Origin of the sequence: Geothrix fuzhouensis (genome assembly GCF_024609325.1) — a bacterium.
Lineage (GTDB): Bacteria > Acidobacteriota > Holophagae > Holophagales > Holophagaceae > Geothrix > Geothrix fuzhouensis.
Genome location: NZ_JANHMQ010000003.1, coordinates 270938 through 386280 on the forward strand (window position 1 = coordinate 270938; position 115343 = coordinate 386280).

At 65.6% G+C, this 115343-nt stretch carries 94 protein-coding genes and 2 tRNA genes (1 of these 96 cut by a window edge); 55 read left to right on the forward strand and 41 right to left on the reverse strand.

The window, feature by feature from the left end; translation table 11 throughout:
- Nucleotides 1-517: 517 nt before the first annotated feature.
- Complete coding sequence (locus NOV74_RS12675) at nucleotides 518-1090, reverse strand: acyltransferase (RefSeq protein ID WP_257313083.1); 573 nt, start codon at nucleotides 1088-1090, stop codon at nucleotides 518-520.
- Nucleotides 1091-1339: 249 nt separating this feature from the next.
- Here NOV74_RS12675 and NOV74_RS12680 point away from each other — a divergent pair, with 249 nt between their 5' ends.
- The 7 genes from NOV74_RS12680 (at nucleotide 1340) to NOV74_RS12710 (ending at nucleotide 8497) form a co-directional block, all read left to right on the forward strand.
- Complete coding sequence (locus tag NOV74_RS12680; protein WP_257313085.1) at nucleotides 1340-1609, forward strand: acyl carrier protein; 270 nt, start codon at nucleotides 1340-1342, stop codon at nucleotides 1607-1609.
- A 10-nt stretch (nucleotides 1610-1619) separates the two neighbouring features.
- Complete coding sequence (locus tag NOV74_RS12685) at nucleotides 1620-3137, forward strand: class I adenylate-forming enzyme family protein (protein ID WP_257313089.1); 1518 nt, start codon at nucleotides 1620-1622, stop codon at nucleotides 3135-3137.
- 8 nt (nucleotides 3138-3145) lie between these two features.
- Nucleotides 3146-5134, forward strand: a complete 1989-nt coding sequence (gene asnB, locus NOV74_RS12690) for an asparagine synthase (glutamine-hydrolyzing) (RefSeq protein WP_257313091.1) — start codon at nucleotides 3146-3148, stop codon at nucleotides 5132-5134.
- Nucleotides 5135-5143: 9 nt separating this feature from the next.
- Nucleotides 5144-6142, forward strand: coding sequence for an NAD(+) synthase (gene nadE, locus NOV74_RS12695; RefSeq protein ID WP_371748445.1), 999 nt, complete (start codon nucleotides 5144-5146; stop codon nucleotides 6140-6142).
- Between the two features lie 177 nt (nucleotides 6143-6319).
- Entirely contained in the window at nucleotides 6320-7102 is a 783-nt protein-coding gene (locus NOV74_RS12700; RefSeq protein ID WP_257313098.1) for a hypothetical protein, read from the forward strand.
- Between the two features lie 54 nt (nucleotides 7103-7156).
- On the forward strand, nucleotides 7157-7891 hold the full coding sequence (locus NOV74_RS12705; RefSeq protein ID WP_257313101.1) for a N5-glutamine methyltransferase family protein: 735 nt from the start codon (nucleotides 7157-7159) through the stop codon (nucleotides 7889-7891).
- A 150-nt stretch (nucleotides 7892-8041) separates the two neighbouring features.
- Nucleotides 8042-8497: a bacteriohemerythrin gene (locus tag NOV74_RS12710; RefSeq protein ID WP_257313103.1), complete on the forward strand. Its 456-nt coding sequence runs from the start codon at nucleotides 8042-8044 to the stop codon at nucleotides 8495-8497.
- A gap of 293 nt (nucleotides 8498-8790) precedes the next feature.
- Here the strand turns inward: NOV74_RS12710 and NOV74_RS12715 are convergent.
- Nucleotides 8791-8867: transfer RNA gene (locus NOV74_RS12715), tRNA-Arg, on the reverse strand.
- A 90-nt stretch (nucleotides 8868-8957) separates the two neighbouring features.
- Between NOV74_RS12715 and NOV74_RS12720 the strand changes: the two genes are divergently transcribed.
- Nucleotides 8958-9560: a DUF4337 domain-containing protein gene (locus tag NOV74_RS12720; protein WP_257313106.1), complete on the forward strand. Its 603-nt coding sequence runs from the start codon at nucleotides 8958-8960 to the stop codon at nucleotides 9558-9560.
- A gap of 63 nt (nucleotides 9561-9623) precedes the next feature.
- Here the strand turns inward: NOV74_RS12720 and NOV74_RS12725 are convergent, their stop codons facing one another.
- The 4 genes from NOV74_RS12725 to NOV74_RS12740 all read right to left on the reverse strand — a co-directional run bounded on the left by NOV74_RS12725 (nucleotide 9624) and on the right by NOV74_RS12740 (nucleotide 14899).
- Entirely contained in the window at nucleotides 9624-10457 is an 834-nt protein-coding gene (locus NOV74_RS12725; protein ID WP_257313108.1) for a hypothetical protein, read from the reverse strand.
- Nucleotides 10458-10482: 25 nt separating this feature from the next.
- Entirely contained in the window at nucleotides 10483-11901 is a 1419-nt protein-coding gene (locus tag NOV74_RS12730) for an NCS2 family permease (RefSeq protein ID WP_257313110.1), read from the reverse strand.
- 16 nt (nucleotides 11902-11917) lie between these two features.
- Nucleotides 11918-13192 carry a uracil permease gene (gene uraA / locus NOV74_RS12735; protein WP_257313112.1) on the reverse strand — a complete coding sequence of 425 codons (1275 nt, stop codon included), beginning with the start codon at nucleotides 13190-13192 and terminating at the stop codon, nucleotides 11918-11920.
- A gap of 195 nt (nucleotides 13193-13387) precedes the next feature.
- Nucleotides 13388-14899: a putative bifunctional diguanylate cyclase/phosphodiesterase gene (locus tag NOV74_RS12740; RefSeq protein ID WP_257313114.1), complete on the reverse strand. Its 1512-nt coding sequence runs from the start codon at nucleotides 14897-14899 to the stop codon at nucleotides 13388-13390.
- 629 nt (nucleotides 14900-15528) lie between these two features.
- Here NOV74_RS12740 and NOV74_RS12745 point away from each other — a divergent pair.
- From NOV74_RS12745 to NOV74_RS12755, 3 genes are read left to right on the forward strand one after another with little or no spacing between them, the layout of a single operon-like run.
- Nucleotides 15529-16647, forward strand: coding sequence for a polysaccharide biosynthesis/export family protein (locus tag NOV74_RS12745; RefSeq protein ID WP_257313116.1), 1119 nt, complete (start codon nucleotides 15529-15531; stop codon nucleotides 16645-16647).
- Nucleotides 16644-17123 (forward strand): low molecular weight protein-tyrosine-phosphatase, encoded by a 480-nt coding sequence (locus tag NOV74_RS12750; RefSeq protein ID WP_257313118.1) that lies wholly within the window; start codon nucleotides 16644-16646, stop codon nucleotides 17121-17123. Before NOV74_RS12745 ends, NOV74_RS12750 begins: the two co-directional genes overlap by 4 nt.
- Nucleotides 17120-19336 carry a polysaccharide biosynthesis tyrosine autokinase gene (locus tag NOV74_RS12755; RefSeq protein WP_257313120.1) on the forward strand — a complete coding sequence of 739 codons (2217 nt, stop codon included), beginning with the start codon at nucleotides 17120-17122 and terminating at the stop codon, nucleotides 19334-19336. The genes NOV74_RS12750 and NOV74_RS12755 overlap by 4 nt, the downstream gene beginning before the upstream one ends.
- Here the strand turns inward: NOV74_RS12755 and NOV74_RS15500 are convergent.
- From NOV74_RS15500 to NOV74_RS12765, 3 genes are read right to left on the reverse strand one after another with little or no spacing between them, the layout of a single operon-like run.
- Nucleotides 19321-19866: a glycosyltransferase gene (locus NOV74_RS15500; RefSeq protein ID WP_371748446.1), complete on the reverse strand. Its 546-nt coding sequence runs from the start codon at nucleotides 19864-19866 to the stop codon at nucleotides 19321-19323. The two genes, NOV74_RS12755 and NOV74_RS15500, sit on opposite strands and share 16 nt — an antisense overlap.
- Nucleotides 19867-19912: 46 nt before the next feature.
- Nucleotides 19913-21775 carry a non-ribosomal peptide synthetase gene (locus tag NOV74_RS12760; RefSeq protein ID WP_257313122.1) on the reverse strand — a complete coding sequence of 621 codons (1863 nt, stop codon included), beginning with the start codon at nucleotides 21773-21775 and terminating at the stop codon, nucleotides 19913-19915.
- The gene (locus NOV74_RS12765; RefSeq protein WP_257313125.1) at nucleotides 21772-22893 is read right to left on the reverse strand and encodes an acyl-CoA dehydrogenase family protein; all 1122 of its coding nucleotides are present in this window, start codon (nucleotides 22891-22893) and stop codon (nucleotides 21772-21774) included. Before NOV74_RS12765 ends, NOV74_RS12760 begins: the two co-directional genes overlap by 4 nt.
- 238 nt (nucleotides 22894-23131) lie before the next feature.
- On the opposite strand from NOV74_RS12765, the gene NOV74_RS12770 reads away from it, so the two are divergent.
- Entirely contained in the window at nucleotides 23132-24262 is a 1131-nt protein-coding gene (locus NOV74_RS12770) for a hypothetical protein (RefSeq protein WP_257313126.1), read from the forward strand.
- Between the two features lie 99 nt (nucleotides 24263-24361).
- Here NOV74_RS12770 and NOV74_RS12775 read toward each other — a convergent pair whose 3' ends face one another.
- The 7 genes from NOV74_RS12775 to NOV74_RS12805 form a co-directional block, all read right to left on the reverse strand.
- Complete coding sequence (locus NOV74_RS12775) at nucleotides 24362-25495, reverse strand: glycosyltransferase family 4 protein (RefSeq protein WP_257313127.1); 1134 nt, start codon at nucleotides 25493-25495, stop codon at nucleotides 24362-24364.
- Nucleotides 25495-26526: an SDR family oxidoreductase gene (locus NOV74_RS12780; RefSeq protein WP_257313130.1), complete on the reverse strand. Its 1032-nt coding sequence runs from the start codon at nucleotides 26524-26526 to the stop codon at nucleotides 25495-25497. Before NOV74_RS12780 ends, NOV74_RS12775 begins: the two co-directional genes overlap by 1 nt.
- On the reverse strand, nucleotides 26526-27800 hold the full coding sequence (locus tag NOV74_RS12785) for a nucleotide sugar dehydrogenase (RefSeq protein WP_257313132.1): 1275 nt from the start codon (nucleotides 27798-27800) through the stop codon (nucleotides 26526-26528). Before NOV74_RS12785 ends, NOV74_RS12780 begins: the two co-directional genes overlap by 1 nt.
- A gap of 444 nt (nucleotides 27801-28244) precedes the next feature.
- Nucleotides 28245-30404 carry a glycosyltransferase gene (locus tag NOV74_RS12790; RefSeq protein ID WP_257313134.1) on the reverse strand — a complete coding sequence of 720 codons (2160 nt, stop codon included), beginning with the start codon at nucleotides 30402-30404 and terminating at the stop codon, nucleotides 28245-28247.
- Entirely contained in the window at nucleotides 30405-31586 is a 1182-nt protein-coding gene (locus tag NOV74_RS12795) for a glycosyltransferase (RefSeq protein ID WP_257313137.1), read from the reverse strand.
- A complete protein-coding gene (locus NOV74_RS12800; protein WP_257313139.1) occupies nucleotides 31583-33127 on the reverse strand; it encodes a DUF2334 domain-containing protein in 1545 nt (514 codons plus the stop codon). Before NOV74_RS12800 ends, NOV74_RS12795 begins: the two co-directional genes overlap by 4 nt.
- Nucleotides 33124-33912 (reverse strand): DUF2334 domain-containing protein, encoded by a 789-nt coding sequence (locus tag NOV74_RS12805; protein WP_257313142.1) that lies wholly within the window; start codon nucleotides 33910-33912, stop codon nucleotides 33124-33126. The genes NOV74_RS12800 and NOV74_RS12805 overlap by 4 nt, the downstream gene beginning before the upstream one ends.
- Before the next feature lie 259 nt (nucleotides 33913-34171).
- Here NOV74_RS12805 and NOV74_RS12810 point away from each other — a divergent pair, with 259 nt between their 5' ends.
- From NOV74_RS12810 to NOV74_RS12835, 6 genes are all read left to right on the forward strand, one after another.
- On the forward strand, nucleotides 34172-35254 hold the full coding sequence (locus tag NOV74_RS12810) for a glycosyltransferase family 4 protein (RefSeq protein ID WP_257313321.1): 1083 nt from the start codon (nucleotides 34172-34174) through the stop codon (nucleotides 35252-35254).
- Nucleotides 35242-36957, forward strand: coding sequence for an asparagine synthetase B family protein (locus tag NOV74_RS12815; RefSeq protein ID WP_257313143.1), 1716 nt, complete (start codon nucleotides 35242-35244; stop codon nucleotides 36955-36957). The genes NOV74_RS12810 and NOV74_RS12815 overlap by 13 nt, the downstream gene beginning before the upstream one ends.
- 220 nt (nucleotides 36958-37177) lie before the next feature.
- Nucleotides 37178-38554 (forward strand): murein biosynthesis integral membrane protein MurJ, encoded by a 1377-nt coding sequence (gene murJ, locus NOV74_RS12820; RefSeq protein ID WP_257313146.1) that lies wholly within the window; start codon nucleotides 37178-37180, stop codon nucleotides 38552-38554.
- Nucleotides 38547-39719 (forward strand): CapA family protein, encoded by a 1173-nt coding sequence (locus NOV74_RS12825; RefSeq protein WP_257313148.1) that lies wholly within the window; start codon nucleotides 38547-38549, stop codon nucleotides 39717-39719. Before murJ ends, NOV74_RS12825 begins: the two co-directional genes overlap by 8 nt.
- 128 nt (nucleotides 39720-39847) lie before the next feature.
- The gene (locus NOV74_RS12830; protein ID WP_257313151.1) at nucleotides 39848-41044 is read left to right on the forward strand and encodes an O-antigen ligase family protein; all 1197 of its coding nucleotides are present in this window, start codon (nucleotides 39848-39850) and stop codon (nucleotides 41042-41044) included.
- A 20-nt stretch (nucleotides 41045-41064) separates the two neighbouring features.
- Entirely contained in the window at nucleotides 41065-42063 is a 999-nt protein-coding gene (locus NOV74_RS12835) for an ATP-grasp domain-containing protein (protein ID WP_257313153.1), read from the forward strand.
- A 45-nt stretch (nucleotides 42064-42108) separates the two neighbouring features.
- On the opposite strand, the gene NOV74_RS12840 is transcribed toward NOV74_RS12835, so the two are convergent.
- Entirely contained in the window at nucleotides 42109-42705 is a 597-nt protein-coding gene (locus NOV74_RS12840) for a sugar transferase (RefSeq protein ID WP_257313155.1), read from the reverse strand.
- A gap of 2 nt (nucleotides 42706-42707) precedes the next feature.
- On the reverse strand, nucleotides 42708-43865 hold the full coding sequence (locus NOV74_RS12845; protein ID WP_257313158.1) for a DegT/DnrJ/EryC1/StrS family aminotransferase: 1158 nt from the start codon (nucleotides 43863-43865) through the stop codon (nucleotides 42708-42710).
- 293 nt (nucleotides 43866-44158) lie between these two features.
- Here NOV74_RS12845 and NOV74_RS12850 point away from each other — a divergent pair, with 293 nt between their 5' ends.
- Complete coding sequence (locus NOV74_RS12850) at nucleotides 44159-45196, forward strand: right-handed parallel beta-helix repeat-containing protein (RefSeq protein WP_257313160.1); 1038 nt, start codon at nucleotides 44159-44161, stop codon at nucleotides 45194-45196.
- A 178-nt stretch (nucleotides 45197-45374) separates the two neighbouring features.
- On the opposite strand, the gene NOV74_RS12855 is transcribed toward NOV74_RS12850, so the two are convergent.
- The 3 genes from NOV74_RS12855 to NOV74_RS12865 all read right to left on the reverse strand — a co-directional run bounded on the left by NOV74_RS12855 (nucleotide 45375) and on the right by NOV74_RS12865 (nucleotide 50006).
- Nucleotides 45375-47327, reverse strand: coding sequence for a hypothetical protein (locus NOV74_RS12855; protein WP_257313162.1), 1953 nt, complete (start codon nucleotides 47325-47327; stop codon nucleotides 45375-45377).
- A gap of 155 nt (nucleotides 47328-47482) precedes the next feature.
- The gene (locus tag NOV74_RS12860; RefSeq protein ID WP_257313166.1) at nucleotides 47483-48838 is read right to left on the reverse strand and encodes a sigma-54-dependent transcriptional regulator; all 1356 of its coding nucleotides are present in this window, start codon (nucleotides 48836-48838) and stop codon (nucleotides 47483-47485) included.
- Between the two features lie 7 nt (nucleotides 48839-48845).
- The gene (locus NOV74_RS12865; protein ID WP_257313167.1) at nucleotides 48846-50006 is read right to left on the reverse strand and encodes a sensor histidine kinase; all 1161 of its coding nucleotides are present in this window, start codon (nucleotides 50004-50006) and stop codon (nucleotides 48846-48848) included.
- Nucleotides 50007-50935: 929 nt separating this feature from the next.
- Here NOV74_RS12865 and NOV74_RS12870 point away from each other — a divergent pair.
- Nucleotides 50936-51070 carry a hypothetical protein gene (locus tag NOV74_RS12870; RefSeq protein WP_257313169.1) on the forward strand — a complete coding sequence of 45 codons (135 nt, stop codon included), beginning with the start codon at nucleotides 50936-50938 and terminating at the stop codon, nucleotides 51068-51070.
- 33 nt (nucleotides 51071-51103) lie between these two features.
- Here NOV74_RS12870 and NOV74_RS12875 read toward each other — a convergent pair whose 3' ends face one another.
- Both NOV74_RS12875 and NOV74_RS12880 read right to left on the reverse strand, forming a co-directional pair.
- Nucleotides 51104-53107, reverse strand: coding sequence for a polysaccharide biosynthesis protein (locus NOV74_RS12875; protein ID WP_257313171.1), 2004 nt, complete (start codon nucleotides 53105-53107; stop codon nucleotides 51104-51106).
- Nucleotides 53108-53654: 547 nt separating this feature from the next.
- Nucleotides 53655-53731: transfer RNA gene (locus tag NOV74_RS12880), tRNA-His, on the reverse strand.
- A gap of 109 nt (nucleotides 53732-53840) precedes the next feature.
- Between NOV74_RS12880 and NOV74_RS12885 the strand changes: the two genes are divergently transcribed.
- The 14 genes from NOV74_RS12885 to NOV74_RS12950 all read left to right on the forward strand — a co-directional run bounded on the left by NOV74_RS12885 (nucleotide 53841) and on the right by NOV74_RS12950 (nucleotide 69948).
- A complete protein-coding gene (locus NOV74_RS12885; RefSeq protein ID WP_257313173.1) occupies nucleotides 53841-55343 on the forward strand; it encodes a trypsin-like peptidase domain-containing protein in 1503 nt (500 codons plus the stop codon).
- 90 nt (nucleotides 55344-55433) lie between these two features.
- Nucleotides 55434-56672: a response regulator gene (locus NOV74_RS12890; protein ID WP_257313175.1), complete on the forward strand. Its 1239-nt coding sequence runs from the start codon at nucleotides 55434-55436 to the stop codon at nucleotides 56670-56672.
- Nucleotides 56673-56677: 5 nt separating this feature from the next.
- Entirely contained in the window at nucleotides 56678-58000 is a 1323-nt protein-coding gene (locus NOV74_RS12895; RefSeq protein WP_257313177.1) for a hemolysin family protein, read from the forward strand.
- Nucleotides 57993-58838 carry an NTP transferase domain-containing protein gene (locus NOV74_RS12900; protein WP_257313179.1) on the forward strand — a complete coding sequence of 282 codons (846 nt, stop codon included), beginning with the start codon at nucleotides 57993-57995 and terminating at the stop codon, nucleotides 58836-58838. The genes NOV74_RS12895 and NOV74_RS12900 overlap by 8 nt, the downstream gene beginning before the upstream one ends.
- Before the next feature lie 4 nt (nucleotides 58839-58842).
- Nucleotides 58843-59826 (forward strand): phosphotransferase, encoded by a 984-nt coding sequence (locus NOV74_RS12905; protein ID WP_257313181.1) that lies wholly within the window; start codon nucleotides 58843-58845, stop codon nucleotides 59824-59826.
- A gap of 45 nt (nucleotides 59827-59871) precedes the next feature.
- Nucleotides 59872-61857: a hypothetical protein gene (locus NOV74_RS12910; protein WP_257313182.1), complete on the forward strand. Its 1986-nt coding sequence runs from the start codon at nucleotides 59872-59874 to the stop codon at nucleotides 61855-61857.
- Between the two features lie 258 nt (nucleotides 61858-62115).
- Nucleotides 62116-62490: a response regulator gene (locus NOV74_RS12915; protein WP_257313184.1), complete on the forward strand. Its 375-nt coding sequence runs from the start codon at nucleotides 62116-62118 to the stop codon at nucleotides 62488-62490.
- 51 nt (nucleotides 62491-62541) lie between these two features.
- Entirely contained in the window at nucleotides 62542-63300 is a 759-nt protein-coding gene (locus NOV74_RS12920) for a hypothetical protein (RefSeq protein ID WP_257313186.1), read from the forward strand.
- A gap of 32 nt (nucleotides 63301-63332) precedes the next feature.
- A complete protein-coding gene (locus tag NOV74_RS12925) occupies nucleotides 63333-63833 on the forward strand; it encodes a chemotaxis protein CheD (RefSeq protein ID WP_257313188.1) in 501 nt (166 codons plus the stop codon).
- 8 nt (nucleotides 63834-63841) lie between these two features.
- Nucleotides 63842-65470 (forward strand): chemotaxis protein CheA, encoded by a 1629-nt coding sequence (locus tag NOV74_RS12930; RefSeq protein WP_257313191.1) that lies wholly within the window; start codon nucleotides 63842-63844, stop codon nucleotides 65468-65470.
- Nucleotides 65471-65593: 123 nt separating this feature from the next.
- The gene (locus NOV74_RS12935) at nucleotides 65594-67234 is read left to right on the forward strand and encodes a methyl-accepting chemotaxis protein (protein ID WP_257313192.1); all 1641 of its coding nucleotides are present in this window, start codon (nucleotides 65594-65596) and stop codon (nucleotides 67232-67234) included.
- 11 nt (nucleotides 67235-67245) lie between these two features.
- Nucleotides 67246-67800, forward strand: a complete 555-nt coding sequence (locus NOV74_RS12940) for a chemotaxis protein CheW (protein WP_257313195.1) — start codon at nucleotides 67246-67248, stop codon at nucleotides 67798-67800.
- A 16-nt stretch (nucleotides 67801-67816) separates the two neighbouring features.
- Entirely contained in the window at nucleotides 67817-68734 is a 918-nt protein-coding gene (locus tag NOV74_RS12945; protein WP_257313197.1) for a CheR family methyltransferase, read from the forward strand.
- Nucleotides 68735-68865: 131 nt separating this feature from the next.
- Nucleotides 68866-69948, forward strand: a complete 1083-nt coding sequence (locus NOV74_RS12950) for a protein-glutamate methylesterase/protein-glutamine glutaminase (protein ID WP_257313199.1) — start codon at nucleotides 68866-68868, stop codon at nucleotides 69946-69948.
- A gap of 14 nt (nucleotides 69949-69962) precedes the next feature.
- Here the strand turns inward: NOV74_RS12950 and NOV74_RS12955 are convergent, their stop codons facing one another.
- The 3 genes from NOV74_RS12955 to NOV74_RS12965 form a co-directional block, all read right to left on the reverse strand.
- Entirely contained in the window at nucleotides 69963-71576 is a 1614-nt protein-coding gene (locus tag NOV74_RS12955) for a response regulator (RefSeq protein ID WP_306672477.1), read from the reverse strand.
- Between the two features lie 124 nt (nucleotides 71577-71700).
- Nucleotides 71701-73047, reverse strand: coding sequence for a sigma-54-dependent transcriptional regulator (locus tag NOV74_RS12960; RefSeq protein WP_257313201.1), 1347 nt, complete (start codon nucleotides 73045-73047; stop codon nucleotides 71701-71703).
- Nucleotides 73019-74119, reverse strand: a complete 1101-nt coding sequence (locus tag NOV74_RS12965) for a sensor histidine kinase (protein WP_257313202.1) — start codon at nucleotides 74117-74119, stop codon at nucleotides 73019-73021. The genes NOV74_RS12960 and NOV74_RS12965 overlap by 29 nt, the downstream gene beginning before the upstream one ends.
- Before the next feature lie 589 nt (nucleotides 74120-74708).
- Between NOV74_RS12965 and NOV74_RS12970 the strand changes: the two genes are divergently transcribed.
- From NOV74_RS12970 to NOV74_RS12985, 4 genes are all read left to right on the forward strand, one after another.
- Nucleotides 74709-75107, forward strand: coding sequence for a hypothetical protein (locus tag NOV74_RS12970; RefSeq protein ID WP_257313204.1), 399 nt, complete (start codon nucleotides 74709-74711; stop codon nucleotides 75105-75107).
- A 189-nt stretch (nucleotides 75108-75296) separates the two neighbouring features.
- The gene (locus NOV74_RS12975; RefSeq protein ID WP_257313207.1) at nucleotides 75297-75737 is read left to right on the forward strand and encodes a hypothetical protein; all 441 of its coding nucleotides are present in this window, start codon (nucleotides 75297-75299) and stop codon (nucleotides 75735-75737) included.
- Nucleotides 75738-75824: 87 nt separating this feature from the next.
- Nucleotides 75825-77129: a hypothetical protein gene (locus tag NOV74_RS12980; RefSeq protein WP_257313209.1), complete on the forward strand. Its 1305-nt coding sequence runs from the start codon at nucleotides 75825-75827 to the stop codon at nucleotides 77127-77129.
- Nucleotides 77130-77252: 123 nt separating this feature from the next.
- Nucleotides 77253-79178: a CocE/NonD family hydrolase gene (locus NOV74_RS12985; RefSeq protein WP_257313210.1), complete on the forward strand. Its 1926-nt coding sequence runs from the start codon at nucleotides 77253-77255 to the stop codon at nucleotides 79176-79178.
- A 185-nt stretch (nucleotides 79179-79363) separates the two neighbouring features.
- Here NOV74_RS12985 and cobB read toward each other — a convergent pair whose 3' ends face one another.
- The 5 genes from cobB to NOV74_RS13010 all read right to left on the reverse strand — a co-directional run bounded on the left by cobB (nucleotide 79364) and on the right by NOV74_RS13010 (nucleotide 83599).
- Nucleotides 79364-80068: a Sir2 family NAD+-dependent deacetylase gene (gene cobB, locus NOV74_RS12990; RefSeq protein WP_257313213.1), complete on the reverse strand. Its 705-nt coding sequence runs from the start codon at nucleotides 80066-80068 to the stop codon at nucleotides 79364-79366.
- A gap of 133 nt (nucleotides 80069-80201) precedes the next feature.
- Nucleotides 80202-81845 (reverse strand): alkaline phosphatase family protein, encoded by a 1644-nt coding sequence (locus tag NOV74_RS12995; RefSeq protein WP_257313215.1) that lies wholly within the window; start codon nucleotides 81843-81845, stop codon nucleotides 80202-80204.
- Nucleotides 81845-82507: an autotransporter outer membrane beta-barrel domain-containing protein gene (locus tag NOV74_RS13000; RefSeq protein ID WP_257313217.1), complete on the reverse strand. Its 663-nt coding sequence runs from the start codon at nucleotides 82505-82507 to the stop codon at nucleotides 81845-81847. The genes NOV74_RS12995 and NOV74_RS13000 overlap by 1 nt, the downstream gene beginning before the upstream one ends.
- Nucleotides 82508-82529: 22 nt before the next feature.
- Nucleotides 82530-83078, reverse strand: coding sequence for an RNA 2',3'-cyclic phosphodiesterase (gene thpR / locus NOV74_RS13005; protein WP_257313220.1), 549 nt, complete (start codon nucleotides 83076-83078; stop codon nucleotides 82530-82532).
- On the reverse strand, nucleotides 83048-83599 hold the full coding sequence (locus tag NOV74_RS13010) for a thioredoxin family protein (RefSeq protein WP_257313223.1): 552 nt from the start codon (nucleotides 83597-83599) through the stop codon (nucleotides 83048-83050). Before NOV74_RS13010 ends, thpR begins: the two co-directional genes overlap by 31 nt.
- A 118-nt stretch (nucleotides 83600-83717) precedes the next feature.
- Here NOV74_RS13010 and NOV74_RS13015 point away from each other — a divergent pair, with 118 nt between their 5' ends.
- The 4 genes from NOV74_RS13015 to NOV74_RS13030 all read left to right on the forward strand — a co-directional run bounded on the left by NOV74_RS13015 (nucleotide 83718) and on the right by NOV74_RS13030 (nucleotide 87582).
- Nucleotides 83718-85193, forward strand: a complete 1476-nt coding sequence (locus NOV74_RS13015; protein ID WP_257313225.1) for a sigma-54 interaction domain-containing protein — start codon at nucleotides 83718-83720, stop codon at nucleotides 85191-85193.
- Between the two features lie 23 nt (nucleotides 85194-85216).
- A complete protein-coding gene (locus tag NOV74_RS13020) occupies nucleotides 85217-86089 on the forward strand; it encodes a 50S ribosomal protein L11 methyltransferase (RefSeq protein ID WP_257313228.1) in 873 nt (290 codons plus the stop codon).
- 152 nt (nucleotides 86090-86241) lie between these two features.
- Nucleotides 86242-87033 (forward strand): glutamate racemase, encoded by a 792-nt coding sequence (gene murI, locus NOV74_RS13025; protein ID WP_257313231.1) that lies wholly within the window; start codon nucleotides 86242-86244, stop codon nucleotides 87031-87033.
- A 24-nt stretch (nucleotides 87034-87057) separates the two neighbouring features.
- Nucleotides 87058-87582 (forward strand): GNAT family N-acetyltransferase, encoded by a 525-nt coding sequence (locus NOV74_RS13030; RefSeq protein WP_257313234.1) that lies wholly within the window; start codon nucleotides 87058-87060, stop codon nucleotides 87580-87582.
- Between the two features lie 77 nt (nucleotides 87583-87659).
- On the opposite strand, the gene NOV74_RS13035 is transcribed toward NOV74_RS13030, so the two are convergent.
- On the reverse strand, nucleotides 87660-89285 hold the full coding sequence (locus tag NOV74_RS13035) for a sensor histidine kinase (protein ID WP_257313236.1): 1626 nt from the start codon (nucleotides 89283-89285) through the stop codon (nucleotides 87660-87662).
- Entirely contained in the window at nucleotides 89282-90193 is a 912-nt protein-coding gene (locus NOV74_RS13040; RefSeq protein WP_257313238.1) for a CHAD domain-containing protein, read from the reverse strand. Before NOV74_RS13040 ends, NOV74_RS13035 begins: the two co-directional genes overlap by 4 nt.
- Nucleotides 90194-90250: 57 nt before the next feature.
- Between NOV74_RS13040 and uvrA the strand changes: the two genes are divergently transcribed.
- Nucleotides 90251-93082: an excinuclease ABC subunit UvrA gene (gene uvrA, locus NOV74_RS13045; protein WP_257313241.1), complete on the forward strand. Its 2832-nt coding sequence runs from the start codon at nucleotides 90251-90253 to the stop codon at nucleotides 93080-93082.
- A gap of 9 nt (nucleotides 93083-93091) precedes the next feature.
- Here uvrA and NOV74_RS13050 read toward each other — a convergent pair whose 3' ends face one another.
- Nucleotides 93092-94066 carry a ribonuclease D gene (locus NOV74_RS13050; RefSeq protein WP_257313244.1) on the reverse strand — a complete coding sequence of 325 codons (975 nt, stop codon included), beginning with the start codon at nucleotides 94064-94066 and terminating at the stop codon, nucleotides 93092-93094.
- A 28-nt stretch (nucleotides 94067-94094) separates the two neighbouring features.
- Between NOV74_RS13050 and NOV74_RS13055 the strand changes: the two genes are divergently transcribed.
- Both NOV74_RS13055 and NOV74_RS13060 read left to right on the forward strand, forming a co-directional pair.
- Nucleotides 94095-94364, forward strand: a complete 270-nt coding sequence (locus NOV74_RS13055) for a TMEM165/GDT1 family protein (RefSeq protein ID WP_243302608.1) — start codon at nucleotides 94095-94097, stop codon at nucleotides 94362-94364.
- Complete coding sequence (locus tag NOV74_RS13060) at nucleotides 94343-94756, forward strand: thiol-disulfide oxidoreductase DCC family protein (protein ID WP_257313247.1); 414 nt, start codon at nucleotides 94343-94345, stop codon at nucleotides 94754-94756. The genes NOV74_RS13055 and NOV74_RS13060 overlap by 22 nt, the downstream gene beginning before the upstream one ends.
- Here NOV74_RS13060 and NOV74_RS13065 read toward each other — a convergent pair.
- Both NOV74_RS13065 and NOV74_RS13070 read right to left on the reverse strand, forming a co-directional pair.
- Nucleotides 94753-95931 carry a metallophosphoesterase gene (locus NOV74_RS13065; RefSeq protein WP_257313250.1) on the reverse strand — a complete coding sequence of 393 codons (1179 nt, stop codon included), beginning with the start codon at nucleotides 95929-95931 and terminating at the stop codon, nucleotides 94753-94755. The two genes, NOV74_RS13060 and NOV74_RS13065, sit on opposite strands and share 4 nt — an antisense overlap.
- 19 nt (nucleotides 95932-95950) lie before the next feature.
- Nucleotides 95951-98506, reverse strand: a complete 2556-nt coding sequence (locus NOV74_RS13070; protein ID WP_257313253.1) for a TolB-like translocation protein — start codon at nucleotides 98504-98506, stop codon at nucleotides 95951-95953.
- Nucleotides 98507-98605: 99 nt separating this feature from the next.
- Here NOV74_RS13070 and NOV74_RS13075 point away from each other — a divergent pair, with 99 nt between their 5' ends.
- From NOV74_RS13075 to mutL, 5 genes are read left to right on the forward strand one after another with little or no spacing between them, the layout of a single operon-like run.
- Entirely contained in the window at nucleotides 98606-99583 is a 978-nt protein-coding gene (locus NOV74_RS13075; RefSeq protein WP_257313257.1) for an FAD:protein FMN transferase, read from the forward strand.
- On the forward strand, nucleotides 99580-100863 hold the full coding sequence (locus NOV74_RS13080; RefSeq protein WP_257313259.1) for a TonB-dependent receptor: 1284 nt from the start codon (nucleotides 99580-99582) through the stop codon (nucleotides 100861-100863). Before NOV74_RS13075 ends, NOV74_RS13080 begins: the two co-directional genes overlap by 4 nt.
- An 8-nt stretch (nucleotides 100864-100871) precedes the next feature.
- On the forward strand, nucleotides 100872-101390 hold the full coding sequence (locus NOV74_RS13085) for an FMN-binding protein (protein ID WP_257313262.1): 519 nt from the start codon (nucleotides 100872-100874) through the stop codon (nucleotides 101388-101390).
- Complete coding sequence (locus NOV74_RS13090; protein ID WP_257313265.1) at nucleotides 101387-101839, forward strand: hypothetical protein; 453 nt, start codon at nucleotides 101387-101389, stop codon at nucleotides 101837-101839. Before NOV74_RS13085 ends, NOV74_RS13090 begins: the two co-directional genes overlap by 4 nt.
- Before the next feature lie 35 nt (nucleotides 101840-101874).
- Complete coding sequence (mutL, locus tag NOV74_RS13095; RefSeq protein ID WP_257313269.1) at nucleotides 101875-103659, forward strand: DNA mismatch repair endonuclease MutL; 1785 nt, start codon at nucleotides 101875-101877, stop codon at nucleotides 103657-103659.
- Nucleotides 103660-103787: 128 nt separating this feature from the next.
- Here mutL and NOV74_RS13100 read toward each other — a convergent pair whose 3' ends face one another.
- The 5 genes from NOV74_RS13100 to bamD are packed head-to-tail and all read right to left on the reverse strand — an operon-like array spanning nucleotide 103788 to nucleotide 112137.
- Nucleotides 103788-106826 carry a sigma 54-interacting transcriptional regulator gene (locus NOV74_RS13100; protein WP_257313272.1) on the reverse strand — a complete coding sequence of 1013 codons (3039 nt, stop codon included), beginning with the start codon at nucleotides 106824-106826 and terminating at the stop codon, nucleotides 103788-103790.
- Nucleotides 106820-108091 carry a 3-phosphoshikimate 1-carboxyvinyltransferase gene (locus tag NOV74_RS13105; protein ID WP_257313274.1) on the reverse strand — a complete coding sequence of 424 codons (1272 nt, stop codon included), beginning with the start codon at nucleotides 108089-108091 and terminating at the stop codon, nucleotides 106820-106822. The genes NOV74_RS13100 and NOV74_RS13105 overlap by 7 nt, the downstream gene beginning before the upstream one ends.
- 52 nt (nucleotides 108092-108143) lie before the next feature.
- Nucleotides 108144-108533, reverse strand: a complete 390-nt coding sequence (locus NOV74_RS13110; protein ID WP_257313276.1) for a hypothetical protein — start codon at nucleotides 108531-108533, stop codon at nucleotides 108144-108146.
- 12 nt (nucleotides 108534-108545) lie between these two features.
- Nucleotides 108546-110579 (reverse strand): S1C family serine protease, encoded by a 2034-nt coding sequence (locus NOV74_RS13115; protein WP_257313279.1) that lies wholly within the window; start codon nucleotides 110577-110579, stop codon nucleotides 108546-108548.
- A 1-nt stretch (nucleotide 110580) separates the two neighbouring features.
- The gene (gene bamD, locus NOV74_RS13120; protein ID WP_257313281.1) at nucleotides 110581-112137 is read right to left on the reverse strand and encodes an outer membrane protein assembly factor BamD; all 1557 of its coding nucleotides are present in this window, start codon (nucleotides 112135-112137) and stop codon (nucleotides 110581-110583) included.
- A gap of 35 nt (nucleotides 112138-112172) precedes the next feature.
- On the opposite strand from bamD, the gene NOV74_RS13125 reads away from it, so the two are divergent.
- The 5 genes from NOV74_RS13125 to NOV74_RS13145 all read left to right on the forward strand — a co-directional run.
- Complete coding sequence (locus NOV74_RS13125) at nucleotides 112173-112865, forward strand: hypothetical protein (protein WP_257313284.1); 693 nt, start codon at nucleotides 112173-112175, stop codon at nucleotides 112863-112865.
- Entirely contained in the window at nucleotides 112865-113560 is a 696-nt protein-coding gene (locus NOV74_RS13130) for a hypothetical protein (RefSeq protein WP_257313287.1), read from the forward strand. Before NOV74_RS13125 ends, NOV74_RS13130 begins: the two co-directional genes overlap by 1 nt.
- Complete coding sequence (locus NOV74_RS13135; protein WP_257313290.1) at nucleotides 113557-113931, forward strand: DUF2752 domain-containing protein; 375 nt, start codon at nucleotides 113557-113559, stop codon at nucleotides 113929-113931. The genes NOV74_RS13130 and NOV74_RS13135 overlap by 4 nt, the downstream gene beginning before the upstream one ends.
- A 78-nt stretch (nucleotides 113932-114009) precedes the next feature.
- Nucleotides 114010-114366: a roadblock/LC7 domain-containing protein gene (locus tag NOV74_RS13140; protein WP_257313293.1), complete on the forward strand. Its 357-nt coding sequence runs from the start codon at nucleotides 114010-114012 to the stop codon at nucleotides 114364-114366.
- 101 nt (nucleotides 114367-114467) lie between these two features.
- Nucleotides 114468-115343, forward strand: the 5' portion of a protein-coding gene (locus NOV74_RS13145) for a NupC/NupG family nucleoside CNT transporter (protein ID WP_257313295.1). The gene runs 498 nt beyond the window's last position; only the first 876 of its 1374 coding nucleotides appear in the window; its start codon is at nucleotides 114468-114470; its stop codon lies beyond the right edge, outside the window.

A 115343-nucleotide genomic window follows, 5' to 3' on the forward strand; every position in this document is an offset into this window, starting at 1 on the left:
CCCGGGGGGGCGAGCTTCCCCCTCCCCGCGCCCACGCCGGGGGGGGGGGGGGGGGGCCCCCCCCCCCCCCACCCCCACTATCTTTGATAGAACTGAGATTCGAACTCTCCCTGGCCACGCATGCGTGGCCAGGATCCAGCGTCGAGTGGGCTTGTGGAGGCGCGACTAGATGTCGCGCCGGAGCAAGACCGGCGGCTGGCGAAGCCAGACGCAGTTCGAATCCTGCCCTGATGAGTCGGCGCGAAATACGGAGAACGGCCAGAAAGTCCTGGTGGTGAAGGCGTATCAGAGGAGCGCCGGAGCAAGACCGGCGGCTGGCGAAGCCAGACGCAGTTCGAATCCTGTCCTGATGAGTCGGCGCGAAACATGGAGAACGGCCAGAAAGTCCTGATGCTGAATGTGTCTCGGATGAGCGCCGGAGCAAGACCGGCGGCTGGCGAAGCCAGACGCAGTTCGAATCCGCCTAGGCGGATCGGCGCGGACGTCGGAGAACGGCCTGTGACGGGGTGCCAACCCTTCAGGTTGGGTCGGATTCTCCGGGAAACGCCTTCGATCCGGCCGTGGTCGGGCGCCGTGATCCCCGCATGGGGAGCCTTAACAGGACGGCCCGCTTGTCCCGGCGATACTCCTCCTCGTCGTAGTCGGGGGTGCCTGCCAGACACCATTCGGCGTACTGGTGGATGGACATGACGGGCTTGGCGGGGTTGCCGCAAGCCAGGACATCCGGAGGGATGTTCCGTGACACGACGGACCCCGCGGCGATCACAGAGTTGGGACCAATGGTCACTCCCGGGAGGATGATGGCCCGTTGGCCTATCACGCAGTTGTCCAGTACCGTGATCCGACCGAACTTGATGACCTTCTTGTAGGGTTCCTGGTCGCGGAAGATGTGGGTGCCTCCGTCATGCGTGAGAAAGCAGACTTCCGCCGCCATGGCCACATGGTGCCCGATGGTGATCAGGTACGGTTCTGACCCGAAGTTCGGAAGCCCCCCCAGCTTGCAATCGTCGGGAAGGGTCAGGCCGGCCCGTCGGAGCTGCCAGAGCCGGAGGCGATTGTAAAATTTACGCACAGAACTGACGATGAGCATTGATCCCCCTGGGGGCCCCTGGATCGCGGAGAAGGCCCGATCGGCGCGAGGCTTGCGGTATAACTGCCCTTCCGGTTTTGGAGGAGATGGAAGTGGCACATTCACGGGTCTGAGAATGATCAGAATCGCTTTTTCAATAGTCCTATCCATTGAATGGATGTAAAACAAGCATACATTGTGTCGATGCTGATGCCAGGAATGAATTGCCTCAAGCACCGGATTCATGACACCGAAGGAAGGAGAAGGACCATGGCCGCGGACCTCCATTCCGTCGCTCCCGAGCTCCGCGAGTTCATCTCGCGGAATTTCCTGTTCAGTGACCAGGGCTTCAAGTACGGAGATGACGCCTCTTTCCTCCGGGAAGGCATCATCGATTCGCTGGGAGTCATGGAATTGGTGAGCTTCGTGGAGAAGCAGTACGGCATCGCGGTGGCTGACCACGAACTCCTGCCCAGCAATTTCGATTCCGTGAACCGGCTGAGCTCGTTCATCACCAGCAAGCTGGAAGGGCATTCATGAGGGGTTCCGGGTGCTTGTCCACGAATTCCTGACCCGCTCGGCCGCCCGCTTCCCGCAGAAGGTCGCCCTGGTGTGCGACGGCCGCCGGCTGACCTACGCCGAGCTGGACGACATGGCGGACCGGCTCGGGAACGCCCTCGTCCGGGGAGGCGTGGGCCGTGGCGATCGGGTCGCCCTGCACCTGCCGAACTCCGTGGAGGCAGTGGTCGGAATCTTCGCCGCGCTGAAGGCGGGCGGCACCTTTGTGTGCATCAACGCCTCCACCAAGGCAGAGAAGCTGGGCTACATCCTGAACGACTGTCGCGCCAAGGCGCTGTTGATGCAGGAGCGGACCGGGGGTGCGGAGCGCCTGTGGGATAGTGTCCCGTCCCTCTCCCTCGGCATCCTCTGCGGGTCTCAGGAGACGCCCGCGGATCCGCACCTGCGGCGCTTCGAGGACCTCCTGGCCGAAGCTCCGGCGACCCCCCTGTCCCACCGCAACATCGACCTGGACTTGGCCTGCCTGGTCTACACCTCGGGCAGCACGGGCGAACCCAAGGGCGTGATGTGCGACCACAGCAACGTGGATTTCGCCAGCACCGCCATCATGACCTACCTGGAGAACCGGGCGGAGGACGTCATCCTCAGCGCCCTGCCCCTGTCCTTCGACTACGGCCTGTACCAGCTCCTGATGGCGTTCAAGATGGGCGGGACGCTGGTGCTGGAGCGGTCCTTCATGTATCCGACGGTGATCCTCCAGCAGATCCAGGAGGAACGTCCCACGGGATTCCCCGGGGTTCCGACCATCTTCGCCATGCTGCTCCAGAAGGACCTCGGCGCCTACGACACCTCCAGCCTCCGCTACCTCACCAACACCGCGGCCTCCCTGCCGCCCAGCCGCATCCTCGAGCTGCAGGCCGCCTTCCCGGGCGTGGCGCTCTATTCGATGTACGGGCTCACCGAGACCAAGCGCACCCTCTACCTGCCCCCGGACCAGCTCACCTCCCGGCCCGGCTCCGTCGGCATCCCCATTCCCGGCACCGAGGCCTGGATCGAGGACGAGTCCGGGCGGCGCCTGGGCCCCGGGGAGACGGGCGAGCTGGTGGTGCGTGGCCGGCATGTGATGCGCGGCTACTGGGAGGCCCCGGAGGCGACGGCCCACCGGTTCCGCCCTGGCCCCATCCCGGGGGAGCGGCTCTGCTACTCCGGGGACCTGTTCCGCCAGGACGCCGAAGGGTACTTCTACTTCCTCAGCCGTAAGGACGACATCATCAAGAGTCGCGGGGAGAAGGTGGCACCCAAGGAGGTGGAGAACGTCCTCCACATGCTCCCTGGCGTCACGGCCGTGGTGGTGGGCGTTCCCGACCCCACGGCGGGAGAGGTCGTGAAGGCCTTCGTCGTGGCCAGCGGTGCCTCCCTGACGGAAGCCCAGGTGATCGCCCATTGCCGGGCGCACCTGGAGGAATTCATGGTTCCGAAATACGTCGAATTCAGGACCGATCTGCCCATGACCTCCTCCGGGAAGATCAGCCGGCTCGGACTGCAATAGGAGCGTCAATGTGCGGCATCGTGGGCATCTGCGGGCTCAACGGGGGACCCCCGACTGAAGTCTCGACCCTTCGCCGCATGCTGGGGATGATCCGCCACCGGGGCCCCGACCAGTTCGGGATCTACGTGGATGACCACGCGGCCCTGGGCAGCGCCCGGCTCAGCATCATCGACCTGAGCACCGGCCAGCAGCCCATCACCAACGAGGACGGCACCCTCTGGATCGTGTTCAACGGGGAGATCTTCAACCACCCGGAGCTCCGCCAGGAGCTGGAGCGGAGAGGACACCGGTTCACCACCGCCTGCGATACGGAAACGGTCCTCCATGCCTACGAGGAGTACGGCTCAGGCTGCCTGGCGATGTTCAACGGCCAGTTCGCCATCGCCATCTGGGATACGCGGAATCGCACCCTGTTCCTGGCCCGGGACCGGCTGGGCGTGCGGCCCCTGTTCTACACCTTCTCCGATGGCCGCCTGGTGTTCGGCTCCGAGATCAAGGCGATCCTGGCCTGCCCCGGCGTGCGGGCCGCGATGGACCCCCTGGCCCTGGACCAGATCTTCACGTTCTGGAGTCCCCTTTCGCCACGCTCCTTCTTTCAGGGGATCGAAGAAGTTCCGCCGGGCCACTTCCTGCGGCTGCAGGAAGGGCGCGCCGCTCTGGAGCCGTACTGGCAGCTGACCTTTCCGGAGGGGCGACCGGAGTCGGCCCGCTCCCAGGATGAGTACGCCGCGGAGCTGCGGGAACTGCTCATTGATGCCACGCAGATCCGACTCCGGGCGGACGTGCCCGTGGGCGCCTACCTGAGCGGAGGGCTGGATTCTTCCACCATCACGGCGATCATCCGTCACCACACGGCGAGCCCGCTGGAGACCTTCTCGATCTCCTTCTCGGACGCGGGCTACGACGAAAGCCGTTTCCAGACGCAAATGGCCCGGCACCTAGGCACCGATCACCACGTGATCCAGGCCTCCTACGCTGACATCGGAAGGGTGTTCCCGGAGGTGGTCTGGCACGCCGAGACCCCGCTCCTGAGGACCTCTCCGGCGCCGATGTTTCTCCTGTCCGGGCTGGTCCGGGAGAAGGGGTTCAAGGTGGTCCTCACGGGCGAGGGAGCCGATGAGTTCCTGGCCGGCTACGACCTGTTCAAGGAAGCCAAGATCCGCCGATTCTGGGCGGTCCAGCCCCATTCCAAGCTCCGTCCGGCCCTGTTCAGCCGGATCTACCCCTGGATCTCCGGCCTGACTCAGGGCGGATCGGCCTATGCGACGGCCTTTTTCGGCCTGGGCCTGGAGGAGACCGCCTCCTCCAGCTATTCCCACAGCCTCCGCTGGCGCACCACCAGCCGGGCCAAGCGTTTCTTCAGCGAAGACATGGCGGACCGGATCCGGGCCGTGGGCTCGGGAACCCACCTCGATCCCGCCTTCCCCGAGGGCTTCGATGGCTGGGATCCCCTCCACCGGGCCCAGTACCTGGAGATCTCGATCTTCCTGTCCCAGTACCTGCTGTCGTCCCAGAGCGACCGGGTGGCCATGGGGCACTCGGTGGAGGGGCGGTTCCCCTTCCTGGATCATCGCGTGGTCGATTTCTGCAACCGGCTGCCCCCGAACCTGAAACTCCGTGGGCTCAAGGAGAAATACCTGCTGAAGAAGATCAGCCGCGAATGGCTTCCCGCGGAGATTACCGACCGGCCCAAGCAGCCCTATCGCGCGCCCATCCACCGCGCCTTCTTCAACGATTCACCTCCGGACTACCTCGAGGCATTGCTCTCGCCCCACGCCATCCGCGCTTCGGGCGTCTTCAACCCCGTGGCCGTGGACCATCTGGTCGCCAAGGCCCGGCGGGGCCAAGACTTGGGCGAAACCGACGACATGGCCCTGGCCGGCATCATCTCCACCCAGCTCGTGGACGCACAGTTCCTGTCCGGATTCGCACTCTCCCCTCCCCTGGACGATGGCGACGATGTGAAGGTCGTGATCGGTCGGGGCGTCTGCCCCTGAGGAATGCCCATGCCCATGAGCCCGCGAGTCCTGGATATCGATGCTGCCGCCGAAACAGACCGGATCGTGCAGTGGCTGAAGGAGAACATGCGGGGCCTCCACCGCATGGGCGCTGTGCTCGGCATCAGTGGGGGGATCGATTCCTCGGTCTGCCTGGCGCTCTGCGTCAAGGCGTTCGGACCCGAGCGGGTGGTGCCCCTTCTTCTGCCGGAGAAGGATTCGGATCCCGCGTCCGAGGAGCTGGCCCGGATGCTGGCGGCCCACTACGGCGTCACCCCGGTGCTGGAAGTCATCACGCCGGCCCTGGACGGCTACGCCTGCTACCAGCGGCGGGACGAGGCCATCGCGCGGGTGTTCCCCGAGTACAACGCCGGCGCTGGGTACAAGGCGAAGATCGTCCTGCCCCCGGGACTGCTGGACCAGGGCACGCTGAACGTCTTCTCCCTGACGATCATCACCCCCCAGGGCGAGGAGAAGAGCGCGCGCCTGCGGCCGGCCGACCTGGCCCAGATCGTGGCTGCGTCCAATTTCAAGCAGCGCACCCGTACGGCGATGCTCTACTACCATGCCGAGCTCAGGAACTACGCGGTCATCGGGACGCCCAACAAGAACGAGCACGACCAGGGCTTTTTCGTGAAATACGGCGATGGCGGCGTGGACCTGATGCCCATCGTCCACCTCTACAAGACGCAGGTGTATCAGCTGGCCCGCCACCTGGATGTCCCCGAGATCATCCAGAAGCGGCCGCCGACCTCGGACACGTACAGTGCGCCTACGACCCAGGAGGAGTTCTTCTTCCGCATCCCCTTCCGGACCATGGACCTGCTCTGGTACGCCCAGGAGAACCAGATCTCCGCGGAGGAGACGGCCACAACCCTGGACATGACGGCCGACCAGGTTCGGCGCGCCTTCGAGGACTTCAACCAGAAGAAGCGCTCGACGTATTACCTGCGGACCCCTCCCCTGACCATGGCCTCCCTCGGAACTCCGGTCTTGACGGGCCGCTGATTCCCTTCTCGCCTCTTGGAAGGCCCCACCATGATGTTGAAACTCGAACCTCCGCTCCCGAAGCCCGCCCCTGGGTGGGTTGGGAGGAGCTTCCTTCCTGCGGTGGCGGCCCTCCTCCTCCTGACCTGTGCCCCGGGGGCAGAGACCGCCGGAGCCGCCAAGCCCAAGGAGCGCGCCGTGTCTGAGTCTGCCTCAAGGATCCTCTTCCTGCACCACAGCACTGGCGAGGCCATCTGGGAGGCTGGTCTGCCTCAGTTCTTCCAGGCCTGGAACGCGGACCATGGCACCCATTACGCCATCACGGAGATGACGTATCCCATGGCCAACGGGGGACACACCTGGCTGGACCGGATGCTTCCCACCCGGGTGTTCCGGCGTCTGGTGCACGACCGCTATCCCTGGGACAACTACCCCTATGACTACTGGAACCTGTGGGTGGCCCACACCGGGACCGCGAGAGACCGGCAGGAGCCCAACCTGGATGACCTCGTCGCGTCCCACGACGTCATCGTCTTCAAGCATTGCTTCCCTGTTAGCCGGGTGCTGCCTGAGGACGGAACCCCCAATGTGGCCTCCTCGAAGCGGACCCTCGCCAATTACCGCCTGCAGTACGAAGCCCTGAAGACCCGCCTGCACCAGTTCCCCCACACCACCTTCATCGTATGGACCGGCCCGGCGCTGACGGAGGCCTCCACCACCCCCGAGGAGGCCGAGCGCGCCCGGCAGTTCGCCACTTGGGTGAAGGAGACCTGGGACGAGAAGGGCGACAACATCTTCGTCTGGGACTTCCGCGACCTGGAAACGGAGGGAGGCCTATTCCTGAAGCCGGCCAACGCTGACGGGCCCACCAATGCCCATCCCTCCCGGGCCTTTGCCGGGAAGGCTGCTCCGCTCCTGGGACGGCGCATCGTGGACGTCATCGAGGGGCGGGGAGACCAGTCCAGTCAGACCGGAGGCTGAGGCTACCGACATCCGGACACGCAAGAGGCAGCCATTACGGCCAAGGAGGAACCGATGGTAGACGACAAGGTGGGTGAAAGCGCGAGTTCTGCGATTCCCGCGGAGGACCGAGGCCCCGCTGCTCTGCTTGAGGTCGGCCACCACAGCTTCCTGGGAGTCGACCTGCTGGTGGGGAAGGGTGTCCTAGTCCCCCGGGAGGAGACGGAAATCTTGGGGCGGGAAGTCCTGGCCATCATCCGCGCCCTGTCGCTTGAGGAACCGGAGCGGGAGTTGCGGATGATCGACATGGGCTGCGGATCGGGGAATCTCGCCTGCACCGCGGCGCTGGGGGGGCCCTCCGTGCGAGTCTGGGCTTCGGACACCACGGACTCCTGCGCCCTCCTGACGCGGGCAAATGTGGCCCGGCTTGGCCTGGAAGATCAAGTCGTGGTCACCCAAGGGGACCTCTTCGCCCCGCTCGCGAACATGGGGCTTGAAGGCACCATGGACCTGGTGGTGATGAACCCTCCCTACATCCCCTCCCATGTGCTGGAGGCCTCCCTGGCCGGCCTGCTTGAGCATGAGCCTAGGGCGGCCTTCGACGGCGGCCCCTACGGGATCACGATCCTCACGCGGCTCTTGCAGGAGGCGCCGGCCTTCCTGAATCCAGGGGGGCACCTCCTGTTCGAGTTTGGGCTGGGACAGGACGGACTAATCCGGGCCTTGGTGGAACGGAACCGGCGCTATTCCACCCTCCGGTTCGTGGGGGATGCCCAGGGCCGTCCGAGGGTGGCCGTCCTCGAGCTGTAGCCCTTCACCAGATCAGCGCCGCCTCCAGCGTCCGGGCCACGAGCTGCTGTGCGGCCTCGGCGGTGGCGGATCCTGTGGGCGAAGGCATGTTCCAGGGGTAGCAGGGGCTGCAGACGGATGCCGAGCTTCCCTCCAGGACGGGGCCTCCCGATGCTCTGGTATTCTTGGTGTGTGAATCCCGCTGCTGTCACTCGAAGCGCGCGATCTTTCGTACGCTGGCGCAGACAGTTCGAAACCGGACTGGAGCCCATCGACCAGCAGCACCGGGAGCTCTTTGAGACGCTGGGCCAGTTGGCCGGCGCCATCGAAACGGGGGCGCCAAGGGACCAGCTGGACGAGGGGTTGGCCTCCTTGGCACAGCATCTCATCAAGCACTGCCAGACCGAAGAGACCCTCATGAAGGAGGCGGGGTTTTCTGGCCGCATCGTCCACGCGAACCAGCACCAGGATCTGGTTCTTGGCGTCCGCGACCTCCAGTACCGGCGGGCGAAGGGCCAAAAACTGGGCCTGGAGGCGGTGGAACTGGTCAGGGAGGGGCTGGACCACCACATCTGCGAGTCCGATCTGGCCATGGCGGGCTACCTGAAGACGCTTCGCGCGGTTTGAGCCCGCGGGGTCGAATTCAGCTGGGCGCAGGGATGGGCGCCGACCCACGTCACGCTGGCCTCGAACTGCGCTCGGCTGCGCCGATCGCCGGTCTTCCTGCGGCAGGACATCAAGTCCTGCCTTCAGAATCCCATTCGCTGATTCGAGTCCAGCTGGGCGCACGGAGGCGCGCCGACCCACTTAACGCTGGCCTCGAACTGTGCTCGGCTGCGCCGATCGCCGGTCTCGCTCCGACAGCGCCCCGCGCTGTCTCCACGATCCCATTCGCTGGCCCGAGTCCAGCTGGGCGCACTTGGTGCGCCCAGCTGGACTCGAACCAGCGACCTGCAGCTTAGAAGGCTGCTGCTCTATCCACCTGAGCTATGGGCGCGCAAGGGATAGTCTAGCGGGTCGGGGTGGGGGTGGACGGGTTCGGCGGGCTGGGACCTTGCCCTAGACTGGGGGCCTCAAGGAGGCTGCCATGCCGGAGACCCTCGACCCCATCCAGGATGAGGTGCAGGACCACGCGAGGGACAGCCGGTTCAACGGGTTCATCGCCCTGTTCGTGGCGGTGGTGGCGACCTTCATGGCCCTGTGCAACGTGAAGGATGGCAACGTCGTCCAGGCCATGCAGCAGTCCCAGGCCAAGGCGGTGGACCAGTGGGCCTTCTACCAGAGCAAGAGCACCAAGCAGCACATCGCGGAGAACGCGGTGGAGATGCTGAGGGTCCAGCTCGACATGAGCCCGGGGTTGAAGCCGGAGGCGCTGGCCAAGGTGCAGGCCCGGATCGCCGCCCAGGAGGCGGCCGGGAAGAAGTATGAAAAAGAGAAGGAGCAGATCAAGGCCGAGGCGGAGCAGGCCGCCAAGGACTACGAGGCGATGAATGTCCATGACGACCAGTTCGACCTCGCCGAGGCCTGCCTGAGCGTGGCCGTGGCGCTGGCGGGCGTCACGGCCCTCACCCGGAAGCGGTGGCTGTTCGTCGTGGCGGGGGTCTTCGCGAGCATCGGCCTGGTCTTCGGCCTGGCGGGATTCCTCCACTGGAACCTGCACTCCGACCTGATGGCCAAGCTCCTGGGGTGAGGGTCCTCATCCAGACGAACAAGGGGGCCCTGCGAGGCCCCCTTTTCGCAAGGTTGGGATGATTCAGAAGTGGATCTGCAGCTGAGCCATGGGCGCGGTGACGCGCTTGTTGGTGGCGGGGGCGGGGCCGTCGTGGTTCGGGCCGCCGAACTTGTTGTTCCAGTACTCGAAGCCGGGGCCCACATAGACCTTCTTCTTGGTGCCGAAGAGGGGGCTGATGTCGAACATCAGGGAGAGGTTGGCCAGGGTCTCGGGCTTGGTTTCCACCCCGAAGCCGTCCTTTCCCTTGGCGCCTTCGTAGTTGGCGTAGCCCTTGAACTCGGCGCCCACCTGGCCCATCTGGAAGGGGATGCCCCAGGCGGTGGCGATCTGGTAGGTGGTCTTGAAGTCCACGGACTGGCCCACGATGCCGTTGTAGTTCTGCTCGTGGCAGGCGAAGAGGCTCAGGTCCCAGAAGCCCTTGGGCACGGCGAAGTGGAAGGTGGGCCCGGCGACCAGGAAGCGCTTCTTGGAGGCGAAGGCGTTGTCCTTGGCGTTGAAGTCGAAGCCGGCGGTGAGGGAGAGGTCGCGCACGGGGCCGAAGGCCAGGCTCTTGCCCGTGAGCTTGCCGAGGCTCAGGGAGCCGCGGTAGACCACGTAGACCTCGTTGGCGCCGCCGTTGCCGCTGGCGGTGGGGTCGTTCTTGTCGGACATGAGCATGTCGACATTGAAGAAGTTCGAGCCGTAGGCCCAGCCGCTGGCGTGGCCCAGCTGCAGGATGTTCTTGGTCAGGGTGCCGTCGATGCCGGGTTCCCGGAACTGGGTGCCGTAGCGGTAGCCGATGAAGGTGTCGCTCCAGTCGGCGGCGGCCAGGGGCAGGGCGGCCGCCACGAGGAGGGCGAGGGCGAGCTTGGTCATGGGTTCTCCAGGTTGGGGCGGGGTCCTAGGCGGACAGGAAGAGGAGCTTGAGGAGGAAGATGACCGAGAGCACGAGGATGATCGGGTTGATCTCCTTGAAGCGCCCGGTGGCGGCCTTCAGCACGGTGTAGGCGATCATGCCGAGGGCGATGCCGTTGACGATGGAAAAGGTGAAGGGCATGACCACCACGGCCAGGTAGGCGGGGATGGCGTCGGTGACGTCGTCGAACTTGATCTCCTTGATCTCCGACAGCATGAAGAAGCCGATCATCATGAGCGCCGGGGCCGTGGCCTGGAGCGGCACCATGAGGAAAAGGGGCGAGAGGAAGAGGGCCAGGGCCAGCCAGCCCGCCACCACCAGGGCTGTGAGGCCCGTCTTGCCGCCCTCGGCCACGCCCGACGCGCTCTCGATGTAGGCGGTGATGGCCGTGGTGCCAAACATGGACGCGAAGGTGGTGCCCACGGCGTCGGCCATGAAGGCCTTGGACGCGCCCGGGAACTTACCCTCCTTGTCCAGCAGCTTGCCCTGGGCGCCGATGCCCATGAGGGTGCCGATGGTGTCGAACATGTCCACGAAGAGCAGGGTGAACAGGATGATGAAGATGTTGATCATGCCGCCCAGGGACCTGGTCCAGGTCCAGTCGTACTGGAACATCTTCGGCCAGCTGGGGATCTGGAAGAGCGTGCCCTTAGGCAGGTGGGTGAAGCCGCCGCCGAAGCTCACGGGCAGCAGGCCCACCAGGGTGATGGCCAGGATGCCCAGGAGGATGGCGCCCTTCACGCGCTTGGCCACCAGCACGGCGATGAGGAAGAGGCCCACCACGGACCAGAAGGCGGGGGTGAGGTGGCCGTGGTCCCAGAACTTCGCGATGAAGAGGTTGTTCACGTCATGCAGCCCGAAGAGGGCCGACGGGTCGTTCTTCAGCACAGGGAAGATGGTGTCGGGCTCGAACTTCAGGCCCACCTGGGTGACGCCGGAATCCACGAAGCCGATGATGGCGATGAAGAGGCCGATGCCCACGGAGATGCCCTTCTTCAGGGAGAAGGGGATGGCATCCATGAACGCCTCGCGGACCTTCATGGCGCTGAGGGCGATGAAGACGAGGCCCTCCAGCAGCAGGGCCGTGAGGGCCACCTGGATGGTGTAGCCCATGCCACCTTGGTTGGCCGGGGCGCAGACCGTGAACGCGAAGAAGGCCGAGAGGCCGATGCCCGAGGCGAAGGCGATGGGCAGGTTCGCGTAGAAGGCGCCGATGAGGGTGGCGAGGATGGCGCAGATCACGAAAGCCGTGAAGCCCTGCGCCGGTGCGATGCCCGCCACCTTGAGGAAGGCGTTGGGGATCAGCGAGATCACGTAGGCCATCGAGATGAAGGTGGTGGTGCCCGCGAGCACCTCCGTGGCCACCGTGGTGCCCTTGGCCTTCAGATGGAAGAACCGTTCCATGCCGCGCTCCTTTGAATCAGGGTTGAGAGTCGTTGCTGATGCCGAAGCGATCGAAGGACCAGAAGACCAGGCTCAGGACGATGGCCACCACGGTGCCCAGGGCCATGCCGCGCAGCTCCACCGTGTGGAGCTTCACCGCCGCGCCACTGATGCCGCTGATGAGCACCACCGAGGTGAGGATCAGGTTGCGAGACTGGGTGTAGTCGACCTTCTTCTCGATGAGCATGCGGATGCCGGCGGCGGCGATGACGCCGAAGAGCAGGATGCAGACGCCGCCCATGACGGGCACGGGGATGCTGCGAATCAAAGCCGCCAGCTTGCCGGAGAAAGACACCAGGATAGCGATGACGGCCGTGCCGCCGATGACCCACACGCTGTAGACCTTGGTGATGGCCATGACGCCGATGTTCTCGCCGTAGGTGGTGTTGGGCGTCGCCCCCACCAGCCCCGACAGCACGTTGGAGAGGCCATCCCCCAGCAGGGAGCGATGCAGGCCGGGGTTCTTCAGCAGGTCCTTGCCCACGATGTTCCCGGTCACCACCAAGTGCCCTACGTGTTCGGCGAGCACCACCAGCGTGGCGGGCAGGATGATGAGGATGGCCTGGAGGTTGTAGCTGGGCGCGTAGAGCGTGGGCACCTGGAACCAGGGCGCCAGACGCACCGCCTGAAAATCGACCACACCAAGCCCGAGGGAGATCAGGTAGCCCGCGATGACGCCAAGCAGGACCGGGATCACCGCCAGGAACCCGCGCAGCAGGATGGAGGCCAGGATGGTCACGGCCAGGGTGGACAGCGACACCACCAGGGCCAGGCGCAGCGGCATGCCCAGCACCGCGGGGCCAGCGGTGAGTCCCGCCATGTTGGTGGCCACGGGGGCCAGCTCCAGGCCGATGATGGCCACGATGGCGCCCATGGCGGCCGGGGGGAAGATGATGTCGATCCAGCGGGTGCCCGCGACACGCACCACCTGGGAAAGCAGCATGAAGATGAGGCCGAAGACGATGAAGCCGCCCTGGGCGGCGGAGTAGCTCAGCCCCGCCGCCAGCACGGCGAAGACCGGCGAGAGGAACGCGAAACTCGACCCCAGGTAGGCGGGGATGCGGCCCTTGGCCACGACCAGGTAGATCAGCGTGCCCACCCCATTCATCAGCAGGCAGGTGGCCGGGTTCACCTTGAAGAGGAAGGGCACCAGCACCGTGGCGCCGAACATGGCGAAGAGGTGCTGGAGGCTCAGGGGGGCGGTCTGCAGCAGGGGCAGGCGTTCGTCGACGTCGATGGTGCGGCGCTGCATGGGGGCCTCGGCGGGTGGGACCCTGCCGAAGCGCTTGGAGAATGCGCCGATCTCCGGGGCCCGGGGAGGGTCCGTACGGTCCGGAGGCACAGGGACAGCTTGATTCTTCCGTATCTGGAGGATTGTTGGCGTCACACTTTGTTTTTTACAACCCTCGCGGGCTGCGGCCGATCCAGCTGGAAAGGTCCCGAACCCTTATCGGGCTGCGCGTCCCCGGCCCGCAGGGGCCAGCCGGGGGACTTTGACCTCTTCCTGGGCGCGCCCGGCCTTCCTGAGGAACTGCTTCGTCGACATGAACTCCAGCATCGCTTCGAAGGCGTCCGCGGGCAGGGGCCGGCCCAGCAGGAAGCCCTGGAGGCAGTCACAGCCGAGCAGTTCCAACATGTCCCGCTGGCCCTCGGTCTCCACACCCTCGGCCACGACGGTGAGGTTGAGGCTGTGGGCCAGCTGGATGACGGCCCGCACGATGGCCTCGGACGAGAGCCCAGGATCTTCGGAGGTCAGCGCTGCGATGAACGACTGGTCCAGCTTCAGGGTCGTGATGGGCAGGCGCTGAAGGTAGCCCAGGGAGCTGTAGCCCGTGCCGAAATCATCGATGGCGATCCGCGTGCCGATCTCGCGCAGCCGATGGAGCGGAGCCAGATCTTCATGACCCTGCCGCATCACCAGGCTTTCCGTGAGTTCGAGCTCCAGGCAGCCGGGCTCCAGGCCCGTATCCGCCAGGGCCCGCGCCACACAGGCATCCCAGTCCCCGTTGGCGAACTGGAGGACGGACACGTTCACGGCGAGGATCAGGGGCGAGGGGCTGATGGACTGCCACTTCGCCATTTGCCCGCAGGTCTCGCGGAGGGCCCACTCACCGATGGGCAGGATGAGGCGGCTCTCCTCGGCCAGGGGGATGAACTTCACGGGGGGGACGGAGCCGAGGAGGGGATGGTTCCAGCGCATCAGCGCCTCGGCGCCGGCGAGGCGACCGTCCATGAAGAACTGGGGCTGGTAGTACATCTGCAGTTCGCCATTCTGCAAGGCGGACCGCAGGCAGCTCTCCAGTTCCTGGCGCTCGAGGGAGACTTCGTTGAGGGTGCTGGTGAAGCATTCGATGCGATTGCCGCCGCGCTCCTTGGCGCGGACCAGGGCGGATTCCGCGTGGGCCTCCAGGACGTGGGCGTCCTGGCCATCGTTGGGGTAGACGCAGACCCCCAGACTGGCGGTGATGTCCAGCTCCCGGGACCCGGCGCGGAAAGGCGCCTGGAGCGCCTCCAGCAGCTTCTGTCCCACACGGGCGGCCGCTACCACATCCTTGATCTCCTGCAGCAGGACCAAAAACCGGTCGCCACCCATGCAGGCCAGCGTGTCGCCCTGGCGCAGGGCTTCCTGGAGACGCTGACCCACCATCCTCAACACCTCATCGCCGCCCGCATGCCCGAGCAGATCGTTCACGCGCTTGAACCGATCAAGGTCCAGGAGGAGGAAGGCGACGATGTGCCCATGGCGCTGAGCCATGAGCAGGGCCTGGGAGAGCCGGTCCTCGAAATGGCGGTGGTTGGGTAGCCCGGTGACGGCATCCAGCAGGCTCAGTTCCGACACCCGCTGTTCCAGCGCATCAATCCGCCGCTCCGCGTTCCGCAGGCGGCTGATCGCATCGAGACGGTCGATCTTGAGCATGAAGCCCTTGAGATCCAGACCGTGGGGACGCTCGTTCGGCAAATGGGCTCCGTATGGCTATTGAATCCTAAGGCACCTGGCCGGGCTGCGCCACGGAGAAAGGCCTGCCCCAAGAAAAAACCGTCCATTCGGGAACGTGGAAGGACCACTGGTCCCGACCGCGGCCCGGAGAGTTCCAACCGCCCAAGCGGGGAACTGCTGGAACGCTCCTCCCCGCGAAGGAGTCGCCCATGCGATGACTTGGCCGTCGCCAGGCCTCCATTCACGTGGTGCGCCTTCCCGTGCCTCCTCACGGGTCAAAGGATTCTCCTCGGGGCATGAGGTCAGTGGTCTGGCTTCCGGCCTAAGGCCCCCTTCAGCCTCAGGGCGGGATCCCATGGATGGCCTGCCGGGCGGCTCTTCGGAGGCCAAGCGGTTTCCCGGGGCGAAGCTTGCGCGAGGCGAAGACGAAAGAAGGGCCAACTCATGCGGGGACCTTGGGATCTGGTCAAAGGTTAACACTTGGCCGAAGCCAAAATAGTGCTGATTTTGCTTGTATGACCGTGGGAAATAGCGATATATCTAGGTCCCTCATCACGGAGAGTGCCATGTGCCCTTCCGATTCATTCCAGACCCAGCTTTCAAGGTGGCCCCTTCCTTCAGCCCGCCAGCCTGACCTTCCGAGGGGGCATGTGCGATTCCGTGCCGGGGGCTGGATGGCGCTGTGCGCCACCCTGCTGCTGGCAGCCTGCGCGGCTCCTGGGATGAAGCTGAACGTCCATCCCTCCAAGACCGAGAGCTCCCGCCTCGATGGGCTCAATGTCACCTTGCGTCCGCTGAACACCGCCACCCTCCAGGAGCAGGAACGGCGGGCCTCCGAACCGGGTCCGGCTGCTGGCCTTCTGGAGAAGGCCGCCACGCCCTACAAGCTCGGACCGCAGGACATCCTGTTGGTCACAGTCTGGGACCACCCGGAGATCACGCTGCCCCTCGGGCAGTACCGGCAAGATACGGCCGCCGGCACGGTCATTGATGAAGATGGCAATTTCTTTTTCCCCTATGTGGGCAAATTCCACGTCGCCGGCCTGACCGTCGGGCAGGTTCGGGACAAGCTCGTCTCCCTGCTGGGCAAGGTGCTTCAGAATCCGCAGGTGGATGTGAAGGTGATCGCCTTCCGATCGCAGAAGGCCTACATCGGGGGTGAGGTCCGCAATCCCGGGGTCTATCCGGTCACTGACGTACCATTCACCCTGACCGAGGCCGTGAACCGGGCCGGTGGTTTCCTTCCGACGGCGGATGACAGCCGGATTCTCCTGTCCAGGGGCAAGCAGACTTGGCAGCTGAACTTCCAGGCTCTGATGACCCAAGGCAACCGCGTGGGACAGATTCTTTTGCAGGACGGGGACTCGCTGCAAGTCCCGAATCTGACGGACTCCCCGGTCTACATGCTGGGCGAACTCGTAAGGCCGGGGACCACGCCCCTCATTCACGGAAATCTCTCCCTCGCCAAGGCCATCCAGGACTCGGGCGGGATTCAGGGTCTGACGGCTGATGCACATTCGATCTACGTGATTCGTCAGGGCTCCGCCACCAACGCGGTGGATGTCTTCCATCTGGATGCTCGCAATCCCACAGCCATGATCCTGGCGGACCGCTTTCCCCTCTACGCCCGTGACATCGTCTATGTGGACAAGGGCACCGTGGTCCGCTGGGGGCAGGTCATGAATCTCATCCTGCCCACCTACTCGACCCTTCTGCAGACGGCAACCACCGCCAAGTACCTGGGATTTTCATCGAATTCAAGACCATGAATGCAGGATCTGCTAATGCCATCAGCCACATTCTGGTCGTCTGCGAGGGCAACCATTGCCGTGGCCCCATGGCGGAGGCCTTCCTGCGCGCCATGCTCCCCCAGGACATCAAGGTAGAATCCGCCGGTTTGGCCGCTCTGGAGGGGGCTCCGGCGGATCTGGAGGCCCAGCGCCTCATGGCTGACATCGGCTTGGACATCTCCGCCCACGTTGGCCGCCAGTTGACCTACGAGATGACCGTCGCCGCAGATCTCATCCTGGTCATGGAACTATCCCAGAAAGCATGGTGCGGACAGATGTTCCCCAGCTCCCTCGGGCGGATCTTCCTCCTGGGGCACTGGCAATCCCCCACCGCCAGAGAGATCCTGGATCCCTTCAGACAAGGGCCCGAGGCCTTCCGTGTGGCTTTTGAAAGCGTGCGCCAAGCCTCGTCAGACTGGCCGCCCCGCCTGACACCCAAGCAAAGGTCGGCATGAACTCCCAGCTTAACCACGGAACCCAGCCCAACCACACGGATCACGGCGAGTATCCACCCATGCCCACGCGGCGCTTCGACGAGTCCGAAGAGTTGGGGTTCTTCGAGTGGTTCGCCAATCTTTGGGAGGGCAGGTATTTCATCTTTGCCTCCCTGTTCCTGTTCGTCTGCCTTGGCGGCCTGTATGTCTGGCGAACCGCTCCGACCTATCAGGCCCAGGCCCTGTTGCAAGTCGAAGGCAGGCGGACGGGGTCCGCCGACCCGGCCTTTGCCAAGATGGAGGGTCTGTTTTCAGGACCGACCGAGGCCCAGAGCGAGATCGAGATCATCCAGAGCAGCCTGGTGCTCGGCCGCACGGTGGAGGCTCTCCACCTGGACATCCTGGCCGCGCCAAAGTTCTTTCCCTTCGTGGGAGCGGCCTTCAACCGTGGGAACCCTGAGGCACCCAGGATCGAGGTGGAATCCTTTGATGTTCCGGACAACCTGCGAGGGCAGGTATTTGGCCTGACCGCCCTCACAGGCGGTACCTATCGGCTGGAATCCCCGTTGGGCACGGTGCTGGGCACGGGTGAGGTGGGCAAGCCATTAACCTTGGGCAATGAAGGCAATGCCTTGAAGCTGGTGGTTCGGACCCTCAGTGGCAAGCCCGGCCAGAAGTTCACCTTGGAGCGGCAACCCGAGCTTCAGGCGCTTGAGGTGCTGCGCAGGAATCTCGATGTGGCCGAGAGGGGCAAGCTCACAAACGTGCTGGGGCTGACCCTCAAATGTGCCGATCCCAACGTTGGCGCAGAGATCCTCAACGAAATCGTGAATCAGTACGTCCAGCACAAGATCGAACGGAAGAACTCCGGTACTTCCCAAACCCTGGCCATCCTCAAGGAGCAACTCCCCCAGGTGAAGGCCAAGCTGGATGAATCGGAGAATCGCCTCAATCAATTCCGAAGCCGCACCGGGTCTGTGGACCTCGCTCGTGAAGGGGACGCTCTGCTGCAGCAGAACTCCAACTTGAGCGTGCAGATCTCGGCGCTGCAACAGAAGAAACAGGAACTCCTGCGGACCTACCGCGAGGACTCGGATGTGGTGGCCACCCTCAATCGGCAGATCGCCCAGCTCCGGTCCGAAGGGAGCCGGATCGATGCCAAGGTGCGAACCCTCCCCAACGCGCAGCAGGAGGTGGTGCGTCTGTCCCGCCAGGTGGCGATCAACACGGAACTCTACACGGCGCTCTTGAACAATATCCAGCAACTGGGGATCGCCAGTGCCGGCGAAGTGGGGGGAATCACCATTGTGGATCCCGCCAAGCCGGATCCGACGCCCATCGCGCCCAGGAAGACGATGCTGATGGGGCTCTTCCTTTTCCTTGGGTTGTTGTCCGGGGTGGGCCTGGCCATCCTGAGGAAGACCTTCAGCCCGGGCATCGAGGATCATCGCCTCATCGAATCCAAGCTGGGTCTCCCGGTGCTGGTGACCATTCCCCACAGCAAGGCCCAGGAGGCGCATTCGCAGGCCATGCAGAACGGGGAGGACGGTCTGCATCTGCTGGCGGCGCTCAATCCGGATGACCTGGCGACCGAAAGCCTCCGCAGCCTGCGCACGAGCCTCCACTTCTCGAAGAAGAAGGCCTCCAGTCAGACTGTGATGGTGACCGGCCCCTCGCCGGGCATCGGTAAATCTTTCGTCAGCGGCAACCTGGCCGTCGTGCTGGCCCGGCCGGGCAACCGAGTGCTGGTGGTGGATGCGGACCTCCGGAAGGGATCCCTGCACCGCCAATTCTGGTCGAGGGATCGGGCGGGCGGTCTGTCAGATGTCCTCTCCCGGATGGCGGAGTGGAAGGCGGTGGTCCATAAGACGGCCGTCCCCAGGCTGGACTTGATCATGTCCGGGTCCATTCCCATGAACCCATCGGAACTCTTGATGTCGGATTCCTTCGAGGAGTTCCTCGTGGAAACCTCGAAGGTCTACGACTATGTGATTCTCGACGCCCCACCAGTGTTGGCGGTCACGGACGCCCTGATCATCGGCGGCAGTGTCGACAGCGTGCTGGTGGTGGCGAAATATGGGAAGCACCCGATGGAGGAACTCCGGACCTGCCTGAAGCGCCTTGAGCGCCAGAACATCCCAGTGTTGGGCTGCGTCTTCAACGATGTGCAGCCTCTCCGCATGGGGGGCAACCGCACGCGCTACCGTTATGCCTACCACTATCGGTACGAATGATGGCTTCTGGGTGAAGGGTCAACCGCCGATGGTGGCCCTTCCGAAGGGATTGGCCAGGTAGAGGATGGCGCCCGTGAGGTCGATCTCAGCCGTGAGGATGTCTGCGGTGAGGGAGTCGTCGGGTCTGCCTCGCGGGAGGCCACCGGAGGCAGCGCCATGAAGACCAGGACACCCTCCGTCACGCGGCGCACATCGTGCTTCTCCTCGGCAATCCGCCGGCCTTCGTCTCCGAACCGGGCGATCAGGGCGGGATCCGCCGCGAGCCGCACGACTGGGTTCGTGAGGGCTCGGCTGTCCCGCACCGGGACGAGGAAGTCGTTGCGTCCGTCCTGGACTGTGGCCCGGCAGCCAGGCGCATCGGTGGTCACGATGGCCCGCCCCATAGCCATGGCTTCCAGTGCCGAGCGAGGGGTGTCTTCTCCGTAGGAGGGCAGCGCCAGGACATGGGCGGCGGTCAGCGCCGGGCGCACGTCCTCTGATTCTTGGCAAGGGTCATCGAAACAGTTGGAACCTGCCGTGTCGGATGGCACCAATTCACCATCACCCTGCGTAAACCATGTGGCATAAATTGGGAGGCTATGTGTAATTCAAAGTGCCCGGTTCAGCCGACCCATCTCCTGTGTCTGATGGGATCTTTGCCAGCGCCAGGTTATCGATGGCCTTTGCGAGCGCGGATAGCTGTAGCTGATCGAACAGGCCTGCGAGTTCGAGGTCCACGCCAAACGTGTTCTTGATTTGGATGAGCAGTCCAATGCCACTCATCGAGTCGCCCCCCAGGTCGAAGAAGTCATCGTCAATGCCGACCGTATCCCGCTTCAGCAGATCGCACCATATCGCCGCGAGGGCCTGCTCGGTCCGGGTACGGGGCTTTCCACCTTTTTCGGCGCTAGCGGTTACGCCGGTCCAGGGCGGCAGGGCCTTCCGGTCGACCTTTCCATTTGGCGTGAGCGGGAGGGCGTCCAGGAAGACGAAATGGGCCGGAATCATGTACCCCGGAATCCGCTCCTTGAGGAACGACCGTAGCTCCCCGGCATCCGGCCTACCGTCGTCGCGTGCGACCACATACGCGAGAAGCTGCTTGACCCCAGAGTCGTCCTCTCGCGCGAGGACCGCGCAGGACCATACCTTTGGTTGTGCCGCGAGGGCCGCTTCGATCTCGCCAAGCTCGACCCGGTAGCCGCGGATTTTGACCTGGTCGTCGATCCGGCCCAGGTATTCCAGGATTCCATCCGCCCGGTACCTTGAGAGGTCTCCCGTCTTATACATGGTGGCGCCTGGAACGTCACTGAAGGGATCGGGCAGGAAACGCTCGGCCGTGAGCTCCGGCCGGTTCAGGTAACCGCGTGCCACGCCAGCACCACCAATGTAGAGCTCGCCCATCTCGCCGGGCGGAACCGGCCGCAGGCTGGGATCGAGCACATACAGGGAGGTGTTCGCGATCGGTCGCCCGATGGGCACTGGTCCGCTGGTCGGATCCTCTGGCCGCACTTCGTGGACACAACAACCGACGACTGTCTCGGTAGGGCCATATTCGTTGATGATCCGCGTGTCAGGCGCCAGATCGCGCCAGAGTTGGAGGCTTTCGGCCAGCAGATTCTCGCCCCCGACCACGAAGACCCTCGCCATGCCCGGCACATGGATCGGGTTGACCTGCTTGCTCAGCAGTTCCAGGTGCGACGGCGTGATCTTGACGAGACCGTGCCCCCCGGTTCGCTGCAAGGCCGCCACCAGGTTCTGCGCGCCGGCATCCTCCGGCAGGAGCTCGACCGTGCCGCCCGCCATCAGCGGCGTGTACAGGCTGGTCACCGTGAGGTCGAACGACACGGAGGAATGAACCGGAACCCTGTGGCTGGGGCCGACGGCATAGGCCTGAATCGCCCACCACAAATAATTGACCAGGCCGCTATGGACGATCATCGCGCCTTTGGGGCGGCCGGTCGATCCAGAGGTGTACATGACATAGGCTAGATGGGACGGATGGGCGACCGGCGCAGGATTGTCGTGGGCTTGGTGTTCGATCAGCGGCCAGCCGCTGTCCAGGTAGATCGCCTCGGCGCTCAGAGACCCGAGCACCGGACGGCACTTCTCCTCGGTCAGCAGCAACCGCGTGGCTGCATCGTCGATCATGAAGGACAGCCGCTCTGGTGGGTAGGTCGGATCCAGAGGAACATAGGCGCCACCTGCCTTCCATACCCCCAACAACGCCACGACCATATCCGGGGAACGCTCAAGACAGACCCCTACGAGCACGTTCGGACCCACGCCGCGTTCGCGGAGGTGGTGCGCCACCTTATTCGCGCGCTCATTCAATTCCCGGTAGCTGACCTGTCGCGCTCCGAAAGCGAGGGCGACGGCGTCGGGGGTCCGGGCCGCCTGCTGCTCGAACAGCTCGTGTGTGCAAACAGGTGGGAATTCGGCGTGCGTATCGCTGATTGTCATAGGGACCGCCCCACGATTTCTTTCATGACCTCATTGGTGCCGCCATAAATACGCTGTGCCCGGCTATCGCGCCACATGCGGGCGATCGGGTATTCCTCCATGTACCCGTATCCCCCGTGAAGCTGGACGCACTCGTCGATGATCCGGCATTGGCAGTCGGTCAGCCAGTACTTGGCCATCGCCGCGCTCACCGGGTCCAGCCGCCCGGCGATGTGCTGTTGGATGCAGTTGTCCACGAACACACGCCCGATGCGAGCCTCGGTCTTGCACTCTGCCAGCTTGAACCGTGTGTGCTGCAGATCGATGAGCGGGTTGCCGTAAATCCGCCGCTCCTTCGCGTAGCGTGTTGTCATCTCCACCGCGCTTTCCGCGGAGGCGACGGCGGCGAGCCCGATCGACAGCCGCTCGTAGGTGAGCTGCTCCATGAGTTGCAATAGTCCGCGGCCCTCGCCGGCGCCAAGCAGGTTCCTGGAGGGGACCCGCACGCCGTCAAAGAACAGTTCGCACGTATCCAGAGGGTGCCGACCTATCTTTTGCAGGATCTGGCCAGTCCGGTAGCCGGGCAGGTTTTCGGTCTCGACGACCAGCAACGACAGCGCCCTCATGCCGGTGGCCTTGGGGTCCGTCCGCACGGCGAGACACACGAGACCCGCATGCCATCCATTGGTGATGAAGGTCTTGGAACCGTCGATCACGTAATCATCGCCCTCCCTGCGGGCGAGCGTCCTGAGGGAGGCCAGATCGGACCCAGAGTCGGGTTCCGTCATCCCGATCGCACCGACGAGGGTTCCGTTGGCCATGCGGGGGAGCCAGGCGCGTTTCTGCTCTTCGCTGCCATAGGCGAGAATGTAGTGGGCCACGATGCTCTGGACTCCGGCGCCGAACGGAATCCCCGCGCGCGCCAACTCCTCCACGACGACGGCTTCGTGCGCGAAAGTTCCGCCGCCCCCGCCATAGGCTTCAGGCACGTCTGGCAGCAGCAACCCCGCTTGGCCGGCTTTGATCCACACGCCGGGATCCGGGTGGCCCTGCGCCGCCCAGGGGGCCTGGTGCGGGGCGAGGTCGTGTTCGACGAAGTGCTGGACCGTCCGCCGGAAGATCCGTGTATCGTCGGTCATCCACGGGGACTCGTAACCGAGAGCTGTCATCTAATGGAATCGCCTCAGAAGAATAAAGGTCATATCATGTTCAACAACGGATTGCTACAAGCTTGTCGGCCAGCGCCGGACAACACCAGGGGTCCGAGTCCCGTGGGCTCCATTCCTGACCTCTCGAAATGCCGCCTTCGCCCTGGAATGGCCACCCAGTGGAATCGCACCCGGAATCAGGCCGTTCATTCAAACCATCAGGTGTGGCATGCGCATTGAAATCACCCCTTATACCGCTGCACACGAAGAGGCTGTGCGGGCGTTCAACACACGACTCGCCGCGGCAAACCTCGACCCCGACTTGTATACCTTTCATTTCACGGAATCGCATGTTCCCAAGTGGCTGCCCCGGAGGGAGGGATTCGATCTGTACCAGGAATATTTCGTGGCTGTCGATGAACAAGGGGGCATGCACGGCGGTTACGGTTTGAAACATCAGCCCTTTCTGCTGAAGGGGGAATATCTGGTCATGCAGGATTACCAGAACCCGATTTCCGAAGGGATCGCCGACCGAACCTACGCCATGATCGGGGCGAAGTTGTACTGGGATGCCCTTCGCCGGCATCCTCACATGTGGGGGCTGGGTATTGGAGGCCTCCACATTCCCATGGCGAAATTCCTGCTTTCAGCCGGATGGCAGACGACCCCGGTCCCGTTTTGGTTCAGGGTCATTCATCCCAATGCATTCCTGCGCAACATCACCATATTGCGGAACAGCCCCCTTCGGCGGATCGTCTTCGACGTCCTTAGGTTCAGTGGCTTGGGCTGGCTGGGCATCAAGACGCTCTTCGGCCTGAGACGCGGTCATCGTCCCTCGGCTGATGTGTCCTACGAGATTGTTCCCGAGTTCTCTGAATGGACCGACGCCATCTGGGATAGCTGTAAAAACGACTATTCACTGATCGCAGTGCGCGATCAGCGGATCTTGAACGCCCTCTACCCGGCCACCAACCCACGATTCATACGCCTGAAGGTCATGCGGGATCGACAGGTCGTGGGCTGGGCGGTATTGCTCAATACTCAGATGTCCGGACACAAGCAATTTGGTGATATGCGGGTGGGCACCTTGGTGGATTGCCTCGCAAAGCCCGCCGATGCCCCGGAGGTCGTCGCCTGCTCCAGGAAGGTTCTCGAAGCCGGCGGGTCAGACTTGGTCATCTCGAATCAGGCTAGCCAAGCCTGGTGCCTGGCGTTACGAAACGCGGGCTTTATAGAAGGCCCATCGAATTTTCCATTTTTCATGTCCCCCAAGTTAGCCGAACTGCTCCAACCCCTTGATGACAGCGCCTTATGCTTCCACCTCAATCGCGGCGACGGTGATGGGCCGGTACATCTCTAGAATTCACAAACACGCCCTGGAGCGCCCACCGAGCCACCCCGCACGGAGCACGAATCAGCAACCGGTGGTTGGCGGGAGGAACAAGAGCCTCAGGACGCGCTAGAGATGAGCAGGGGCCAGCTCCATGAACGCCAGGATGTCCGCTGTTACACGGCGGACATCGTAGGTTTCCTCGGCGATCCGCCGGCCCTCCGCCCCGAAGCGGGCGATCAAGCTCCGGTCCGTGGCCAGCTTCGTCATGGCTTTGGCGAGGGCGTCGCTGTTCCGCACCGGGACGAGGAAGCCGTTGCGTCCGTCCCGGACCGTGGCCCGGCAGCCGGGGGCATCGGTGGTCACGATGGCCCGCCCCATGGCCATGGCTTCCAGGACCGAGCGGGGGGTGCCTTCCCCGTAGGAGGGCAGCACCAGGACGTGGGCGGAAGCCAGGGCCGGGCGCACGTCCTCCGTCTCGCCCAGGTAGGTCACGATGCCTTCCCGGCCCCAGGCCGCCACCTGATCGGCGTGGATCGCGTTCGGGTTGCTGTCGAGAGGCCCCAGGATCTGGAACCGCGCCGGGACCGGGCCGCCAGCGACGGCGCGACAGGCCTCCACGTACTCCTGCAGGCCCTTGTCCCGGAGGAGGCGGCCCACGAACAGGAAGGACGCGGGGCCGTCCGGGAGGGGGGCGGGGGCGAAGTGGTCCAGGTCTACGCCCGAGCCGTTGACGATCCGCGAGGCTTTGCCTTCGGGCAGCAGGCCCTCCTCCCTGAAGAAGGCGAGGTCGTCCTCGTTCTGGAACAGCACGCCCCGGCAACGCCGCAGGGCGAGCCGGTAGAGGGCCTTGACGGCACTGCGGACGGCCCGCAGCCGGAACCCGGTGGCTTCCCCCTGGAGGGTGGTGCCCCGGCCCGTGATCATGGCGAAGCGGTGGGGCACGCCCGCCCGTTCGGCGGCGAGGGTCCCGAAGACCACGGCCTTGATCTCATAGGCCAGGAGCGCCTCGAGGCGGAGGCGGCGGAACAGGGTCCACAGCCGGAAGAGGGTCCGGAGATCGTGGAGGGGGTTCAGGCCGGTGCGGTCGATGTCGACGGGGACGTAGGTGGCGCCCAGCTTCCGGAGCTCCTCCCGGATCGCAGGCGTGCCGCCGGGCGCGATCCCGTAGACCGTGTGCCCGGCCCGGGCCAGCTCCGAGATGAGGTGCCCCCGGAAGTTCACCAGATCTCTGGCCGCGCCCCCTAAGACTGCGATTCGCATCAGACCTGGGCCGCCCGGGCTGCGAACCAGGGGACCAGCTCATCCAGGCCCTGCGCCACGGAGTGGGTGGGCTCGTAACCCAGGTGCGCCTTGATCTTGGAGAGATCGGCCTGGGAATGCTGGATATCGCCTTCGCGCCAAGGCCCGTAGATCGGGTCTTTCCGCTGGAAGCCAGGCTGCGCGGTGGCGAGGCGATCGGCGATCATCCAGTAGAGCTTGGTCAACGAGGTTGTGCCGCCGTAGGAGACGTTGAAGACTTCGCCCAGGGAGCCTTCCGGGGCCGCGCTGACCAGGAGGTTGGCCTGGACGGCGTTGGCGATGTAGCAGAAATCCCGGCTGGTTTCGCCGTCCCCGTGGATGGTGCAGGTCTCTCCATCGATCAAGGCCTGGAGCCACTTGGGCATGACGGCGGCGTAGGGGCCGTTGGGGTTCTGCCGCAGGCCGAAGACGTTGAAGTAGCGGAAGCCGAGGGTCTTGAAGCCGTAGGTCCGGGCGAAGATGGCTGCGTACTGCTCGCCGATGACCTTGGTCAGGGCATAGGGGGAAAGGGGCCGCCCCGTCCGGGCTTCGACCTTGGGCAGCCCCGGGTCGTCTCCGTAGACGGAACTGGAGGAGGCGTACGCCATCCGCCGGACGCCCGCATCCCGGGCGGCCACCAGCATGTTGAGGAGGCCGTCCACGTTGGATTGATGGCTGGCAATCGGATCCTTGATGGAACGAGGCACGGAGCCCAAGGCGGCCTGGTGCAACACCACCTCGGCGCCCTGGCAGGCCCGCTGGCAAGTCTCCAGGTTCCGGGTGTCCCCCTCGATGAAGGTGAAGCGCTCCCACGCCCCGGCGGGGAGCCCCAGGCGCACGTTCTCCAGGTTCGCTGGGCTCCCGGTGGAGAAATTGTCCAGGCCGACCACGGTCTGGTCCAACTCCAGCAGCTTCTGGAGGATCGAGGAGCCGATGAAACCGGCGACCCCGGTCACGAGCCAGCGCTTGGGGTGGGCCTGAAGGTCCTGGCAGAGCGCCTGGTACAGGCTCATCAAAGACTCCAGTAGGCGATGGGTTCCGGGAAGTCCGTCGGCTGGAAGCAGGACTTCACGTCCACGACCACGGAAGTCGGCTTGAGGCAGGCGCGGATGGAGGCGGCCCCGCCGGCGAGGAAGGCCTGGTGGCTGACGGCGAAGACCAGGGCATCGAGGTCGTGGAAGGCCTCGAAGGGCGCGAGTTGGATCCCGTACTCCTCATGGGTCGCCTCCTGGTCGGCCATCGGATCATGGACCAGGGGGTGAACCCCGAACTGGCGGAGTTCCTCGACGATGTCGGGCACTTTGCTGTTCCGGATGTCGTGCACGTTTTCCTTGAAGGTGAGGCCGAGGATGCCGACCTTCGCGGTCTTCACGGGGAGCTGCTGCTGGATGAGGAGCTTCACGAGCTTCTGGGCCACGTAGGCGCCCATGGTGTCGTTGATGCGCCGGCCCGCCAGGATGACCTGGGGCTGGTAGCCCAGCTCCTCGGCCTTGGTGGTGAGGTAGTAGGGGTCCACGCCGATGCAGTGCCCGCCAACGAGCCCGGGGCTGAAGGGCAGGAAGTTCCACTTGGTGCGGGCCGCGGCCAGCACATCCGCCGTCCGGATCCCGACCTTTTCGCAGATGATGGCCAGCTCGTTCATGAGGGCGATGTTGATGTCGCGCTGGGTGTTTTCGATGACCTTGGCCGTCTCGGCGACCTTGATGGAACTGGCCTGGTGGATGCCCGCGCGGATGACGGCCCCGTAGACACTGGCGATGGTTTGGCAGGTCTCAGCGTCCTGGCCCGAGACCACCTTTACGATCTGATCCACCGTGTGGACCTTGTCACCGGGATTGATGCGCTCCGGGGAGTAGCCGAGCTTGAAGTCCTGGCCGCTCTTGAGTCCAGAGTACTGCTCCAGGACGGGCCCGCAGATCTCCTCGGTGACGCCGGGGAAGACCGTCGATTCGTAGACGATGATGGCGCCCTTGCCGAGCACCTTGCCGACGGTTTCGCTGGCCTTGAGCATGGGTGTGAGGTCCGGCCGATTCCAGCCGTCGATGGGCGTGGGCACGGCGACGATGATGAAGTCGGCACCTCGCATGTCTTCGGGATTCGCGGTCATCTTCAGCGTGGTGCGCTTCAGGGCCTCGGACTCCACTTCCTGGGTACGGTCCACCCCGGCCTGGAGTTCGGCCACCTTTGACGCGTGGATGTCGAACCCCACCGTATTCGGGAATGCCTTGGCGAGTTCAAGCGCCAGAGGCAGTCCTACGTATCCGAGACCCACGACCGCGATGCGCATGATGCTCCACTCCGAGTGACCTGCGTTGGATGGCTCTTCAGTTTGCTCTGTGGCGAGGTTTCCAGGGCGATTATTTCTTAATCAGATGTATACTCCTAATAGGAATTTTTGTAATAGTACGAATTGTAAAACTCGCCCCACATTGAGGGCCGAGGGGTCAGGCGTTGTCCCGAAGCGGGACGGATTCGCGGAGATTGAGCGCGCTTAGCTCCGCCCTGAAGGAGGCTGCCGGATCCATGCGCGGCCTGAACCGGTAGCCGTAGGTGTCTTGGTAGCCGAGGGGTGGCATCAGGATGACGCCGGTCTCTGAAACCGGCCGCTCTCCTGGACTGGGACCATGCTCCACCACCAAGCCTTCGCCCAAGTCGTAGCGCGAGCGACAAACACCGTGCCCTCCGCCTTTGGGGGCTGCGGTGGTACGTTGGTTCTGTGATAAGCGGCCCATCAACTCGCTCCTACGACAGCCCGGGGATCTGGTGAAGGAATCAAGCTGCGGGCAGTCCGGGCCCTGGCGGCGATCTCCCCCATGTTCATGGGAACCACGCCGTACCGGTCCCGCAAGGTGATATGGAACCGGAGGAGCTCCTCCAGGTTCGCCAGATTCTCCTTGAGATGAGTGCCGAAGTTATGGGGGTGCCACCAGAGGTGGAAGCACTCACCAGCCTTGGCTGACGCCTCCATGGCGCGCTTGATCCGCCGCAGACGCAACCCATCCATGGACTCCAGGTAGGGGTTGATCGGCCGCAGAAACCGGCTGGAGGGGCAGTTGATCAGCCTCCCCTCTTCATGCGGGGTGAATCCATTGGAGCCGGAAAGGTTCAGGTAGTGGTCTAACAGGCGGGTCGTCCGCAGGGTCGAAGAATGAGATTCGTTGGCGCCCCCGCGGTACATCCAGGCCCTTTCGTTGCCGCGGAAGCAGGTGAATCCGGCATCGGCGCAGATGGACAGGTACTCGTGGTTGTACTGGTTCCGGGGGAACACGAAGCTGACCGGGCGCTCCCCCAACCGTTGGATGGCGGCGATGGAGGCCTCCAGATCGGCCCGGAACTGGGCCTCGGTCTGGCCTCTCTCCAGGCAGTAGAAATGGGAGAAAGTGTGGCTCCCGAGCTCCATGCCGTCGCAGTCGAGGATCTGGCGGACCATGGACAGCCCGAAGTGGTAGGGGTCGGAGCGCTCGTCTTCTCCGACCTCATCCAGGGCCAGGTAGGGATTCAACACCTCGCAGTCGTAGGTGGGTCGCAGGTCAGGCAAGTATTTGAGGAGTTCCTCGCGGCGGTCGAAGAGTGTCATGCCCACCGCTGCCCAGGTGGCCTTGATGCCGTATCGCCTGAACAAGCCGAGCATGGCAGGAATGGCTTCGCGCTCCCCCAGGATGTGGTCGCCATAAGTTTGGATGGTTTGCTTGTCGCGCATGCCCCAGAGCAGCTCAAAGTCCAGGGAAATGACGAAGGCGGGCGCCTGCTTCGGCAGGAGCTTCCGGGCCGTTGCGGAGGTCTGCCGGACCAGGTCCTCCCACCGCTCGGTTATGCGCTCCTGGTCGTAGCGGGTGGCCATGTGCTCTCGGCCGATCGCGCCCATCTCGTCACGCGCGGGGGCATCCAGGGCCATCGCGGCCAGCATCTGGTCTGCAAGGGCAGCGGGATCACGCGGCGGAACGATCCATCCCGAGCGACCAGGGACGACCAGCTCTCTGACCCCCCCGACATCTGTCGCCACCACGGGAAGGCCTGATGCCAGTGCCTCCATTACGGCGTTGGGAAGGCCTTCCCAGGCCGAAGAGAGCACGAAAGCATCCGCTCCCTTCATGAGCCGCGCCACGTCGGTGCGCTTCCCAAGGAAGCGCACCACCTGTCCCACCCCGCGCGCGTACGCATCCGCCCTGAGGGTGTCGATCTGCTCGCCTCCTCCTGCGATGATCAAGCGGAACCGGGGGTCGGCCGCCGCACATCGCGCCGCCGCCTCGAGCATGGTGGGGTAGTCCTTCGCCGGGTTGAGGGTGCCGACCGCGAGCCACAGGAAAGCTTCTGGGGCGATTCCGAGGTTGGCCCTTACTTCTTCTCGGGGAACAGGCGAAGGGTAATCCGAGGTGAACATGCCATTCGGGATCACGAGCGTCTTTCTCGGCGTGAGGATTTTCCGCGAGACCATGTAATTGATTCCGGCCTGGGAGTTGGAAACGGTCAGATCGATCAGCGGTTCGGTGATCCGGTAGACCTTTTCACGCAGCGGGGTCTTGGCGAAGGCGGTCCGAAGGGAGCCGATGATGACCGGGACGCCCGCCATTCGGCCGCACACTCGGCCGATGACGTCGGAATGGTAGCTGAAGCAGATCAGCGTGGAAGGCTTCCAGGCGCGCAGGTGCCGGATGAGCCGTAGCGTGAGGCGTAGCGGGACCATGGGGTGGTCCTTCGGCATGCGGTGGGGCTCACACGACAGATGGGGGATGCCATCGGCCTGGAGTTCCTCGTCGAAATCACTGCCGGGAAAAAGGGAGAGGATGCCCACCTTCCAGCCCCTTCGGTGCAGGGATATGCAGATCCGGACCAGTTGAGTCTCGGCCCCCCCACGGCCCAATTGATCAGTGAGAAACACGATGTCGTACATTCAGGCACCGGCGGGAAAAGGGCGGGTCGATGGGGCGCGACGCAAGGACGCCAGCGCGGCTTCCGTTCTGCGGACGAGAGTCTCAGTGCTGAATTCCGAGCACATCCGAGACCGCTGGGCCAGGCCCTTCTCGGTGCGGGACGCCGCGGGCTCTCCCAGGAGGCGGGAGATGGCCGCTGCCAGGGCCTCATCATCGCGAGGGTCCACGACGGCCTCAGGGTCGTCCACGAGCCGCTCGGAATCCCCGGCCCGGGTCGAGACACAGGGGATGCCGCAAGCCATGGCCTCCCCCAGGACATTGGGGAAGCCTTCGTCGGTCGAGGACAGGGCGAGTACAGTCAGGGCGTTATAGACGGCGGGCATCTCTGTGCATGCACCAGGCCACAGGACGCTGTCGCGGAGACCGAGGGACTCCGCCTGTCGCTTCAGGGACTCCGAATAGCCCGTCGGCCCGCTGCCCACGCAGACGAAGCGGGTTCCAGGCCAATCACGGGCAATCCGTGCAGCCGCGCGCAGGAAGGTGGGGTGGTCCTTCACCGGTTCCAGACGGCCCACGATGCCGATGAGCGGCGCCTCCGCCGGCACGTTCCAGGCCCGGCGCTGCTCCAGGCCCTGGGCCAAAGCCGGCGCGAACCTGGTGACATCGAAGCCGTTGGGGATGACCAGCATCCGGGGCGCCTGCATGCCCATGGATTGATGACTGGCCCGCCCTGCCTCGGAGTTGAAGATGATCAGATCCGTGAACCGGGACAGGCGCGCGGAGATTCTCAGCAGCCACCGGGAGCGGCCATCCAACAGTGAATGGTCACTGCTCGTGCGGCGGATGCCCCAGACCACCGGGATGCCGATGAGACGCCCAAGGAGCAGGGCCGGCAGGTTCGCATCCATGTACCCATGGAGAACGTCCGGCTGGATCCGCCGCAGCAGGGTCAGTAGGCGAGGAAGCGCAATCAGGTACCCCCCACTGCCCCTCCGCTTGTGGAGGCAATGCCACGTGCTGTCCGGGATCCTCTCCGTCTCGCCCCACAGGTGGTTCTCGCCGTGCGCCTCGGGACCATAGAACACCACGACGTGGACCTCGAAGAGGTCCTTGTTCATCCCCCGCACCAACTCGCAAAGCTGCCGCTCGGCCCCATGGGCGATCAGGGAAGGAATGAGGAACACGACGCGGGTCCGGATCACGACGCCCACCTCGTCCGTTGCCTCCGGGTCATGGTCAGGATCTTCCGGGAGAGGCCCACCATCCGGTCCAGCGGGGAGAGGCGTCGGCCGCCGAGAGCCCTCGCCTCGCTGAGGGAGATCATTCTCGGCCCCAGCTGCTCCAGACTCTTCCGGAAGTGGGCCATGGCCCCCCCAGAGAGAAGACCGAGGTGGTAGCAGAAGGTCCACACCCCCCAAGGCATGGGCCGCATGATCGCGTACTGCTGGGGAATCCACACGGTCCCCCGGTCGTCCTGATAGGGCCGGAAGGCCATGCCATCGCTGATGGTCCGGATCCCAAGTTCCCTCAACGCGGCCACGGTGACCAGATCAAAGGAATGGGATGGTGCGATCCAAACGTCCGGCCGGACCCCTTCGCGGGCGAAGATCTCCAGTCCGAGTTTCAGCTTGCGCAGCTGTTCCTCGTAGGGCAGGCCGGCGAATTCGCTTTTCGACGGGAAGCCCAGGATGCCAGGCTCCGAATTCACGCGGAGGTGCTGGTACCCGTGGAGTCCGATGGCCCATCCCCGCGCCTGCCAGCCCCGCACCCGATCCCAGAAGTCGGATGCCGGCGGGTCGACCATCAGCTTCGGATCCTGGTTATCGGGAACCACCGCGAGGATCGGCTTCACACCCTGGGCGACCAGGATCTCCTCGACGGCGTTCCAGGTCGACCAATCCATGGTTGGGCAGATGTCGTCGAAGCGGAGCAGGTAGCGTGGGCCGCCGGAGAGGGCGTTCCTCGAGGCTGCTCTGGCGGGCTGGACGGGAAGGGGGTCTCTCGAGAGGAGGTCAAGAAGGGCCTTTTCGGTTTCTCGAGCCAGAGCCTGGTCGCTGAACCGCGTCGAGATCGGGGCTCGCCAGGCTGCCCGGCGGGCTGAGTGGGATTCCCGTGCCTCCGGGGGGATATCCAAGACAGCCGGGGCCAGGACCTTCCGATGCAAAGGCCCCCGGCCGGGATCCGGACTGAACAGGGAGATGCCGTGGCTGTTCGGGATGATCTGCATGCGCCGGGCGTGCATGCCCATGGCTCGGTGGTTCCGGAAGCCCGCTTGGGAGTTGAAGATGATGAGATCGGCGAAGCGGGAGAGCCGCACCTCGATCCTGAGGAGAATCCGGGACTTGAGATCCATCTTGGAGATGTCGATGCTCGTGCGGCGGATACCCCACGCGACCGGCTTGTGGAGCAGGCCACCCACCACGAGGGCCGTCAGGTTGCCCTGCAGGTAGCCATGCAAGATGTCGGGTTCGATCCGCGAGACCAGGTTGATGAGGCGGGGAAGCGCGATCAGGTAGCCCAGGAGGCCCTGCCGCTTGTGGAGGCTGTGAAGGGTCACACCCGGGGTCGAGGCCACCTCTGCCCAAAACTCGCCTCGGTTGCTGTATCCGGAGTCGTGGAGGACGGCGACGTGGAGGTCGAACCGATCCTGGTCCATCCCCCGCACCAATTGCGTCAGCTGCCGTTCGGCGCCGCCGGCCGCCAGGGAATTGATGAGGAACAGCACGCGGGGTTTCCGGGTCATGGAGTCATCACCCTTCGTTCGCGCAGGCGCCGCCGGGCGGCCCAGAGGGGCCCCATGATGCGGTGGGTCCAGACGTATTCTGAAAACCCTTGCCAACGGTCGGAAAGAGAGAGCCTCCGCCCTGCGTAGTCCTGGAGCACGGAGGGAACATCCGTCAGACGGGACGCAAAGGTGCGAAGGGATTCGGCAAACAGCTCCAGCCGCTGCGGGGTCCAGTGGTTGTGGTGATTGCACACGGTCCAGACGCCCGCGGGCCTGGGTTGGAAATCCCAGAGCTGCTGGGGTATCCATGTGATGCCATTGGCCTCGGTGAAAGGCCGAGGCCAGAGGCCGTCACTGATGCGGGTCAAGCCGAGGTCTGCGAGGATCTCCACGGTGGTGCGGTCGAAGGAGTGGGAAGGCGCCACCCAGGCCTCGGCCCGGACGCCCTGCTGATCGAAGATCGCGAGCCCCGCTCTCAGCTTGGCCTCCTGTTCCGCTCGCGGAAGACCGGCGAACTCGCTCTGAGGGGTCAGCTTCAACATCCCAGGGTCCTTGTTCACGTAGACGTGCTGGTACCCGTGGAGGGCGATGGTGTACCCCATGGCCTGCCAACGACGGACACGAGTCCAGAATTCAGCTTGGGGAGCGCCGACCATCAATTTGCGGTCACGGTTGTCGGGCACCACTGCCAGGATGGGCTTCACTCCGAACTGGACCAGGCGGGCCTCGATAGCCTCCCACACTGGCCAATTCATGGTCGGACAGATGTCGTCGAAACGGACCAGGTATCGGCTGTCGGTCATGTGGATCGTCTCCTTCACCACGGATTCGATGGCCAAGAGGGGAGCGGCAATCGGTTGGGAAGGTTTCCGATTTCCATAGAGCCAAGGTTCTCCAACAAGACTTCATCTACAATACCTTCGGATGGCAAAAATCGATAGAATGACGTTTCATGATCGTGTCTATCCCTGATTTCGGCCAGCCTCCCACCCCTGCCTGAGGAAGGAACGCGTGAAGATCTGCTTTTTCGTTTGGGGCCTTCGAGCCGCTGGTGCGGAGCGGGTGCTCTCCTTTCTCGCGAATGATTGGGCGGCGAGGGGGAGACGGGTCGTGGTCCTGACCATGGAGGATGAGGGGAAGACACCTTTCTACCCCCTGGGCCGTGCCATCGAGGTGCGACCCCTGGATCTGTTGGGAGAAAGTCATTCCCTGCTATCTGGGCTCTTCAACAACCTCCGCCGCCTCCGCAGCATTCGCAGGGCGATCCGCGAGGCTCAGCCCGACGTGCTGATCGCTTTCATCGACAAGGCCAATATCCTGGCGGTCCTGGCATCGCGAGGGCTCGGCATCCCCGTCATCATCTCGGAGCGCACGGATCCCTCCAGGAGATCTCTCGGATGGCGTTGGGGCCTCCTGCGCAATCTAGCCTACCCCCAAGCCGATACCGTCGTCTTCCAGTCGCAGGCCGTGCTGGAGTGGTTTCCCGCCGGGGTCCGCAGGAAGGGACTGGTCATTCCCAACCCGGTACCTCCGCCACCGCCGGTCCAGGGGGGAGATCCCGGGAAAGCTTCCTCCCACCGGCTCGTCGCGATCGGAAGACTGTTTCCTGTCAAAGGGTTCGATCTCCTGCTGCAGGCTTTTGCAACCGCCAGGCGGCAGGCGCCAGGGTGGACTCTGGAGATCTGGGGCGAGGGGCCTGAGCGAAAAGCGCTGGAGGCCCAGGCCCTGAGCCTGGGGCTGTCCGGGTGCACCCGACTCCCGGGCCTGACCGAGCATCCCTACGCGGTCCTGCGCAGCGCGGACCTGTTTGTCATGTCGTCCCGGGCCGAAGGATTCCCGAATGCCCTGGTGGAGGCGATGGCCTGCGGGCTTCCCGTGGTGTGCACAGATTTTGGGGGCGCGGCAAGAGAGATCATTCTGGACGGTGTGAATGGGCGCCTGGTGCCCCCGGAGGATCCCTCGGCCCTGGCCGAGGCCCTGGTCACCCTGATGTCGGACCCCGCAGGCCGTGCACGCCTCTCCGCACGGGCTGGTGAGGTGGTTCAGCGGTTTTCGGGCGACCGGGTCCTGGCCCTGTGGGAGGGGGCCATCCAGCAGGCCAGGGGCCGGAAGCCTTCCGCGGGAGGTACTGCATGTCCAATTTGATCTTTGCCTGCTGGCGTGGGCCCCAGGGTGCGTTCAGCGAGGGCGATCTGAGGCGTGTGGCGGACCAGATCACGCCCTCCAACGTGACCGGCCACCCCCATCGGATCGGGATGGGGACACAGGAGGGCCTGTGCCTCACGGGGCCCGTGGGGGCGGCCACGGCGAGGGAAACCTCGGCTCATTTGGGCGCTTTCGCGGGTTCGTGGCCGGCCTGGTACGAGCCTGGGTCCCCCGTGCCAGATGGATCCTTCGCCCTGGTCCGATCCGATGGCGGGCGCGTGGAGCTGTGCAGCGATTTCGCAGGATCCAGGACGCTCTGGTACGTCCTCACGGAGACCCGCTTTCTCGCCTCGACGTCCCAGCGGGCGCTGGTCGCGCTTCTGGAGGGCCTGGATTTCAACCGGGCGGCCTTTGCGTGGTTCCTGTCCTCGAGCACGCTCGGCCCCTCCGACGGCTGGGACCGGCGCCTTCACCGCCTGCCCCAGAACGCCCGTCTGGTACTGGACCGCCAGCGGTGGACCCTGGACCTGCGCACCATCCCGATTGAGTTCAGCCCCAGGCCGATGGAAGCCGCGGCCTGCCGAGAGCAACTGCTGGGGATCATGCGGGCCGCCATCCAGCGGTTCGATTTCAGCTCCGCCCGCTGGGCCCTGCCCCTGTCGGGAGGCTATGACAGCCGGTTCATCCTCGGCGTCCTGGTGGAAGCCGGGATGCGGCCCCCCACCATGACCTGGGGACTCGCGTCCTCCCTCGACCAGCCCGGCAACGATGCGTTCATCGCCCGGAAGCTCGCCGCGCACTATGGCCTCCCTCATGACTACCTGCTTTCGGAGCGGTCGGAGGATTCGCCCACGGCGGTCGTGGATCGGTTCCTGGCCGCCAGTGGGGGCGGCACGGATCAGCTCTTTCCCTACCTGGATGGCCTGTGCATGTGGGCTTCCTTCGCGACGAGTGGAATCTCGGGGGTGATCCGGGGTGATGAGGGCTTCGGCTGGATCCCCGTGCGGACCGTGCAGCACGCGAGGACCTCCGTGGGCCTGACCATGCTGAGGGATTTCCTGGCGGAGGATGTGGCCGAGGAACTTGCAGATGGCGCGCAGCGGCTCCCGGAAACGCTGGAACACCGAGCCGGCGAATCCATCCCCGCCTATCGGGACCGCCTGTATCATGGCCACCGGATCCCCATCGGCCTCGCCGCCTTGAACGATGTGAAGGCTCCCTACGTCGAGATCTCGAGCCCCCTGCTTGCGCGTGAAGTGCTGACCTTCGTCCGCGAGATGCCAGACGAACTGCGCACCGACAAGCTGGCGTTCCGCCAGATTGCGAAGGCTGTGGGCCCACCGCTGCCCTATGCGACGATGGGTGCCGACGACGACCGAAACGACTACCTGCGCTCGGAGGCCTACAGGTGCTGGTTCCGCGAGGAACTGGGGACGGGAACTGTGGAGACCCTGCTGCCGGCTTCGTTGCGGGCCCGCCTCCTGGGCCACCTTTCGGAGACCTCCTTTACACCGGCCTCCACTCGAACGGTGAGAGCCGCCCTCAAGCGGGTCATCCCTACTCCTTGGATCCGGGCTGTCAAAGCCCGGATGGGGCCTGAACTTCCGTCGTGGAGGTTCCTCGCGCTTCGCACGGCGCTCACCAGCCGCCTGGTGCGCCTGCTCGAATCGGATGCCAAGGCGATGAGGGACAATCCTCGATGAACCCTCGGATCATGTTGCAAAGGTCATTGGATAAAAACACGCAAGTCATAAAATAATAAATGTTATTAACATATTGGCACCTTGACAGGAAACGAGAACATGGAACCATGACGAAAACCAGTGAACCTGGTCGACTGGCTGAGCATTCGGCGGAGTTCGTCACCCTGTCGAATCAGAACCTAAGATCCCTGAGACGCCCAAGCTAGAGGTGGATGCCTACATGGTGGTGGTCGCGCTGCGACGAGTCTGGGCCCGGCTCCCCCTGGCTGCGGCCAACCGGGGCGTGCTGCGGGCCGTGCTTACCGTCGGGTTCTTCGCGGTGGGCGTCAAGGTGGTGTCCGTCGTGAAGGAATCGGTGGTCGCGGCCGCCTTCGGGACTTCCAACGCCTTCGACGCCTTCGTGATCGCCACCCTGGCTCCTTCAGTGGCTGTCGGCCTTATTTCCAATTCCCTGAATGCAGCCCTGATCCCCACCTACATCGATGTTCGCACCAAGGAGGGGCAGGCCTCCGCTGGGCGACTCTATGCGACTGTGCTCCTACTCAATCTCGCCCTACTGACAGCCCTCTCCCTGGTGGTGGCCCTGACCTCGCCTCGGTGGCTGCCTATCATCGCCTCGGGGTACTCGCCCGAGAAGCTGGCCTTGGCTCAGCGACTGGTCTACTGGTCCATGCCCATGGTGGTGGCGACAGGGTTGTCCACGACCTGGGGAGCGATCCTCAACGCGCACGAGAAGTTCGGCGTCGTGGCCATGGCCCCGGCACTGAATCCCCTCGCGATCCTGGTCGCCTTGGCGGTGGCTTACAAGGTCTGGGGCATTGGCGCTCTGTTGGCCGGAACCCTCCTTGGAGCTGCCCTGGAAGCAGTGGTGATCGGCGTCAGCCTGTTTCGAAGAGGGAATTCCCTCCTGCCCCACTGGCACGGGATGACCGTGCATGTCCGGGCTGTCCTCGCGCAGTATGGGGCCACCATCAGCGGCGCCTTCCTGATCACCTCCATGTCGTTGGTGGACCAGGGCATGGCCTCCATGCTTGGCCCCGGGAGCAACAGCGCACTGAGCTACGGAATGAAGATCCCCACGGCCTTCGCCGGCTTGGGCATGGCGGCCCTGGGCACCGCCGTTCTGCCGCGGTTCTCGCAGTTCGCAAGCGAGGAAAACTGGCTGGAATTCCGCCGGACCCTTTGGAAGTACCTTCTCATCGTAGGGGCCCTGAGCATCCTCATGGCCTGTCTGCTTGCGGCAGGGTCCACGTTGATCACGACCATCCTCTACGAACGAGGTCGGTTCTCGGCCCAGGACACCGGGCTCGTGTCCCGAATCCAGATGTTCTATCTCCTGCGCCTGCCGATCCCGATCACCGCAACCTTGCTGGTGCGGGCCCTCAATGCCATGCGCGCCAACCAAATCCTGGCTGCGATCGCGGTCCTGCAGGCGATCCTGAACGCGGTCCTCGACTGGGTCTTCATGCAACGGATGGGTGCCCCGGGAATCGCGGCCTCGTCCCTGGGGGTCTCCATGGTGGCCTTCACCTGCGTCTCGGTGTCCGTCTGGTGGCTGCTGGACAAGCGGTGCAGAGGAGTTGTGAGCCATGGCTGAAGGGGGCGTACGGGTCTTCGTCGGTGGGGACATCTGCCCGGTCGGTCGCATGTCCGGCCCCTTTGGCAGGGGCGAATCCGACCTCATCTTCGGTGATGTGCTCGACCTCATCCGAGGGTGCGACTTCGCCGTGGCGAACCTGGAGTGCCCGCTCGCCGAGGGGAGCCGTCGGCCGATCCCGAAATCCGGCCCCAACCTCCGCGCCCTCCCCAGGTCGGCGGCGACCCTGCATCGGAGTGGGTTCGGCGCCGTGGGTCTCGCCAACAATCACATCATGGATTTCGGGGCGGCCGGCCTGAAGGACACCCTGACCACCTGTGCCTCTGCGGAGCTCGCGACCTTCGGGGCCGGCGCGTCTTTGTCGGAAGCCCGCAAGCCCCTCATCGTCGTGCGGAACGGCGTGCGCATCGCCTTCCTGGCCGTCGCCGAAGATGAGCGTTGCCTGGCGACCGTCTCGCGTCCGGGGGCGAACCCCGTCGACCCGATCTGGGTCGTCCGCACCTTGGCCGAGCATCGGGGTCAGTTCGATCGGTTGGTGGTCCTCCTGCACGGAGGAACTGAAGGCTTCCCGTATCCGGCGCCCTGGCTGAGGGAGACCTCCCGGTTCCTGGTGGAGCAGGGGGCCGATGTGGTGGTCTGCCAGCACTCCCACTGCGTCGGCTCCATGGAGGTCTATCAGGGTGGAACGATCCTCTATGGCCAAGGAAACTTCATTTTCGATTACGCCGATCATGGACCGCTGGGCGGCCAGGGCCTGGGGTTGGTCCTCACCTTCCAAAATGGGCAACCGGCGGAAGTGGCTCTGCATCCGATTGAGCAGGTTGCTGGTGGGGGGGGCATCCGGCGATCCTCCGAACGGGAGGCTCAGGCCCTCCTGGAGACCTTGCGGGTTCAGTCTGAGGTGCTGGGGGACCCGGAACGGTACCTCCAGGTGTGGAGCGCCTTCTGTGATCAGCACCGCGCTGGATTCCTGACGCGGTTGTTCGGGTTCGGAAGGTGGCTCCAGCGATTGAACCGTCGTGAATGGCTGTTCCGCCACTTGACCCCGCCCGACTTGCTCAGGATCTACAACTTGGTCAGTTGCGAAAGCCATCGGAGCGCCCTTCGGACCTCCCTCGATAACCTGATAGATCGGACGATTCCGCCGGAGGAGGGTCGAGGATGACGGAACACCGAACGACCGACCTTCCAGAGCCAGGCTCAGCCCGATCTTGGGTCGCGGATTTATTCAAGGATGGAGAGGGACAGAACTATGAATTGCGTGGGACCTGGGCCTTTGTGACCTGGGGGGCAATGATCACCATCGCCCTCGTTCCCTTCACGAATGTCTTCGTTCCGATGACGAACCGTCAGTATTCGCTGATGAGCGTGACGCAGCTGTTCTTCTGGGCTTGTCTCCTGCTCTCCCCGCGGGTCCTCAAACGGGGCTTTTCACCCATCCTCATCTGGATGGCGGTCCTGTTCGGCACGCGGTACGTCTACGGTTCGCTGCTGTCGACCCTGCCGAACCAGATGGCTGATTCAACCCGCAACATGATCCGGCCCCTGCTCTGGGCCTGGATTCTGGCGGCCGTCATGAGGGAGGACCGGCTGAGGAAGCGGGCCTGCGACTTCTTCGTTCTGGGTTGTGCCCTGGCAGGAATCCTCCATCTGATGGGCATCGGGGCCGCTGCCCCGATCGTCGAAGCGCTCGGGGAGCAGCGCATTTCCGCATTCGAGCAGAACGCGAATGTGCTTGGCGTCATCTACGCAACCGCCTTTGTCATTGCCATCGCCAGGGTGATCCAGCCCCGCACGGGCTATGGGTGGGCGACGCGGCTGTTGTTCGCCGGTGGGGGGATCATCGTGATCTTGGGCCTTCTGTTGACGGGCTCACGCACGGCGGCCCTCCTCGCCGTCATCGGAGTGGTGACGTTGGTGGCCATCGAAACGCGGCGTGCGCGGTGGTCCCCACCCGCTGTTCTGGCCTCAGTGATCGTCATGGCCGCGGTCGTGGGTGGAAGCCTGGCCAAGTCGATCATCGAGAAGCGATCCGAACGCGTGGTGAGCGCCGACATCAGCAGCGAGGACCGCGCCCGGATGGCGCCGGTGCTCATCGAGCAGTTCTTCCGTTCCCCGCTGTATGGTTTGGGCCCCGAGAATTACCGCGTGGAACTCGGCCACCGGTCCAAGACTGGGGATTCCGACGTTGGCATCGTGGCGCATAACCAGATGGCCATGTTTGCCGTGGAAATGGGACTCTTCGGCCTCATTCCCTTCCTGATCATGTGCGGCCTGCTGCTCAGCCAAGCCTGGCGCGTCCGTGCGCTTGAGGGTGGCCTGCCTTTCGCCCTGGCCCTTCCGTGCGTCCTCACGGCCTGCACCACTGCGAACATCGCCTTCCATTGGCATTTCTACTTCATCGTGGGGCTGGTGGCGGGCGCCTATGGCGCTCACCGGATGCGCCAGACCTCATTCCAGGAATCCACTGCCTTGAAGGGCGAGCCATGATCGTTGGATTGAGTGATCGGATGTGCCAGGCCCCCGCGAACTGGCGGGGAGAGTTCGAAAAGGCCTGTGCCACGCTTGGCCTGGAAGTGCGCAGTGTGCCGGTGGATGACAATGCCTGGATGGAGGCGGTCAGAGGCGTCGATCTCTTCGTGTGGCGCCCGACGATGGGCGACCCGAGCGAAATGGCGGAGATCCGGACCAAGATTCCGCTCGTCGAGGCGATGGGAGTCCCCTGTTTCCCCAATTCCCTCATGCTCTGGCTCTACGACGACAAGATCCGGGAGACGTTGTTCCTGAAGGCCCACGGCCATCCGGTGCCAGAGACCTTCATCAGTTACAGCGAAATGGAGGCGCGGGCGTACTTGGACAAGGCGATCTACCCCCTGATCGCCAAGACGCACATGGGCGCCTCGGCGAGCGGGGTGGTCCGCGTGCGGGATCGTGCCGCGGCCGAGGAGCTGCTGAAGGGCATCTTCCGGCCGCAGAGCCTCTTGGAAAAGGTGGTGATGAAATTCCACTACCTGCCGCGCCTGGAGAAAGGGGATCTCCTGCTGGCGAGGAAACTCCGGTACCTGAACGCCTGCCCCAGGTACATCTATGCCCAGGAATTCATCGAGGCCGATTCGGACTGGCGCATCACGACCCTGGGCACCGACCTCCTGTCGGTCTTCGTCCGAAGGAACCGGCCTGATGATTTCCGGGCCAGTGGAAGCGGTTTGTGGGAGATGGTGGAGCCTGCGGATCTGCCGACAGAGGCGTGCGACCTGGCCCTGGAAATCAGCAACCGGCATGGTTTCACCTCCATGGCCTACGATTTCATGCAGGGGCCGAAGGGCTGGGTCATCGGAGAGATCTCGATGACCTTCGTGCTGAACGACGTCTACACCACCACCCTCTTCCGCCGGACCCCGGCGGGGTATGCCAAGCAGACGCCGATCCCCATCGGGGTCATGCACCTGTCCGCCCTGATGGAAGCCCGGGAGAGGGGGACGGCGATCCCGCATTGGCCCATGACCTGAGGGCTGTACCGCGACGCGTCCTTCACGGTGGAACGCGGCCCGGGATCAGACCCGCTCCGGGGCGAGGAGGCCTAGGGTGGCCAGGATCACCTTGAAGTTGCGCCAGACACCCGCCTTCGCGGCGTAGTCGAGGTTGATGCGGATCTTGTCCGGGAGGATTGTCCTGATGTAGTGGGCCTCCGGATCCTCGTGGCCGTCCAGCAGATCGCTTTCGTTCCGGTAGGCGATCGAAGCCAGGTCCGTGATGCCCGGTCGGAGGTCCAGCACCCGCCGCTGGGTTTCGGTGTAGAGCGCGACGTAACGTGGAACTTCGGGCCGGGGCCCCACGAACCCCATCTCGCCCGTGACCACGTTGAGCAGTTGCGGGAGTTCATCGAGTTTCCAGCGCCGCAGGTAGGCTCCCACCCGCGTCACCCGGGGATCCCCGCCCACGGTGAGGGAGCGACCGATCCGGTCGGCACCCACGACCATCGTCCGGAATTTCCAGATCCGGAACAGACGCCCCTCCCGGCCGACCCTCACCTGCCGGTAGAAGACCGGGCCGCGGTCTGCGAGCTTGATGATGGCCGCGATGAGGAGCAGCCCCGGAGACAACAGGACGAGCCCGAGGAGCGCGCCCAGGAAGTCGAAGAGCCGCGTCATGGCTAGGCCTGGTTCGAACCGAGGAGGTCTTCCAGGGCCTCGCAGACGTCTGAGACATCCCGATCAGTCATCCCCGGATGCAGTGGGAGGCTCAGCATCCGGCTGAAGGCGTCCGCGGCCACGGGGCAATCTTCGGTCCGATAGCCGTACTTCTCCCGGTAATAGGGGTGCATGTGCACCGGGAGATAGTGCACCGAGGTCCCGATGTTGCGCGCCTTGAGCCCCTCGATGAGGGCGTTTCGATCGATCCTGAGCTGGTCTGGCCGCAGGCGGAGCACATACAGATGCCAGCTCGACTCCACCTCCGGGCGTTCGACGGGGAGCTCCAGGCAGGGGAGCTTCCCTAGCCGATCCCTGTACGCGGTCACCACTTCCCGCCGCCGCCGCTGGAACCCTTGCAGTCGATCCAGCTGGTGGAGGCCAAGGGCCGCCTGGATGTCCGTCATGTTGTACTTGAACCCTGGCAGGACGACTTCGTAGTACCAGGAGCCGCTCCGGTCGAAACGTTTCCAGGCGTCGCGGTTCATCCCGTGATGGCCGTAGATGTGCGCCTTCTCGACCAGCGCCTCGTCCCCGGTCAGGCAGCCGCCCTCCGAGGTGGTGATGTTCTTGGTGGCGTAGAAACTGAACGCCGCGAGGTTGGACCTGGAGCCCACCAGGCGACCCCGGTAGCGGGCGGAAATGGCGTGCGCGGCGTCCTCCAGGACCTGGAGGCCGTGGCGGTCGGCCAGGGCGAAGATGGCGTCCAGATCCACTGGGTGCCCCGCGTAATGGACTGGGAGGATGGCCTTCGTCCTGGACGTGATGGCCCGGGCGGCGGCTTCGGGGTCCATGTTGAGGGTGTCCGGGGAGACATCCACGAGGATCGGCTTCGCCCCGACGTGTTCGACAACATTCGCTGTGGCGCAGAAGGTCATGGAGGGGACGAGCACTTCGTCACCGGGTCCGGCACCCAGGGCCAACAGGCCCACATGGAGGCCCGCCGTACAGGAGTTGAAGCCCACCACAGCGGGCGCGCCGAAGTAGTCCTTCAGCTTGGTCTCGAACGCCTTGGTTTTCGGACCCGTGGTGATCCAGTCGGATCTCAGGGTGTCCATCACCTCGTCGCGCTCCTCGTTGCCGATGGAAGGCGGGCTGAAGGGCAGGAAGGCTTCCCTCATAAAATCCCCATAGAGTGAACATTCAACATCGAAATATTCTAGCATCATGCTCGGAGTTATAAGGCAATCATGAGGCATGGCATGTCTTGATGGGTTCTCGGGATGGGACTATCATCCCCACAGACACCCAACAGGTGGCCGCCATGCACGCGATGAACACTCCTTCTCCGTTGCTCCGAGTGCTTCTGGCGGGCCTTCTTGGCATCACCAGCAGCGCTTCAGCCGGGCCAGGTCGACAATCCACGGGCCTGCCCGGCCAAGGGTGTGTGCCCGTCCCTAGATCCACCTTGGTCATGAATGTCCGGAACAGCAGGATAGGAGCCCAGGGCGACGGGATCACCGACGATACCCAGGCCATCCAGCGGGCGGTGGACATGGTGGCCGGCACGGGGGGGACCGTGAGCATCCCGAAAGGGACCTACCTCGTCAACGCGCTCATATCGGTACGCCTGAGGAGCGACATGACGCTAGCCCTGGCTCCTGGCGCCGTCCTGAAGGCCATCCCGAACAATTCGGCGCATTCTGCCATCCTCCTGGTCGCCAAGGCGGAGCGCGTGACCATCACCGGCGGCACACTCCTGGGTGAGCGGGCGGGCCACACCGGCAAGGGAGGCGAGTGGGGCCACGGGCTCTCGCTCGCGCAGGCCCGGCAGGTAGTCGTGGCGGGGGTCACCGCCAGGGAGTGCTGGGGCGACGGTTTTTATGTGGCCTCCAGCCATGAGGTGACCTTCTGCGGGGTAGTCGCGGACCACAACCGGCGCCAAGGAATGTCCATCACCAGCGGGAAGGGCATCGTGGTTCGGGATTCCACCTTCAGGAATACCGCAGGAACCCTTCCTGAAGACGGCCTCGACATCGAGCCCAATGCCGGCGATACAGTGGACGACGTCCTCATCTCCGGATGCAAGTTCCTGGACAACGGCGGATACGGCCTCGAGATTGGCGTGCCGCAGGCCCACACGGGCCGGGCCTGGATCTCCCGCGTCGTGGTGAACGGCAACACCAGCACAGGCAATGGGGCGCACACGCTCAGCCCCTCACCGCGCGCCGGCATCGAGGTCTCCAATTGCGCGGGCGTGCAGATCACCAACAATCGGGTGGAGAGGAACGGCCTCGGCCTCCTCCTGCGGAACGGGGCAGATCACTGCACCGTGACGGGGAACTCCGTCACTGGCAATGCCGGAGATGGCATCCTCCAATACCTCTGCAAGGGGAACACCATCACCGGAAACACCGTGACGGGCAACCTGGGCCGCGGGATCAATTCCTCCGATTCGTCCGTGGAGGGCGTCTCCCGCAACACCTTGTCGGGGAACGGACTGCAGCGCTGACCGGATCCAGGGCAGGCCTGGGACGTACCGTTTCGTCCGGTGCGACAGGGGGAAGGCCGCCGCATCCGCGCTCGTCGCGATCCGCAACAATGGAACGTCCTTCCGCACGCAGCAACTCCTTGGTCATCTGGTGAAACTTCTACACCGCGATGACCAAGGAGGCTGGTTCTAGACTTGCCTAGAAACTCAAGTCGTTGATGAGGGCTTGATCATAAGCATCGAGTCCACCCACGCGGCATCCGGCGTTGGCCTTCACGTAGTTGGCGCCATCCAATGCGCTGGTCGCAGTGATCCGGGCCGCAGTAGGCACCGTGAATGGCGAAGACATGTTGTTACCGATGCTGGATCCATCCTTTGAGAAGTTTCCACTCGAATAGCACTGAGCCGGGGCGCCACTGCTCGTGTCAACGTGAACGGCGGCCGTATTGCCTGGATTGACCGCGTTATACATGTAGTTCCCAAGCACGTTGGCCTTCGCGCCCCAGTAGATTTCAATGCCGTAGTTGGATGAGTATTTCCATCCGACATTGTTGATGACTTCGGCGCAGATCCCAGGAGCGGCGGTTCCGTTGGCGTCATCCCAACCAATCGCTGGGATGCGGTAGTAACCGTTTGAGATGAGGTTGTGGTAGAAGGTGATGTTGTAATTACCACCACCGATCAAGCAAGGGTAGTTGGGGCTCCCCGCCATTCCTGCTCCGATGATGCAGTTCTGGATCGTGAAGTCATGGTTCCCGTGCCAGAGGTCGATCCCTTCATCCCCATAATTAGAGAAGGAGCAATGATCGATCACCACGTTGTAGTTATCAGGCTGGAACTGGATGCCCTCACCATTGCTTCCACTGACTCCACATCGGTTCCGTATTCCCCTTACGATAATATTATTGCAACTAGAGAATACCATTTGATAACCGGTAAAGGTGATGCCTGGAGAGGGTGCTGTGGTTCCGTCAATGGTGACGTTGGCGCAGGAACTGAAACCGATAGGACTCGACACTGGAAGTGTCCCCGCCACGTCAAACACGATGGTCCGGTTTGAACCTACCGCGGCGCGGAGGCTTCCAGCTCCCGAGTCGTTAAGGTTCGTGACGTGGACCACCTGCTGCCCAGCGCCTCCGGTGGTGGCATAGCCGAAACCGACAACTCCTGTTTGGACGCCGCTCACAGCGTTCACCGTGAGAGTCGCTGCGCTGGAGGTCACGCTGCCCGAGGCATTGGTCACCACCACCGTGAACCCAGCGCCGCTGTCCGCAGTGCTGGTGACTGGAGTGGTATAGCTGGCGGAGGTGGCGCCGCTGATCGCGGTCCCATTCTTGCTCCACTGATAGTTCAAGGTAGCGGTACCCGTGGCGACGACGGTGAAGGTGGCCGTTTGGCCCGCGTTCACGGCAATGCTTAGGGGCTGGGTCGTGATGGCGGGAGCCACGGAAGGGGCGAGGGTTCCCTGCACCGTGACGGTGGTGGACCCGCTTACGCTGGCGTTGACAGAATTGGTGGCCACGGCCTTGATCGTGTGTGTCCCGCCTGTTGCCGGGGCCGTATAGAGCATGTGGGCCCCGTCGCCGTTGGGGGTGAGGGCGCCGACCGTGGCATTGCCGTTGGAGACGTTATCCACGAACCAGGTGATCGTCTGGCTTTCGGTGCCGGACACCGCCGCGTAGTAGGCCTGGGTGGCACCGGTGCTGATGGTCGCGCCGGCAGGGCTCAACGTCACGGTAGCCGTGTTGGTGGCTTTGCGGACATGCACCTGAGTCTTGGCGGACTTGGTGGTGTCCATGACGCTGGTGGCAGCCAGTACATAGTTGCCTTCCGTCGTGGGGGCTGTGTAAGTGACGGCGTTTCCGTTGCCGGCGATCGTACCTACATCGCTGCTGCCGTTCGGGATGTTATCTACCGTCCAGGTCACAGCCATATTGGTGGCGCCCTGGACCTGGGCCGTGACGGGCACGGTGTCACTGACATTGATATCGGTTGGGACACCTACCAGGGCGACAGCCACGGTGGGCGCCGGGGCAGTCGTGCCTGCATTTCCCGAACTGTTGCCGCCACTTCCGGAGCATGCGCCGGTCAGAATCAGCATTCCAACCACGGCACTCCCCTGAAGCGCAGTGAATAATTTTCCGATCTGCATTAGTACCTCCACTGCTAACCAAAGGCAACGGAGGTGCCACAACAAATCAATCAGATCACAAAGGCTTAAGGTATCTGTTACCAGCACTAAGATTTTTTATATAGGGGCAGAACGATCCCTTGGCCAGGAGCAAGTCTGAGCTTTGGATCTGAATTCTAGAATTTGGACGGTTCAGGTCCGTAAGCCTTGAGTTTCTGGTAGAGGGTGCTTCGGGGGATATTGAGTCGCTTGGCAGCCCGATCCACATGGCCGTCCTCCTCAAGGAGGACTTGGGTGATGTAATGCTGCTCAAGTTCCTTCAGGGTCATGTTGGAGAGCCCCACAGACCCCTTACTGTCGGGACTGGAGGCGAAATCCAGGTCCTGCGCCTCGATGATGGGAGACTTGGCCCCCATCAGTGCCCTTTCCAGGACGTTGCGCAGTTCCCGGATGTTCCCAGGCCAGGAATGATGCTTGAGTTTCATCAGTGCGCCCTGGGAGAGACGCATCTGCTCCCGCCCGCAATCATTGGTCAGCCGGTTCAGGAGGATCTGGCCGAAGGTGGGGATATCCTCGGCACGCTCGCGCAGTGGGGGTACATAGATCTGAATGGCACTGATGCGGTAGAAGAGGTCCGGTCGGAAGAGTTGCTCCTGGACAAGCCGATCCAGCTGCTGGTGGGTGGCAGCGATCAAGCGGAAATCCACTTTCCGGTCCTGGAGCCCACCCAGTCGACGAAAGCGCTTTTCTTCCAGCGCCTTAAGGACTTTCGGCTGAATCTGTATATCCATGTCCCCGATTTCATCCAGGAAGACGGTCCCGCGATGGGCGGCTTCAAGCAGGCCAACCTTGACCCCGATCGCCCCCGTGAAAGCCCCCTTCTCGTGCCCAAACAGCTCTGATTCCAGGAAATCCTTGCTTAACCCCCCGCAATTGAGCTCAAGTATCGGCTCTGAGGCCCTCGAACTGTTTCGATGCAGCCACCGGGCCAGTTCGCTCTTCCCCGTACCCGTCTCGCCCTGGATGAGAATGGGGCTATCGGTCGCAGCCGCAAGGCGGGACTGCTCCTCCAGCTTATGGATGGCAAGACTCTCTCCAATGAAGGGATCTATCGCGCGCTGGGGTTGATCGGCCGAGTCACGAGCCAGTTGCTTCCTGCGGTTCTTCTGGTTTTCTAGCGCCCGCTCGATCACGAAAAGAAGGGCAGGAAGATCCAGAGGCTTCACCAGGAATTGCTCAGCACCAAGCTGGATGGCTCGAACGGCGAGTTCAATGCTTGCATAGCCGGTGAGAAGGATGATGGGGACTCCGGCATCGATGGCCTTGAGCTTCGGTAGCAGCTCGATGGCGTTCCCATCCGGCAGAGAGTAATCCAGCGTGACGGCATCATACACATCTGCGCGGTACCTGATCTCCGCTTCAGCGCAGGTTTCCGCCTCATCGACGGTGAAGCCGTGGAGCTCTAGGTAATCCCGAATCGCAAAGACAATGATTTCGTCATCGTCCACAACCAGAATCTTCGCCTTCGCCATGGAACCCTCAAGGTTGACTGGCTGCTCGCAAAGAATAGGACAATTCCGAGGGCAACATGAAACTGATCCGCATCCTTCCTTCGGCTCCAGGACCTGCGGTCAGGGTCCCTCCGTGGGACTCGAAAACCCGCCGGGCTCCTGGCAGTGTGAGCCGGCCCATTCCAGAAACGCGGAAGTAGAAAGGCTCGAACAGCCGGGCCGTATCGATGTTTTCCATCTTCGCACTGGAAAATTCCAGGTGCCCGGAGACCACGGTCCTGTTTCCCGGATGGCTGCTTGCGACATGGAGTACCACGTGCCCACCTGGTTCCTCATGCTGCAGAACAAGGTTGATCATGCGGGTGAAGGCCGACTGCAGCCCCTGCTTGTCAGCGTTGATCGCTGGCAAGGGCCCTTCGATGTGGAGTTGAAGATCAAGGCCGTTTTTCACCGCCAGGGGAAGGTTGTGCTCGATGGCTTCCTGCAGCAAGGGCTCGAGCGCGAGCACGGTCCAGGAGAGCCTCTGTGGGTACCCGTATTCTCTCAACTCCACAATGAAGGCGCTCATCCGGTCCAGGCTTCTTCGGATGTTGGCTCCGTACTTACTCATCCCTTCCACGTCTGCGAACCTTGCCTCAAAAGCATCTAGGCTCGCCGAGATTCCGAATATGAAGCTGCCGAGCTCATGGACGAGCCCGGGCACAAATGACGCAGCCGAAGGTGCGCGAGGGGTGGTGCGCGATTCGGATTTTTGATGATCCATGGCCACGATGATCTGGATATGTTCTGCCAGTAATCTCAGCCCTTCTCGCTGGACCTCGGAAAGAGCGAGCGGTTCCGGTGAAAGCGCGCACAGGGTGCCAATGACCAGGTGCCGATCATCAACCAGAGGCAGGGCTTCGACCACCAGAAGCCCGTATTTCTCCAGAAGGCGGACTTTCGATTCAGGGTTGAGTCCTTGGGAGTCGGCTGGCTCTAAACCCGCAAGCTGTTCGCTCGTGAGGCCACTGCCATCCCGGTACCAGGTGCCGATTTCGTCCTGCAGGACCAGAGCCACCTGCGCGCCCGTAAGTGCCGCCGCAATGAGCACCGAATCCCGCAGCATGTTCTCGGAAAGAGACTCAGTGAAACCATGCCGAGGCGGGATATTGGATCGGGATTGGATCGGAAATGGACCGTCGGAATTCACACGGGCTCCTTCCGGAATCACTTCAAGTGACAGATTGGCACCCCTCGATACCGTTTGGAATGGCCTGTTGATTAAAAAGGTGGATCCAAGGTCATAAGCCCGAGCTGTCGTGAGATCTTAAGAACCCCGACAAGGTATAAACGCGTATGGATCGAAGGTTTTTTTAAGAGAATTGCCGCCAGGCGATTGCGTACGCAATGGCTTCGTTGGTTTCGTGCAGATGGGCCTGCCTGAGGTCCGGAACCCCATGGGACGGGGGCAAACGGTCACGGGCTGCAACCGCACTCGCGAGGTCGTGCGAAATCTCTTGTCAACTCGGGGAGGGCCTTGAGGCCAACCCGCTTGCCGAAGCCGTGAAGGAGATTAAGGTGCGATCACCATGCTTTCGGGCGATGCCGCCGCGAACGAGGTGGTCCGGGGTCCATCGGATTCGCTTCCAAAGACACCCAGAAGGGTATGAACTGTTGCTGTTCTTGGTGCCTTGGTGTTTTGGTGTCCTTTTTTATCCGCTAAGGGCAACTCGGTTGGATGCGGCGTCAAGGTGCTGCCCGATCCGAGGGTGGCTGGGCCGTCGTGACAACGTCAAAGCTAACTACCTGCGATCGTAGCGCTCACCAAGGGCTCGCCCCACTCCTGGATCATCCTCAATGCGATCGTGGACCGGTTCGGGCTGGTCACTGCCCTCACTGAGGACAAGGGACCCCGGAGGGAGGCCATCCGGCGCCGCCTCAAGCGGCACGGGCCCGTGACCTTGGCTGGCCCGATCGGGTTCGTGCTCCTGCAGCGATTCATCGCGAACAGAAACCGGGCCCGCATGGCTGAGATCCTCCAAGAGCAAGGCCTCAACCCGGAGCCCAATCACCTTCAAGGCCGGGAAGCAGGACAAATTCTCCACTTATTTCTACCTGCAGGCGGCTGCCATCCGCCCTTTGGCCGTGAAGGCCATCGAGGAGGCCTTGCGGGGTGAGCTCAAGCCCTTCAAGCCGAGCCTTCCATCTGAGCAGTTCCATCACCCCACGCTCTGTGGCTACCTCTGGACGGGCCTGACGAAGGGCGTCTGGTAGGGAGCCCAGGGCTGAGCCGACGTTCCCCTGATTCTAGTTGAACAAGGGGACCTCCTCAGACATGGGCGGAGCGGTACCCGTCTCCGCCCCGGCGTACTTGCCCAGGCCGATGGGAGAGGGCTGATAGGAGGGCACGAGCCGCTTGAAGCAGCGGAGCATCTGTCGCTGGCGCTCCCCATCCGGCAGGTGGATGACCTCCCTGAGCTGGCGCAGGGAAAGGTCCAGGAGCATGGGGTCGTGGGGTGTCTGCACTGCCTCGAAGACCTTCGCATGCACATCGGCATTCCCTTGTTCGCCGTCCGTGAAGAGCTCTTCGAAGAGCTTCTCCCCGGGGCGCATGCCCGTGAACTGGATGTCGATGTCCACGCCCGGCGAGAGGCCGGAGAGGCGGGCCATGTCCATGGCCATGTCCACGATCCGCACCGGGTCGCCCATGTTGAGGACGAACGTCTTGCCCGTCTGCCCGAGCACGCCGGCCTGGAGCACCAGCTGGCTGGCTTCGGGGATCGTCATGAAATAGCGAGTCATGTCCGGGTGAGTGACCGTGAGGGGGCCCCCCGACTTGATTTGGTCGCGGAAGATCGGAATCACACTCCCCCGGCTCCCTAGCACATTTCCGAACCGGACACTCACGAATCGGCGGCCCGCCGGGGCCTCGTCCGCCGCCTGCAGCACCAGGGATTCCGCAATCCGCTTGGAAACACCCAGTACATTTGTGGGGTTTACGGCCTTGTCGGTGGAGATGTTGACAAAGATCCGCGTGTCGCAGGCCAATGCGGCCTGCAGGACATTGAGCGTGCCGAAGACGTTGTTTTCAATGGCTTCCTCGGGGTTCCGCTCGAGGAAGGGGACGTGCTTGTGGGCCGCGGCATGGAAGACGATCTGTGGGCGGCAGGCTTCGAAGGCCCGCCCAAGCCGGAGGGTGTTGCGGATGTCGCAGAGCTCCACGGCGAGGTTCAGTCCCGGGAAGCGTTGGTGGAGTTCCCGTTCCACTTCCCACAGGCTGTTCTCCCCCCGCCCCAGCAGCACCAGGCGGCTGGGGCGGAAGGGGGCCACCTGACGGGCCAGCTCGCTGCCGATGGAACCGCCCGCTCCGGTGATGAGTACCACCGAGCCTTCCACCTCCTGGCTGATGGCGCTGAGGTCCTGGCTGACGGGCTCGCGCCGAAGGAGGTCTTCGATCGCGATATCCCTGAGCTCAGGCTTCCAGGGCCGGTCGCCGATGAGGTTGAAGATGCCGGGAACGGTCTTCACCCGGACTCCCTCGGCCTGGAGCATGTCGCTCAGCTCCTTCAACCGGGCGCCCGATGCCCGCGGCATGGCCAGGATCACCTGGGTGGCATGGCGCTCCTTGAGGAAGACCGGCAGCAGTTGGCTGTGCCCGAGGACTGGAATGCCCTGGATCCGGACCCCCTGCTTCTCCAGGGCGTCATCCACGAAACCCACCACCTCGCATTGAAGCTGGAGATTGGTGCGCAGTTCTTGGCAGAGGACGGCGCCCGCCCTGCCCGCGCCAACAATGAGGGTCCGCTGCACTTCCCGGCCGCCTTCTCCCGAGGTGTTCAACCTTTGGCGAGCGGTATACGCACGCCGTGACAGGCGCTGATAGGAGGCCAGGAAGATGATCCGCAGGGTGAGCCACATGGGACAAGTGATGAGCCCGGCGACCAGGAGCAGGTTGTGCGATTCGAGGTCCAGCCCCAACCTGTCCCCGAAGGCGGAAACCAGCGTGAGGGATGCCACCATGACCACGGTTCCGAAGATGAAGGATTCGGCCTCCTCAATTCCCAGAAGGCGAAAGTGCTGGCCTGTGTAGCGGAAGGCGAGGTTCACCAGCATGGCGAAGGCCACCCACGAGAGGGTGCCGTACAGGGTCGGCAGATCCTGGCGGACTTGGCTGGTGGCGACAATCCAGGCAAGCGCCGCCACGCCCGCGTCCAGGATCAGCTTGCAGCCCTGCCTGACGGCCGGCCGTTTCAGGATGGTCAGTGACCTGAGTGTTTCAATGTCCGGGGAGGCTTGGGCATTCTCACGCATGACGAATCCACAATGAAGGATTTTAACAATAGCTTCCTTTTAGCCATAAGCAATATGTTAAAATAAAAGATTATCATTGGATTGCCAAGCCAGGTTCGGGGGGTAGCCATGCTTCCGGCGGCTCCGGGCAGCCCCAGGCCCACTCGGACCGGACTCGAACCGTCCGCATCCCGCTTTGCGGTCTGCCGGTCTCGCTTCCGACAGCCCACCGGGCTGTCTCCGTGAGCCCCTTGTCGCCGGGTCGGGATCTGGCCAAGGAACCTGACCCACCCAGACCGGCCTCGAACCGTCCGCAACCCGCTTTGCGGTCTGCCGGTCTCGCTCCGACAGCCCACCGGGCTGTCTCCGCGAGCCCATTGTCGCCGGGTCGGGATCTGGCCGAGGAACCCGACCCACCCAGACCGGCCTCGAACCGTCCGCATCCCGCTGCGCGGCCTGCCGGTCTCGCTCCGACAGCCCACCGGGCTGTCTCCGCGAGCCCATTGTCGCCGGGTCGAGTCCAGGTGTCCCAGAATGAAAAAGCCCCCGTGCGGGGGCCTTTTCATTCTGGGGCGGCTGACCGGACTCGAACCGGCGACACCTGGAATCACAATCCAGTACTCTAACCAACTGAGCTACAGCCGCCGTTGGACTGCTCAGATTATCCTGGTCGGCTCGGGAAGGCCAGCGGGAACCTTAAGGGGACTGCAGTCACCGAAAGACATGCCGGGGATCCGGCGGAGTGAGGGATCGCATGAATCGTCAGGTAAAGCAGGTCTTGGGGTTGTCGGCCTTCGCGGCTGGGTGCATGGCTCTCGGGATGGGGCTCAGCCATGGCTGGCAGGCCCAGGCGCAGGAAGAGAAGCCCGTCATGGTGGAAACGAAAGGGATGGACCGCCTGCCCCCCATCGCGGACGTGGCAGAGAAGCTCAACCCCACGGTGGTGGCCATCACCAACACCAGTTTCGTAAAAAATCAGCGCTTCGAGCACCCCCAGATCGGGGGCGAGGACTTCTTTGACTTCTTCTTCGGCCCTGGTGGGCCGCAGCAGCGGCGGACGCCCCGGGGGGGGAATGACGAGCAGCGGGCCGTGTCGGGCGGATCCGGCGTGATCATCAGCCCTCAGGGTGAGATCCTCACGAACTACCATGTCATCGCCAGCATGGGCGCCAGCGACAACGCCCTGGAGGTGAAGACCTCCGATGGGCGCAGCTTCAAGGCCACGGTGCTCGGCAAGGACAAGGAGCTGGATATTGCGCTCATCAAGATCGATGCGGCTCACCTGCCCTTCGCCAAGCTGGGCGAGTCGGATTCCCTGCGCATCGGCGAGTGGGTGGTGGCCATCGGCAACCCCTTCGGCCTGGAGCACACCGTCACCCAGGGCATCATCAGCGCCAAGGGCCGCAAGCTGGATACGGGCGTGAGTTCCTTCCTCCAGACCGACGCCGCCATCAACCGCGGCAATTCCGGCGGCCCTCTGCTCAACCTGAAGGGTGAGGTGGTGGGTATCAACACCGCCATCAACCCCGCGGGTCAGAACATCGGCTTTGCCGTGCCCATCAGCCAGGTCAACCGCATCCTCAAGGACCTCCGCAGCGGCAAGCCCGTAAGCCGTGGCTACCTGGGTGTCGGCCCCACTGATCTGGATCAGGCCTACCAGGACGCGCTGGGCGTGAAGGAGGGCGTGGTGGTCAGCACGGTGGAGAAGGGCCAGGCGGCCGACAAGGCCGGCGTGCAGCGGCTGGATGTGATCACTGCTGTGGACGGACATCCCGTGCGCAGCCAGGACGAGCTGGTGAGCGTGATTTCCAGCCGCCGGGCCGGCGAGACCATCAAGCTGTCCGTTTGGCGCGATGGCAAAACCCTCACCCTCACCGCCACCCTGGGCGACCGCAAAGCCCTGGAAGCCCAGCGCCGGGGTGACTCGGGCGAGGATTCCGAGGATGAGAGCGGTCAGAAGCCTCAGGGCGAGGCAAAGAGCCTCAACCTGGACAAGCTCTACGGCTTCACCGTGGAGCCGATGGATGTGAAGCACCGGCTCAAAGGCGTGGTGGTGACCTCCGTGGATCCCCGCTCCCCAGCCGCCGAACGCGGCATGGCGCCCGGCATGGTCATTACCGAGGTGGGGCGGCAGCCCGTGAACAGCCTGGCCGAGTTCAATGCCCAGGTGAAGAAAGCTGGCGGCAGAACCCTGCTGTTGTTCATCCAGAGCCCCAATGGCAGCCAGAAGGTGACCTTGGCCATCCCCCCGCGCTGAACGGGTCCACCACCTTCCCGAAGCCCCGGTTCTCCGGGGCTTCTGCTGTTCAGGGTAAACTCACAGGTTCAACCAGGGTAAGGAACGACCATGGGCCAACGCCTCCTACTTGTGGACAGCGACCGGAGCTTCCTCAAGGAGCACCAGGTCAGCCTGGAAGCAGCCTTCGATCTAGAGGTAGCCAAGTCGCCGGAAGGCGTGACGACCTTCCTGGAAATGGGCGACTTCGCGGCGGTGCTCATCTGCGTTGAAGTGGCGGACAACAAGGGGTACGCCCTCTGTTCCACCATCCGCAAGCAGGCGGCCCTGAGTGGCATCAAGATCGCTCTCATCAGTGCCAAGGCCACGGAGGAGGAGTACCGCCGGCACCAGAGCCTCAAGGGCCGGGCCGATCTCTACCTGCACAAGCCCATTGCTCCCAGCGCGCTGGTGGCCGCGCTGGCCCCCTTGGTGCCCGGCCGCAGCGTGGATCCCGACAACCCCCTGGGCGACTTGGCGGATACGGAAATGGGCGACGATTGGCTCGATGGCTTGAAGGCCTCGGTCGCCGAACCGCCACCACCACCGCCCACGCCCTCCCGACCGGCCCCTGCAGCTCCTGCGCCCACAGTGCCAAAATCCAGTCGGGCTACCCAGCCACCGGACACCACCCGTGCCCACCTCTTGGAGGAGCAGGTGGTCGCCCTCCGGGAGGAACTGAGGTTGCGGGGTCAGCAACTCCAGGAGGCCGAGGATTACCTTCATCAGCAGATCGGCGCCACAACCCTGAACCTCGACGAGATGTCCGCCCGGGACGAGATGCTCGCGGCGGCCCAAAAGGAAGCCAATGACGCCAAGGAGCAGGCCCATATCCTTCAGCTCAAGCTAGCCGGGGTCGAAGCCGCGTCGCGGGGTCAGGACCGCGATCTCGCTGGACTCAGCGACCGTCTCAAACAGGTGGAAGCTGAACTCGAGGCCGCCCGGGCGCAGTCCGGGGAGCGGGAGCAGCAGGCGCAGACGCTGCAGGAACAGCTTCAGATGCGCCAGGAGGAGATCACCCGGCTGACGGTGCAGGTTTCGGGGCTGCGTCAGCAGCTCGATGAAAGCACCGTCCAGCATGAGGGCGAACGGCTGGAGTTGATGAACGGGCTGGACCAGAAGGATGCGGAGCTGGCCCGGATGGCCCATACCCTGACGGAGCAGCGGGAGGCCTACACGGCCCTGGAGCGCGAGAAGCAGGCCGCCCACGGGAAGCTGTCCGAGCACCGCGATCGCCTCAAGAACCTGGAGACCCTGCTCCAGGAGGTCCAGGAACATCTGCGGCGGGGATCCGACCTCGCGAAGGGCTGACAGCCGTGACGTTAGCCGCGGCCCTCATCTGCGTCGCCCTGCTCTTGGCCAGCGCCTTTTTCGTGATGGCGGAATTCGCGGCGGTGCGCGTGCGGTCCACCCAACTGGAGGCCCTGGCGGACACCGATCCCCGGGCGGTTGCAGCCCTGGAGGTTCATCGGGGCCTGGGCCATCACCTCTCGGCCATCCAGGCGGGCATCGTGCTGTGCGCCCTGGCCCTGGGCGCCGTGGGTGAGGAGTTGTTCAGCGAGGCCTTCCGAGGCCTGTTCGGCCACTTGCCCTGGCCGGCCCTGGTCGCACCCGTGAGCTCTGGCCTCGCCCTCCTGGTGATGACCACCTTGGATGTCGTGCTGGCGGAACTGGTGCCCCGGAGCCTCGCCATCCGGGCTGCGTTGCCCTGGGCCCTGCGCACCGCCGCACCTCTGCTGGCCTGGTCGCGCCTGGTGCGCCCTCTGACCTGGGTCCTCATCCGCTTGAGCCACCTGGTACTGCGGGTTGTGGGGGTCCACCCCGAAGCCGGGGCCGAGGATCTGCTCCCTTCAGAAGCCGAATTCCGCCGCATGCTCGAACGCAGCCAAGCCGAGGGCCACCTGGAGCTCGATCGCAAGGAGCTCATTGAGAACCTCTTCGACTTCAGCCGCCGCACGGTGAAGGAGATCGCGGTGCCGCGGGCCCAGGTGGTGTGCTTCGACCTGCACCGGGATCTGGAGGCCAACCTCACCTTGGCCCGCACCACCATCCACACCCGCATTCCCCTGGTGGAGGGGGACCTCGACCAGGTGGTGGGGGTCATCCACCTCAAGGAACTGCTCTGGGCCATGCAGGATGGGCCCAGTCTGGTAGACCTGCGGGCCCTGGCCCGCCCCGCCTTCTTCGTGCCGGAGATGAAGCCCATCCAGGGCCTGCTGCTGGAGTTCCAGCAACGCAAGCAGCACCTGGCCCTGGTAGTGAACGAGCACGGTGGCGTGGACGGCCTGGTGACCCTGGAGGATGTGCTGGAAGAGCTGGTCGGGGAGATCCAGGACGAGTTCGACCGCGAGGCCATTCAGCTGCGGAAGACCCGCGGGGGCGCCTGGTTGGCCCAGGGCAACGTCATGTTGGAGCAACTGGTCGACCACCTGGACCTGGATCTCCAAGCCGAGGCCGGTTCCGTGAGCCTCGGCGGCTTCTTCCAGGAGCGCCTGGGTCGCGTGTTGCGCCCCGGGGATGAGCTGCGTCTCCAGGGCTGGCGCATCCGCGTCCTCTCCATGCGCGGCCTGGCTCCCACGCAGTTCCTGCTGAAACCCCTGCCGCCGGCGAACGGCACCCCGGAAGCTGGCGATGCCTGAAGTTCTGGACGGCTTCCTGCTGGCGGCGGGCCTGGGCACGCGCATGGGGGCCCTGAGCGCTTGTCTACCTAAGCCCGCCTGGACGCTTCGGGAGAAGCCCCTCCTGCAGTGGGGGGCCGACGCCCTCCGCCGGGCTGGTGCGGCTCACCTCGGCTGCAACGCCCACCTGCTGCCGGACCGCCTGCGAGCCGTGGCGGAGGGGCTTGAGGTCTTCTACGAACCCACCCTCCTGGGCAGCGCGGGGGGCCTGCTGCACGCCCGGGGCCGGGTGGAGGCGGAGCTGCTCACCTGGAACGCGGACATCTGGGCGGACGAGGTGCCCTTCGACCTCCTGCGCTCACGCCACCGCGAGGCCGGGGCCAGTCTCAGCTGGCTGCTGGTGCCGCACCCCGGTGGCAACTGGAATCCCGTGTGGATGGATCACGAGGGCCGCGTGCTGCCGAAGGGCGTGGCCGGGCCCTGGGGGCCCTACCACTTCACCGGCGCCGCCGCTTGGTCCCCTGGAGCCCTGGCCTTGCTGCCTGAAGGCCCCAGCGAAGTGAACGATCTGCGACCCCGCCTGGCCAGCCTCCCAATGGGGCATCTCGGCGTGGTAACCGAGCCCTTCCCCTGGCGCGAGGTGGGCACGCCGCACGCCCTCATCGAGGCTGCGGCGGACCTGGCGCCGGCTGCGGAAGGTCGTCTGCCGGGCTGTTACCTCCATCCCGCGGCTCGACTCGCCGGGCGCCTCACCCGCTGCATCCTGGGGCCCGGCGCGGCACCTCCACCCGCCATCACGGATGTAGATGCTCTCTGGTTTGAAGAAGGCGGCAACCAGGTGCGGCTGGGATTACCCTGAAACCATGGATCCCCGTCTGGCCCACGCCTTGGAGCGCTGGAACTTGTCGGCTCCCCGTCCCCTGGCGGGGGACGCGGGAGCCCGACAGTACATCCGCGTGACCCATCCGCAGGTGGGCACGGCGCTGGTGGTGCTGCATCCCCTGGACACCCCCGACAAGCCCGACGACAGCTACTTCGAATTCCGGGCTCTCCAGGCCTACCTGGATCCTGTGCTGCGGGTGCCCACCATCCTCCAGAGCGACGATGAGGACCGCTGTCTGCTGGTGGAGGACCTGGGCGACACCTCCCTGGAGCGCCGCCTGATGGAGCACCCCGAGGAAGAGCTCCGCTGGGCCGAGCAGGCCGGCTGGCTGCTGGCCACCCTCGCCGGGCCGCTCACCCTGGGCGCCCCCGCCCACGCCTTCTTCATGAACCGCTCCTTCGACGAGGCCAAGTTCGCGTTTGAATGGGAGTATTGCCGCGCCAATTTCTTTCACGACTTCCTCCAGAAGGACCCGCCCCGCTGGCTGGATCGGATGATGGAGGAGGCCCACGCTAGCCTGGAGACCCGGGCGCACTTCTTTGCCCACCGCGACTTCCATGTGCGCAACCTCATGGTCCACGGCGACCGGCTGGTGGTCATCGACTTCCAGGACGCCCGCCGGGGTGCGGCCACCTACGACCTGGCGAGCATCCTCTACGACGGCTACTGGGACTGGTCCCGGGAAGCAGGCCGGGCTCTGGTGGGGCCTCTCCAGAACGAGCTGGGCTGGAACCATGAGGCCCTGCTGGAAGAGCTGAACCTCAGCGCGCTCCAGCGCAACCTCAAGGCCCTGGGCACCTTTGGCCACCAGATCGTCCACCGCCACAAGGCCCACTTTGCCCCCGCGATTCCCCGCACCCTGCGCCATCTACGCGGCCACTTCCAGCGCATGAACCACCAGGACGGCGTGCTCGCCACCGAGCACTTGTTGCGTCTGGCAGAGGATCGGCTGCTGAAGGGTTAGGTCACAAGCCGCCTCCAGCGCCCTGGGAGGCTGGTGAAGCGGGTTATGCTCTTGGCCATGTCCTCCATGGAGCGTGAGTCCAACCCCCTGATGCAGGCCCGGAAACTGGTCAGGGGCAAGGCGCTCTCCCACCAGGACCTGCAGTTGTTGAAGGAGATCCTCCGTGTCACGGAGGGCGAACTCGGGCCCTTGCTCGATTCTGGGTCGGGTCAGGCGCCCGTCCCCGCGGACGCTCCCCAGCTCGCCCGACTCCAGCGCTCCTTGGGTCTGTTCCTGGTCTTCCTCAACAGCTTCGCCAACCTGAAGCCAGGGAAGGACCGGATGGCCATGGGGCTGGTCCTGTCCCACAGTCTGAACGAGCTGAAGGCGATCGCCCAGGAAGCCAACATCGAGGTCCTCGAGAGCCATGAGGAGCCTGGCTGGGTCGTCTACCTCCTGGACCTCATCGCCTCGCTCCGGACGATGGCCACCTCGTTCGGACCAGAAGACCCGTTCCAGCTCCTGGATGATTGGGCGGCCTTCCTTCAGGAGCGGCGGGACAGCTTCAGGGATCTGCTCGCGATTCTCGTGGATGGGCCAGGCGGGGAAGAACGGGTGTCCCAGCTCAACAGTCGCATGAAGGCCCTCAACCGGGCCCTTCAGGGCGCGGGCGGGCGGCCCATTGAGGCCATCCACAAGCTGGTGGATCTCCTGGAGACTTTCGTGCCCCAGGAGACCCTCTCGCGTGTCGAGCCACTGCTGCTGGTCCAGCATGTCCTCGATTCGCTCCGCCTCATCCTGCTGTGGCCCCTTGACCAGGGCATCAACTGGGGGGCCCTGGAGCAGATCCGCGGGAGCCTTACCTGGCTCTGGAACCACCTCGGGTGGTCCCTGCCCCGCTACGATGCCCGTCGGCTCGAAGCCATGTTGACCCAGGAGGTTCGTGCCACGCTCAAGGGTGTGCGCGGATCGCAGCCCAAAGCTTTCCGGCTCCTCGCCCACAGCCTGGCCTCGCACCTGACCATCCTGGGCCTGGTGGATCCGATTCCGCCGGCGGGGAACATGCCTGAACAGGAACGGTACGCGGCAGTCCCGACTTATTTCGTCGTGGAACGCGAGCTGGGGCGGCTGGTGGAGCAGCTGGGGCGGGCCCAGATCCTGGAGGGACTGCCGGAAGGCACCGAGGAGACCCTCCTGCTCTCGGCCTTCCTCCAGCAGGCGGTGCTCACCTTGAGCCAGGACCAGACCACCATCCATGAGCTCCTGCAGGAGGCCCTGATCCAGGCGGATGGCGACCACCTTGCGCTCACGCTGGATCACCTGAAGACCGGGCTCATCAACCACCAGCGCCAACTGATGGCGGACCTGGTCAGGACCTTCTCTGCGGAACTCCGCCAGAGCATGTTCCCGAACTCCCCGACCCTGAAGGATGAGGGGGACCAGCTGCGACAACGCCTCTACCGTCTCTGGGAACAGCTCACCCGCCTGCTTCCCAGGCTCCGGACGCAGGTTCGGGAGAAGGACTACCTCCGCTTGGCGCTCACGCTTTTCCAGGCCCACAATCACGTGAACGCCTTCCGGCGGAGTCCGGAGTTCTTCCTCATCCGGGCTCAGGATCGTTCTGAAATGGACCGGTTGACGTCCACGTTCGGGTGGGTGCTGGACGCGCAGAGCGATATCGAACTGGCGCTAGTCAACGGAACGGAGTTGGTGGAGGAACTGTTCAGCTACCTGGAGGGATTCCTCGCCCGGATCAACGCCCGGGTACCCCTCATCAGCCATGACCTCATGGTGGCGAGGGAGGCCTTCCGCCTCAGCCAGCAGATGCAGGAGACCCAGGGAGGGGGGGCGGGGCGGACGAGGCTGGCCAAGATCTTCATCCAGTCCACCAAGAAGCTGGGCGTTCGCGATCCTCAGACCCTATCCCTTCTCCGACGCTGGGTGCGCTCGGAACGAGGGCGGCGGGAAATGCCGGATCCCCTCGACGGACTGAGTTCCCACTTGGAGCGGCTGATCACTCGGTTGGAAGCGGCCCTGGGCCAGCCCGTTTGAGGACCAAACCCGCCCGGGTGAGGATGGTTCCCCGCGCCCTTTGACCGGTCAAACATTGACCGGCATGGACAGTTTCTGATCTAAGGGGAGGGCTTTCAGTCTTTGGATTGCGCTATATAAGTCATTTTATATACATAGATACATCGTTACGCGTGGATTGGCTGTCGATTTGCATTGGCTGTCTACAGTTGCTGCCGGTTCAAGAACAGCTCGGGAGGCTCAAGCCGCCCGGTTTCCAACTTTTGGTTGAGGGGTGCCATGACCCAACGAAAAAAAATCCTGCTCGTCGATGACTCCAGCACGGTGCTCATGGTGGAGCAAATGATCCTCAAGAACAGCCCCTTCGACATCCTGATCGCGAGGGATGGCGAAGCCGGGTTCGAGACGGCACTGAAAGAGCGCCCCGACCTGATCCTGATGGACGTGATGATGCCGCGCATGGACGGCTTCGACGCGCTGCGGGAGATCCGGGCCAACGAGGAAATCAAGGACATCCCCGTCATCATGGTCACCACCCGCGGCGAGGGCGTGAACATCGAGACCGGGTACACGGTCGGTTGCAACGACTACGTCACCAAGCCCATCAACGGGTCGGAGCTGCTGAGCAAGATCAACAACCTCATCGGTTCCTGAGGTCTGGAGCCTCCCCGGTCCCGAAACCGCAGCCGATCACTGGAGCCTTCTGTGGCCAACGAACCCAACCAAGAATCCTACGTCCGGCGTGTGCTGGAGGAGACCCGCGAGTACGAGCGCCGCCTCCGAGAGGACAACGAGGGCTTGAGAGAACTCGTCGCCACTCTTGAGGTTGAACGCGTAGCGCTCCAGAAGCGGGTGGAGGAGCTGGAGGCAGGAGCCACCCAGCAGCTGAACGAGCTGAGCGCCATGAGGGAGCGACTGACCGCCCAGGTCAACGCGAACCAGAAGTCCACCGAGCAGCAGCTCGCCATTGAGCAGCAGAACACCAACCTGGCGAACCTCTATGTGGCGAGCTACCGGCTCAATAGCGCGCTGGACCGTGCGGAACTTGTGGACGCGATCCGGGAGATCGTCATCAACCTGGTCGGCTGTGAGGAGTTCGCCCTGCTGGAACCCGATGGCCAGGGGAGATGGCAGGTCTGCGATTCCATGGGGTTGCCAGCCGACTTCCTGGCCAGCATGACGCGCCCGGAGGGAGCCCTGGCGGGACATCTGAGATCCAGGCAGATGCACGTGACGGATCCGGCGGTCCTCAGCGTGGACGAGCTGGACGTGTCCCGGCCTTCGGCCAGCATTGTCATGAGCGTCGGGGACGAGACCGTGGGGGCGGTTGCCATGTACCGCCTGCTCCCCCAGAAGTCGGGCCTCGAGCCCCTCGACCGGGAACTCTTCGACCTGCTGGCCGCGAATGCGGCCATGGCGCTCTACCGACTGAAGCTTCAGGAATTCGTGAAGGGCGGAAAGTAGCCAGCCCGACGCTTCACCACCCAAGGAGACCCATGCCCCACTTGCCCGCCCCCGGCTGGATTCCGGCGGATGCCGCCAGCGGTGGTGTATCGGTCTACCTGCATCCCGGGCACCTGCATGTGTCCCTCGTGCCCTGCACCATGACCACGATCCTGGGTTCCTGCGTGGCGGTCTGCCTTTGGGATCCGGTCTCCCGCGTCGGGGGGATGAATCACTTCCTGCTCGCGCACCATCCGCCGACGGAAATCGACTCCGCACGGTACGGGGACTCGGCGACGGACATGCTGATCAGTGCGGCCGCCCGGGCGGGAGGGTCCCTGGGGAGGCTCCAGGCCAAGCTGTTTGGTGGAGCCTGCGTGCTGGGGAAGGTGACTTCCGGCACCCAGCACCTCGGCCTGAAGAACGTGATGGTGGCCCGGGAGCGGCTTGCCGCGCACGGCATCCGCGTGGTGGGCGAGGACGTGGACGGCTCCCGCGGCCGGAAGATCCACTTCCAGACCCTGGATGGCGTGGTACTGGTCAGGACGCTTTAGGAGACCGCATGGACATCGATATCAAGGCCATCCGTGCGACGTTCTTCGCCGAGACCGGTGAACATCTGGACGAATTCGAAGCGGCCTTGATCGAGTTGGAGCGGCAGCCCGGGGACAAGGACCTGGCCAAGACCATCTTCCGGATCGCGCACACGATTAAGGGCGATGCCTCGATGGTGGGCTACACGGCCATGACGGAATTCGCCCACGGGTTGGAGAGCCTCCTGGAGAAGATCGCCGGGGGGATGTTCGCGTTCACCCCAGCCTTGGCCACCATCCTCCTCCGTTCTGTGGACGCCTTTCGCGACCTGGCCGGAGCCGAAGATCCGACCGCCATGCCTGTCTCCACCCAGGATCTCCTGGGGGAACTGGAAGAAGCCTCCAGCGGAGCCACGCTGACGCGCGAGGAACCCCGTGTGGGCGAAGAACGGCGGGCCCACGCGCGGGACGCTTCCAAGACTCTCCGCGTGAAGACGGCCAAGCTGGACCGCATGCTGGACCTGGTCGGAGAACTGGCCATCAGCCGGGGGAGGCTGGACACCCAGCTTGCGGCCCTGTCGGGGCCCCGGGTGGCCGCCGCCCAGGACGCTCACCGGGACATGGATCGCCTCTTCACCGAGCTCCAGGAGCATGTGATGCAGGCCCGGCTCGTGCCCATCGGAACCCTCTTCCAGGGGTACACACGGGCGGTCCGGGACCTCTCGCTGCAGACAGGAAAAGAGATCGGCCTGACCATCGAGGGCAGTGAAGTGGAAGTGGACAACGCCGCGGTCGAGCAACTGCGGGAACCCCTCATCCACATCCTCAGGAATGCCATCGACCATGGCCTTGAAGGCAAGGCGGAACGGCGCAAGGCAGGCAAGGCCCCGGGGGGGCACATTGGCCTGACGGCCCGGTACGAAGCCGCGTTCGTGATCATCGAGATCGCCGATGACGGCCGCGGAATGGTTCGCGAGAAGCTGCTGGCCAGGGCCCGCAAGTGGGGCGGCCTGGAGGATCCGGAGCGGCTCACTGACGCGGACTTGCAGCAACTGATCTTCGAACCAGGGTTCTCCACCGCGGACAAGGTGACGGACCTGTCTGGCCGGGGCATCGGCCTGGACATCGTGCGTCGCGCCGTCGAGCGGCTGCGGGGGACCGTTTCGGTGAAGAGCCAGGCGGGTCAGGGAACCACCTTCACGCTCAGGCTTCCCTTGACGCTGGCGATCATCGAGGGCTTCCGCGTCTCAGCGGGCGACGAGTCCTATGTCATCCCGCTGGAAGCCGTGGTCGAATGCGTCGACCTGCCCGCCGAATCGCGCCGCGAGGCTGAGGGCTCCGGCGTGCTCGCCTTGAGGGGCGAGGCGCTGCCCTACTTGAGCGTGGAGGAACATTTCAACTTCGGTTCGAGTGGGGGTGGGCGGCGCAAGATCGTCGTGGTCCACCACGGTGAAGGCCGGGCCGGGATCGCCGTGGATGAGCTCCATGGCGAATGCCAGGCGGTGATCAAGCCGCTGGGCAGCCTCTTCAAGCAGGCCACCGGCATTTCCGGATCCACCATCCTGGGCGATGGGCGGGTCGCGCTGATCCTGGACGTCCCCACGCTGTTGCGCGAGGCGGTGGCCCGCAACGCATCGCGGAAAGAGGCGCCGGGATGAGTCGCCCCACCTGAGCCGCCCGACCTGAGCCACTTCGCTTCCCCGGATCGACGGATTCTGCTTCCGGCGTCCCGAACCTAGATGGAAATCTCCCTTATTCAACCATTCACAAGGAGCCTCACGATGTTCAATTTCCGCGACCTGAAGATCAAAACCCAGCTGTTCCTGGGGTTCGGCGTGATCGCCGCCCTGCTGGTCGGGGTGGCCGTGGTCGGCAGCAACTCCGTGGACCAGATCAGCCGGGAATCAAACGCCGTCCTCACCCACGAGTACGCCCTCGCCGATGGGTTCACGACCCTCAACACCGACACGCTCCAGCTGCGCCGGAACGAGAAGGACGTCTTCCTGAATTTCGACGACAAGAATAAACGGGACAACTACGGCCGACAGTGGAAGGAGAACCAGGCCAAGGCCGTCGAGGAGCTGGACAAGCTCGAGAAACTCGTCGAGGCCAACGATGATCGAGAGAGCCTCCGCTCCATGCGCTTGGATCTGGCCACCTACGGCACCGAGTTCGAGCGGATCCTCCCCCAGATCGATATGGGTCTATTCAAAACATCGCAGGAGTTGAACAAGGCCGAGGAACCCTATAAGGACGCCATCCACCGGCTCGAAGCAAGCACGGACAAAGGCATGCTGAGGCACGAGAAGCTGATGACTGAAAAGACCCAGCAGATGCAGGATTTCTCTCAGAGGGTGCTGCGGACCTTGCTGTCGACCACGGCGATCGCGCTGGCCCTGGCCGTGGTGATCGCGTGGCGGATCTCCCTCGGCATTTCGGCCCCGATCATTCTGATGGCCGGCGCCCTGCGCAAGATGGCGGATGGCGATCTGAGGGATAAGGTCGAGGTCGGCGGCAAGGACGAGGTGGCCGATATGGGCAACGCGTTCAACCGCATGGCGGAGAACCTGGCACAGACCATTGGCGAGGTCCGCAGCGGCGCCAACGCGCTATCCTCGGCGGCCCAACAGGTGTCCTCCACCTCCCAGGGCCTGTCCCAGGGCACCAGCGAACAGGCGTCTTCCGTGGAGGAGACCTCCGCCAGCCTGGAAGAGCTGAGCAGCTCGATCGAACAGAATGCGGACAACAGCCGGCAGACCGAACAGATGGCCTCGCAGAGTGCCAAGGATGCCGACGAGAGTGGTCGGATCGTCGACCAGACCGTGGAGGCGATGAAGACGATCGCAGATCGGATCTCGATCATCGAGGAGATCGCCTATCAGACCAACCTGCTGGCGCTGAACGCGGCCATCGAGGCGGCGCGGGCGGGCGAGCATGGCCGCGGCTTCGCGGTGGTGGCCACCGAGGTGCGCAAGTTGGCCGAACGCAGTCAGACCGCCGCCAAGGAGATCAACGAAGTCGCCGGTGGAAGCGTCGGGGTGGCGATCAGGTCGGGCGAGCAGCTCAAGCAGCTGGTTCCCGCCATCCGCAAGACCGCAGAACTGGTCCAGGAGGTCGCGGCGACCTCGCGCGAGCAGGCGAGCGGCGTGAAGCAGATGAACAAGGCCATGTCCCAGGTCGACCAGGTGACCCAGCGGAACGCCTCTGCAGCCGAGGAGCTTTCCTCGACGGCGGAGGAGCTGGCCTCCCAGGCTGAGGCTCTGCAGCAGCTGGTGGCCTTCTTCAAGGTGGCTGGGGAGGACGTGTTCGCTCACCGTGCGCCGGTCGCCCACCAGGCCCGCCTGGAACCCACGCCCGCGTCCTTCCGGCCTGTGAAGTCCGCTGGTAGCCTCGAACATGACCACAACTTCAAGCGGTTCTAGGGGAGGGACCGATGAATGCCTACGTTCTGGCCGACCTGGCCACCCATGATCAAAGTCAGTACCTGACGTTCTTCATCGCGGACGAGGAGTTCGCGGTGAAGATCCTGAAAGCCAGAGAAATCCTCGAATACGGGGCGGTCACCAAGGTACCCGGCGCCCCGCCGGCAGTGCGCGGGGTCATCAACCTCCGCGGCTCTGTGGTGCCAGTGGTGGATCTGGCCCTGAAGTTCGGCCTTCCCGAGAAACCGGTGACGAAGCAGACCTGCATCGTCATCGTCGAGGTGGGGAGCGGAGAGAACAAGACGACGATGGGGGTGATCGTGGATTCGATCAGCCAGGTGGTTGATCTGCCGCCGGAGCAGATCGAGCCTGCGCCGGATTTCGGCACCATGGTCAAGCTCGAATACCTGCTCGGAATGGGCCGGTCTGGTCAGAAATTCGTGATGATTCTGGATATCGACAAAGCCCTTTCCCCGTCCGAGCTCTCGTCGGTCGCCGCCATTTTCGGTCAGGCCGCGTCCACGGAGGAGGCGCAGGAGGCCGCTGGAACCGAACGCGGCGAATGAAAGGTCCCCGAGAACCATGAGCGATCCACGGCGCGCCGCTCCGCCCGCAACGGGGACAGCCGGTGATTTTCAGATCCGGAAGGAGGATTTCCGCGCCTTCCAGGATCTGATTCACCGGGAGTCCGGAATCTTCCTTGCGGAGCACAAGCAGGCCCTTCTGGGTGGCCGTCTCCACGCACGGCTCCGCGCCCTCGGCCTGACGAGCTACGCGGACTATTTCAAGACCGTGCAGAAGGACGAAAGCGAACGCATCGAGATGCTCGACCGGATCTCGACCAATGAGACCCATTTTTTCCGAGAGCCTCATCAGTTCGAGTTCCTCAAGACCCGGGTCCTTCCGAGATGGGTGGCCGACGCGGAAGCCCGACAGCGGTCCAGAACCATCCGTGTCTGGAGCGCAGCCTGTTCCACGGGGGAGGAACCCTACTCCATCGCCATGCTCCTGCTGGACCAGCTGCCCCCTTCGGAAGGCTGGTCCATTGAGATTCTGGGCACGGACCTGTCGACGCGGGTCTTGCAAAAAGCGAAGGATGCCTTGTGGCGGATCGAGAAGGCTGAGGAGATCCCCACGCCCTATCTGAAGGCTTTCATGCTTGAGGGGACCGGGCCCGAGAAAGGCAAGATGAAAGCCGGGCCTGAAATCCGGTCCCTGGTGGCCTTCTCCAGGATGAACCTCAACAGCAGGCCCTATCCCGTCCAAGGGATCTTCGACATCATCTTCTGCCGGAATGTCCTGATCTATTTCAACGCCGCCACCAAGGTCAACGTGGTGGAGGAACTGCTCAGCCACCTGGCTCCGAGCGGTTTGCTGCTGCTCGGGCATGCGGAGAGCCTCCACGGCCTCACCGAGCGAGCCCGCAGCGTGGGCCCGACCATCTATGCACCGCTGCAGTCCACCTACTTCAGCGGCCAGAAGCTGCCACGGCTGCGTTGAGTCCAGTTTCAAGCGTGGGGCCCGACCACCGATAAGACACGAGGACGTTCGTATTCTCTTGTCTCGCGGCATCGAGTCACGTACCTCTTAAGCCAGGCCTGGCCTGGACCATGCAGGCAGGGTGGAGCGCGATGCCAGAACCCCAGCGGAACACCAGACAGCTCCCCATCCAGGTCCTGGTCGTGGACGATTCGGCCGTGGTCCGGCAGGCGCTCACGGCCATTCTGGGCCAGGAAAAGGACATGCGGGTGGTGACCGCGGCCGATCCGATCTTTGCCCTCCAGAAGATGCAGACGCTGAGGCCCGATGTCATCGTCCTGGACCTGGAGATGCCGCGAATGGATGGCATCACCTTCCTGCGGCGCCTTATGAAGGAAGATCCGATTCCCGTAGTGATCTGCTCGAGCCTCGCTGCCCGGGGGGCGGAGGCCGCCATGCTCGCCCTCGAGGAAGGAGCCTTGGCGGTCATCACCAAACCCCAACTCGGCGTCCGGGATTTCCTGCATGACTCTGCCATGCAGGTCATCGATTCGGTTCGCGCCGCCGCCCATTCGCGCGTCCGCCGCCGCCGCTTGGCGCCGCCGCCCGGACCCCTGGCGAGGCCCGAGGCCCCGACGTTTGGAACCACCACGGACCAGGTGGTGGTGGTGGGCGCTTCCACCGGTGGAACGGAGGCGCTTCGGGAATTGCTGTCCGCCATGCCTGTGGACTGCGCGGGTATCGTGGTGGTCCAGCACATGCCGGAGCTGTTCACGGCGGCCTTTGCCAAGCGGCTCAACGAGACCTGCCGCATCGAGGTCAAGGAGGCGGCGGACGGTGACGGGGTGCTTTCGGGACGCGCCCTGATCGCGCCCGGAAACCGCCACACCGAGGTGATCCGATCCGGCGGCCGCTACATTGCCCGGGTTAGCGACGGGCCGCTCGTGTCCCGGCACCGCCCGAGTGTGGATGTCCTGTTCCACTCCGCTGCCCAGGCCGTGGGGTCCAACGCCGTGGGCGTGATCATGACCGGGATGGGGGATGACGGCGCGAACGGCATGGTGGAGATGAAGCGTGCCGGGGCCTACAACCTCGCCCAGGATGAAGCCTCTTGCGTGGTTTTCGGCATGCCCAAGGAGGCGATCGAGCGAGGCGGGGTGGATGCCGTCGTGCCACTTCAAAATCTGCCGAATGCCATCCTGAACGCGGTCCGGAGGAGTCGACGGGGAAGCTGAACCAGTCGCCCGGGCTACTCCGCCTTGGTACGCACCGAGAAGGAGTACATCTTCGAGTTGGAATACCGCGTCACCACCCGGAAGTTTCTCAAGAGGTACCAGCAACGGGCCTTCACATTCCCGTCCGGAGTTGACGACCAGAGGTTGGATTCATCCTCGGGGTTCAGGAAATCCCCATACGGGTTCCGGTGGCCCACGAAGGGGATCTCCAGGATGGTCTGGGCGTTTCCAAGACGGCTGTTGTCACTCAACCCGGGAATCGCCTCGAAAATGGTTCCCCACTCGTCATCCGAGGGAATCCGAGCGCCGAATAGGTTCATCGCCGAGGGCCAGGTGAACAGGCTGTGGCCGCCTGCTTCATAAATGCCAGCCTTGTGGTCCGGGGCGGCACGCTCGTTGGTGCGCCGAAGCCGGATCCCCCCGAGTTCGATACTGTCGAGGTGGACGGTGATGGCATGGACCTTGGCCAGTTCTTCCGCATTGCTCGCGTAGCGTTCTTCCAGTTCCAGGAGAAACTGGATGACGGGATCGCTGGCAGGGGCGGTGTGCCGGTCAGAGGAGGGGGCCGGGGCGGCGTCCTCCAGGGGGGGCCGGGCAGCGCCCAAGAGGAGGTCCGCCTCCTGCTGGAAAGTGGAAAGGGGAACCTGGATGCCGGCCTCGACCAGATTGGCGGCCCGCTCGATGCGTTCCGTGAGAACACCATGGATCAGGAGGGCCTCCTGATGGAGACGGATGATCTCCGGTGTGTCCAGGGCCGCCGGGGTGCTGGTGTTCGAGGGGAGCAGCAGCTGGGCACCGGCTCGGGTCAATTCACTGCCTGACGGCTCCGGGGTCGGGTTCGCGGCCCAGGGGGCGGGACCGGCGCCCGCTCCAGGTGGCGGCTGGAGCACGGGAGGGATCCGTTGGGGGGTGTCTTCTGAGACCTCCGTGGGGCCACCCATGGTCGAGGCATGCAGGAACTCATCCCGCAGCCTCAGACCCTCCAGCAAGAGCATGGCCGTGCTTTCCCGGATCGTATAGACAGGCGCCTCGGCGCCTTCCTGCATGTCGAAATTCCCACCCTTCCACGCGATGAGGTCGTAGACCGCCTGGGTTCCGGTGGCGTTCTCACGAACGGCGTGAACGACCTGGCCGCCCTTGAGCCAGATGCGGCCCGTCTGGCGGCCCAGCTTCACGGTCAGGCAGCCTGTGATCCTGGTGGCGGAGTACAACTGGACGAGATCGACCAGGCCCAGGCTCAGGGAACCCGTGAAGCCCCCCCGATTGGACTGGATGGCGAGATCGACCTCCTCGATCAGGCTCTTGGGCGCAAAGGGTTTTTCGATGAAGCCGAACGCCCCCCGCTGGTCGATCTCCTTGCGCATCTGAGGGCTGCCGAAGGCCGTGATGAAAATGATGGAGAGGTCCGGCTGGATCTTCTGGGCCTGGATCATCAATTCGATGCCGTTCACCACAGGCATCTGGAAATCGGTGATCAGGACATCCACTTTCTCTCGGTGGAGGATGGCCAGGGCTTCCATTGGGCTGGAGCAGATCTTGAAGTCCACCGCCGGACGCTCACGCGAAAAGTGCTGAGACACCGACCAGAGGAGATCCTCCTCGTCATCCACCATTACGACACTTGCCATGTCTGAACTGGATGCAACGGGAACGCCAAGTGCGAGATTTTAATTAATTAAACACATAATAGGGTTTAACTGTTAATCGATGGTGACGATGAGCGACAGGCGGGATCATTAATTATCCAGGTGATCAGTCTTTGACCGGGTAAACCCCTGTCTTCCGAAGCCACGAGCGCAGGGTCACGCGGGTCACGCCAAGGTTCCTCGCCGTTTGGCTGAGGTTCCGGCCAGAGGCCTCCCAGGCCTCCACCGTCCGGCTGCGCAGGGTGTCTTCGAGGCTCTCCTGGGGGGCGGGAGCGACCGGCGCCGAGGTATAGCCAGCGATCTCGGGTGGGAGATCGGTGAGCTGGATCTCAGACCGGGGCGTGAGAATGATGGCGCGTTCGATGACATTGCGAAGTTCGCGAACGTTCCCTGGCCACCGGTAGCGGGTCAGAGCGGCCATGACTTCGGCCGAGCAGCCCGAAGGGGCGGTGCCCATGCTTTCCCGGAACTTCGTGAGGAAGCAGGCTACCAACAATGGGATGTCTGCCACCCGCTCTCGCAGGGGGGGGAGGTGAATTCCCAGGACCTTGAGGCGGAAATAGAGGTCCTCCCTGAACCGCCCGGCGTCGACGAAAGCGGAGAGTTCCCGGTGGGTGGCGGCTACGATGCGGACATCCGCCCGGATTTCCCGTTCACCGCCCACCCGGCGGAAGGGGTGCCCCTCCAGCACCCGAAGCAGCTTGGGTTGGAGGTCCAGGGGCAACTCCCCGATTTCGTCCAGGAAGAGCGTGCCTCGGGAGGCCAGTTCGAACAGCCCCCGATGGGCGGTTTTGGCTCCCGTGAAGGAGCCCGCCTCATGCCCGAACAGTTCGGATTCCACCAGCTCCTTGGGGAGGCAGGCCGCGTTGACCACCACGAAGGGGCCATCCTTGCGTGGACTGGCCCGATGGACGAAGCGGGCAGCCAGTTCTTTGCCGGTACCGGTCTCCCCGGTGATGAGTACGGGGGTATGCACGGCCGCGGCCGCCTGGGTGAGTTCCCGCATCGCCCGGCGAAAGGCCGGGGCCGATCCCACGATCCCTTCACCCTCCATGGACTGGCGTCGCATCGCCTCGAGGCTGCGGCGGAGGGTGCTCTGCTCAAGCGCAGCCGAAAGGCTGGAGAGAAGGGTGTCAGCCCCCACCGGCTTGGTGAGGTAATCCGCCGCTCCCAGGCGCAGGGCCTTGATGGCAGAGGCCGCCTCGTCCCGGCCCGTGAGGACGAGGACCGGCGTGGTGGGATCCTGTGCCAGCAGCCCCCGAAGCAGGTCGTGCCCGTCCTCGTCGGGCAGGCCCAGGTCCATCACCACAAGATCATGCAGGGCCTTGGCGGCCAGAGCCCGCGCCTGGCCCGCGGTGGCCGCCCGCTCCACCTCGTAGTCGTGCTGGCTCAACAACCTGGTCAGGGCGAAGGCCAGATCGTCGTCATCTTCCGTTAACAGCACCCTGGGCACGAGGGGCCTCCCGTGGGAGCGAGAGCAAGAAACAGGTCTCTTGCTGGGGAATGGACGTGGCCACCAGGCTGCCCTGGTTTTCCAGGGCCAGGCGGTGGGCAATGGCCAGCCCGATCCCGGTTCCCTTGGGCTTGGTGGAAAAGAAAGGTGAAAAGATCTTGGCCAGCAGGTGAGAGGGGATGCCTGGGCCGTCATCGCTGATGCGAAGGTGGGTCATGGTGCGTCCCTGGAGGGTCCCGCCCGGCGCCGCCTCGATCCGAATGCGTGTGGGGTCCTTCACGGCGTCCAGAGCGTTTTCCAGCAAGCCCACAAGGATGCTCACGGCCTGCGTTTCATCCGCGTAGACCGTGAGGCCGCCTGACGGGATGGAGCATGCAGGGCTGGTTCCGGAGGTTCGTAGGCGGCCCTCAAGGCTCTCCATGGAGCGGAGGATCAAGGATTTCACATCGAGGATCTTGGGGGCAGGAACCGAAGGGCGGCTGAAGTCGAGGAAGACCCTCATGAGCGATTCGATGCGCATCGTCAGTTTCTGCAGCCGTTCCACGCATTCCGTCTGGGGGCCCGGTTGAAGGTCGTGGTTAAGGAGCTCGCAGAGGGTTCTGATGGAGGCGAGCGGGTTCCGGACTTCGTGGGCGAAGGAGGAAGCCAGTTGGCCCAGATCCGAATACCGCTGGCGCTGGCGCTCGTTTTCCTGGAGGTTCCAGACTTCGACCTTGCGGCGAATGGTGGTCACGAGCCCATCGAACAGGATGTCGGGCGTGACCGGTTTGGCGAGATAGTCCGTGGCGCCGTGCCGGAAGCTCTTGATGGCGGAGGCCGCGTCATCAAGGTTCGTCATGACGAGAATGGGCAGGCTGGGGTACTGGTGGGAGAGCGCCCGCAACAGGTCGAATCCGTTCTCATCCGGAAGGCCCAGGTCCAGGATCAGCGCATCGTACCTCTGCTTCTCGAGGCAGGCTCTCGTCTCCGCGGCATTGGGGGCCCACCGGACCGAGCAGCCGCGGGCCCTCAGAACCTCTTCGGCCATCATCGCCGTGGCCTGATCGTCCTCGGTGAGCAAAATCGAGTACATGAGATCCCAGCGAAAGGGGGGGCGAAACCGGAAGATCCTCCGGTCCTGGATGGAATTCTTCAGGCTACTGCAAAGTCAGGAAAGGGCCCAGGGAACTGGTTCGGGCCGGAGCCGCCGCCGGACGGCTTATTTCACCAGCGGGGGAGGCGCATCTTCGATGCAGAACCATCCATCGTGATTGCATACCATCTGGAGTTGTTTCCCACCTCGGGACCATCCCCACAGGACCAGGCGGCAAGGCCCGGCCTAAATAACCCAGATGAGCTCACCGCCGCGGAGAATGGGGCTTGTAGGCCACCAATCTTTTAAGGGTATGTTGATTGTGTTGTGAGGGCTTTTATTCTAGGCCATCCGCGTTTGCGTGTATTTTATTTTTTCAGATAAAAGCCTAACTATTTCAAGAATATAACTTTGAAGGCATTATTAGTAAGTTAAAATAGGTTAAATTGAAGATATTCTATCGGGTTTATGGCACTTCAAGCACAAATATATTGAATCAGCCCTGAGCATGCTTCCCAATTGACAAACTTCCAACCTAAATTCGAATATGGCCCAATCGGCCATTAATTCCTTTGGAGCCACTTTCTTCATGAGTCACGAGGATGAATTCGTGAAGGCCTTCATCACGTCTGAAAAACGGGCGCGATGGGCTCAGTTCCTGTCCAGCCCCAAGCGACGGAAAGAGATCCTTGCTCGCCTGAACCACCATCTCCCGTACATCCAGGAATTTGCGACGGAGGTGCCGGGCCATCAGGACTTCCCTGCTGAACTTGAACAGCTCCTCAGGGCGAAAGGGGCAGGGCCCACCTGTCACGTGATGGTGAACGGCTTGAAGATCGATGGCCTGGAGATGGCTCTTTCGAAAGCGCTCCATGAGATCTGCATGCATGAATTCGGCGCCGTGCTGTCCTGCCTTCCTGGGCGCCTCGCGTACTACAAACCCGAATCCCCAGGGTGCGGCATCCTCCTCGAACGGCTCCCACGGTGATTCCCAAACCCCGATTCGTACCCCAGGGGCCAGGACCGGGCCTCAGCGCCTGCTCCCCCTTTCCCTTGGGTCGGCTTCAAGATCATGTTGGATTGCCTCCCGGGGGCGCCCGCTTGGCGCCTTAGCCTTGGTATTCCCCGCGATGAGCTGCTCTGCCCTGCCTACCCACGAACCCGCCCGAGGCCAACCATGAAGATCTACGAGTACACCCCCCACCCCCACATCGAGCTCCGAAAAAAGCGCGCCCCCAAGCCCAAGGCTCCCCCGGCGGGTCCGGTGACCCGTTTCAACGCTCTTCTGGGCGACAGGATCACCAAGGGAGTGGGCACCATGTGGTGCGCCTACGCCTTCGCCCTGATCGCGTTCATCAGCCTGCCAGCAGCGATCCACGCCGGGACCAGCGCGCTCATCTCATGGATTGCACAGACCTTCCTGCAATTGGTCCTGCTGTCCATCATCATGGTGGGTCAGAAGGTTGAGGGCGCCGCGGCTGATACCCGGTCGGAAGACACCTACAAGGATGCCGAGGCCATCCTTCACGAGGCCATCCAGATCCAGAAGCATCTGGAAGCGCAGGATGCCGTGCTTCAGAGCCTGATCACCGCACTCAAAAAGGACGGCAAGGAATGACCTGGGCCCTCGGAGGTTCGGGGCCACCCCCGCGGTAGCATGGGGGCACCCCTCCACCCGAAGTCTCGTCCATCAGCGAGGACATGCATGTCGCTTCGTACGTTCCTGAATCGGCTGACCTCTCCGAATACCAAAGGCTCGACGGGAACCTGGGGAGCGCCGCGGGAATTGGACCGGGGGCGGGTGGGCCGCCCGCAGATCGCTGTGGACGACCACGGGAATGCCATCGCAGCCTGGCACCACCGGGGAGAAGTGGAGGAGGGCGTCTACATCTGCCGCTACTACGCGGACCAGCGGTCCTGGGACGTGGTTCCCCGGCGCCTCGACAGCGCTCGCACCCAGGCCCATGCCCCGGAAATCGCCATGAATGTCCGGGGTGAGATGGCCGTGGTCTGGCAGGAGCAGGAGGGGCCGCAGGCCCGGGTCTGCGCCCGGCACATGCTGGGCTCCGCGGAGACCTGGGTGCCCTATCCCCTGACCCTCCAGTCCCTGCCGGGCGAGATCCATAGCCTGCACACGGGCATGGACCTCGCTGGCAACATCCATGCGCTATGGTGCCTGGGCCAACCCGGCGACTACCGCGTCTACACCTGCGGGTACCGCGCGGAGGAGGGCGGCTGGGACCCCCAGCCCACGCCCCTGGGAGACCCCTCGCCGATGCCGCTCTTCCCCCAGCTTGCCGTGGACCGTGGCGGTCAGGGGCTGGCGGTCTGGTGCGAGGAGGGGGCCGATGGCCGCCACCACCGCCTCGTGGCTTCCCACTACGATGCCGGAGGCCGGTGCTGGAGCGACCGCCCGACGCTGGTGGCTCAGGGGCGAGCCAGCTATCTGCGCCTGGCCCTGGACGGCCGGGGCAATGCCGTCGTCCTTTGGGTGGAGGACGGCGAGGCCGGCATCCGCACCCTCCATGCCAGCCACCTGAATGGCAAAACCATCGAGTGGACCCCCGCCCCGCGCCTGTCCGCGGGGCGCGCCATCCTCTGGCCCCAGGTGGGTCTCGATGGCCAGGGTCGGGCGCACGCCGTGTGGCGCCAGGAAGCCGCGGGAGCCATGAAGCTCTTCACCAAGCGCTTCGCCAACGGCCGGTGGGACGAACAGCGCACCCCCCTGGTGGAGGACCTGGGCCAGAGCCGGGCCCATGCCTTGTCCGTAAATGCCCAGGGGCACGCGCTGGTCATCTGGTCCCAGCTCCAGGAAACCCAGTCCTCCGTCTGCCTGCGCCGCTTCGACGGCGTGGCCTGGAGCCCCCGCCCCCTCCTGCTGGGAGCTCCCGGTCGAAGGGAGATCCAGGACCCCGGCGCCGTGCTGTCGACCGGTGGCCACGTCGCCGCCATTTGGCGGCAGGGCGATGGCGGGAACGCCGTCATTGTCAGCGCCGTGGGTCAGGCCTAGCGCACCTCACCTCGGGTCGGGTCGATTCCAGGTAGACTGACCCGCATCCACTCCGCAGCCGGTTCGGCCTCTCGCGCCTTCGCGCCAGGATCCGTCCACCTCCCGGGGCGGCAGGAGGCGGTCATGGCATTCCGACGGACCCTGGGCGTGATGGCGGGGCTGCTGACGGCGGGCCTGGTGGCCCAGGCACCGTCGGCGACATTTCCTAGCGAGATGCCCGCCGAGTTCAAGGTGGCCTCCGCAAGCTGGGACTACACGCGCCGCGAGGTGATGATCCCCATGCGGGACGGGGTCAAGCTCAAGACCATCATCCTGGTCCCCAAGGGCGCCAAGGATGCGCCGATCTTGCTCACACGCACGCCTTACAACGCTGTGGAACAGACCAGCCATGCCTCCAGCCCGCACCTGGGACCCGTGCTGCAGGGCTACGACAACGTGGCGGACCTGATCGTGGAGGGCGGCTACATCCGCGTGATCCAGGACATCCGGGGCAAGCATGGCTCCGAGGGCGACTATGTGATGAACCGGCCTTTGCGCGGGCCCTTGAACCCCAGCGCCGTGGACCACAGCACGGACACCTACGACACCATCGACTGGCTCGTGAAGCACCTGCCGGAAAGCAATGGTCGCGTGGGCATCCTGGGCATCTCCTACGACGGCTTCCTGCCCCTCATGGCGCTCGTGAACCCGCACCCGGCGTTGAAGGCGGCGGTGCCGATGAACCCCATGGTGGATGGCTGGCGGGGCGACGACTGGTTCCACCACGGCGCCTTCCGCGCCCAGAACCTCAGCTACATCTACGAGCAGCAGGCCACCCGCGCCAACGAGCTGAAGTGGTGGAGCGGTTTCCACGATGACTACGATCTGTTCCTGCAGGCCGGCTCCACGGGCGCCCTGGCGCAGAGTCACGGCATGGACCAGCTGGGCTTCTGGCGCAAGATCACGGAACATCCCGCCTACGATGCCTTCTGGCAGCAGCAGGCCATGGACAAGGTGCTGGCGGGTCGGCCCCTCCAGGTGCCCACTCTGCTGGTGCACAGCCTCTACGACGCCGAGGACATCTACGGCGCCCTGGCCGTGTGGAAGGCCCTGAAGCCGAAGGATGCGGGCCACAACCTGGTCTACCTCGCCATGGGCCCCTGGAGCCATGGCGGCGAGATCGGCGAAGGCAGCGGCCTCGGGCCTTTGAAGTTCGGCCAGGACACGGCCCTGCAGTTCCGCCGAGAGATCCTGAAGCCCTTCCTCGACCAGCACCTGAAGGGCTCGGGGAAGGCCGACCTGCCGCCCGTGAGCGCCTTCGAGACGGGGACCAACACCTGGAAGAAGCTTCCGGGCTGGCCCGTGGCGGGCGAGGGCACGGCCCTCCGCGCGACGCCCTTCTACCTGGAGGCGGGCTTGAAAGTGTCCACCACCACGCCGAAGGCGGGGGACAGATCTTTCGATGAGTACATCTCGGACCCCGCCAAGCCCGTGCCCTTCCGCGCCCGGCCCATCCAGCCCGTGGGCTACGACGCGACCCACACCTGGTCCCAGTGGCTGACGGACGACCAGCGGGAGGCCTCGGGCCGTACGGATGTGTTGGCCTTCGTGTCTGAACCCCTGAAGGAGCCCCTGCGCATCGCCGGCGAGCCCGTGGCGAACCTGGTCGCGTCCACGAGCGGGACCGATTCGGACTGGGTGGTGAAGGTCATCGACGTCTACCCTGCTGAGGTGGCCAACCAGCCCGGCCTGGGTGGCTACCAGCTCATGGTGTCAGCGGACATCTTCCGGGGCCGCTACCGCGAAAGCCCGGAGACGCCCAAGGCCCTGAAGCCGAACGAGCCCCTGGTCTACCGCTTCGCCCTGCCCGCGGCCAACCACGTGTTCCTGCCGGGCCACCGGGTCATGGTGCAGGTGCAGTCCAGCTGGTTCCCCCTCTACGACCGCAACCCCCAGACCTTCGTGCCCAACATCTTCTTCGCCCAGCCCGGCGACTACCACAGCGCCACCCAGCGCATCTACCACACGCCTGGCCAGGCCAGCTTCGTGGAGTTGCCGGTGGTGAAGTAGGGGTATTTCCCGGGGCCAGAAAAGCAGAACACAGAGGGCGCAGAGCTTTACAGAAGGCACAGAGCAAAGCTCTGGCCACGGAACGCCTTCGGCGGGCCCGCGCGACGTGGACCGCGGCCCATTCTGTGTCCTCTGCGGTCCTCTGTGAGTTCTGTGTTCTTGCTTGAACCCTTGTGGGTATGGCCCTACTTGCCCAGCAGCTCCGCCACGAAGGCCGGCACCAGGTCGGTGGCCCGGCCGGCGCGGTGTTCCCGGAAGGCGTCGGCCACCCGGCTGGGTTCGAGGTTGAGCTCCACGGTGCGGGCGTCAGGCCCCACGGCCTCCACGAACCCCGCGGCGGGGTAGACGTGGCCGCTGGTGCCGATGGCCGCGAACAGGTCGCAGCCCTCCAGGGCCCGGTAGATGCGCTCCATCTCCAGGGGCACTTCGCCGAACCAGACGATGTGAGGCCGCACCTGCCCGCGGCGGCAGACCGGACAGCGGCTGTCGGCATCCATGTCACCGGGCCAGTCCAGGATGGCGCGGCAGCTGAGGCAGCGGGCCTTCAGCAACTCGCCATGCATGTGGACCAGGTGCCGTGAGCCGGCGCGATCGTGGAGGTCGTCCACGTTCTGGGTCACCAGGAGGACCTCGCCATGCCACTCCCGCTCCAGCCGGGCCAGGGCCAGATGGGCGGCATTCGGTTGGACGCTTGGCAGGCTGCGCCGGCGCTCGTTGTAGAAGCGATGGACCAGGGCCGGGTTGCGGTGGAAAGCTTCGGGAGTGGCCACATCCTCCACCCGGTGTCGCTCCCACAGCCCGTCCGCATCCCGGAATGTGCGCAGCCCGCTTTCCGCGGAAATGCCCGCGCCGGTGAGGATGACGAGGTGGGCGTCGCGGAAAAGGTCCATGGAGGAGCTCCGGGCTGATCGAAGAGATGAAAAGCCAACTGATTACCACCAAGACACCAAGGCACCAAGGAAGACACAGGTGTTGGTCTTTTCTTGATGTCTTGGTGTCTTGGTGGTGGGCTTTCCCTCTTTTCTACTTTCCGAGATCCAGCGCCTTGCCATCGACGGGGCCGGGAGTGAGCCCCAGTTCCCGGGAGAGGGTGGGGGCCAGGTCCACGGTGCGGACGGGTTCAAGGCGCTCAGCGGCCTTCCAGGGGCCCCAGAAGATCATGGGCACGCGGCGGTCGTAGGCGTAGGGGGTGCCGTGGCCCGTGGGCCAGTCCGTGGGGGGGACGCCGAAGACCGTCCAGGGCTTGAAGGCCACGAGGACATCGCCGCTGCGGTCGGCCCGGAAGCTGCGGCGCAGCAGCACGCGGAGGCTGCTGTCCCGGGGGCTGCCCGCAGCGGTTGGGTCCGTGGCCTCCAGTTCTTCGGCGGTGAATGCGTCGGCGACCTCGGGGCGGGCCCGCAGCCAAGCCTGGACTCGGGCCAGCACGGCCTTGCGCTCCAGCCCGGCGGCTTTCAGGGCGGCCGTCCGCAGGTAGAGGCTGTTCGGCTCCGGCGACTCGAACAGGAGGTCGGCCTCCACCTTGAACGTGGCTTTGAGATCGGCGCGCAGCTCGGCCAGGAACTGGGGCGGGTTCACACGCTTGGCGGGGAAGCCGTTCTCGGCCAGCGCTTCGGGGAGGTCCATGCCGCCGTGATCGGCGCTCAGCACCACCCAGGCCTTGGGGTCCCGGCGGCGGATGTCGTCGAGAAGCCGCCCCACGGTGCGATCCAGGCGGTGGATCTGGTCCCGCATCTCGGTGCCCAGGGTGCCGTAGCTGTGCCCGATGTAGTCCGTGGCGGAAAAGCTCACAGCCAGGAGATCTGTGGCGGGCCCCTGGCCCAGCTGCTCGGCCTCCAGCAGGGCTTCGGTGGCCTCCAGGGTGACCTCGTCGAGGAAGGGGGACTTGCGGAACCGGGACTCGAACGTCTTGTCTAGGGGCATGCCCGCACCTTGCACGAGGCGGGGGAGGGCGCCGTTGCGGATCACCTGGCCCGGGAAGGTCCAGCTGGCCACGCGACCTTCCGGGGTGCTGGCCTCCTTCGTCCACAACCAGCTCTGGGTGGCAAAGCGGGCCCTCAGGCCGTCGTCGAAGCCGGCCAACCACTTGGGCATCCGGGCGGCGTAGGTGGGCGAGGTGGTAAAGCCCGCGGCGCCCGCGAACCAGAACACACCGGTGGGCTTGCGGCCCGCCATGAGGATGGCGGCCCGATCCTTGCCCGACACGGCGAAGGCCCGGCTCCCGGGCCTCTGGGCCTGGAGCCAGTCGCCCAGGGACTCGCCCAGGAAGCGCGCATTGGTGGAGGTGCTGTTGGCCCTTCCGGGATCCAGGGCCTTGGCTTCGCCATTCTCCACGCAGTACACCAGACGGTCGGTGTCGCGCTCGTACCAGCGATTCTCCACGATGCCGGTGTTCGCGGGGAAGCGGCCCGAGAGCAGCACGGAATGGCCTGGGCCGGTCTCGGTGAAGCCGTGGTCATGGTAAGCCTCGGTGAAGAAGACACCCTCCTTGCGCAACCGGGCCAGGCCTCCGGTCAGTTCGGGTCCGTAGGTCTGCATCAGCTCCGCAGAGAACTGATCCACGGAGATCACGACCACGAGTCGGGGTTGGGCGGGCGCACTGCCTTGGGCCCCGATGGGGGCCAGCAGCAGGGTGCCAAGCAGCAGGGAGGGCCAGATGGGACGGATCATCAGAACGTCACCCCCACGCCGAAGGTCCACAGTCGCTCGAACTCCTGGCCACTGCCCTGGGCGGAGAAGTAGGCGGACAGGTCCGAGGCGCTGTTGAGCTGCACGGGCCGATCCTTGCTGGTGGGCTGCTGGTAGCTGGCGGCGAGGTAGGGATGCACCACCACGGAGGGGATGCGCCAGCGGGCACCTACCCGCAGCCAGGTGCGGCTCAAGTCCTTGTGGGTAGAGGCCCCGGCCGTGTCGAGGGTGTAGCGCTGGAGGCGCTGGATGAGCCCGATCTCCCCCGCGATCCCCACGAAGGGGATCCAGAGCTGGGCATTGAGGCCCAGGCCTACCCCCTGCTGCTTCAGCTTCGTCCCCTGCGTGGTGGCGCCCGTGGCCAGGCTGCCGTCCGCCGTGAACTGGGAATACTCGAGGCCGCCTTCCAGCTTGAGCAGGGGGCCCACCTGGAAGATCTGCCGGTTCGCGGTGGCGATGAAGCCCTTGCCCGTGTCGAAGTCCCCGGCCGCCAGCTGGCTCGTCCCCGAGAGGAGGGTTTGGGGCAGGTTCTGGCCCGAGGGCCGGGGCAGTTCCAGGCGCAGGTCCCACTGGGCGCGCAAAGGCGCGGCTCCTAGGCTCAGGAGGGCGGCGGTGAGGCAAAGCGACAACGGGGCGAGGCGCATCTAGGCTCCGGCGAAACCCCGATCATACCCGTCGCAGGTTCCAGTCCCCCAGCGGCGTGTAACCTCCCCGTGGCCGGCTTTCGAAGAGCACGAGGCGATCCACGGTGAAGGGGATGGGCGGCGGGGGCACGAACCTGGCCACAGCCCGGGCCCGTCGCCACCGCGCCAGGGTGAGGTGGGCCCGGAAGGGCTTGGCGTCGAAGGCTTCACCTGCGGTGGCCAGGGTTTCGCGCAGGTCCGTGGCGAGCGCTTCCAGCGCCGGACTGGATTCCAGCCCCAGCCAGAGCACACGCGTGGTTCCGGCGGTTGGGAACCCGCCCAGGCCCGCTGTCCATAGCTTGAAGCCATGATGGCGATCCGCGATGGGGCAGGCGACTGTCAGCAAGGTCGAAAGGGCCTCCGCCGGGCGTTCCCCCAGGAACGCCAAGGTCAGGTGGAGGCCTTCAGGGCGGGTCCAGCCCTCGACCTCCGCCTGCCCCTGCTGCCAGCGGGCCAGAGACTCCCGCAGATCCGCGGGCAGGGGCAGGGCGAAGAAGAGCCTCAGGACCCCGCCTTCCACTTGATGCTGCACCCCATGCTCGGGTGCTGGACCTCGGGGGGGTCCTCCCCGGCCAGGACGCGCTCGATGGCCTCTTTCAGATCCTGGCGGGTGACGTGGGCGGCGTCCTTCCAGTTGTCGTCCAGGCGGCCGTGGTAGACGAGCTTGCGATGGCCGTCATAGAGGAAGAAATCCGGTGTGCAGACGGCGCCCAGGGCGTGGGCCACGGTCTGCTCCTCGTCCCAGAGGTAGGGGAACACGTAGCCTTTCGCCTTGGCTCGGGCCCGCATGGCCTTGAAGCTGTCGTCCGGATAGGTTTCCGCGTCGTTGGCATTGATCGCCACCACCGCACAGTTCCCGGCATAGGCCGTGGCCAACGAATTGAGGCGGTCGTCGACGGCCTGCACATAGGGGCAGTGGTTGCACATGACCACCACCAACAGGGCCGGACGATGGAAGTCGTTTCGAGACCAGAGCTGCCCATCCACACCCGGCAGCGTGAAGTCCGGACAACCCATGCCAAGCGGGACCATCGTGGATTCCGTCAGGGCCATGGGGACCTCCGGGCTGCTCCTTTCATCGTACGCCTTGGGGCAAGTGGATTTTTCGTGGTCATTTTTATGACTTGACCGCTACCCACCTGCATCTAGGCTGGTTCTAATCAAGGACCTCATGACCCAACTGCTACGCCTTCATTGGTCCACCCTGGGGGACGACACCGGGGGGCTGGAACATCGGTGGGCGGCTCTGTGGGATGTGACGGTGGACCGCGGGGCCTCGCCGGCCCTGCCGCCCCGGGACGTGGACCTGTGGGTGATCAGCGCCCGGGGCGCCTGGCCGCCGCCGGAGATGAACCGCATGATGGCGGAGGTGGCGGCCCTGCCCATTCTGCTGGGCCTTCAGCCGAACGCCCCGCCCATGGACGCCAAGGCTCTGTCGGAATGGGGTTCGCTCGGCTCGGTCCGCTGGGGCGTGCTGGGGCCCGAGCCGCCCATGCCTGGCCTGCGCCCGCGATCGGGCAACACCACCCAGCTGAGTGCCACGCAGGCCCTCTCCTTCGGCCTCATCGGCACCAGCCCCGCCATGCAGGGCGTGCTGGCCCGGGCTCGCAGCGCCGCCGCCACGCGGGCCACGGTGCTGCTGCTGGGGGAGAGCGGCACGGGCAAAGAGGTCATTGCCCGGGCCATCCACCGCATGAGCGCCGATGCGGGCGAGCCCTTCGTCGCCGTGCACTGCGGCGCCATCCCCGAGAACCTGCTCGAGTCCGAACTCTTCGGCTTCAACAAGGGCGCCTTCACGGACGCCCGCAAGGACACGCCCGGCAAGTTCCGCGAGGCCCATGGCGGCACCATCTTCCTCGATGAGGTGGGCACCATGCCCCTGGGCGCCCAGGTGCGCCTGCTGCGGGTGCTGCAGGAGCGAGAGGTGCAGCCCCTGGGCGGCGGCGCGCCCGTGAAGGTGGACGTGCGCGTGGTGACGGCCTCCAACGTGGATCTGTGGCAGAAGGTGCAGGACGGCAGCTTCCGCGAGGACCTGTTCTACCGCCTGGAGGTGGTGCCCATCACGATGCCGCCCCTGCGGACCCGGCGGGAGGAGGTCCCCTTCCTGGCCCAGCACTTCCTCAACCGCAAGGCCCGTGAGCACGGCCTCTATCCCAAGGCCCTCCATCCCAGTGTGGATCCGCTGCTGATGTCCCTGCCCTGGCCCGGCAACGTGCGCCAGCTGGAAAACGCCATCGAGCGCGCCATCGTGCTGTCGGGCACGCGGCCTGTGCTGACGCGCGAGGACTTCGCCTTCCTCGCGGAGCGCATGGGATCACCGACGGAACGGCTGCCTGAACTCGCCGCCGGGGCGCCGACGCCGGATTTCACGCCCCTGCCCATCCACGCCTTCGCACCGATGCCCACCAGCGCTTTCTCCCCGACGGCGCCGGCCGCCTTCGGCATGGACCTCCCGGCCGAGGGCATGGACCTGAACCAGGTGGTGTCCGACATGGAGAAGACACTCATGCTCCAGAGCCTGGCCATCACCCGGGGCAACAAGAAGCGCGCCGCCGACCTGCTGGGCCTGAAGCGCACCACCTTCCTGGAGAAAATGAAGCGGCTGGACCTCGAGGACGCGGACAGTGCCGAGGCGGCGGAGGCCTGAACCGCCCCTGTTAACCTGAGGGTATGACGGACGCGACGCATCTGAGGTGGAAGCTGGAGGTCCCCGACCTCCAGGAAGAGGCGCTCTGTGCCTGGCTGGAGGCGCTGGGATCGTCGGCCTTCTACCGCGAGGCCGATCCACCTCGGGCCTGCTACGCCTATTTCCCGCCGGACCAGGCGCCCCCGGACCCATCGGGCCTGATCGCCTTTCCTGACGTGCGCCTGCTGGAGGCCGAATCGTTTGGTGACGAGGACTGGCTGGCCAAGAGCCGCGAGGGCTTCGGCGCCTTTGCCGTGGGTCGGCGCTTCCATGTGCGGCCCCTCTGGGACGAGACACCGGGCCCCGCGGACCGCCTGGACCTGGTGGTGAACCCGGGCCTGGCGTTTGGCACCGGGGGCCACGAAACCACGCGCCTCTGCATGGAGTTGCTGGAAGAATTGGCGGACGCGGGCCGCCTGAAGGGCCGTGTCCTGGATATCGGCGCGGGCACGGGCATCCTGTCCTTGGCGGCCTTCCTGCTGGGGGGGCGCGACCTCACGGCCTTTGACATCGACCCCGACTGCGGGCCCGCCATGACCGAGCTGATGGCGCTGAACGCCCACCTGCTGAAGGGCGAGCGCCCCTACGAGAGCTTCGTGGGCACGCTGGACCATCCGAAGGTGCAAGGGCCGTACGCGGGCCTGCTGGCCAACATCCTGCTGGAGACCATCCAGGAGCTCCTGCCTCGCATGGCCGAGGTGGCCGCCCCAGGCGGCTGGCTCGTGGCCAGCGGCATCCTGGCCGAGCGCACCGACGAAGCCCTGGTGAGTCTCGTCTCGCACGGCTTCAAGCCGGAGAAGGTGCTGAAGGAAGGCGAGTGGATCGCGGTACTGGCCATTCGAGAACCTGAGAATTAAAAAGCGGAACACAGAGGACGCAGAGTGGCACAGAGGACACAGAAGAAAATGGAAACGGGGCCAACCTTCCTTCGAGGATGCTTTTCTCTGTGTCCTCTGCGGGTTTCTATGTCTTCTGTGTTCCTCTTTGATCTTTTTGCTGGGACGACTGTATGAGCCGCGCGGATCGTCCCATTGGCGTGTTCGACTCAGGCATCGGGGGGCTCACGGTCATTCACGCCCTGCGCCAGATGCTGCCTCAGGAAGAGCTGATCTACCTGGGCGACACGGCCCGGTTGCCGTACGGCAGCAAGAGCCACCACACCATCGAGCGCTACACGCTGCAGATGGGCGAGCTGCTGCAGCGCCACGACCCCAAGCTCATCGTCATCGCCTGCAACACGGCCAGCGCCCATGGTCTGCCGGCGCTCCAGGCCGTGAGCCCCTGTCCGGTGATCGGCGTCATCGAGCCCGGCGCTGAAGCCGCCGCGGCGGTGCCTGGCCCTGTGGGCGTCATCGGCACCCTGGCCACGGTGGGCAGCGGGGCGTACGAAGCGGCCATCCTCCGGCGCGATCCCGCCAAGGTGATCTACAGCACGGCCTGCCCCCTGCTGGTGCCCCTGGCCGAGGAAGGCTGGTTCGATGATCCTGTCACCGATACCATCTGCCGGCGCTACCTGGACCTCCTGCCCGCCGAGGTCAGGACGGTCGTACTGGGCTGCACCCACTACCCGACCCTGATGCCCAGCCTGGAGCGCTGCCGCCCCGGCACCCACTGGATCGACAGCGGCCGAGTCACCGCCAAAGCTGTGGATCGCCTGCTGCAGGGCACCCTCGGCTACCGCACGGCCAGCGCGCGCGGTGAACTCCGCGTCCAGCTCACTGACGCCAGCACCCGCCTGAAGGAAGTGGGCAGCCGCTTTCTGGAGGAAGTGCTGGGGGACGTGGAAGTCGTCGAGATCTAGTTGGCGCGAGGAAACGGGAGGACCATGCCACTCACGATCCGGGACCTCCGTCCGAATGAATTCGACGCCCTCGGTCGCCTCCTGGTCGAGGTGTATGCGAGCCTCGATGGGTTCCCCACCCCGGAGGAGCAGCCGCGTTACTACGAGCTGCTCGCCAACATCGGGCGTTTCACCGAAAAGTGGGACGCCAGGGTGCTCGTCGCCCTCTCCGCTGAGGGTGAGCTGATGGGCGGCGTCGTCTACTTCGGCGACATGGCCGAGTACGGATCGGGCGGAACCGCGACCACGGTCAAAGACGCCTCCGGCATCCGCCTGCTGGGTGTCAGCCCCAAGTTCCGGGCCCTGGGCGTGGGCAAGGAGCTGACCAAAGCCTGTATCCAGCTGGCGCAGGAGAAGGGACATGCCCAGGTCATTCTGCATACGACGCAAGCGATGCAGATTGCCTGGGGACTCTACGAGCGCCTGGGGTTTGAACGGTCTGAGGATCTCGACTTCCTGCAGGGCGAATTGCCGGTCTACGGATTCAGGCTTCCTTTAGTGAAGAGCTGAGGCTGGAAGCACGCCGGAGCGGTTTTCTCGGTGGCCTCCGTGAAAGTCTTCGCCCTCTGCGTTTCTGATTCTGAACCCTAGACCGGGGTCACCCCTGGCAGCGTGAACACCACGCAGGTGCCCTTCCCTTCGATGCTCTCGATGCGGATCTCGCCGCCATGGCTGCGGACGATCTCGCGGCAGATGCTGAGGCCCAGGCCGGTGCCCTTGCCCTCGGGCTTGGTGGTGAACATGGGGCGAAAGACCTGGCCCAGCAGATCCGCAGGAATGCCCTGGCCCGAATCCTGGAAGCGGATCTCCCACCAGAGGCCGCCCGGCGTGCTCTCCTCCGCCGGTTGTGCGGCCAGGCGGACGGTGCCCCCGCCGGGCATGGCGTCCACGGCGTTCTTCATGAGGTTCAGGAAAAGCTGCTCCATCTGCTTGCGGTCGACGTTCAAATGACAATCTGCTGGGATTACGGTTTCCACCGTGACCCCATGCGAGGTCAGTGTGGGAGCCCAGAGCTGGCGGAGGTCCTCGACCAGCCCTGCAAAGGACTGGGCCTGAGGATGGAGCTGAGGACGGCGGGTGAGGTCGAGCATGCGCCGAACGATGCCGCTCACGCGCTGGATCTGGGCCTGGATCACCCCGAGGCGCTCGCGCACCCGGTCCGGCAGATCCTTCTGCCCTTCCATGAGCTGGAGGTGGCCATTCACCAGGTTGAGGGGTGTGCCCACCTCGTGGGCAAAGGTGGCCGCGAGCTGCCCGGCCACGGCCAGCCGTTCCTGGGCGCCCAGTTCCTCGCGTAGCAGCGCATTGCGCTCGGCCATGGCCGCCAGCTCCACGTTCTTGGCCTGGAGCTCGGACAGAGCGGCGTCGATGCGGCTCTGAAGGCTGGCGTTGAGGCCGCGGATCTCGTGGATGAGGGTCTCGCGTTCCTCGCCAGCCCGCTGGAGTTGGACGGCCATGCCGTTGAACTGGGCCGCGATGAGGCCCAGCTCGTCGCTGCGCTTGATGGCGATGCGGACGCCGGCCTCGCCCCGTTCCAGCCGTTCCATGGCCAGTACCGTGGCCTCGATGGGATCGCTGATGAGCACCCGCAAGATGAGCCAGAGCAGGATGAACTCGCCAAGGAGGACGCCTGGAAGGGTGCGGTAAGTCCGCTTGAGGTTGTTGTCCCAGACCACCTCCCACCGCTCCAGGTCGCAGTAGACGCGCACGAGGCCCAGGGGCGCCTGCCCGAGTTTGTGGTTGCGGATGGGTTGGTAGACCTTCCAGGCACGACCCCCAGTATTGAGGTCCACCAGCTCGGCCTGGGGCTTCGTGAGCGTCAGGTAGGAGCCGATTTCGGGACCCCATTCCACGGATGCCTCGTCACCGGAGGAGCGCACCAGCTCCACTTCGCTGCTCTTCCCCACGCGCCTGAACACGTCGATTTGGAAGATGCTGCGGTCCGGCCCAGCGATGCTCTCCAGCAGCTGGTCCAGCTTGTCCGGGTCCTTGAAGGTGGGGTCCCGCTCCACCACGTCCGTTTCCACCGTGCCCGCGGTCTCGATGGTCAGGTTGCGAGAGTAGCTCTCCATCTCACGGCGACTGTTGCGGGTGATGGAATAGGCCACGGCCACGGTGAGCACGCTGGTGACGAGGCCCAACAGCAGGAACAGCTTGGCATGCACACTGCGCAGCCAGGCCAGGGGGCGGATCCGCACGCGCCAGAAGCTCATCGAGGAGGAACTTCAGCGGGGGGAAGCCCCAGGGACGGGCGGATCAACCGGGCGAAGGCGGCGAAATCCTGGTTCGCGGCGCTGGCCCTGAAGCGGTCAAAGGTGGCTCGTCGGGCTTCGGTGATATGGCCCAGCAGCTCCAGCACGCCATCGGCGAGGAGGTTGCGCTCGCGACCGCGAAGCTGCCCTTCCTCCTCCAGGAGCAGGGTTTCCAGGGCCGCCAGGTCATGGTGTTCCCCCAGGATGGTCTGGAGGGCTCGGAGGTCCTTGAGCACCCCTTCTGGCAATGCCACGAAGGTGCCCTCCAGGGCCTCGACGGCGTAGCGCAGCTTCTTGATGCGCACCCGGGCCTTGTGCAGGGCCGCGGCACCCTCCTGTGCCGCAAGGCTCGCCAGATCCCCGAGGGCCCCTTCGGCGCGGGGCTCGAGGCAGGCCCAGGCGGCTTCCTGGAGGGAGGTGTGCTGGAAGGGGGACGGCAGGCTGGGCACCTCCAGCAGCCGGTCCAGATCCGGCAGGCGCAGGTCATCCAGCTCCTTGCGCATGGCGCGGCGGGCCTTGGCCCGGGCGCGGTCCACCCCTTCCAGCAGGTGCTCCAGTACGGCGACCTGCACAGGGTTGGCCTGTGATTGGCGGCGCTGTTCCAGCTGGGCCGCATGGACATCCAGCTCGCGGGGGAGCCCGAGGATATCCACCAGCCGCTTCAGGGCCCGCCGCTGAGCCTTGTGGCTGGGGTAGGCCTCGGAATCGACCAGGTCGAGCACCGCCCCGAGGCGTCGGGCGGACACCCGCACCTGGTGCAGCGGTTCATCCTCTTCGGCCCACCCTTCGGTAGCCAGCAGGGACTGAAGCCCCGCGAGACGGACCTCCAGGGCGTGGTGGAGCAGGATCGCCAGTTCGGCCGGATGCATCCCATGATTTTAGACACAGTTCATAGAAGCGAAAAATTGGCGTAAACTGGAAAGTCTATGGAACACATTCACATCAAGGGCGCCCGGGAACACAACCTCAAGAACTTCGACCTCAGCCTGCCGCGCAACCAGCTGGTGGTGATCACGGGATTGTCCGGTTCCGGCAAGTCCAGTCTGGCCTTCGACACCCTGTACGCGGAAGGCCAGCGGCGCTACGTGGAGAGCCTGTCGGCCTACGCGCGGCAGTTCCTCGATCAGATGGAGAAGCCCGATGTGGACAGCATCGAGGGCCTCTCCCCGGCCATCTCCATCGAGCAGAAGACCACCAGCAAGAACCCCCGTTCCACCGTGGCCACGGTGACCGAGATCTACGACTACCTGCGCCTGCTGTTCGCCCGCACGGGCAAACCCACCTGCGTGGCCTGCGGCCAGCCCATCGCCAGCCAGACCATCCAGGAGATGGCCGATCAGATCCTCGCCAAACCCGAGGGCACCAAGCTGCAGATCCTGGCGCCCGTGGTTCGGGGCCGCAAGGGCGAGTACAAGAAGCTGCTCCAGGACCTCATGAAGCGTGGGTACATCCGGGCCAAGGTGAATGGCCAGATGCTCGACCTCACGGAAGGCATCCCCGACCTGGACAAGCAGAAGAAGCACACGCTGGAGGTGGTCATCGACCGCCTGAAGGTGAGTCCCGCCATCCAGTCCCGCCTGGCGGACAGCCTGGAGATCGCCTGCAACCTGGCGGAAGGCAGCGCGCTCGTGGACCTGGACGGCACCGAGCAGCTCTTCTCCAGCAAGCTGGCCTGCAACAACACGAAGTGCGGGAGGTTCGGCCAGGGCCTGCCGGAACTGGAGCCGCGGTCCTTCTCTTTCAACACGCCTTATGGCGCCTGTCCTGCCTGCGACGGCCTGGGGTTCAAGCGCCAGTTCGCGGAAGAGCTGATCATCCCGAACCCGGCCCTGTCCATCAACGAGGGTGCCATCCAGGCCAGCGGCTGGAGGAGCGTCTCCGATGATGGTTGGCGGTCCCAGATGCTGGACCAGCTGGCGCGAAAGGCGAAGTTCAGCCTGGATACGCCCTGGAAGAAGCTGCCCGCGGACATCCGGCGCCTGCTGCTGCAGGGCACCGAGAAGGAGATGCGGTTCACCTACGAGAACAAGAAGAACCGCTACGATTTCGTCCACCACTTTGAAGGCATCGTCGGCAACCTCGAGCGCCGCTACCGCGAGACCACCAGCGAGGAAATCCGGGCGGAGCTCGAGGAATCCATGCAGATCATTCCCTGCGAGACCTGCGCCGGCCAGCGACTCAGGCCCGAGGTGCTGGCGGTTTTCGTGGGTGGCCTGAACATCGCCCAGGTGGTGGCGCAGAGCGTGCGCCTGGCGCGGACCTGGTTCGCGGACCTGGCCATGGAAGGCAAGGATGCCGTCATCGCCGAGAAGGTACTGAAGGAGATCCGCGAGCGACTGGGCTTCCTCGACGATGTGGGCCTTGGCTACCTGACGCTGGATCGCAGCGCGGCGACGCTTTCCGGCGGCGAGGGCCAGCGGATCCGCCTCGCCACTCAGATCGGCAGCAAGCTCCAGGGCGTGCTCTACGTCCTGGACGAGCCCAGCATCGGCCTCCACCAGCGCGACAACCTGCAGCTCATCCACACGTTGAAGGAGATGCGCGACCTGGGTAACACCGTGCTGGTGGTGGAGCATGACCTCGAGACCATTCTCGCCGCCGATCACGTGGTGGACATGGGCCCCGGCGCCGGCGAGCATGGCGGCTTCGTGGTGGCCCAGGGCACCCCCGAGGAGATCGGCCGCACGCCCGGTTCCATCACCGGCGATTTCCTCTCGGGCCGGGACGCCATCCCTGTGCCCCGCACCCGGCGCAAGGCCAAGCGCGGACATCTGTCCGTGGTGGGTGCCGAGGAGAACAACCTCAAGAAGGTGGACGCGGATTTCCCCATCGGGATCTTCACCTGCGTGACAGGCGTGTCGGGCTCCGGCAAGAGCACCCTGGTGAACGAGATCCTCTACAAGGCCCTGGCCAACCAGCTGCACCAGGGCGTCCATATCGTCGGCAAGCACAAAACGATCAAGGGCCTGGAGGCCGTGGACAAGGTCATCGACATCGATCAGGCCCCCATCGGACGCACGCCCCGCAGCAATCCCGCCACCTACACCGGCCTCTTCACGCCGCTGCGGGAACTCTTCGCCCAGCTGCCGGAAAGCAAGGCCCGGGGCTACGCACCGGGCCGCTACAGCTTCAACGTGAAGGGCGGGCGCTGCGAGAAGTGCGAGGGCGATGGCGTTCTCAAGATCGAGATGCACTTCCTCCCGGATGTGTACGTCACCTGCGAGCAGTGCAAGGGCAAGCGCTACAACCGCGAGACCTTGGAGATCCATTACAAGGGCCACAGCATCTCCGAGGTGCTGGCCATGACGGTGGAGGAGGCGCTGGGTTTGTTCGCGCCCATCCCCGTGCTGGCCAACAAGCTGCAGACGCTCATGGACGTGGGCCTGGGCTACATCCGCCTGGGCCAGAGCGCCACGACGCTGTCGGGCGGGGAGGCCCAGCGTGTGAAGCTGGCCAAGGAGCTGAGCAAGCGCCCCACGGGCCGCACGGTCTACATCCTGGACGAGCCCACCACGGGCCTGCACCTCAAGGACATCCAGAAGTTGCTGGAGGTGGTCAACCGCCTCGTGGAGACCGGCAACACCCTCATCGTCATCGAGCACAACCTCGACGTCATCAAGACGGCCGACTGGATCATGGACCTGGGCCCCGAAGGCGGCGCCGAAGGCGGACGCATCATTGCCCTGGGCACGCCCGAAGAGGTGGCGAAAAAGAAGGCCAGCGTGACAGGCCGGTACCTAGCGCCGTACTTGAAGTAGGTCCCGGCCTCAGCGCCGCTCGCTGCTGTCCCAGATCAGGCCGTCGGCGACGTCACCGTTGTCCAGGGTCTCGTGGGCGCCTTCTTCGAACACGGCCCAGAGGGCGTCCAGGCGCTTGCGGCGGAAGCGGGGGTTGGGGATGGTGCGCTCCAGGGCCTCCTTCGTGGCCGGGGGGTGCTCCAGCCGGGCCATGAGCCAGCGGTTGCCCAGCTCCATCACGGCACCCACATCACCTTCATTGCCCCAGGCCCAGCGCAGTGCCGTGAGCTTCTTGGCCCGGTCCACGGCGAGGTCCCCCAGGTGCCTGACCTTGTCCACCACCGGATCGTGCTTGGGGGGCACGTACGCCCGCACCCGCTTCAGCAGGTGGCGCATGTCCTTGGGCAGGGCGGCCAGACGTGGCCCGATCTCCGGGTGGTCCCGCTTCGCGTCGGCCTCGTCCGCCAGGATGCGCAACAGAGGCAGCAGCAGGGCCGCATCGCGGCTGGCGTAGCTGATCTGCGCGTCGCGCAGGGGCCGCAGCATCCAGTTGGAATCCTGCTCCTCCTTGGGGATGTCGAGCCCGAGCTTGAGCTTGGCCATGGTCTTGAGGCCCGGCTGCGGATAGCCCAGGGCGCGGGAGAGCAGCATGGTGTCAAAGATGCTGTTGGGCACCACGTCATAGAGGCGCTTGAACACGATGCCGTCGCCGGAGAAATCGTGGACGATCCAGGGCACCTGGGCCATGGCCTGCAGCGCCGGCCGCATGAGGCCGTCGAGGGGGATCGGATCCACCAGCCAGGCCTGGTCATGGGTCGCCACCTGCAGCAGAGCGAGCAGGCAGTGGTGCATGCCCGTGAGGCTGCACTCGATGTCCACCGACAACACACCCGCGGCGTGCCACAGGGGCAGCGCCTCCTGGAGCTTCTCGGGGGTGTCCACGTAGGTCGTGGGAAGGTCGAAGTGGTCGAGCACCATCCCGCCAGTATGGCAGTCCGGTACCATGAACCTTCATCACGATCTGCGAGGCTGCATGAACCGATCGCTCTTCTGGACCACCTTCGCCACCGTCTTCCTCGCCGAGGTGGGCGACAAGACGCAGCTCGCGGCCATGACGGCGACGGTGCGCAGCGGCCAGATCTGGACCGTGTTCCTCGCCGCCAGCGCGGCCCTGGTGTGCGCCACGGCCATCGGCGTGGCCGTGGGCGGGGTACTGTTCCGCTACATCCCGGAAGCCGCCATCAAGTGGATCGCGGGAACGGCCTTCATTGCGGTGGGGTTGTGGGTGCTGATCAAGGGCTGACGCGCCTTTTCTACGATGGCGGCTGCGGGCTCTGCCACGCGGCCGTGCGCTTCGTGGCTCGGCATGACGTCAAAGGACACATTCGCTTCGCGCCCCTGGGCGGCGAGACCTTCCTCCGTCTGATTCCAGCCGTTGGATCCCCCCTTCCCGATAGCCTGGTGGTGCTGACCCCCGAGTCACGTCTGCTGGTTCGCTCCGAAGCCGTGATCCACCTGCTGATCTGCCTCGGGGGGAGCTGGGGCCTGTGGGCTGCGCTCCTGAAGGTGGTGCCCCGCAGCCTCTGCGATGGTCTGTACGATCTGGTGGCGAAGGTCCGGCGCCACCTGTTCCGACCCCCGGCAGGGGTCTGCCCTGTCCTGCCCACGAGGTTGCGCGATCGTTTTGACCCCTAGCCACGCTTGAGCGTGATGATGACGATCTCCGGTGGGGCGTAGATGCGGAGGGGGAGGCCCACCACGCCCAGGCCGCGGCTCACGTAGAGCAGATCCTCACCCTCGCGGTAGAGGCCCTGGGTGCGGGGACCGATGAGGAAGGCGCTGCTGAACCAGGGGATGGGATTGATCTGGCCACCGTGGGTATGGCCCGACAGGGTAAGGCGCGCACCGGCGGCGAGGGCCTGCTCCCATTCGCTGGGCCGATGGTTCATGCAGAGGCGGAAGGCGTCTACGGGCAGGTCGCGGGCGGCCTCGGTGGGCCGGGGGCCGGGGCCGAAGACCATGTGCCGGAAGCGGCCATTCCGGGCCATGGGATCCTGCAGCCCCATGAGAGCCAGGGTGCCGCCACCGCGCTGGATGAGGGTCGAGGCGTTCTCGAGGCAACGGATCCCCGCGGCCTCGAGGTCCCGCCAGATGGGGCGGGGGTCGTCAAAATAATCGTGGTTGCCCAGAATGGCGAACGTCCCGTAGGGGGCAGGAAAGCTGCCGAAGGCGTCGATGACCGGGTCCAGTTCATCGGGGCGGCTGTCCACCAGGTCGCCCGTGAGGAGCAGCAGATCCGGGCGCTCCCGGGCTGTGAGATCCCGCCAACGGCGCACCAGGTGCGGCCCGATCAGGGGCCCGGAATGGAGGTCGCTCAGTTGGGCGATGCGCAGGCCGTCGAGCCCTTGGGGGAGATCGGGGAAGGCCAGGGCACGGCGGGTGATGACCGGATCGCTGTAGGCTTCCCGGACCCCCACGGCGCCGAAGGCGATGGAGGCCCCGGTGCTCGCAAAGGCAGCCGTCCGCAGGAAGGCCCGGCGGCCGGGATCCACGGTCTCTCCCGGTGGCTCGGGCCGGTTCCGGCTCCAGAGGTGCCAGAGCCCCTCGGCCACCATGCCGGCCAGCAGGTGAAGCACCGTGAAAGCCTGGAAATAGAAGCCGCCGCGGGCCAGGGTCCTCAGGATCGGCAGGGCCTCATGACCGCCCTGGCCCAGGAGGCGGAGGCCCGCGAACAGAAGCACGGGGACGTGAATGAGGCCCAGGACCCAGGGCAGCACCCGGTAGAACCGGCTTGGCAGCTCCAGGCGCAGCAGGCGCAGATGGAACCACTGGATGAGGAAGATGAGGACAAGGCCGATGAGGAAGAGCATCAGGATTCCGAGGAGGACATCACGGCCGCACGATCACGCTGAGGGTTCCCACAGTACGGCCCTTCATGGTGCCATCCAAGGGGCGGTGCAGGCCCAGGATGAAGGAGAGGTTGCCCGCCAGGCGCCGCAGCACGTCCGTGGGCAGGGCCAAGTTTCGACTGTCCAGCTCGAGCCCGGCCACCCGCTGCGCAGAGGGCCGGGGCGCAACGTCCTGCCAGACCACCGCGTGCTCCAGGTAGGCCCGGAGGGGGCCGAGCCCGAGCTCGCCCCGAAGGCGCCGCAGGCGGTTGCCGGTGGCGGTGTAGGCAGGCAGGGCCGCCTGAACCACCCGGTTGGCATCCAGGGAAGTGGGCAGCAGAGAGGTGCCCACACCGCCCAGGTGAAAGCGGTCCAGGGCGGTGGGATCGCCGCCGAGGCGGCCTTCCTCCAGAAGCACCGTGAGGGGTGACCAGGGATTGATCCAGCCCACTGAGAGAGCGGCCCGGGTCAGGCTCCAACGGTGGCCCTCCGTGCGACCCTGCTGTTCGCGGGCGGCCAGGGCGAGGCGGAAGCCCAGGTCGTCGCGGCTCCAGAAGCTGCCCAGGGCCGCCTCCACGCCCCAGAGGGCACGGTTGAGGGAAGCCTCGTCTGCGGGTGTGGCGCGTTCGAAGGCGGCCACAGGCCGGAAGTACGTTTGGGGTCGGCCCAGGTCCATCCGCTCGAAGGCCAGTTCAGCCCCCTGCCGCTCCCGGTCGAACCCCGCCACCGGTGCGAAGCGCTGACTCGAGGGGCGTTCCAGGAGGGAGAAGGCCTGCAGGGAGGGCGCCCAACGCCAGCCGCGCCAAGTCGCGCCGGCCATGCCCCCGCGCGGGCCCGCGCCGTCGCCGAAGCCCGCCAGCACTTGCCAGTTCAAGCGATTGAGGATGTCGTTGCCGCCGGCGCCAAGCTGGGCGCTGAGGCCCGAGGGCGTCGCGCTGTAGCCGGCCAAGGTGAAGGTGTCGTGGGTTTCCCCCACGCGGTAGGGATGCGGAGTCACCGGAACCGGCGGCGGCAGGGGACTGGGCTCGTCGGCCTTGGGCAGGACCTGGTCCTTCACGAGGGGCGCGGGATCCTGGGGCAGGGGCTTCATCTCCAGGGGTGGCAGCGTCGCGTCGAGGCGGCGGATCTGGAGACCCGAGGCTCTGAGCTGGGTGTAGTAGATCCATTTGCCATCCGGCGTGGCCGCGGGGTTCCAGGCCGCAGCCAGCGTGCGGGTGAGGGGCTGGCCCATCCCGTCCACCAGGTTCCAGATGCCATCCACCTCCTTCCAGGTGGGGCCGCCGGGCGCAGCGGGTTTCGTGGGCATCGCCGTCATCGGGGTCCTGGCCAGGCCCTGGCGGAGGCGCCATTGCCGCGGTTGGGGCTGGAGCACGCCCTCGTCGTCCGGGAGCCGCAGCTGGAAGGCGATGCGATCCGGAGCCGTCCACACCGGCTTCCAGGGGAGGGCCCCGTTGACCCGGCCCAGGTGGTAGGTGGGGGGCAGGATGGGCGCCAGGGGGGCATGATCAGGGGGCTCGCCGGGTTCCGGCTTGGCGTGTTTTGGCGCAGCCTTCAGCTCCCACACGTAGAGACCCGGTTTCTTGGGATCCAACACCCGGGCCAGGAGCTTCGAGCCGTCGGGGCTCAGGGCCAAGTCCGTCACCCAGCCCTGGAGCTGGGCGATGACCTCGCCTTCGCGCAGGCCCTCGGCCCGGGCCCGGCGCTCCAGCTCCAGGGCCGTGTGGGTCAGCTCGGCGCAGAAGCGCTGATAGCCGTCCTTCGGACCGAAGCCGAAGGTGGCGCTGAAGGCCGTCTCGAAGTCGCGCTTGCCGGCGAGGCGAACCCAGAGGGTCTGGAGGACCTTCGGATCTCCGGCTTGGGTTTCGAGCCATTCCAGGTAGGCGCTGCCACCCAGGTAGGCCTGGGCGCCCCCGAGGAACCCGCCCTTGCCGCTCAGGGCCTCGTAGGTGGGCAGCTTGCCTTGGATGGCCCACTGGCGCAGCACCGCCGCACGGAAGGCGCTGTGGGGACGGCCGCTTCCCGTGAGCTTGCCTTCGATAAGCGTGGCGTAGCCCTCCGTGACCCAGCGGGGCGACTTCTCCGTGAGGGGGCCCAGCACCGCGGTCCAGCGCCGCCAGAGGTTGGGTTCCCGGGCGGGTCGCAACAGGTGGTGCATGTGGGCCAGCTCATGGGCCACGGCCAGTTCCGCCCAGCCACGGTGGTGGCCGATGGGGGAATCCGTCTCGGGCTCCGTCTTCCAGAGCACGACCTGGGGCCGTTGCAGGATCGGGAAGGCCAAGCCGTTGGCCTCCATCATCGGATCCAGGATCAGCAGGTCGATGGGGCGGTGGGGGTTCTCATAGGCATACCCGACGAGGCCTAGGTACTGGGCGTGGAGGCCTTCGACGCGCCCCGCCACCTCGCGCCCGAAATCCTCGAAGGCCGCGGGGCAGTGGATGCGGTAGTGGGCCGTGGTGAAGGTGAGCCAGGGAGCATCCGGCGCCTGGGTCCGTGGAGTCGCCGCGCAGAGCAAGGCGGGCAGGAAGGCCAAGGCGGGCGGCAGGATCCGGAGGCGCATGCCCCAGTGTGGACCCGCACCGTGATGGCCGTCACATTCTGAGAATTCATCTCAAATTTGAGTTTGATTTTGAATTTAGAGTTTGTGAGACTCATTCTCATGTTTGTTAACCTCCTTCCTCTCCTCCTGGTCCCCGCCTTGGCGGCCGGCCAGGCCGCCGCACCCACCCGGGACGGGATCGCTAAAGGCCAGCCCGCCCTGGATCGCCAGGTGCTGGCCATGGGGACGGAGCTGCGCCTGCACCTGGAGGGGCCTGGCGACCTGGGCCGGGCCTCGGAGGCCGCCCTGGCGGAGGCCGCCCGCATCGAGGGCGCCTGCTCCACCTGGGACCCCGCGTCCGCCTGGAGCCGCCTGAACGCGGCCCAGGGCCGCCCCGTGGCGCTGGACCGCGAGTGGCTCGACCTGCTGGCGCAGATGAAGACCTGGCAGGCGCGCACGGACGGGGCCTTCGACCCTGTCCTGATGTCGCTGATGCAGGCCTGGGCCATCCGAGCGGGGGGTCGGACGCCAACACCGGAGGCCCTGGCGGCCGCCCGCCGCGCCTCGGGGGCCTCGCTGCTGAGCCTCGACCGGACAACGGGCACCGCCAGCCTGACCCGCCCAGATGCAGGTGTGGAGGAAGGCGGCTTCCTCAAGGGTTACGCCCTGAACCGCATGCGCCAAGCGGCGGCCACGCCGGTGGGCCTGCTCGACTTCGGGGGCCAACTGCTGGCCTGGGGCGCCCCGGTGGACGCCTCCGTGGCGGATGCCCGGGATCGCCAGCAGCCGCGTCTTTCCTTCCTACTCCACAACGCATCACTCTCCAGCAGCGGCACCTCCGAGCGGGGGCGTCACATCCTCGATCCCCGCACGGGCGAGCCCTGTCCGGCCTGGGGCAGCACGGCCGTGGTGGCCGCGGACGCCCTCACGGCGGACGTGCTGTCCACGGCCCTCTACGTACTGGGCCCCGACGCGGGCCTCGCCTGGGCCGAGCGCCAAGGCGTGGCAGCCGCCTTCCTCCTCAACGACGGAACGGTCCGAATGAGCCCGGTCTTCCGCGCCCTCCACCCCACCCTGATCCCCCGGGAGTCCCGATGAAGTCCCTGCTCACCCCCCTCATGTGCGCGCTGCTGGCCGCGCCCGTCTTCGCCCAGGAGAAGCCGGACACCAAGAAACCGTCCAGTGCCGACCAGCGCATTGCCGAACTCGAGCGCCGCCTGGATGCCATGTCCCGGGAGCTGGAAACCCAGAAGACCGGCAGTGTGATGCCGGCGGTGCCCGACGAGGGCCGCTTCGGCATGGCCCCCAGCGCCAGCAAGGTCTACGCGGTGCCTTCGGGCCTCAGCATCGGCGGCTACGGCGAGCTGCTCTACCAGGGGAAGGCAGCCACGCTCCAGGATGGCACCCACGTCGGCAGCGAGAAGACCGCCGACGCGCTGCGGATGGTCCTCTACACCGGCTACAAGTTCAGCGACCGCATCGTGTTCAACTCCGAGATCGAGTTCGAGCACGGCGGTTACAGCGACGAGCACCCCGAGGGCGAGGCCATCGCCGAGTTCTACTACCTGGACTTCTTGCTCACCAAGGCCCTCAACATCCGGGCCGGGCAGATGCTGGTGCCCATGGGCTTCATCAACGAGCTGCACGAGCCCCCGGCCTTCCTCGGCGCCCGCCGCCCGCAGGTGGAGCAAACCCTTATCCCCAGCACCTGGCACGAGATCGGTGTGGGCGTCCACGGCGACCTGCCCGGCAATCTGAGCTACCGCGTCTACCTCATGAACGGGCTCCAGGGCTCGCGGTTCAACGCCGAGGGCATCGCCGACGGTCGCCAGGATGGCAACAAGGCCAACGCCCAGAGCCTGGCCTGGACGGGCCGCCTGGACTGGACACCCCTGCCTGGCGTGCTGGTGGGTGGCAGCTTCTACACGGGGAACAGCAACCAGACCGGCACGGGCGCCGCGCTCACCACCACCGTGTGGGACGCCCACGCCGAGTACCGGGCCCAGGGCCTTCAGGTCCGGGGCCTCTACAGCCGCGCCACCAACACCGCGGCCGCCGTGGCAGCCCTGAATGCCGCGGATCCGGCCCGCGAAGTGGGCACGCGGCAGTGGGGCGGCTACCTGGAGGTGGGCTACGACCTCCTCCGGGGCGCGCGGCAGGCCCTCATCCCCTACGTCCGCTACGAGCGCCTCGATGCCCAGCAGCAGGTGGTGGCGGGCGTCTTCGCGGACGGCAGCCAGGACCGCAACCTCCTCACCACCGGCGTGGCCTACAAGCCCATCCCCCAGGTGGCCGTGAAGGCCGATTGGACCCGCGACGAGAACCGCGCCCACACGGGCCGGGACCAGTTCAGCCTGGCCCTGGGCTACACCTTCTGAGGTCTCCCATGATCCGCGTCCTGGCCCCCCTCGCCTTTTTCTTGCCGCTCTTCGCGGCCCTGCCCACCACGCAGGAGGCTCTGGCCCTGGCCTTCCCGGGCGCCCAGCTCGCCCGGAAGGAGTTCGTGCTCAGCGACGGCCAGGCGGCGCGCGCCAAGGCGCTGGCGCAGGTGGAGGTGCCGGGGCGCTGGCTTGTGGCCTACGAGGCTCGGCGGAACGGGACCCTGGTGGGCGTCGGCTTCTTCGACACCCACCGGGTCCGCACCTTAAACGAAACGCTGCTGGTGGCCCTTTCCCCCGAGGGCCGCATCCTTCGCGTGGAGGGCGTGGCCTTCCACGAGCCCGCCGAGTACATGGCCAAGGAGGCCTGGGTGAAGCAGTTCGAGGGGAAGGGCCTCGACCCGCAGCTCACCCTCAAGGGCGCCATCCATCCGCTGTCCGGCGCCACCCTCACCGCGAATGCCATGACGGACGCGGCTCGCCGTTGCCTGGCCCTGCACCAGGTGCTTTACCGGGAGGGGAAATGAGCCCGCTCGAGCGCTGGAGCCTGCACCTCGCCGCCCTGGCCACGGCGGGCACGGGCCTCATGGACGGCCTGCTGCGCTGGTTCGGCGTGCGCATGGGCGAGTTCGGCCCGGAGCCCCACCCCTGGCTCCCGGCGGCCCAGCACCTACATGTGCTCACGGCGCCCCTCCTCCTCTTCGCCCTGGGCATGACCGTGCGCGGCCACCTCCAGGCGAAGTTGAAGCGGGGCAGAGAAGCCCGCCGCACGGGCCTGGGTGCCGCCTTCCTCATCGCGCCCATGGTGCTGTCCGGCTATGCCGTGCAGGTGGTCGCCAGCCCCGCCTGGCGCACGGCCTTCAGCTGGGCCCACGGTCTCAGCGCCGGGCTCTTCCTGCTGGCCTACCTGGGCCACCTCTTCGTCCCCCACGCCCAGGTCGAGCTGCGGGCCTTCCCCGAGCGGAGGGCCGGCTGACAGTGGACCGCGGATAGCTGATAGCGTTCTAGACCATGGCCAAGATCCGCGTGCTCCCCGACCAGGTCGCGAACCAGATCGCGGCGGGCGAAGTCGTCGAGCGGCCCAGCTCGGTGCTGAAGGAGCTGGTGGAGAACGCCCTGGACGCCGGGGCCCGGCGCATCGAGATCGCCTGGGAGGAGGGCGGGAAGCGCCTGCTGGAGGTGGCGGACGACGGTTCCGGCATGGCCCGGGACGACCTCTACCTGGCCCTGGAGCGACACGCCACCAGCAAGGTGCGCACGGCCGACGACCTGGGGCATCTGGCCTCCTTCGGCTTCCGGGGCGAGGCCCTGCCCAGCATCGCCAGCGTGAGCCGCTTCGACCTGGCGAGCGCGGAGGTGGACGGCGCGGGCCACCGTCTGCGCTGCGAGTTCGGTGTCATCAAGGAGGTGGCGCCTGTCTCGCGCAGCCGGGGCACCACGGTGACGGTGCGGGACCTCTTCGCCCAACTGCCGGCGCGGCGGCGCTTCCTGAAGTCCACGGACACGGAGCACGCCCAGCTCTGGGGCGCCGTGGCCCGGCTGGCCCTCAGCGCGCCGGGCGTGCATTGGACCCTTCGCCCGGACCGCGGCGCGCCCCTGGTGCTGCCGCCCGTGGCGGACGCGGGCCAGCGATTGGGTCCTCTGCTCGGCGAAAAGCTCACCCGGCTGGTGCCCTTCGTGAATGGTGAGCTGCCCTGGCGGTTGCGGGGTTTCGTCTCGCCGCCCGACCTCAGCTTCCGTGATCGCAACCACCTCTACCTCTTCGTGAACGGCCGGTCCGTGCGGGACCGCCTGCTGCTGGCGGCCTTGTCCGAGGCCTGGTCCGGCACCTTCGCCAAGGGCTCGTACCCCGCGGCGGTGCTCTTCCTGGAGCTGCCGCCCGAGGCCGTGGACGTGAACGTGCATCCGACCAAGGCGGAAGTGCGCTTCCGCGAGCCCCAGCGCATCTTCGCCTGGGTGCGGGGCGGGGCCGAGGAAGCGTGGGCGAAGCTCAGAGGGGGGCTGGCCTCCGTGCTGGAGTTGCCGCCCAAACCCCTCGAGGCCGAGTTCGACCTGGATCCCTCCCGCCGCGCTGCGGCCCAGCATCCGCGCCTCTGGTCGGATCATTCCGGCGGGGCCCTCGCCTACCAGGCGCTCTCCGAAGCCTTCCCAGAGCGTGTGGCGGAGCCGCCGTACGTCTATGAATCCACCCCTTCGGGTGGGGCGGAACCGGCGGGCGGCATCCGCTACCTCGGGGCCTTCCAGCGAACCTACCTGCTGGCGGAGATCACGGGTGAGGCCGGCCCTGAGCTCTGGATCGTGGACCAGCATGTGGCGCATGAGCGTGTGCTCTTCGAGCGGCTCTTCTTGCGCCGCCACGCCCCCGCCATCCAGCCCCTGATGCCGCCCCAGGTGGTGCAGGTGGGGCCGGAGGCCCTGGCGCGGCTGACGCCCTTCCTCTCTGAGCTGGAGGTGGCGGGCGTGGAGGCGGAGCCCTTCGGGGACGGCGCCCTGGTGGTGCGCGGCCTGCCGGACTTCCTGGCGGACCGGGACCCCCAGGCGCTGCTGGAGGATCTGCTGGCCCGCCTGGAGCGCGAGGGCCGCGTGGATCTGGACGCCTTCCGCCGCGACCTCAACGCCGAGCTGGCCTGCCGCGCCGCCATCAAGAAGCACCACGCCCTGCCTCCGGAGCTGGCCCTGGGCCTCATCCGGGACCTGCTGGCCTGCGAGGTGCCCAACACGTGTCCGCATGGGAGGCCGATCCTGAAGAAGCTCTCCCTCGACGATCTGGAACGCAGCTTCGGGCGGCGGTTGTAGGGGCTTCCGCGGTTCGGCCTCACCACCACTGCCTGGGCCATGAGCCCTCGCGCCATCGATCAGAACCTTGGCCAGAAAAATGCCGAGGACGTGGCCACCCTTATCAAACAGTTCCGCTAGGGACTGCCTCAGCCATCTTCGCCCTTGAGGATCCGCTCCGCCGCCAGGTCCACCCCCAACCGCCGGGCGGTGGCATACAGGGCAGGGCGGGCGAGGCCCAGCGTCTGCGCAGCTTCGGCCATGCGGAAATCGCAGGCCTGGAGGGTGTCCAGCAGGAACCGCCGCTGGAAGGCCCGGGTGGCATCGTCCCAAGTGCGCGCCTGGAGCGCGGGGGCTTCCAGTTCTGGCACATGGGCGGATTTCAGGGTGCCACCCTCGCAGCGCAGGATGCCCCGCTCCAGCGCATGGAGCAGTTCGCGCACGTTTCCGGGCCAGGACAGGCGGGAAAGGGCCTGAGACAAACCGGGAGCCAGGGCGGGTACGGGCCGTTTGGCGGCGGCGGCCGCCTTCACCACCAGCCGGGGGACCAGGAAGGGGAACTCGTGACGGCGAGCCGTCAGCGGCGGCAGGCGCAGCACCGCGCCCTGGAGGCGGAAGAGCAGATCCCGCCGGAAGCTCCCGGCTTCGGTCAGCTCGTCGAGGGGACGATGCGTGGCGGCCGCGAAGCGTACGTCCACCCGGATGGATTGGTCGGATCCCACTCGGCGGATCTCGCGTTCCTGGAGCACCCGCAGCAGCAGGGACTGGAGGCGCGGCGACAGGTCCGCCACCTCGTCCAGGAACAGGGTGCCGCCCCGGGCGGCTTCGATGGCACCCCGCCGGTCTCGGTCTGCCCCCGTGAAGGCGCCCTTGGTGTGGCCGAAGAGCTCGGATTCCAGGAGGCCCTCGGCGAAGGCCGAACAGTTCACCGCCACCAGGGGACCGGAGCGTCCCGAGCGGTGGTGGAGCTCCCGCGCCGCCAGTTCCTTGCCCGTGCCGGTGGCCCCTAGGATCAGCACCGGCAGGTCCGAGGTGGCCACGCGGTCCAACTCCCGCAGGATCGAGGCCATGGGTTCGCTGCCGTCCGTCAGGAGCAGGCCGGGATCCCCGACAATTTCCATGGGGCGGACCGCCTGGAGCTGGGCCAGCCAGGGGGCCAGCAGCAGGGGTTCCAGGGGGGGCTCGGGTACGGCATCCGGGGCCTGAGCCAGCAGGACCGCACCGACGGGACAGTCCTCCCAGGTGAGGCGGTGGCCCCGCCAGATCCAACCACCCTGTTGGAAGGGCGCGAGCGCGCCATCTCGAGCCAGGCGGCTGAGGGTTCCTTCCGGGGGAGGCTCTCCGGCCCCGAGGGTGCGGCCTGCGGCGCCCTCGCCCCAGATCAGCCAGGTGGGAGTGGATCGCTGGGCCAGCCAGCGCTCCAGGAGGATCGTGGGCGCCAAGGATGGCACGGCCTCCACCGGAGGCCAGAGGACCGCGAGGCGACCCTGATGACGAGGGGACTGCGCACGGTCGGCGATGACCTGGAGGGCCAAGAGGGCCTGGGCGCGGCGGAGATCGGGTCGCCGCTCCAGCACCTGCAGCCCCAGCTCCAGCCTCATGATCTGGGTGGGACAGCCCTGCCAAGCCTCCCAGAAGATCCGTGGATCGCCGCTGCCGCGGAAGAGCCGGTGAGCCTCCCAGCTGAGGCGCGTTTCGGGATCCGCATCCGCTGGCGGATCTTCCGTCAAAGGACCCAGACTCGCCTTCAGGAACCGGGCGTAAGGATGGCCCTGAACATGCACCAGGCCTTCCCGCACCAGGTCCCAGCGCTCCCGGTCGGCCCCGTGCAGAGCCAGCAGGCCCCAGCCAGCGGGGAACTCCGGATGGGCTTCCACCAGCCGGCGGATCCGCGCCAGGGCCGCATCTGGTGCCAGGTTCACCTCGGCGAGCTGGGCCTCCTCCAGAGCCTGCCAAGGCTGGGGAAGCGGCCCGCGCAAAGCCACCCATCGGGCGTGGGCGGGAAGATCCGCCCACTTGAGGGCCAGGTGCGCGGCGTTGGAGGCGGCTCGTTCAGCCCAGCCTGCGGCTCCCAGCCGGAGGAAGTGGGCGTGGGCCAGGGTGAAGGCCCGCAGCGAGGCTTCCGGGTCGCAACTCGCGTCAGCCCGCAGCCCTTCGGCCATCCAGTGAAAGGGATCCGCGCAAGGGTGCACCTGGGTGCCCCAGCTTGGATAGCCTTCGGCGGCGGCGGCGGCTGCGGCTTCGCCCCCCCAGCGCATGCGGATCCGGTCCCAAGTCGGGTGGCCTGAGGGTAGCGGTGGGGCCGGCCGATGGATGGTTTCTTGGATATCGGCTTCCAGGGATTCGCGCCAGCCTGGGGGTTGTCCCTCGGCTGACCGGAGCTGCAGGAAGGCAGCCAAAGGCGGGTCTGGGCTGAGGCCGGCGGCCAGGCCTTCCGTAGCCAACGGCGCCAAGCCTCCAGCCGAGGCACCGAAACCCCGGGCCCAGGCCCGCAGGCGGGGATCCAAAATCCATCGCCCATCCGGGAGGGAGGCCAACCAGGGGGCGCCCACATGGGGAGCCAATCCCTCCGGCAGGGTTTCCAGTACCAGCGGTTCCGCATGGGCCTGGAGCAAGGTCCAGGGCAGCGCCGGATCCAGGGGGCCTTCGGGCAGGAGACGGCCCTCCGCATCCTGGCTCCGCAGCAGGCATTCCCACCAGCCCGGCGGTAGGCGACGGAGGGAAGCGGGAACCAACAGCTCCAGGAAGGGCGGCAAGTGGAGGGTGCCCGCTTCGTCCACCGCGCCCAGCAGGGCGATCCAGCGCAGGCGCTGGGGGCGATCCACCAACACCGAGCCCGCCGCCATCCAGGGCTCGCCGTCCCCGTCCAGCAGGGCCTCCCAGGCCCAGGCGCGTAGCTCGTCCTCACGGCTTCCCCGCATGGCGGCTGGAACGGCGGGGCTCCCATGACGGAGGAGGGCCACCCAGGTCGGGTCCGGTCGGGGGCCAAAGGCGGTGGGCAGATCCGTGACCTGCGGACCCTGGGGGCGCCGGGCGTCCTGCGTCAGGCGGGGCCAGTGTCCCTCCCGGCCGCCGAACAGCCAGGCTTGGCTGATGGCGGGCAGGGCCCAGAGGGGATCCCCCCAGCGACGACCCCGGTCCAGGCCCCAGGGGGCCTTCCAGTGGCCGAGCCAAGCGGCTCTCAGCACCCGAGCATTCCGCGCCAGACAGCCCAGAAGTCCGGAAAGGTTTTGGCCACGCAGTGGGGATCCTGCAGCTCGCCGCCGCAACGCAGGCCACCCACGGCGGCGGCAAAAGCCATCCGGTGGTCGTTCCGGGGATCGAAGGCCGCCCGTGGGCCAGGAGATGGGCCGGGGGCTACGCGCAAGGTGTGATCCCCGATCGCCTCGGCCCGGCCGCCGAGCCACCGCACCAACTCCGCCGAAGCGTCCAACCGGTCGCATTCCTTGAGCGGAAGGGTATGAAGGCCTCGGAGCTCCGAGGGGGCTGGGGCCAGGGCCGCCAGGGCCGCCAGGACAGGCCCCAGGTCGGGGCAATCCGTGAGATCCGCGTCCAGGCCGCGCTGCAGGGGGCCTTCCAGTTCCAGGGATTGGGGCCCGATCCAACGGGCGCGGCAGCCGGCCGCCTCAAGGATGGCCACCATGGCGCGATCGCCCTGGGCGTCCGCCGGGTCCAGGGGCTCCAGCCGCAGGGCACGGCCCGTCGCGGCGGCGGCGGCGAGAAAGGCCGCCGCGCCACTCCAGTCACCGGGCAGGTCCAGCTCTCGCGCGGCCAGGGCGCCGCCGGGGAGGCGCCAATGGCCTGGTTCCAAGAGGGCCTGGCAACCGAATCGGTGGAGCCACTGGGTGGTGAGGATCAGGTAGCTCGGACTCGCGACCTCAGTCCAGCGGAGGGTGCCCCCCCCGGGCAGGGCCGCGGCGGTCAGGGCCAGACCCGTGAGGAACTGGCTGCTGAGGCGGGCATCCACCGTGAGGTCCAGGGCGATCGGCGGCTCGGGGGCGGGCCGCAACCAGGCACCCTTGGCATCCGGTTCCCAGGCCGCCCCCAGGGCCGCCAAGGGCTCCAGCAGGGGCCCGAGGGGGCGTTCGAAGAGTCGCGGATCGCCCTCCAGGCGGACGGGGCCCTCGGCCTGCAGGGCCAGCCAGGGCAGAAGGAAACGGAGGGTGGTGCCGGAAGCACCAAGCCACAAAGGCCGGGAAGCCTGGGGGCGATGCCCACCCTCAATGATCCAGACCTGGTCCTGTTCCTGGAAGGCGAGCCCCAGGTCCACCAGGGCCTGTCGCATCCAGCGGGTGTCCTCGGCTTCCAGCCCGCCCCGGAACCGGCTGATTCCCGGCGCCAGGGCTGCCAGCAGCAGGGCCCGGTTGGTGACGGACTTCGAGCCGGGCACGCGAATCGGGTGCAGCGCCGCCCCCCGCGGGAGGGCATTGTCTTCAGGAAGTGACAGGAGCATAAGGCAGGGTGCCGTGAGGGGCCCCTGGCTGCAAGCTCAACCGACGTCTGACCTAACCGATGTTCTCGAAGATGGGCTTGGAGATGCGCTTGTTCGTCTCCTTGGTCCACTGGTAGACGCCGTAGAAGTCAATGGTGCGCTTGAAGCGAAGGGTGATGGTGCAGGTGCCGGCCTCCCCGCTGCCGGTCTTGGTGACCCGGATGGCGTTCTTGTCCCTCAGCACCTCTGGGATCTGCAGCTCCCGGGCCTTGTCCTTGACTTCCCGCTCGATGGTCTCGATGGGTTTCTTGGCGGCGCTGCTGGCGATGAAATCACAGGCATCCACCAGCTCGCTGTCGGCGTAGTAGACGGGGATGGCCTTGTAGCCCGCCGCGGCCAGGGTGCCGAATACGAGCAGGGAGACGATGCAGCCGAACTTGCCTTCGCCGCGCTGGTGCCTCATGGGTTCCTCCATCTACTTCAAGTCTTCGAGGGCCTGCCGGGCCAAAGGAGCGACCAGGGGGCCCTCGGGGCCGAGCAGGGTTGCCTGAGGATACTTCAGAGCCTGTCGGAATGCCTGTGTCGCTTCGGTCTGGTACGCGCTGCCCAGTCGGAGGAAGCAGAGGCCCGTGTGGTAGTCCAGGGTGCCTTGGCTCACACCGCTTGCGTTGCTGAACCGGGCGTCCCGCAGCTGCTCGATGGCCTTGTCGTACTTGTGGAAGTGCATGAGCCCAAGGCCCAGGTTCAGCCGGATGAGGTTCGCCTCATCGCCCTTGGCGCCCGCGTACTGGAGGCGCAGCTGGGCCAGCACGGCGGGGTAGCAGAGTCCTGCGGCGCCCAGGGGGATCTCCAGGGCTTCGGTCTGGATGGGGAGGGTCACCGGCGGGCCGCCCTGGGCGAGGGCCACGGTTCCCCGGGCGCTTTCCAGCACCTGGCGCAGGGCTTTGGTGGAGGGAAGCGGCTTGCCATTGGCCTGGGTGAGGGCCTTGCCGATCTGGATGCCCGCCTTCTGGGCGGCTTCGGAAGCGGACAGCACCCACGGACCCGGCTCGCCGGGCAGGTCGAGGAGGACAAGGCCCAGGCCTGGTTCGTGGAGGGACGGCACGGCGTTGAGGCGCGCCGCCAGCGGGCCGAGAGGATCTTCCTCCAGGGGTTTCACCAGCAGGCGTTCCTCCTCGCCCTCGAGGGTGGCCACCCTCAGCTCCACCTGATGGATGACCTTGTCGGGCACCGGGGTGGCGAGGAGGACAAGCTCGGCCTCGTGGGAAGCCTGCACCCGCGCCAAGGCCTCTTTCGGCGTCTCGCCAGGATGGGCGGGTAGGAAGGCCACCTGCTGGAGTCGCCCGCCAAGACCTTCCAGCAGAGACTCGAACCGGGCCCGGCCCGTGAACTCGGTCTCCCCTTCCAGGCCGAGGAAGGCTAGGCGCGGCTTGGGCCGCGCTTCCACCGTCAAGGCCTTGCCCTCCTCCACGGTGATGCGTCGGTAGAACCCTCCGGCCGGAAACCGGACCAGCAGATCGTACGGTCCTGAGCAGACCGGCAGCTGGGCCACGGGCAGGGGTCCCTGGCTCTGGCCGGAGAGGAACAGCTCGCCGCCAGGCCAGGCCGAACTGACGGACAGAAGCCCCTTGGAGGCCTCCAGGCGGATGGGCTCCAGGGTGTGATCAGCCCAGGGAGTGGCCAGGTTTGCCTCCATCTCGAGCACCTTGGTGCGATGGCAGGGCGCGCGTAGTTCGAGTTGATGCTTGCCGGCGGTCAGTTCACCAATGACGAAGGCCGCCGAGATGTCCTCCGGGCGCAGGCCCAGGGGTGTGACCAGAGGGGCTGCATCGGGACCCGCATGGCCTTGAGTCCGGCCCAGGCTCTGGCCGTCCAGCAGGACTTCCGCCCCGCTGGGTTGCACATAGAGGGTGACGGTGGAGGATACGCGCGTGAGTTTGAAGTCCGCGGTCTTGGTGTCCCGGGGCACGAGTTCCAGGCTCAGTTCGACGGGAGTGTAGCCCGGCCGGCTGTAGACCAGCTTGTGGGTGCCGAAAGGAAGGAAGCGATGGGCCAGCGGCGGGCCCGGCCGATCATCCACGGACAGGGTGCCTCCCTCCGGTGAGTAGGTGAACTTCACTGGGGCGTACTTCTCCGCCTTCAGGCGATCAAAGACGGTGGCCAGGCGCTGGGAGGTGAGGGCGCGATCCACTTCGAAATCCGGATTCAGGTCGAGGAGGGCCTGGAGCCGGCCCTGCGCCCGGGACTTGGTCTGGGCGCCACGGTCATCCAGCACCGCCAGCCAGTTGTAGCTTTCACAGAGAATCTGCGACCAAGCTGGCTCCAACGTGGCGGCTTTGGGAGCCAAGGCCCCGACCACCTGCTCGAACCGGGTCGTGGCGCCCTCGCGGTCGCCCTGGGTAGCCCAGAGGGTCTTGGCCTGGAGGAAGGTGTCCTTGAGGGTGGGATCCTGGGCCGCAAGGCCGAGGGCCAGCAGGAAGGCGAAGGGGAGGAGTCGGCGGAGGCGCATGTCAATTCAACCGGATCAGGAGATCGTTGCGGCGGTCGCAGAGGATGAGGCCGCCGGAGCGATCCAGGGCGAGGGAGGTGATGTGGCCACTGATGCCCAGGCTCTTGAGGGTGGCCTGGCGGAGGACCGCCCCCTGGGGGCCGAGGATCATGATCCCCTCTCCAAAGTCACCCCCCTCGACGAGCGCGGCCACCTGCCCCGCCCCGTCCGAAGCCAGGGCGATCACATACCGGAAGGGGACCGGCAGATCCTTGCCATAGGGGACCACGGCGCGGGGCTGGCCATCGGCATCCAGGAAGAGCAGCTTGCGATCCGCATCCGCGGCGATGACCATGCCCCCGGTGGGCAGGGGCGCCAGGGCGTTGGCCGTGGGGGAAGCCACCGGTCGGGAAGCCCCATCTGGGCTGAAGACAGTCAGCGCGGGTGTTTTCGCGTCCGCCACCCAGAGGGCGCCCCAGCGATCCAGGGCGGCTCCGGTGATGGCGCCCAGTCTGTTCAGTGGCGTCGGCGCCCCCTGCTCCCGGAGGAGGCCGGCTTTGGACAGGAGCCAGACCCCGCCTGCGGGCGTGGCGACCACGGCCTTGGCACCCGGGACGCCGGGGCCGATGGGAGCGAGATCGCCGTTGTGGAGCCGGAAGGCATGATCCAAGTCGGACTGGTAGATGATCAGATCCCCATCGGGCGCAGTGGCCAGCAGGGTGGGCGTCTTGAGCCACTTCGCCCGGCCCGCGGGCCAGGGACCGTCGTTACTCAGCGGGGGCTTCTGCAGCCGGTGCTTCACGCGCACGGCCATGCGCCAGGTGGCTTCCTGGGCTTCGAGGCTCTGGGGCGCCCGGGTCCGGAGTTGCTGGAGCATCCGGAGGCAACCCGGCAGGTCGCCCAGCAGATCCATCGTTTCGGCGGCCTCCAGCATGGCCCGGGGTGCCACGGCAGCATCGGGATGGGTCCTGAAGGCTTCTACGAATTGCTGGAGAGCCCGGCCCCACTGCCCCTGGTCCCGCCAAGCCTTCCCCAGGCGGAAGCGGGCTTCCGGCACAGAGGAGGACTCGGGAAAAAGGTCGAGGACCCGGTTGAACTCCGCCATGGCGTCCTTCAACTCCGTGGAGCGTCGGGCCTGCCGGGCGAGCAGGATACCCCGCAGCAGCAGTCCCTCCGCGGCTTCGGGCGTCCGGATGTACTCGGCTTTCAACCGGTCCAGGTAGGGCAAGGCCGCCTCGGGCTTATGCTCCACCTCCATCTGGTGGCGGGCGAGGGCCAGGAGGGCCTGGGGGGCGAATCCGCTCTTGGGCGCGGACTGGAGCAGCTGGCCCCAGGTGTCGACGGCCTCTTTGTAGGCCTTGGCGGCGTACGCGCGTTCACCGCTCCGGTACAGCCGCTCGGCCAGGTCGCCTTCCTGGCCAAGGGCCGGCATCTGGACCAGGGCCGGCAGGGCGCAAAGCAGGGCGACCGGGGTGCGTGACCAGGGGGATGCGGGCGACATGGAAGCCTCGGGGCAGAGGGAAAGCATAGCCGCGACCCCGGGGCCGGGTTCGGTTCCCTGGTGGGGGAGGGTGGGCATGCCCCTTCCACCCGGTCGGTGCTAGCGTCTTGGGTATGCGCGCTGTGCTCCTCGCCCTCCTGGCCGTCCTCGCCCAGGCCCAATCTCCGGCCCAACCCCCGGCCTTCGTGGACCAGCTCCCCCCGGCGGCGCGGGCTGAGGCCTTGGACATCGTCTCCCGGGCCGATTTCGTCTTCGAGACCCAGACCCAGCCGAAGCACGTCCGCCTGGCCACCATGGAGAAGCTCTTCGACCACCCCCGGCTCGCTTCGGCCATGTGGCGGCACTGCCAGTTCGTGCCGGCCTTCTACGCCTTCATTCATCCCGACGGGGCCTGGAGCATCGACGACGCCCACGGGCTGAAGGGCACGCTCCGCCTTGTGTATCAGCGGCCGGGGCACCGGGTTTACATCGTGGAGGGGGTGGCCGAGAAGGGCCGCCTGAAGACTCCTTTTGCGGTGGGGGCGAAGATGCTGACCTCCTACCGCTATTGGGAAGGGAAGAACGGCTTCGAGACCCACCTCCAGACCTGGACCGCCCTGGACTCCGCCCTGCTGGGCGCCATCGCGAGGCCCTTCCGGGGGTACATCAAGCACCGGCAGGATGAGTTCATCGCCTACATCAACGGGAATGTGGCCACCTTCGGCGAATTCGCGGACCTGAGCCCCCGAGACTTCCATGCCCCCCTCAAGCGGGACGGTGACGCCATCGCCCTCCATGACTTCGAGGCGCTGTTCCTGAGGAAGTGATGCGGGCGCTCCTGCCAGCCCCGATCCGGGAGCCGATACGCGCGCTGCTCCGGCCCCTGGGCGCCTTCAAGGACGCGCCGCCGCCCCTGGGTCGGGCCCTGGTCCGGATGCTGGCGGTCTGGGTGCCTCTGGCCCTGGCCAACGCCGCACTGACGGTCTGGGGAGCTCTCCAGGCCTATGGGCGGCTCCGGCAGGGCGGGCCGCCGGACTGGCTGGAGCGGTTCTCGGGCGCCGACCCCGAGGTGCTGTGGGAGCTGTTCCGAACCCTGCCGGCTCCACCCGCCTTCGGCCGGATCGGGCTCTGGCTCCTGCTGATCGTGCCCCTCGGCGTGTTGGGAACCTGGATCCATCACGCGGTGTGGGACCACACCGGCCTCTGGCTGCTGGGCGGCCTGAAAGGGAAGCGGGGCTTCCGGACCACCCTGGTGGCCGAAGCCGAGGCCCTGCGCATCGCGGCCCTGGGAACCCTGGTCGGCCTGCTGGGTTTCGTGCCCGGCCTGGGCCCGGTGCTATCGATCCCGCTGATGCTCCTGGACGGCTACCTGTGGCTCTTCCGCGGCTTCGCCCTGGCGGCCCGACATGGGTGCGAGCCCTGGCGGGGGGTGGCCGCCACAGTGGTCCACGCGATCCTGTTGGGCACCTGCGCCCTGGGCTTGGGGGTGATGCTGCTGCTGCTCTTGCGGACAGCCCCGTGAGACGGGTGCCCTGGATCGCCCTCGGCGGCATGGCCCTCGGTCTTGGCGTCCGGTTGGCCGGCTTCCTGGCCCCCTTCGCGGGCTTCCTGCCAGGCTGTGTCTTCAAGCGGATCACGGGTGTCGCCTGCGCCACCTGCGGGCTCACCCGGAGCGTCCTCGCCCTGGGCCAGGGGCATTGGCGCGAGGCCCTCCACTGGTACCCCGCCCTGGCGCTCCTGGCCGCGGCGGCGCCGATCGCCGTCCTCTGGGATCTGCGTCGCGCCTGGCGCGGCTATCCCTATCCAGCCCTGCCTGAGTCACGGGCTTTCCGCGTCGGGGCCTGGCTCCTGCTCGCGGGGGTCTGGGCGGTCCAGGTGGTGCGGGGGATCTAGCCGACGGGGCGGGACCCGGGTTTTGCCATGGACCTCCACTCCGGTCATGCTGTCAGCACGCATCACCGGAGTCCCACCATGTTCCAGCAACTCCTGGATCGGCTGATCGAACAGGTGCCCGAGGCCCTGGCCGCGACCTTCAATGATCGTGATGGGGACCCCATCTGCTCCCGCACCATCCAGGTCTCCAACGAGGGGCTGCAGCTGCTGGGGGCTTACCAGCACGTGGTGAAGCGGCACCTTCAGCAGGCGGTGGAGGAGTTTGATCGCGGCGAAGTGAAGCAGGTGGCCTTCGCCACGGACCAGCACTGGATCCTCATGATGGGCGCCAAGGAGCAGTGCACGCTGGTCCTGGTGATGCAGCGGGAGGGCCTGCTGGGCCGAGCCCGCTTCTACATGGAGAAGGCCGTCGAGGCCCTGAACCAGGAACTCTAATGCTGTCCGAGGGGACCGCCTGCTCGCTGCGCTCGCGATGTCCCCCCGGGCCCCCGCCAGGTGGTTGGGATGAACCCACCAACCTGGCCTAGGAGCACTCGATGGAACGCTTCATCGGATTGGCCGGGATCGTGGCCTTCATGGCCATTGCGTACGCGTTGTCGCACAAGCGGAGCGCCATCCACTGGCGCACCATCGCCTGGGGCCTGGCCCTTCAGTGGATCTTCGCGCTGGTCGTCCTGAAGGGCGCCGCCATCTCGACCCTGCTTGCCTTCCTGCCGTTCCCGAAGGGCACGGGCTGGGTGGTGCTGCTCCTGATGTTCACGCCCATGCTGCTCCGCCGCTTCGCGTCCTACGAGAACAAGAGCCTCAATTGGGCCCTCTTCGGGGTCATCGTCCTGGGGCTGTTGCGGGGGAACCTGGTGGGTTCCTCCTTCGACCAGATGCGCATCGTGGTGGAACACCTCATGGCCTACGCCCACGCCGGCGCCAGCTTCGTGTTCGGCTCGCTCTCCGACGGTCCCGGAAGCAAGGTGGGCATGGTGTTCGCCTTCGCCGTGCTGCCCACCATCATCTTCGTGGCCTCCATTTTCGCGGTGCTCTACTACATCGGCATCATGCAGTGGGTGGTGAGCGCCGCGGCCCGGGCCATGGGCCGCTTCCTCAAAGTCTCGGGTGCCGAGAGCGTGAGCGTGGCCGCCAGCATCCTCATGGGCCAGACCGAGGCGCCGTTGACCATCCGCCCCTTCCTGGCGCGCATGACCCGCAGCGAGCTGATGCTGATCATGACGGCCGGCATGGCGCACGTGTCCGGCAGCATCATGGTGGCTTACGTGCAGGTGGCCCACGTGGACATCGTGCACCTGCTCACGGCCGTGATCATGACGGCCCCTGGCGCGGTGATGATGGCCAAGATGCTGGAGCCCGAGACCGAAGCCCCTGAAACGGCCGGCGAAGTGAAGGTGGACATCCCCACC

Excerpts from the sequence above, each read along its gene's own strand:
- NOV74_RS12675 (WP_257313083.1), bottom strand. The coding sequence starts at position 1,090 with ATGCTCATCGTCAGTTCTGTGCGTAAATTTTACAATCGCCTCCGGCTC.
- NOV74_RS12680 (WP_257313085.1), top strand. The coding sequence starts at position 1,340 with ATGGCCGCGGACCTCCATTCCGTCGCTCCCGAGCTCCGCGAGTTCATC.
- asnB (WP_257313091.1), top strand. The coding sequence starts at position 3,146 with ATGTGCGGCATCGTGGGCATCTGCGGGCTCAACGGGGGACCCCCGACT.
- nadE (WP_371748445.1), top strand. The coding sequence starts at position 5,144 with ATGCCCATGAGCCCGCGAGTCCTGGATATCGATGCTGCCGCCGAAACA.
- NOV74_RS12705 (WP_257313101.1), top strand. The coding sequence starts at position 7,157 with ATGGTAGACGACAAGGTGGGTGAAAGCGCGAGTTCTGCGATTCCCGCG.
- NOV74_RS12710 (WP_257313103.1), top strand. The coding sequence starts at position 8,042 with ATGCTCTGGTATTCTTGGTGTGTGAATCCCGCTGCTGTCACTCGAAGC.
- NOV74_RS12720 (WP_257313106.1), top strand. The coding sequence starts at position 8,958 with ATGCCGGAGACCCTCGACCCCATCCAGGATGAGGTGCAGGACCACGCG.
- NOV74_RS12725 (WP_257313108.1), bottom strand. The coding sequence starts at position 10,457 with ATGACCAAGCTCGCCCTCGCCCTCCTCGTGGCGGCCGCCCTGCCCCTG.
- NOV74_RS12730 (WP_257313110.1), bottom strand. The coding sequence starts at position 11,901 with ATGGAACGGTTCTTCCATCTGAAGGCCAAGGGCACCACGGTGGCCACG.
- uraA (WP_257313112.1), bottom strand. The coding sequence starts at position 13,192 with ATGCAGCGCCGCACCATCGACGTCGACGAACGCCTGCCCCTGCTGCAG.
- NOV74_RS12750 (WP_257313118.1), top strand. The coding sequence starts at position 16,644 with ATGAATGCAGGATCTGCTAATGCCATCAGCCACATTCTGGTCGTCTGC.
- NOV74_RS12755 (WP_257313120.1), top strand. The coding sequence starts at position 17,120 with ATGAACTCCCAGCTTAACCACGGAACCCAGCCCAACCACACGGATCAC.
- NOV74_RS12760 (WP_257313122.1), bottom strand. The coding sequence starts at position 21,775 with ATGACAATCAGCGATACGCACGCCGAATTCCCACCTGTTTGCACACAC.
- NOV74_RS12765 (WP_257313125.1), bottom strand. The coding sequence starts at position 22,893 with ATGACCGACGATACACGGATCTTCCGGCGGACGGTCCAGCACTTCGTC.
- NOV74_RS12770 (WP_257313126.1), top strand. The coding sequence starts at position 23,132 with ATGCGCATTGAAATCACCCCTTATACCGCTGCACACGAAGAGGCTGTG.
- NOV74_RS12775 (WP_257313127.1), bottom strand. The coding sequence starts at position 25,495 with ATGCGAATCGCAGTCTTAGGGGGCGCGGCCAGAGATCTGGTGAACTTC.
- NOV74_RS12780 (WP_257313130.1), bottom strand. The coding sequence starts at position 26,526 with ATGAGCCTGTACCAGGCGCTCTGCCAGGACCTTCAGGCCCACCCCAAG.
- NOV74_RS12785 (WP_257313132.1), bottom strand. The coding sequence starts at position 27,800 with ATGCGCATCGCGGTCGTGGGTCTCGGATACGTAGGACTGCCTCTGGCG.
- NOV74_RS12790 (WP_257313134.1), bottom strand. The coding sequence starts at position 30,404 with ATGTACGACATCGTGTTTCTCACTGATCAATTGGGCCGTGGGGGGGCC.
- NOV74_RS12800 (WP_257313139.1), bottom strand. The coding sequence starts at position 33,127 with ATGACCCGGAAACCCCGCGTGCTGTTCCTCATCAATTCCCTGGCGGCC.
- NOV74_RS12805 (WP_257313142.1), bottom strand. The coding sequence starts at position 33,912 with ATGACCGACAGCCGATACCTGGTCCGTTTCGACGACATCTGTCCGACC.
- NOV74_RS12815 (WP_257313143.1), top strand. The coding sequence starts at position 35,242 with ATGTCCAATTTGATCTTTGCCTGCTGGCGTGGGCCCCAGGGTGCGTTC.
- murJ (WP_257313146.1), top strand. The coding sequence starts at position 37,178 with ATGGTGGTGGTCGCGCTGCGACGAGTCTGGGCCCGGCTCCCCCTGGCT.
- NOV74_RS12825 (WP_257313148.1), top strand. The coding sequence starts at position 38,547 with ATGGCTGAAGGGGGCGTACGGGTCTTCGTCGGTGGGGACATCTGCCCG.
- NOV74_RS12830 (WP_257313151.1), top strand. The coding sequence starts at position 39,848 with ATGATCACCATCGCCCTCGTTCCCTTCACGAATGTCTTCGTTCCGATG.
- NOV74_RS12835 (WP_257313153.1), top strand. The coding sequence starts at position 41,065 with ATGTGCCAGGCCCCCGCGAACTGGCGGGGAGAGTTCGAAAAGGCCTGT.
- NOV74_RS12840 (WP_257313155.1), bottom strand. The coding sequence starts at position 42,705 with ATGACGCGGCTCTTCGACTTCCTGGGCGCGCTCCTCGGGCTCGTCCTG.
- NOV74_RS12845 (WP_257313158.1), bottom strand. The coding sequence starts at position 43,865 with ATGAGGGAAGCCTTCCTGCCCTTCAGCCCGCCTTCCATCGGCAACGAG.
- NOV74_RS12850 (WP_257313160.1), top strand. The coding sequence starts at position 44,159 with ATGAATGTCCGGAACAGCAGGATAGGAGCCCAGGGCGACGGGATCACC.
- NOV74_RS12855 (WP_257313162.1), bottom strand. The coding sequence starts at position 47,327 with ATGCAGATCGGAAAATTATTCACTGCGCTTCAGGGGAGTGCCGTGGTT.
- NOV74_RS12860 (WP_257313166.1), bottom strand. The coding sequence starts at position 48,838 with ATGGCGAAGGCGAAGATTCTGGTTGTGGACGATGACGAAATCATTGTC.
- NOV74_RS12875 (WP_257313171.1), bottom strand. The coding sequence starts at position 53,107 with ATGCGTGAGAATGCCCAAGCCTCCCCGGACATTGAAACACTCAGGTCA.
- NOV74_RS12885 (WP_257313173.1), top strand. The coding sequence starts at position 53,841 with ATGAATCGTCAGGTAAAGCAGGTCTTGGGGTTGTCGGCCTTCGCGGCT.
- NOV74_RS12890 (WP_257313175.1), top strand. The coding sequence starts at position 55,434 with ATGGGCCAACGCCTCCTACTTGTGGACAGCGACCGGAGCTTCCTCAAG.
- NOV74_RS12900 (WP_257313179.1), top strand. The coding sequence starts at position 57,993 with ATGCCTGAAGTTCTGGACGGCTTCCTGCTGGCGGCGGGCCTGGGCACG.
- NOV74_RS12905 (WP_257313181.1), top strand. The coding sequence starts at position 58,843 with ATGGATCCCCGTCTGGCCCACGCCTTGGAGCGCTGGAACTTGTCGGCT.
- NOV74_RS12910 (WP_257313182.1), top strand. The coding sequence starts at position 59,872 with ATGCTCTTGGCCATGTCCTCCATGGAGCGTGAGTCCAACCCCCTGATG.
- NOV74_RS12915 (WP_257313184.1), top strand. The coding sequence starts at position 62,116 with ATGACCCAACGAAAAAAAATCCTGCTCGTCGATGACTCCAGCACGGTG.
- NOV74_RS12925 (WP_257313188.1), top strand. The coding sequence starts at position 63,333 with ATGCCCCACTTGCCCGCCCCCGGCTGGATTCCGGCGGATGCCGCCAGC.
- NOV74_RS12930 (WP_257313191.1), top strand. The coding sequence starts at position 63,842 with ATGGACATCGATATCAAGGCCATCCGTGCGACGTTCTTCGCCGAGACC.
- NOV74_RS12935 (WP_257313192.1), top strand. The coding sequence starts at position 65,594 with ATGTTCAATTTCCGCGACCTGAAGATCAAAACCCAGCTGTTCCTGGGG.
- NOV74_RS12940 (WP_257313195.1), top strand. The coding sequence starts at position 67,246 with ATGAATGCCTACGTTCTGGCCGACCTGGCCACCCATGATCAAAGTCAG.
- NOV74_RS12945 (WP_257313197.1), top strand. The coding sequence starts at position 67,817 with ATGAGCGATCCACGGCGCGCCGCTCCGCCCGCAACGGGGACAGCCGGT.
- NOV74_RS12950 (WP_257313199.1), top strand. The coding sequence starts at position 68,866 with ATGCCAGAACCCCAGCGGAACACCAGACAGCTCCCCATCCAGGTCCTG.
- NOV74_RS12955 (WP_306672477.1), bottom strand. The coding sequence starts at position 71,576 with ATGGCAAGTGTCGTAATGGTGGATGACGAGGAGGATCTCCTCTGGTCG.
- NOV74_RS12965 (WP_257313202.1), bottom strand. The coding sequence starts at position 74,119 with ATGTACTCGATTTTGCTCACCGAGGACGATCAGGCCACGGCGATGATG.
- NOV74_RS12970 (WP_257313204.1), top strand. The coding sequence starts at position 74,709 with ATGAGTCACGAGGATGAATTCGTGAAGGCCTTCATCACGTCTGAAAAA.
- NOV74_RS12975 (WP_257313207.1), top strand. The coding sequence starts at position 75,297 with ATGAAGATCTACGAGTACACCCCCCACCCCCACATCGAGCTCCGAAAA.
- NOV74_RS12980 (WP_257313209.1), top strand. The coding sequence starts at position 75,825 with ATGTCGCTTCGTACGTTCCTGAATCGGCTGACCTCTCCGAATACCAAA.
- NOV74_RS12985 (WP_257313210.1), top strand. The coding sequence starts at position 77,253 with ATGGCATTCCGACGGACCCTGGGCGTGATGGCGGGGCTGCTGACGGCG.
- cobB (WP_257313213.1), bottom strand. The coding sequence starts at position 80,068 with ATGGACCTTTTCCGCGACGCCCACCTCGTCATCCTCACCGGCGCGGGC.
- NOV74_RS12995 (WP_257313215.1), bottom strand. The coding sequence starts at position 81,845 with ATGATCCGTCCCATCTGGCCCTCCCTGCTGCTTGGCACCCTGCTGCTG.
- NOV74_RS13000 (WP_257313217.1), bottom strand. The coding sequence starts at position 82,507 with ATGCGCCTCGCCCCGTTGTCGCTTTGCCTCACCGCCGCCCTCCTGAGC.
- NOV74_RS13010 (WP_257313223.1), bottom strand. The coding sequence starts at position 83,599 with ATGGCCCTGACGGAATCCACGATGGTCCCGCTTGGCATGGGTTGTCCG.
- NOV74_RS13015 (WP_257313225.1), top strand. The coding sequence starts at position 83,718 with ATGACCCAACTGCTACGCCTTCATTGGTCCACCCTGGGGGACGACACC.
- NOV74_RS13020 (WP_257313228.1), top strand. The coding sequence starts at position 85,217 with ATGACGGACGCGACGCATCTGAGGTGGAAGCTGGAGGTCCCCGACCTC.
- murI (WP_257313231.1), top strand. The coding sequence starts at position 86,242 with ATGAGCCGCGCGGATCGTCCCATTGGCGTGTTCGACTCAGGCATCGGG.
- NOV74_RS13030 (WP_257313234.1), top strand. The coding sequence starts at position 87,058 with ATGCCACTCACGATCCGGGACCTCCGTCCGAATGAATTCGACGCCCTC.
- NOV74_RS13035 (WP_257313236.1), bottom strand. The coding sequence starts at position 89,285 with ATGAGCTTCTGGCGCGTGCGGATCCGCCCCCTGGCCTGGCTGCGCAGT.
- NOV74_RS13040 (WP_257313238.1), bottom strand. The coding sequence starts at position 90,193 with ATGCATCCGGCCGAACTGGCGATCCTGCTCCACCACGCCCTGGAGGTC.
- uvrA (WP_257313241.1), top strand. The coding sequence starts at position 90,251 with ATGGAACACATTCACATCAAGGGCGCCCGGGAACACAACCTCAAGAAC.
- NOV74_RS13050 (WP_257313244.1), bottom strand. The coding sequence starts at position 94,066 with ATGGTACCGGACTGCCATACTGGCGGGATGGTGCTCGACCACTTCGAC.
- NOV74_RS13055 (WP_243302608.1), top strand. The coding sequence starts at position 94,095 with ATGAACCGATCGCTCTTCTGGACCACCTTCGCCACCGTCTTCCTCGCC.
- NOV74_RS13065 (WP_257313250.1), bottom strand. The coding sequence starts at position 95,931 with ATGCTCTTCCTCATCGGCCTTGTCCTCATCTTCCTCATCCAGTGGTTC.
- NOV74_RS13070 (WP_257313253.1), bottom strand. The coding sequence starts at position 98,506 with ATGCGCCTCCGGATCCTGCCGCCCGCCTTGGCCTTCCTGCCCGCCTTG.
- NOV74_RS13075 (WP_257313257.1), top strand. The coding sequence starts at position 98,606 with ATGTTTGTTAACCTCCTTCCTCTCCTCCTGGTCCCCGCCTTGGCGGCC.
- NOV74_RS13080 (WP_257313259.1), top strand. The coding sequence starts at position 99,580 with ATGAAGTCCCTGCTCACCCCCCTCATGTGCGCGCTGCTGGCCGCGCCC.
- NOV74_RS13085 (WP_257313262.1), top strand. The coding sequence starts at position 100,872 with ATGATCCGCGTCCTGGCCCCCCTCGCCTTTTTCTTGCCGCTCTTCGCG.
- NOV74_RS13090 (WP_257313265.1), top strand. The coding sequence starts at position 101,387 with ATGAGCCCGCTCGAGCGCTGGAGCCTGCACCTCGCCGCCCTGGCCACG.
- mutL (WP_257313269.1), top strand. The coding sequence starts at position 101,875 with ATGGCCAAGATCCGCGTGCTCCCCGACCAGGTCGCGAACCAGATCGCG.
- NOV74_RS13105 (WP_257313274.1), bottom strand. The coding sequence starts at position 108,091 with ATGCTCCTGTCACTTCCTGAAGACAATGCCCTCCCGCGGGGGGCGGCG.
- NOV74_RS13110 (WP_257313276.1), bottom strand. The coding sequence starts at position 108,533 with ATGAGGCACCAGCGCGGCGAAGGCAAGTTCGGCTGCATCGTCTCCCTG.
- NOV74_RS13115 (WP_257313279.1), bottom strand. The coding sequence starts at position 110,579 with ATGCGCCTCCGCCGACTCCTCCCCTTCGCCTTCCTGCTGGCCCTCGGC.
- bamD (WP_257313281.1), bottom strand. The coding sequence starts at position 112,137 with ATGCCCACCCTCCCCCACCAGGGAACCGAACCCGGCCCCGGGGTCGCG.
- NOV74_RS13125 (WP_257313284.1), top strand. The coding sequence starts at position 112,173 with ATGCGCGCTGTGCTCCTCGCCCTCCTGGCCGTCCTCGCCCAGGCCCAA.
- NOV74_RS13130 (WP_257313287.1), top strand. The coding sequence starts at position 112,865 with ATGCGGGCGCTCCTGCCAGCCCCGATCCGGGAGCCGATACGCGCGCTG.
- NOV74_RS13140 (WP_257313293.1), top strand. The coding sequence starts at position 114,010 with ATGTTCCAGCAACTCCTGGATCGGCTGATCGAACAGGTGCCCGAGGCC.